This window comes from Candidatus Rickettsia kotlanii (genome assembly GCA_030295365.1).
GTDB classification, from domain to species: Bacteria; Pseudomonadota; Alphaproteobacteria; order Rickettsiales; family Rickettsiaceae; genus Rickettsia; species Rickettsia kotlanii.
This window is the reverse complement of the sequence record AP027062.1, coordinates 711,344-826,686: the sequence shown is the minus strand read 5'-3', so window position 1 is coordinate 826,686 and position 115,343 is coordinate 711,344. Positions and strand designations below refer to the sequence as shown.

Below are 115,343 nucleotides of genomic sequence, written 5' to 3'. Positions count from 1 at the left end.
TTAACCCTCGTAATAAAGGTAATAAAGAAATATTAAGTTTATTTATAGGTAGCACACTATCCGGTTTAATATAACATAGAGAGTTGCCTTTTTCATCGATTAATTCATAACCACCGTAAATGATAGTATCTTTATTATCTAATTTATTTAATATGTCAACTTGATGCGCGATTTTATTAGGATAATATATATCATCATGGCTAAGCCACGAAAAATATTCCCCTTTCATGTTTTTTATACCGTAATTTAAGGCCGAACCGCAACCTCCGTTTTCTTTATGAAAATAGCGTATTTTATCACCATATGATAATGCTATACGTTCTGTCTCTCCATTGTCTTTTGAACCATCATTAACAACAATAATTTCAATATTTTTGTAAGTTTGTGCTAAAGCACTATTTATAGCTTCTTGCATATAATTAGCACCATTATAGACAGGTATAATAATGGAAACTAAAGTATGATAAATATTTAGAGGTTTATCTTTTCTCGTTGTCATAACTTTTAAAAATAATTTATAAAATGTTAGTTTTATTGTTTAAATTTTCTATAGAGCGTTAGAAAAATAGATTTTTCTTCTTCACTAATAATTAGTTTATTTTTAAGAGTTTTTATTTCTTCTAAAGCATTATTTAGCTCTGTTACAGCATTATTTAATTTAGTTCTTCTCTTCGCTATTTTTAAATACATCTCTATCTCTAGTTTGCAGCAATTGTTTTAATATATCTTGGGATTGTAAACCTAGCTTTTCTAAAAATTCTAGAGTCCAAGCTGAGATTAGATAGTTAAATAATTGTTTTATAGGCTTTAAATCTGAGTTACTAGATATACAGATTATAGCATTAGGAGGATTTTTTCAGAATGCGTATCGTTAAGTTACACCATCTACTCCTTCATAACAAAATTCTTTGTCCAGATATGATTCAAGGTCTTTTTCAGTAATTCAATTAACTAAATAATGTATATTCCCTTCCAGTTCATTAAAAGGTACATTTACTATTAATCGTTTTTTATATTTAAGATTAAGTGCTCGATTTAACTCATCTTCAATATGCTCAAGTGCATGTTGTGATACAATATAATCATATTCTTCTGCCTTTTTAATAAAACTAACTAAATCAGATTTAATATATTGTATATTAGATGCTCTATAATTTTGTTTAGCATAAATTATAGATTATTGACTGATATCTATTGCTATAATTTCTACTCCTAATATATCACTAAGCATAAAAGTTCCGTGTTTCGTTCCACAACCTATATCTAAAATTTTCATTTTTTGATTTAGCATTAATGAGCTATTAAGTATATCGGCTTCTATAATTTTTTTAAAAATCTTATAGCTACTTTTATGACACATTACCTCTAAAACATAATCTTTCTACATCATTATAAATTTCTTCTAACATAAATTATTTAAACTATTATAATTTTAATAAATATTCGGCAATAAATGCAGCAGGGTTTTCTACAGGATCAAGCATCTTTTTAAATTGATTTCTGCCACTACTATTTTCATGATAAGGTAAATAATGATTTTGCTTAATAAATTCTATATAGTTAATAATATCTTGCGGCTCATAAGCAAAATACATATATTTTTTTAATTCTTTAGATAGAGCATTGCTATTAAATTCATTATTCCAACCATTACTTAAGTAAATTATAGGCTTATCGGCAACTACTACTTCAGCAAGAGATGAAGTACCGTCACTTATTACAATATCTGACACCATTATATCATCCAGTAACGACCTGAATGCATGTGCAGAAACAGTAACATTTTTTAAAGAGTTAAATCTATTTAATATATTATCCATATCACTTTGGCTGCAGTAATTTTTACCGACCGCATAGGTAAATAGTGTAACATGCGGTCTTATAATAAAATGAATATTAGGATGTTGTAATGCATAATTATAGAAAAAATAGTGATAATTTAAGAAAGTAGAACCCCCTTCATATAACTCTCTATTTTTAAATGATAATTCCCATCTAGGAAGCCATAAAATGGTTTCCGAGTTTGGTTTTTCTTTAATATTATAATTTCTTACTTCATAGTATGGTTGATAACCCGAAACAATAACTCTATCCTTAGGAAATTTATAATTACTAATAAAGATATCCTTTGTACTTTCTGAATCAACAAATACCGTCTCTATGCGACTCGATAACTTATCATCATCAATATTTTTTTGATGAAAGATATGCGGACCATAGACTATATACATAATTTTTGTTTTAGTTCCTCTAAAGCTCTTATACAAATTAGCAGCCGTAAAAGGTTCTGATATATAGCCTTGCAAATTTTCGTAAGGGTTTTGCGTAAAGATAAAATCCGGCTGATAATTTTTTAGTTCAGAAATTTCACATTTTGTATTAACATTTGAATAAGAAGCATACTTACCGCATGGATATATTACATCTTGTGTATCAAATTTACTAATAAACCCGGTATCTATTCCTCCTTGAATATTGGGATGAGGATGAGGTACTATTACAATTTTGACATCATGACCTATTTTTTTCATCTCATTATACATTGCGTATACGCCTTTGCCGCCGAATGTCTCTGTACTAACAAGGAAAACTATTTTTTTATAAGCATTTTCTTTGGAATAGCAAAAAGAAGATATAAGAGTTATTAGTAAAAAAACACTTAAAAATAAAGTGTTAAGTTTTATTAATTTAAAGAATTTCATGCTTTTGATATGATGATAATGAATAGGATTAATTTTTAAACCATACTGTACGGTTAACATAATCCACATAACTTAAAACTATACGTAATATTTTCTTTGATACAAGTCCTGCTGCTACATAATCCGGCACGATATCTTGCAAGTGTTTATTATTCTCGTGTTCTTCTGTAATAGCTTTCACCGATTGTAGTACCCGTTCAACCTTCAAACCCGACATAATAAGCGTTCCGGCATCCATACCTTCAGGACGTTCATGTGCTCCTCGAATATTTAAAGCAGGTAAATTAAGTATAGACGCCTCTTCAGTGATAGTACCGCTATCGGATAAAATACAAAATGCATTCATCTGAAGTTTGACGTAGTCCGTAAACCCAAAGGCCGGCAAAAATCTTATTTTATCGCCAAGTTCTTTAAACCCCTCTAAATCCTCAAGCCTTTTTTTAGTCCTTGGGTGTGTTGAAAAGATTACAGGGAAGTTATACTCTTTAATAAGCGTTTGTAAACTACTTAATAATTCTTTCAGATTATTTTTGACATCAACATTTTCCTCACGATGTGAGCTAATTAAGAAATATTGCTTTGTGGTAAGTGACAATTTATCTAAAATATCAGACTTTAATATTTTAGGCATAAAGCGACCAAGGACCTCAGGCATATGTGAACCTGATTTAAAAATAAGCTCAGGTGGTAAACCTTCGAAAATTAAATAACGTCTTGCATGCTCAGTTAACGCAATGTTAACGTCACTAATATGATCAATGATTTTACGGTTTATTTCTTCAGGTACACGCTGATCAAAACAACGATTTCCCGCTTCCATATGAAAAATCGGAATTTTACGGCGTTTAGCGGCAATTGCTGATAAACATGAATTAGTATCACCATAAAATAAAACGGCATCAGGCTTTTCTTTCTCAAGTACTTCATCAACTTTTTCGATAATAAGCCCAATAGACTTTGCCGTATTATCTGCTGCTACTTCTAAGAAATAATCGGGTTTTCTAATTCCCATATCATCAAAAAAAACCTGATGTAATTCATATGCATAATTTTGACCGGTGTGAACTAGGATGTGATTAGTATATTTATCAAACTCGGAAATCACGCAGCATAGTTTAATAAGTTCAGGACGAGTACCGACAATCGTCATTACCTTAAGCATTTTTTAGCTCCTCTTGTACGTAATCAAGAGTCAGTAATAACTCTTTTACTTCTTCTAAATTTAAACGTTTTGTATTATGGGAGGTGTAATCCTCTAAAAGTGCTACTTTCTTTTCACCTTCAACAAAATATTTTGCATAATTAAGATCGCGCCCGTCCATAGGAATACGGTAATAATCTCTTAAATCATCAGCTTTTGCCATTTCTTCTGATGATACTAATGATTCGTAATGTTTTTCGCCGTGACGTGTACCGATAAAACGTATTTCATTTTTGCTATCGAATATATCTTGTAACGCTTTTGCTAGTACTTCAATTGTGCTTGCCGGAGATTTTTGTACGAAAATATCACCCTGATGACCATGCTCAAACGCATATAAAACTAAATTCACTGAATCTACAAGCGACATTAAAAAACGTGTCATTGACGGTTCTGTAATGGTTAATTTCTTACCTTGTTTTATTTGATTGATAAAAAGAGGAATGACCGAACCTCTAGAAGCCATAACGTTACCGTATCTAGTGACGCAAAGCATAGTCTCACCTGGAGAACGCATACGTGCTTTTGCTATTGCTAACTTTTCCATTAATGCTTTAGATAATCCCATTGCATTAATTGGATATACAGCCTTATCGGTACTCAGTACAATAACTTTTGTAACTTTGTTATTAATAGCAGCACTTAAAACATTTTCAGCACCTAAGACGTTAGTATTTATTGCTTCCATAGGATAAAATTCACAAGTCGGCACCTGCTTTAAAGCAGCAGCATGGAATACATAATCTACACCGTGCATTGCCTCATCAATACTTTTATAATTGCGTACATCCCCAATATAGAATTTAAGTTTCGGATTATTTAAAGCAATACGCATATCCTCTTGCTTTTTTTCATCTCTACTGAAAATACGAATTTCCTTCATATCGTTAATAATATCGGACTTAAGAAAATGAGAAAGCACCGCATTACCAAACGAACCGGTGCCTCCTGTAATCATTAAAGTTTTATCTACAAACATTATATATAAACACCTATTTTGTTATTATTCATTCTGTCATTGTGTCAACCGAGAAACACTCTAAGGTAGTCATCCTGTAGCTTGTCCACAGGGTCCAGTTATAAAAAAAATACAAACATAAAAAGCTCGATTTATCTCACTTTATACTGAATTCCGTGTACAAGCCTATAAATGATAATTTACTTAAACTCACACATACGCTTTATAAGCTCACGCCATTCAGGAGGCGTATATCCTGTCACCTCATTAAAACGAGTGCTATCTAGTGAACGATCTATTACAAGCTCATCTGACGAAATAATATCGATTTCTTTATTATATATTTCTGCTACTAATTTTAACAATTCTAACTTATTAATCGGTTTTGAGGCAACATGATAAAGCCCGCGCAACTCTTTATTAGGTAACACAAAATCCCTTATTATTCTTGCAAGCTCTACTGTCGGGAATCCTGAATAAATAGCTTTCTCAAACCCTTTCACTGAACCTTCTGCACTTAAAAACCAATTGATTAAGCTTCTATTGCCTGCTAGCTCATGACCTATAATGGAAGTACGCAATGTGATAGCATGCGGATAATCTACCTCACCAAGAAATTTTGAACGACCGTAAAGGTCATAACAGTCAGAAAAATCGCTTTCCTTATAATTACCTTTTTTTCCTGAAAACACACAATCAGTGCTAATATGGATTAACCTTGAATTAGCTAGCTTACATAAATTAGCTAGCCTATGAGGCAGCAAACTATTTATCGGTAATGCTTTTAACGGGTCATTAGCATCTGCTAATTGTTTTACAAGCCCTATACAATTTATTACCATATCGGGTTTTGTTTGATTAAATACCTCAACTAACGCATCATGGTTCTCAACATCTACATTTGTAATTAATTTATCGGATAAATCCTTAGAAAAGTAAGAACGAGCTGAATTATTTCGGGCTGTTGCAAAAATGTCAAATTTTTTATCACTATTTTTATCACTACTTAAAAACCTGAATATGCTATTACCCAGCATACCGGTAACACCCAAAATTAATATTTTCATAGTATATTTTATTTATTTTTACCGAATCGGTTCTATCATAAATAATATATCTTTACAATAGTGTTTTGAGTGCGTAACAATATTGAGTTATCAATAATAACTTGCCATAGAAAAGGTTCTTATTCTATCTTCTGTAATTTTCCAACCTGCATCTTCTGCAAGCTCTAAATCATATTGGTCTTGCATATTCATCCACCAATGAGGCTTAATATTATAAATACTTACCCAAACGAAGGTCTGTATCAGTAGCAATTGAACGATGATGCTTAATTATATTATTGATCCTAGTAACGGGTACATCAATATCATGAGCAAGTTTGCTTTGACTAATCCCCATAGGTTCCATAAATTCTGCTAGTAAAATTTGTCCCGGTGAAATAGAAGGTAATTTATTCTTGGCTTTGTTGCATAGACCTTTTTATGTCATTCCTAATTAAATATTTTTTATAGAATCAAGCACGGTTTCAAGAATCATACTAGCAGCTACTACATCATCGTTATTATTACGGTCTTTTCTTTTTACTCCAAATGATTTAAGGAAATTATTTGCAGCTTTGGTAGTTAATCTTTCATCTTGTAAATATATAGGCAAGTTTATAAATCTTGCTAGCTCTTCAGCAAATTTCATCACTATATTTGTTTGCTCCGTTACTGCTCCGCTCATATCAATCGGTAGACCTATTATAACACCGCAAACTTTATATTTCTCGATGATATTAAGCAAGGAAGTAATAACAATTTTTTTATTTATCTCGGTTATAGTATTTAAGGGCATAGCAATACTACGTTCTTGATTAGATAATGCAATTCCTAATTTTTTGCTTCCGTAATCAATAGCGATAAGTGGAGCATTTGGTATTAAAAGCCGATAAAATTCTTGAAGATTTTTTATGATCATGATAGTTATAAAAATTACTTTATTAATTATTATTTATGCTAAAAACTATTCAGAAACATTTAGATACGAAATTAATTAAATTATCGACGATTTTAGCCTTTATTTATTGTTTATTATTTAATACCGCAATATTGATTTATAAATTTGATTATTATAAAGCAACAATCTTTAGAGGGATATTAGAGTTATCAAAAGATTTTTGCTATATCTATATATTTTCTTTTATAGCATTTTTCGGTTTTAGCGTACATAGATTAGTGTTAAAAATCGGCGTAGGGTTTTTATTTATAACATCTGCTATTGCTAGTTATTACATTTATTTCTTCAAAGTCAATCCTACTAAACAAGTAATAGGTAGTTTTTTCTCAACGGATTTAAACGAAGTTTATGAATTAACCAGCATTAAGTTAATAATATGGATAATTTTTTGCCTTTTTACCTGTTTTTATACTCTCAAATCTTTTGCCGCCGAAAATTCTAAATCATTCGTAACAAAACTATTATCTGCCGCTTGCTTACTTATTTTTGTATATAATATTATTACTCCTTCATTTAAGATACTAAAAAATTATTTTCCCATTCAGTATTTACATAATAGCTACCTTAATTTTGCCGGAAATTTCGGTGATAAAAATTATGCATGTATAGATATTAGCAAACAATATAACTTTATAGATAAGTCAGATAAAGATATTATCGGTGTTTTAGTTATAGGCGAATCAGCAAGATTTGATCATTTCGGTATTAACGGTTATGAAAGAGATACGACTCCTTACTTAAAGACTACTCAAAACCTAATTTCTTTCAAAGCTAAATCTTCTTCTAACCTTACCTATCTTTCCGTACCGTCGTTACTTTCACGTTATCCTGCAAGTCAAATTGAAAATAGTAGACAAGAGAACAGCTTTTTATCAATTTTAACAAATCTTGGCTTTAATACTACCTGGATCGGTACTCAAACTTTAATGAGAAGTTTTGCAAATTTTGACCTCAGTAATATATATAATGACGTTAATTTTACTATAGTACCGGGCGGCTCTACCCTATTTTCTTTAAATGATCATGATGAAAAAATATTGCCTTTTATAAAAGAAATAATAACAAACTCAGAGAAACAATTTTTAGTAGTTCACACTTCCGGCAGCCATTGGAACTATAATGCGAGATATCCAAAAGAGTTTGAGTATTTTACCCCTACCTGTCCTATTAAGGTTAAGGGAGATGCAAGTGATTGCGATAAGCTTGCTTTAGTTAACAGTTATGATAACTCTATTTTATATACCGATTTTTTTTTATCTAATTTAATAGATTTGCTTAAAGATAAAAATGCATTTTTATTATATGTATCTGATCACGGCGAGTCCCTCGGAGAAAATGGTTATTACGGTCACGGCGGTCCACTACTTGCAGAACAAATAACCGTACCTCTTATAGTTTGGGTATCAGATGATTTTCAAGCCAAATATCCTAAATCAGTATCTTCAATTAAAAATTATGCTAATACCGAAATTAGCCATGATTATGTATTTCATTCAATCCTTGACTGTTTAAATATAGATTCCGACATAATAGATAAAGACTTAAGTATATGTAAATCTAATTAAAAATTATTGAATTATTAAAAAATTTGTATATAAACTAAGAACTCAATAATTATATGATTTATTATTATGTCTGATATACCTAAACTAGACGACTCTTATTATAGATTTTAGTATTTTACTTAAAACACTAGAATAAAATAAAGTTGCTGAAACGTATTTATTGCAGAAAGATTTTAATAGCGCTTTAAATAAGATAAAAAATGTAAATGAACAACTTGAAGAATATTCAAGCATTTTTTCTTTACTCAAAGAAACCCATTTGAGTGATAGAAAAATATATAATTAAGTACCATTTAACTTAAATCCTTTTTTTATAATTAAAAATAATATAGAGTGGAAATAAAAAAGGTATTGAATTATGGAATATGCATTATTAATTTTCAGTATTATAGCGATTTTAGTTATAATACAAATGGTTAAAGTTGTACCACAACAACAAGCATGGGTAGTAGAAAAACTTGGAAAATTCGATAAGGTACTGCAGCCTGGCTTAAATTTACTCATCCCTGTCATTCAGAGAGTAGCATACAAACATACTTTAAAAGAAGAAGCAATAGACGTTACCGCTCAAACAGCTATTTCAAACGATAACGTAACATTATCTATAGACGGTGTTTTATATGTTAAGATCATTGATCCAATGGCAGCATCTTATGGTGTTAATAATCCTTACTATGCCATAACACAGCTTGCTCAAACTACTATGCGTTCGGAAATCGGTAAACTCCCTTTAGATAGGACTTTTGAAGAGCGCGAAACTTTAAACGTAGCAATTGTAGCAGCTATTAATCAGGCTGCTATAAATTGGGGCATACAATGTATGCGTTATGAAATTAAAGATATTCAACCTCCACAAACTATACTTAAAGCTATGGAATTGCAGGTAGCAGCAGAGCGTCAAAAAAGAGCTCAAATTCTAGAGTCGGAAGGTAATAGACAAGCAAAAATTAACCATGCAGAAGGTGAAAAAGCACAAATCGTACTGAATTCAGAAGCTTCTTATACAGATCAAGTTAACAGGGCAAAAGGTGAAGCTGAAGCAATAGGCTTAGTCGCTACCGCTACAGCAAATAGTATTGAGATTGTCGCAACTGCCATACAAAAAACGGGAGGAAGTGATGCAGTAGCTCTTAAAATAGCTGAGCAATATATTAGTGCATTCGGTAATTTGGCTAAAGATACCAACACCGTAATTTTACCTGCAAATCTTTCAGAACCTAGTAGTTTTATCACCGGAGCGTTAACTATATTTAACCAATTAAAAGCTTCTTCGGGAACAAAAATAGATAAGTAGCAATTTATAAAGATTTATTATTGTAATAATAATTAGTTTTATATATCATATCAGATTATTAATTAATAAAAGGTTATAAATATGTCAGTATTTGTCGGCAAAATTGCTCCGGATTTTACAGCTAAAGCTATTATGCCTAATAATAATGTAGACGCTAAGTTTAAACTTAGCGATTATGCTGCAGGGGATAATATAGTGTTATTTTTTTATCCCCTAGATTTTACTTTTGTTTGTCCATCGGAAATTATAGCATTTCACAATAAGCTTGGTGAATTTACCGAAAGACGTACTAAAGTAATAGCTGTTAGCGTCGATTCTCATTTTAGCCATTTAGCTTGGAAAAATACTCCGCATAATAAAGGCGGACTTGGACAAGTACAATTCCCAATGGTTTCCGATATAAAAAAGGATATTTCTTCAAAATACAATGTACTTAATGAAGATGGTGTTGCTTTGCGTGGAACTTTTTTAATCGATAAGGATTTCATAGTACGTCACATGCTAATTAACGACTTACCTATCGGTCGTGATATTAATTATACATTAAAAGTAATCGATGCTTTAACTCATCATCAAAAGCATGGCGAAGTTTGTCCTGCCGGCTGGCATAAAGGTGAGGAAGCAATTACCCCATCACATGAAGGTATAGCACATTATTTAAGCTCACATGCAGAGAAGCTGTAATATATAAGTGGGGAACTGTCCTACCGTAGTAGCTTGTCTAGTAATGTTGAGGAATTATTTTCTGCTTCTAAAATATTTTATAATATTGAAACAATTAATATTTTATGTCTTATTAGGAGTGAAATACCAGCCCTAAAACTTTCTTTAGTTTAATTAAATTATTTGGTGATGTAGCAACTATCATAGATAACGTTCCAGATTTTTCATTGCGAAACGGAAAATCAAAACCAATTAAAATTGTCAGTAAAAGCGATACTGAAAAAGAGTTAGAGCTTCTCGAAAAAGACAATGCTAAGATCATCACATATAAATCTCCGGAATAAATTATTACTTGAAATTTATGATCCACCGCCAATATTAAGCTATCAAGGTAATATAGAGTTATTAAAAATAAATGCGTTGCAATATTAGGTGCAAAAAACACTGCTGCAAACGGGAGAAGCTTTGCTCATAAAATTGCAAATGATTTAGTAAAGGTTATATAACCGTTCAGGATTAGCACGAGGAATAAATAGCAACGTACATCAACTATCGGAGTTATTGCAGGCGGTATTAATCATATATATCCACCGGAAAATAAAAAACTATTTGAAAATTTAGCAAAAGAAGGTTTAATATTAGCTGAGTTACACCTATCGGCCCTACCCCGCTTGGGGAACATTTTCCACAGCGTAATAGGATAATATCGGGACTAGCCTTAGGAGTAGTGGTAATAGAAGCAAGCTTAAAATCCGGTTCATTAATAACTGCAAAATTTGCACTTGAACAAAATAGGGAAATATTTGCCATTCCTGGCTTTCCTTTAGATCCAAGATGTCAAGGTACAAATAAATTGATTAGAGAGGGAGCATATTTAATGGAATCAGTAGACGATATTGTAGCTAATTTACCACAATATGAAGAATTTATGAAAAAAGATGATGGATTATTTAAGGATTTTGTTGAGCTAGGAACAGTAAATACGAGATATGTTAAAGAACCGTCATAAAAGGAGCGTACTGCTATATTGGAATTATTATCAGCAGTACCCATAGACTTTGAATATTTACAAAAAGAAATAGAATTACCGCTTCCTAATATACGGTAATATTCGAATTAGAACTCGCCGGGATAGTAATGCGTTACACCGGTAACAAAGTATCATTACATTAGTTTATAATAAGTAGATGAAATTAGTAATAGTAGAATCGCCAGCAAAGGCAAAAACGATAAATAAATATTTAGGTGATGAGTTTAAGGTCATTGCATCATTCGGTCATATTAGAGATTTACCTTCTAAAAAAGGCTCGGTGTTACCTGATGAAAATTTTGCAATGAAATATGATATTTCTGATCAAGCCGGTAAATATGTAGATGCCATAGTTAAAGATGCTAAAAAAGCTGATGCAGTATATCTTGCAACCGATCCTGATCGTGAGGGTGAATCTATCTCATGGCATGTTGCAGAGGTAATAAAAGAAAAGAATCAAGTTAAATCCGATGATTTTTTCAAAAGGGTAGCATTTAACGAAATCACTAAAAAAGCAATTATTCATGCCGTTGAAAACCCTAGGAAACTTGACACTAACTTAGTAAATGCCCAACAAGCAAGAAGAGCTTTAGACTATTTAGTCGGCTTTACCCTTTCACCTCTTTTATGGCGTAAGTTACCGGGATGTAAATCAGCAGGACGTGTGCAGTCCGTGGCTCTGCGATTAATATGTGAGCGAGAAGATGAAATAGAGCGTTTTAAGTCAGAAGAATATTGGGATATTAGCCTTAAAATGCAAAATAGTAATAATGAACTATTTACTGCTACATTGACTCACATAAACGATCAGAAGTTAGAAAAATTCTCAATTATTAACGAAAAAAACGCCAAAGATTTAACCAAAAAATTAAAATCTCAAAAATTTCATGTTGATAAGATAGAAAAAAAACAACAAAAACGTCAACCACAACCTCCTTTTATTACTTCATCACTACAACAAGAAGCAGCAAGAAAATTAGGTTTTAGTGCTAAAAAGACTATGCAAATAGCACAAAAACTTTATGAGGGTGTTGATATAGGTAAGGAAACTATAGGACTTATTACTTATATGAGAACCGACGGTGTTACATTATCAAATGATATAATAACAGATATACGTAAGTTAATCGATAAAAGTTACGGCGATAAATATTTACCGACTAGCCCTAGAATTTATAAATCCAAAGTAAAAAATGCTCAAGAAGCTCATGAAGCAATAAGACCCACAAATATTACTTATACTCCTGATAGCTTAAAAGAAAAGCTAGAAAAGGATTATTATAAGCTTTATGAGTTGATTTGGAAAAGAACTATAGCCTGCCAAATGGAAAATGTTATAATGGATTTGGTAGTTGCAAATTTAGCTTCGGAAAATAAAGAATATTTGGCAAAAGCACACGGATCGACTATAGCCTTTGACGGATTTTATAAGGTTTATCGTGAAAGTGTGGACGATAAAGCTGAAGAAGAAAATAAAATGCTACCGCCTTTAAAAGAACAAGAGCTACTTAAAACTACAGAAGTTATTCCAAATCAACATTTTACCGAACCGCCTCCCAGATATTCAGAAGCAAGTTTAGTGAAAAAACTTGAAGAGCTTGGGATTGGTCGTCCTTCGACCTATACTAGTATTTTATCGGTTTTACAAAATCGAAAATATGTTGCTCTTGAGAAAAAACGATTTATACCTGAAGAACTTGGACGTTTGGTAACGGTATTTTTAGTCGGTTTCTTCAAAAAATACGTTGAATATGATTTTACTGCAGAACTTGAAAACGAGTTAGACGAAATAGCAGCTGGCAAACTTGAATGGAAAGCTGCTTTAAATAATTTTTGGAGCGGTTTTAACCATAATATTGAATCAGTAAACGAGCAGAAAATAACCGAGATTATTAGCTATGTACAGAAAGCCCTTGATTATCATCTGTTCGGTGAGAATAAAGAATCTAAAGTTTGTCCTTCATGTAACACGGGCGAGCTTAGCTTAAAGCTTGGTAGGTTCGGAGCGTTTTTAGCATGTAGTAATTACCCTGAATGTACTTTTAGAAAATCTATTGTTAGCGGTAACGATAATAACGAGAATGAAGGCGAGCCTGCCGCTATGCCTAATGAGAATAAAGTTTTAGGTACGGATAAAGACGGAGTAGAAATATATCTGAAAAAAGGACCTTATGGATCTTATATTCAACTTGGCGAACAAGAAGGCAAAGTAAAGCCGAAACGTAGCCCCGTGCCTGCTAGCTTGAACCAAAATGATATTACACTTGATATAGCATTAAAGCTTCTAAGCTTACCGCTAAAAATAGGTGTTCATAAAGATAGCAACGAAGAAATTATGATAGGATACAGTAAATTCGGTCCTTACATAAAATATATGGGTAAATTTATTTCGGTGCAAAAAAAATATGATTTTCTAAATTTAAGCTTAGATGATGCGATGAAGCTAATTGAAGAGAATAAAGCAAAATTAGAAAAGAAACAGGTGTAAATGGTTTAGTGTCACCCCCGTGACTTGATCACGGGGTCTCAGGACACAGGCTTGTGATACAAGATCCCGTGGTCAAGCCACGGGATGACAATTAATAAAATTACTTATTTATGACAAAAGTTATAACACGATTTGCTCCGTCACCGACCGGTATGTTACACGTTGGGAATATCAGGGTAGCATTGCTTAACTGGCTATATGCAAAGAAGCATAACGGACAGTTCATTTTAAGATTTGACGATACGGATTTAGAACGTAGTAAACAGGAATATAAAGATGCTATCGAGGAAGATTTAAAATTTTTAAAAATTAATTGGGATCAGACATTTAATCAATTAAGTCGTTTAAGTAGATATGATACAATCAAAAATCTATTACTAGACAAAAAAAGATTATATGCCTGCTATGAGACTCCTGAAGAGCTAGCATTAAAGCGTAAATTTCAATTATCTAAAGGTTTACCACCGATTTATGATCGAGCTAGCTTAAATCTAACTAAAGAGCAAGCAAAGAAATATATAGAACAAGGAAGAAAACCGCATTATAGATTTTTGGTAAATCATGAACCGATTAGCTGGCATGATATGATCAAAGGCAAAGTTAAATATGACGGCCAGGCTTTAAGCGACCCAATAGTGATAAAAGCAGACGGTAGTATGACCTATATGTTATGCTCAGTTATTGACGATATTGATTATGATATTACTCATATTATTAGGGGTGAAGATCACGTTAGCAATACCGCCATTCAAATTCAAATGTTTGAGGCTTTAAATAATACTCCTCCGACTTTTGGGCATTTAAGTTTAATAATCAATAAAGATGAGAAAATTTCTAAAAGAGTTGGAGGGTTTGAGATCGCAACTCTTAGAAAAGAATTCGGGATCGAAGCTATGGCAATCGCTAGCTTTTTTAGTTTACTTGGTTCATCAGCACAAATCTTGCCTTATAAATCAATGGAGAAACTAGTAAATCAATTTGAGATAAGTAGTTTCTCTAAAAGTCCAACTATCTATCAGCCGAAAGATTTAGAAAGATTAAATCATAAATTACTTATAAGTTTAGATTTTGATACAGTAAAAGAACGCCTTAAAGAAATAGATGCCGAGTATATTGATGAAAATTTTTGGTTATCGGTAAGCCCTAACTTGCAAAAATTACATGATGTAAAAGATTGGTGGGAAATTTGCCATCAAACTCCGAATGTAGAAAATCTAAATTTAGATAAGGAATATTTAAAGCAAGCAGCAGAATTATTACCAAAAGGTGAAATCACTAAAGATAGCTGGAGCATTTGGACTAAAGCAATAACAAATGTGACAGGCAGGAAAGGTAAGGAGTTATTTTTAACTCTTCGCCTTGCTTTAACCGCTAGAGAATCAGGCCCGGAAATCGCAAGCGTTTTACCTTTGATTGATAGAGAAGAGATAATAAAGCGTTTAACTAGTGCGTGACTCGCTATGTCATTCCCGCGAAAGCGGGGATCCAGTAAAAATAATCTTATTGGTACAAATGTATATTTGGTAAAATAAACATATAAAAACAAGTTTTTATATGTTTTACTAGATGTCCCCTTCCGTGGGAATGACATAGAAGCAATGCAACTTCTCGCAATGATGATTGAGTATGACAATATTTTAACTATAATACTCTATCATGTTAGTATTAATAGCACCAGCAAGCTCTGTGGTATCACCGTAAATATTATCGGCAATAAGAGAAACTATACCTACTGTTCCTGCCACCTAAACCTTTTACAGTTTCATAAGCTACATATCCTGCAGTTAGTCCTGCTTTTACTGTATTTTTTACACATTCGATAGAATCGGACATTTTATTTATATAAGAAGCTATTTCTTCATCTTTAAGATCAAATTGACCATGTAACGAAAGATATACAGGATTTTTTGATCGACAATTTTGTAAACACGTAAAATCACCCCCTGCATAAACTGCACTATATAATTCAATCGGCATAGCTTTAAATTTCACGCTTTTACCAAGACCATAATCTGATATTGTCCCCCAAATATCAGGAATATTATTCCATTCAATGTTAAACGCTACTATATCATTTTCATTTAGATCATTGGGAGTAGCAAAAAGCCCATAACCCGGTGAATGAATTAAATTTTATCTAATTATTGTTTCGTGGATATCACAAGGATTACCAGTTTTTTGATATATTTTGTAGCTTAAACGAATAATATTGATTTTTCCCGTATTTAAAATAGCTTCATTCGAGTCTTGATTTCTAAACTGTAATTTTCCAATAGGATATTCTAGCTTAACATTTTTGATTTGCTTGTAATATGTAGGCATTTGCCTACGCATAGGGAAAATCTAAAATAACCTCACCACTCATATTGCCGATTATTTCTGTCTCAACTTTGATAGCTGAAACAGACGTATTAGACAAAGGTGTTATTTTGTAATTTATCTGCCTATAAGTATTTGCGGATACTAGATTTGAAATTAGAATTATGAATATTATCAAAAAATTTTTTAGAAAGTACATTTTTAAAACTCATAGATTTTAGGGATTATTTTAGAGTGTTGTGTGACTCTCGATACCATTCCTGCATGGCATTGTTGCGTGGATATTGAGTCATCATTGCGAGGAAATTATAAAATAATCGACGAAGCAATCTAGTTAAAATTCTGATTTACGGAATTTTTATTATTTTTTATGGATTGCCACGCAGCCTAGGGCTGCTCGCAATGACGATATCTATGTAGGCATGTATTCTATTTAATTATTACTTCCTGACCATTATCCCATAAGCTTCTATGTCTTCAAGCCATTTAGCATTTTCTATTAAATATGATTCTTAACATTCGGCAAGTATAGGATCAGTTCACCTGTTAAATTTTCCGTCAAATAAAATGCCTAAAAAACCTATTTTATTCTTTTTACAATAATCTCCTATATCTTCAATATGCTTCGCACGATCATCAACAAATATAATAAAACTAGCATTTAGCTCTTCAGAAAATTTTGATAAAGTACCACTTTTTGAGTGATTACCGGTTATAAATATACCTATATACCTTTATAAAAAATAGTGTCCTGCATTATAAATTGCTAATTTTTCATTATCTGAAAATTCGATACCCAGCTCTTTTAGTTCTTTATATCACCAATCTTATATAGAAAGAATATTGTTGAATGCTCCCGTATTCATTTGTGTAAGACCATAAACGGGAAACTTTTCCTTGAGCTTGTTTATAACTTCTACCCACTCTTCATCAATTAATATTACTTTTCGCTGCAAAAACCAATTACTGATAATTTCCTCATAATTGTCATAACTACTTTTATTTTCCTTAATTCTATCAATTATTTAATTATAAGGCGACTTCTTAAAAGTTTTTTATTTAGGAGTTATAAGCGTATCATCAACATCAATGAATATAGATGCACGAGTAGGAGCATTTTTTATTATTAAATCATAAACTTTTTCGGCAGCACTATCGGCAGTTTCAAAATCTTTCATATATATTCCGAAGTAAAGTGCAGAGTAGTGATACGAAGTTTAACTTGGAAAAGAGTAATTGGTCTGTAAGCCGAGGAGTGGAACGTATATTAAGCATTCAGCATCCGAGGTCTTATAAAGGCATTGTTGCTAATTTTTCAAATGGGGCGAGTATCAAATTTAATATTAAGTTCTTCAGTTAAAATAGCCATTAATTCAAGCCCTGCTCTATTTGTCCATTCGCCTTGTTCATAAAAAAAATGATAAGGACCACTAACCGGTGACGACAACCAAATTTCTTTGGCGACACTTTGTTTATTTATTACATATACTCCTTTATCAGTATCAAGGTTTAATATATCGCCTTGTAAATCTACATCTATACTTGCTTCTTTATCCTGCTCTTCTATCTTTTCTGCTATATATACAATTGTTGTCTCGGCTATTTTACTAAATTCACTATTATTCATGATAACATCCCTTAAGTAGATAAAAATATACGCAAATCAACTTCAAAAAGAGCAAGGAGTCTATAAGACAAGAAGCGGAGCGTATACTTAATACATGAGCACCACAGCTCTTATAAGACGAAGTAGCCAATTTTTGAAGTTCATCGAGTAGATGGTTTTTCAGGATCAATTGCCGGCTCAGGTACTTTAATCAAACTTTTTCGATAAGTTTCAACAAATCTATTATGATCATTAAGATTGTTAGAAAAATTATGCCCGCCTTTACCATCAACTACAAAAAATAATGCATCCGTTTTAGCAGATTTTACCGCTGCTTCTAAAGATTTTAACGACGGACAAGAAATCGGACCGGGTGGTAAACCTTTTATATAATAAGTATTATAGGGTAGTTCTTGCAATAAATCTTTTTTTGTTAAAGCTCTTGCTAATTTAAATTTTCCTTCAGTCAAAGCATATATAGTAGTCGAATCGGCTTGTAGCTTCATATTTTTCTTTAAACGATTAATGAATACTGCTGCTATAATAGGCTTTTCTGCATTTGAGCCGGCTTCTTTTTCAATTATTGAAGCTAGCGTTAATACCTCAAGTCTAGTTTTTAATGGAGAATCCGGTGCAAGATTTTGCATTACTTTATCTAAATTAGCAGACATTAAATTTCTCATGTGATCAATTATATGCTCTTTTTGATCACCGTAAGAAAAAAAATACGTGGAAGGCATTAAAAAACCTTCAGGTATTATCCCTTTTATTTCTCCAAGTAATCGACTTTCTTCATTAATTTTCTTTATAACCTCACTAACTACCGTACCTTCCGGGACAATTATCTTGTGTATTATAGATTTACCGCTTGCTAATATTCTTAAAGTTTGCAGAGGCGATATATTACGAGTAAACACATATTCACCACTTTTAAGAGGTCTTTTTATAGAATAAATTTTAGCAATTACCTTAAAAATTCTTGGATATTTGATTACTTCATTAGAATAAAGTTTTGTAACTATTTGATCTACGGATAATTTAGGTTCAATAATTATCGTTTTATTTTGAGTAAGATTACCCGGTACCAAAATATAAAATATACTAAAATTTAGCAAAATAATAAATATAGTTAGGGATACTATAACTAAAAAAAGTTTAGTTTTTAATAGGTTGTTTAACATAATAACTATTATTTTTATAAGGTTTAGAAAAATCTTACCACGAAATATGGTTTTTTATTGACATTTGAAATAATACATAGTAAAATTAACTTTTTGCTAAATCAATAGTTTTAATATTTGGTAATTAAAATTATATGACTAATGAGCAACAAATTAATAACGCAAACCAATTTACTATAACAATAGCATACTCCTATAAAATGAATAAGTTAGAATTTTTATTACAAACAAAAAATATAAATCTTAGTTCATATTATTGCTATACCGGCGTTAATAATGATCTTATAATGGGCATTATATATTATGATACAAGATCACAATACTGATCTAAAACACGAAGAACATACTGAAAGGTTAAAAGCTTTACAAAATAAGTTAGGAAACTTATCCGGTTTCTTGACAACAATGCGTTCTGATAACAATGAGGAATACAAAAAAATTTCCAATGATTTAAAAATTTTAATGAAACAAATTAATACTATAAGAAAAAATATGGAAATATATTTTATTATTATATTAATATTAATGTTTATTATAATTCAGAAAATGTTGTGGACCGCCGGTTTCAAGTACTAATCTTTCTCGTTTAAAAACTTTATTTTAGGTTCTAAGAACTCCTGTTTAATAATTTCTGCAGCTATATAAGAAGGTACAGCATTATCTTGATCACTTGATACAAGCGAATTTTCCAAGCTAAGCCTTTGTTCACGTATTTTTGTACGCCTAGCTAGCTTGCCTTTAAATTCATCGTATCTAAAACTTTCTGAATTTAGCTGTAACCGGTTTGATTTAAATCCTAATTGCTGCAAAATTTTTTGGCTTTCTATTACCTGCTCATAAGCTTTCTTAGAATTAAATAATAACTCTTGCAGCTTATTACTAATAAGATTAACTCGGCAATTAAATTGGATAAATTCTGGAATTATTTCTTTATCAGCTATAATATTTATCAACGTAACATATTTTATTTTTATCAATAGCCTGATAATAAAAAAGCTTATAAGATTAACTTTATAAGCCACAATCATAGGAGTACCGGAAGCTGCTATCTCTAAAGTATTAGTACCGGATTTTGCTAAAGCTACATCCGCAACAGCATAAGTTTTAAGTCTCTCACTTGAAAATAAATAATTAAACTTAACATCTTCTAGAAATGGTTTTATTATTGCCTCATGAGCAGGATTTGTAAGAGTAAATATAACTTTAAGATTATTACAACTCTTGAATATTTCTTCAATAGAAGAAACAAAAACCGATAAATGCCTTAGAATCTCACCCTTTCTACTACCAAGAGTAACACACAAAACTCTCTCATTCTCATCTATTTTAAACTCTTCACGTAAAGCTATTTTATCACTATAAAACTCTTGCTCCATAATCGGATGACCTATATATCTACAATCAAGACCGACTTTAGTAAAATATGGAGGTTCAAACGGTAGTAAAGCAAATAAACAATCATAAATTTTAGCGTATTTTACTGCCCTACCCTCTTTATATGCCCAAACTGACGGTGCAACGATATGAATCATTTTCAGCTTTGGTAAAAGTTTCCTTACTCGCTTTGCCACACGATAAGTAAACCCTGGTGAATCTATGGTAATTAATAAATCAGCTTTACTATTTATTATATCCTCCACAGTTTTATCAATTAATTTTTTAAGCTTAAAAATATGAGGCAAAATTTCTACAAAACCCATTAAATTTATGGAAGTAATAGAAAATAAGCTTTTAAAGCTACCGGCTTCCTCCATATATTTGCCGCCAACACCAACAAACTGTACAGCATCATTCATAAAGCTTGGTACAGGTGAATTTAGTTGTACCCCTGTATTGTTTTTTAAATGCTGAATTATACGACTACCTACAAAGTCGCCTGACACCTCACCAGCTATAAAGTAAATTTTTGTCATTAAAGATAGTTATTTTTTAAGGTTCTCAATTTCTGTTTGTAATCGCTCTATTTCTTTTATAGATACTTCAGTAATCTCATGTATTTCTTCTATCGAGTGTTTTTCATTAAAATCTTTTTTGCTATTTTTATACTTTTTGTAACTTCACCTTCTTGTATACCTCCTTGTTTACCTTTTTTCCTCCCCTCCTCTATTCTTTGCCATACCTTGTTCTCTACCTTTTTCTTCAGCAGAAACTATATAATCACGTTCTTTATAGCTTTTATTCATATAGGCACGATAAATTATTTGCTCTTTAGGAGTCATCTTAAGTATATCAAAACGTTTTGCTACTTTCTTCATATATGGCGATTTAAAATCTTTCTTAACTTCAGAATGTTTTACTATATATAGCCATTCATCCAATTCATCTCTTATAACATCATTAAATGGTACTGATATTACAATATATTCTGAAAATACATTATATAAATCAAATATTTTACCTCTCTCATATCTCCAAAAGAAAATTTCATAGGATGTTTTGTATCAACTTCTCTAAAAATAGTCTTACTGTGATATAAAGGTGCTTTCATATCATCAAAAGGAAAATACAATAAATTAATAATATTTTTTTATAGTAGAATAATCCTCGCTCTTAGAAATACTATCAACTATTAATCTACTAGAATTAAAACAAGCTTTATGCATAAAAAGATTTGTATAGGATTTATCTATTTCTACTATAGGTTTATACCCTTCTTCATCTTCCACAATGACATCTGCTACACTAGATTTTAAGCTATCATTTTCTTTATTACTGCCACTTTCCAGTATGGCTTTTATTTTAACAGAACTACAAACCAGCATCTTTAAGAATAGCCGAAATAAATCCCTTGACTATTTCATAATCCCCTTTATCTTTTAATAAATATTTAATAGCGTAATCAAAACTTATTATAGTACTCATATCTTTTATCCTTAAACATATTGCAAAAAATGAAGACAGTATACAGTATACGAGGATCAACTTCAAAAATGCTACGTCGTCCTACAAGAACTTCGATACTCACGTATTAAGACACTGCGTTCCTCACCTTGTGGCCTCTTTGCTCTTTTTGAAGTTAATCCTCATATACATATTATTACATTCCATTTTACGGTAACTCAAAGCTTCCACAATATGCACTTTCAAGACCTTATCAACATTCTCAAGATCGGCAATCGTGCGTGCTACTCTAAGTATTCGGTTATAAGCAGGCATTGATAAACAAAATTTATTTGCCACTTCATTCAGTAAATCTTTCATCCGCAGGCATAAGCATAATCTATTAACAATTGCCCATCTAATCTGTTATTTGTTTTAATATTATAGCCCTCATATCTCTTTTCTTGAATTAAACGTACTTTCTCGACTCTTGCAGCTATATATTCAGATTCTTCCTCAGAGTTATCTACAATCAAGTCATAATTATAAACATTAATACTAGATACTTCTATATGCAAATCAAATCTATCCATAATAGGTCCCGATACTTTCATTTGATAGTCGCTAGCACATTTTAGAGCTTTCATACATTCTTTATAAGAATCGCCTCAATAACCACCTTTACAAGGATTCACAGCTGCTATTAACTGAAAATTTGCCGGATATTTTATATAAGCATTTGATCGTGAGATTAGTATTTCACCGTTTTCAATAGGCTGTCTTCATATACCAATAACATGCTGTTGGAATTCAGGTAGTTCATCTAAAAATAATACTCCGTTATGAGCTAGCGTAATTTCCCTAGGCTTTACTTTTTTTTCTGACACTACCACCGACCATAGCGGCCAGTGAGCATAAATAATGTGGAGTTCTGCTTTGTAGACATTTGAGGTAGTATACTGGGAAGACAGGCAGCAAGTCTTGATTTACCGGTTCCAGGAGGACCAAACATTAAAAGGTTATGCCACCTGATGCTGCAATTTCTAAAGCTCGTTTAGCAATTTTTTGATCTTTTATATCTTTAAAATCGGGATAATTTATTGGCGCATTTTGTAGCTTAGCTTCCAGAGGAGTTAAAACTTGTAAACCTTTAAAATGATTTACTAGTTCAATTAAATTACCTGCAACAAGTACATTATCATTACCCGACCAAGCAACTTCTGAGCTGTTTTTACTTGAGCAAATAAGACCTTTACCTCTAACAGAAGCTCCAATCGCTGCAGGTAAAGCTCTACTTACCAGTAAGATTGAACCGTCTAATGATATCTCTCCTATTATCAAATATTCCACAATTTCAAGTTCAGGTAAAATATTCATTGCGGTAAGTATCGCACAAGCAATCACAAGATCGAAGTGGCTTCCTTCTTTTACTAAATCTGCCAGAGCTAAATTTATTAAAATCTTTTTAGTAGGTAGTGCAAACCCTATAGAAGATAACGCTGCTTTAACACGTTAGACTTGCTATATGCATTAGCATGAAATTTTTCTTAAAATGCTATATGTTGCTAGGTTGTAGATGTTATTGCATGGATACTACTAAATCGTCATTACAAGCCATAGGCTGCGTGGCAATCTCATGAAATAATAATAAACTCCTGAGATTGCTTCATCAAAACTTACAGTTTTTTCTCGCAATGATGAAAAATAACAATTTTCTCAACTCTTGATCGAAAAACATACTATAGAACAAACTTAGCTAAGTCAAGATTAGTTATTATTTTTGATAATTGATTTTCTACGAATTTATCATCGATAGTTATGTTTTTACCTTTCATTTCGCTAGCTTCAAAGCTTATATCCTCAAGCAAATTTTCAAGTATAGTATGCAGCCTTCTAGCCCCTATATCTTCGACTTCTAAATTAACGGTGATCGCATAATCTGCTATCTTCTCAATAGCAGAAGCAGCAAATTCAAGACGCACGTCTTCAGTACCTATTAATGCCGAATATTGTTTTATTAAACTAGTTTCAGGCTCAAGCAATATTTTAATCATATCATCTTTGGTAAGCGAATTTAATTCTACTCTAATCGGTAACCTTCCTTGTAACTCCGGTAATAAATCAGAAGGTTTAGCAATATGGAAAGCACCGGAAGCAATAAATAATATATGATCGGTTTTAACCGGTCCATATTTAGTATTAACCGTCGTACCCTCTATCAAAGGTAGCAAATCTCTTTGTACTCCCTCTCTACTTATTTCAGCATTTTTTGCTCCGGAACTATTAGTTGAAGCTATTTTATCAATTTCATCAATAAAAACTATACCGTCATTTTCAGCTAAATTTATAGCTTGCTGAATAATTTTTTCTTGGTCTATTAATTTTTCTGATTCTTCAGGTATAATAATAGCCATAGCATCTTTAACTAGCATTTTTTTTGTTTTAGTCTTACTGCTGCCAAGTGCTCGTCCAATCATATCGCCAAGATTAAGAACACCCATAGATGCTCCCGGCATACCCGGTATTTCAAAACTTCCACCACCAACAGGTATAGTATCAGCTACGCTAATTTCAATTTCCGTATCATCAAGTTCACCATTTAAAATTTTTTCTTTGAACTTTTCTCTAGTCTCACTACTAGAGGTTTTACCTACTAAACTATCTAATATTCTCTCTATTGCTTTTTCACGGGCATGAATATCTACTTTCATTTTTGCTAAAGTTTTTTCAGTATTAACAGCTATTTCAACTAAATCACGAATTATTGATTCTACATCACGCCCTACATATCCGACTTCGGTAAATTTAGTTGCTTCAATTTTATAGAAAGGGGAATTAGTCAGCTTTGCAAGGCGTCTTGCTATTTCCGTTTTCCCGACACCGGTTGAACCAATCATTAAAATATTTTTCGGTACTATTTCATTACGTAAATTACCTTCTACTCTTTTACGACGACAACGATTTCTAAGCGCAATAGCAACGGCTTTTTTGGCCTTTTCTTGACCTACGATAAATCTATTAAGTTCATTCACTATTTGAGAAGGGGTAAGCCCCATAGGGTCTTTTTTATAAGTAGTTTTAGTAGCTTTCATACAACTTTTTCCATTATAATATTATGATTAGAAAATACACACAAATCTGCAGCTATATTCATAGATTTTAAAGCAATTTCTTCAGCAGTTAAATTATTCTCGTAAGACATTAGAGCGCGGGCGGCAGATAGTGCAAATAAACCGCCTGAACCTATTGCTGCAACATTATTTTCAGGCTCTACGACATCACCGTTACCGGTTAAAATTAATATATGACTACGATCAGCAACAATCATCATTGCTTCCAAACGTCTCAAATATTTATCGCTACGCCAATCTTTTGCAAGCTCAACTACACTTCTAAGTAAATTATGCTTATGTTGCTCTATCTTTACTGCAAGTTTTTCAAATAACGCAAGACCGTCAGCCGTAGAACCCGCAAAACCGGCAATAATTTTATTATTTGCTATAGTCCGAAGTTTTCGTGCCGTAGATTTTAGTACGGTATTACCATGCGAGACTTGTCCATCTGCTGCTATAATTATTTCTTCGTTCTTTTTTAAACAAAGTATTGTTGTGCCGTGTAAGGCTAAATTATCTGACATAATATAAAATTTATTGATATTAAGTTGTTAATTAAGTACTATTAGAATTACTGTTAAGTAGACGAATAAACAAAGTTTAATTTGGAAAAGAGCAAGGAGTCTGTAAGCCGAGGAGCGGAGCATATGTTACGTGAGCATTCGAGGACTTACCAAAACGACGTAGCCAATCTTCCAAATGAAACGAGTATACTTGACTAATCCAATTTAATTAATTATTGTCCCTTGAATTTTCAAGGCTTAAACTTAAATAATGAATATATACGCAGTATACATTAACTCCACACAAAAAAATAATAATTTTATTGTTATTGAAGAAGGCTTTTCATGGATAGCGGCTCTTTTAAGTATATTTTGGGCATTATACCATAAAATGTGGTTAGTTGTTGCTATTGCCGTAATAGCGAATATAATCGTTACGGCAATTAATATCGAAGAGTTAAAGTTTATATTTAAGATAGTCTTAATATTAGGCTTCGGCTGTTTTGCTTCAGATATTAGAGAAAATTATTTAAAAAGAAATAATTACCGACTAGAAGATATAATAACTGCCAACTCTAGAATTGAGGCTGAGTTAAAATTTCTAAAACGTAGTATGCTGGTTTAACAGAAACGTGGTTTCATAAATATTAAATCGTCATTGCGAGCAGCCGTAGACTGCACGGCAATCCAGAAAAAAAATTAAAGAAATGCTAAAATTAGCATTTCTTACTAAATTGCTTCATCAAAACTTACATTTTTTACTTGTAATGACGAAAAATCAAGCCATACAATAAAGCTTTTAACAGGAATAAATGATGTATAATAAAGAAAATGTTTTTGCAAAAATCATAAGTAAAAATCTTCCAGCAGAAATAATTTATGAAGACGCACAAATTTTAGCATTCAAAGATATAGCACCCGTAGCACCTGTACATATTATCGTTATACCTAAAAACGAATATATAGATTACGCCGATTTCATCTCTAAAGCTTCTATAGACGAAATAAAACATTTTTTTGCTAAACTTTCTGATATAGCAAATGAAGCAGGTTTAGATAAAGACGGTTATCGTTTAATAACTAATAAAGGAGAGAAATCGGGACAAACTATTTTTCATTTCCATTTCCATATTATCGGAGGTGAAAAACTCATCGGATTAATAAATAATGACTAAAAAATACAATATTGCAGTAATCGGAGCTACAGGAAATATAGGGCGTGAAACTCTAAGTATTCTAGCTGAACGTAATTTCCCCATTAATAAAGTTTATGCTATAGCTTCAGATAGCTCTCTAGGGCGAGCAGTAAGCTTTGGAGAAAAAATACTACAAATTAATAGTTTAAAAAGTTTACATTTTGACGATATCGATATTGCTTTTTTTTGTGCAGGTTCAGAAGTTTCAAAAGAATTTATACCAAAAGCTACTGCTAGTAATTGTGTAGTTATTGATAAATCCTCACTTTTTAGAGTTGATAATCAAGTGCCATTAATTGTACCTGAGGTTAATTTATCAACACTTAAAGAGTTTAATACTAAAAATATCATAGCTAACCCTAACTGTATTGTCATTCCGCTTGCAGTAGTATTAAAACCGCTAGATAATGAAATAAAGATTAAAAGAGTAGTGATATCTACTTATCAATCAGTATCAGGAGCAGGCAAAGCAGGAATGGACGAACTCTACGACCAAACAAAATCTAAATATGTTTTTGGAGAGAATGATCCTAAGACATTTCCAAAACAGATTGCATTTAATCTTTTTCCTCATATAGGTGATTTAAATAAAGATGGCTATACAAGTGAAGAAGCAAAAATTGCTTCTGAACTAAACAAAATTATAGGTCATCACTTTAAAGCTAGCGTTACTTCTGTTAGAGTCCCGGTATTTATCGGTCATTCTATATCGGTTAACATAGAATTTAACGACAAAATTGATGCTAAAGAAGTCGAAGAAATATTACAAGATGCCGATGGAATTGTTACAATTTCCAATAATAATTACCTTGCGTATATCTCACCGGTTGAAGTGGCAGGTGAAGATGCCGTATATGTCTCCCGCATTAGAGATGACGTAAGTAGAGATAATACGATAAATCTATGGATCACATGTGATAACTTACGTAAAGGAGCAGCTTTAAACGGTGTTCAAATTGCTGAAGAATTAATTAATAATTATTTATAATATAACTAATATGGATAATAAAAATAATAATCTAAATAAAAAAAACCCGCTAGCAATAGCATTAGGCGAATGTAGAACAGTTTTTTGGATAGTCTTTTGGTTTGCTTTTGTAATCAACTTACTAATGTTAATTACTCCTCTTTACTCACTACAAGTTCTTGATAGAGTCCTTGGAAGCGGTAATCTACAAACATTATTATTTTTATCAATAATAATCGCATATATTTATTTTGTTTACGGATTATTACAAATTGCTCGTTCTTTTACACTTATAAAGGTAGGAGAATGGCTTGATAGGACAGTAGCTCCCGTAATTTTTGCTTCTTCAATTTCTGCAGCTGCGACACGAACAAATATGGGTTCTAGCCAATTATTACGTGATTTTCAAACCGTCAAAACATTCTTAACAAGTACTGGAATTAATACTTTATTCGATGCTCCTTGGAGCCTTATCTATATTGTGGTTATTTTTTCAATTCATCCATATATCGGTCTTATTACCGTTTTTGGTGCAATTATAATAGTTTCAACTGCTTTCTTTAACGCTGCAGCTACTAATAGAACGCTCGGTGAAGCTACCGAATTTTCAATAAAAGGTATGACACAAGCCGATATTGCAAACAGAAATGCAGAAACAATTGAAGCAATGGGAATGATGAAGAATGTTACAAAAAATTGGCATAAATTTAACATATTAGCACTTGGTAAGCAATCGGTTGCTAGCTATCGTAACGGTGTTATTTCTAACTTTTCAAGGTTTATCCGTAATATAATGCAAATGGCTGTTACCGGAGTCGGTGCTTACATTGTTGTAAAATCTCACAGTGCAGATATGACTCCCGGTAATATGATTATGAGTTCTATCATAGTCGGTAGAGCTCTTGCTCCTTTCGATAATGCTATTGATTTATGGAAAAGTATGAGCGGTGCTATTAAATCATACAAAAATATTAATAATTTATTTAACACTTATTCTTCTAGAGACGAAACGATGCCAATTCCGAACGTTGATGGTCATCTTACTGTTGAAAATATTTATTATGCTCACCCTATACCGCAACATTTACCGCAACCTCCCGTACCAAAATATATCTTAAAAGGCGTTAGTTTTGCAGTACAACCGGGCGAAGTTTTAGCAATTATCGGTCCTTCGGCTACAGGAAAATCGACTTTAGCTAAAATCATAGTCGGGGTCTGGAAAGAATCATCAGGTTCCGTACGTTTAGATAGCGCTGAAATTTATCGTTGGAATAGAGAAGATTTTGGTAGACATGTCGGCTATCTTCCTCAAGGAATAGAACTTTTTAGCGGTAGTATTAAACAAAATATAGCTAGAATGGAAGAAGATGCCGATCCGCAAAAAGTTATTGAAGCAGCTAAAATAGCCGGAGCTCATGAAATGATATTAAGGTTCCCTGACGGTTATGATTCTGATATTGGTCCTGCAGGCTCTAATCTATCAGGTGGTCAAAGACAGCGTATTGGGCTTGCTAGAGCTTTTTACGGTAATCCAAAACTCATCATTTTAGATGAGCCTAATGCTAATTTAGATGAGGCAGGTGAAGTTGCCCTTGCAACTGCCTTACAACAAGCAAAACTTAAAGGAATAGCAGTTCTTGTAATTTCACATAGACCATCCGTATTATCCGTTGTTGATAAAATTCTAATATTACAGGATGGAGCCGTTGCAGTTTACGGAACGGAAGAAGAAATCCAAAAACACTTTAAAACTTTAACAAGCGGTACAATTCATATTAATAACTAAAGTGTCATATCGTGACTTGATTGGCATTGTTGCGTAGCTTCCAAATTATCATTGCAAGCGAACGTTAGTGAGCGTGGCAATCTCATGAATTCTATCGAGATTGCTTAGTCAATTACTACGTTATGTCCTCGCAATAACGCAAAATATAAACAATACTGACTAAATATAATAATGATTAAATATTATGCAGGATTTAAAACACAATAAACCTCAAATTACTCCAGAACAATTAAAACAATTATTGTCCTTAAGAGAAAATACGTTAAACCTTAAAGGTCACAGTTCTAAACGTAAAGCTTTAATAAATACTACATTAAAGAAAACCTCTCATGCTATAGAATTCTTATTAGTAAAACTTGATAGGTTTGTTAATTTTATTACTAAGAAAACTGATAAAGATCGTAATAACGTAGCCCAAGCTGCAAGGTCACCTATACTTTTCGGTATTTATGTTATGATCTTTTTAGTATTAATAGGCGGATTATGGTCGGCTCTTGCTCCGCTTGATAGTGGTGCTGTAGCTGTCGGTATCGTAATACCAAGCACAAATAAAAAAACGATTCAACATCATGAAGGCGGAATAATCAATGCTATTTATGTGAAGCAAGGTGATAAAGTCAAAGCAGGCGATAAATTAATAGAGCTTGAAGAAACTAGAATAAAAAGCGAATATGAAAATATTCTTGGTCAGTACCGTAATTTTTTAGCAACTGAAAATCGTTTAATTGCCGAACATGATAATTTAGAACAAATTGAATTCTCTGATTTTCTAATGCAGGATATCAATTTACCGGAAGTAGCTAAAATAATTCATACGCAGGAAAATTTATTTAGATCTAGAAAAGAAGTATATAACTCAGAGAAAGATGCATTACATCAAAATATTGCTCAACTTGAGAAAAAAATTGAAGGTTTAGAAGCAAAAAAAGTTGCCGCCTCCAAAACTGCTGAAGTTTATCAAGACCGTTTAAAAGCTTTAAGAACGTTAAAAGAAAAAGGCTTTGTACAAAAAGCAGCCTTATTAGACCAAGAGGCAAAAGTTGCCGCTTCAAAAAGCGATGTTGCAACAACTGAAGCCGAAATAGCAGGAATACGCCATGCTATTACCGAAACTCAAATTAAAATTATAAATCAACAAAATAAATACACTGAACGGACTTTAACAGAGCTTCGTGAAGCTCAAGTACAAACTGCATCTCTTAAAGAAAAATATAATGCCCTGACGGATTCGCTTAATCGTGTGATAATCAGATCACCTGTTGACGGTATAGTTAATAATTTAAAATATCATACAATAGGCGGTGTTATAAGTCACGGACAACCTATTATGGAAATTTCGCCAACTAATGACCCATTAATAATAGAAGCAAAGGTATTTCAAAAAAACATTGACTCAGTACATGAGGGATTAGTTGCAAAAATACGTTTCAGTGCATTTAAATCAAGAACAACTCCAACATTTACCGGTAAAGTAGTAAGCATATCTCCCGATATCGTACAAGATGAAAGACAGCATCCGGGACAACAGCAAGATAATTATTATATTGCAAGAGTTGAAATTGATATGGATGAATTTAACAAAGTTGCTAAAGTTAAAAATCTTGAATTACACCCCGGTATGCAAGCTGAGGTACAAATCGTAACAGGTACTAGGACACTACTTAGATATTTACTTGATCCCGTTATTGATACTGCATTTAAAGCTTTCAGAGAAAAATAGATAATTTGAAAATTTTAAGTTAGATAACTTTATATAACCTAAATATAAATATTTTAACAATATTTATTAAATATTTATTAAAAATTCTTAATCCTTTATTGACTTTGAATCAAAAGCAGTATAGCTTATTTTATAATCTAATTAATATATAAAGGTTATGTTAGGCTACGAAAAAGAACAAAGAAGTTTAAATACAGAACAAAAACAAGCAGTCGGATTACTTTCTATAGGTACATTTCTAGAGTATTTTGACCTTATGCTTTATGTGCATATGGCGGTGCTTTTAAATAATTTATTTTTTCCGGAATATGATCCTTTCACTTTTTCATTGCTTACTGCCTTTTCTTTCTGTTCTACCTATTTGCTAAGGCCTATAGGAGCATTAATATTTGGGTATATAGGCGATCATTTTGGACGTAAGATTGTGGTTGTTTTAACTACCCTATTAATGGCTATTACTTGTGTGATTATAGGCAGCATGCCAACATATGCACAGATAGGTATAACAGCCTCTTGGATTCTTACTATATGTCGTATAATTCAGGGTATGTCAGCAACCGCAGAAGCACGAGGTGCAGAGCTGTACTTAACCGAAAATTCATCTCCTCCTATACAATATCCATTAGTAACAATTATAACCATATTTTCTGCCGTAGGCACTACGGTGGCACTAGGTATTGCATCAATTTTTACTAATCAAAATATTTATCACCATGAATCAAGTTGGCGTATAGCCTTTTTCGTTGGTGCAACTATCGCTTTTGTAGGTACTATTGCAAGGACTAGTTTAAAAGAAGCAGATGCATTTTCAAATAAAAGAAACAAATTAAAACTAAGACTTCAAGAAAATAATATTATGCTTGAAGAAATTGACAAAGATATTCTAGATCAAAAAGTTCCAAACACCACTTCTATTTGGTATTTCTTTATCCAGTGTGCTAGGCCACCGTGTTTTTATTTCGTATATATATATTGTGGTGATATATTAAAAAGAGAATGCGGATTTACTCCAAATCAAATTATAAATCAAAATTTTTGGGTATCTATAATAGATTTACTCGGTATTATCGGTCTGGCATTTATTAGCTATAAAATCCATCCTTTAAAAATTCTAAAGGTAAAATTATATCTATTTTTTACCTCTCTCATTTTTTTTCCCATAATGTTAAATTATAACCCTACTCCTTTATATATTTTTATTTTTCAATGTTTAGCTGCATTATTCGTATTTGACCACGTACCGGCAGCTCCTATATTTTATAAATATTTTCCGGTTTTTAAGAGATTTACATATACTAGTATGCTAAGTGCAATAGCAAAATTATTTACTTATATTATAACGTCATTCGGTTTAGTTTATATTACCAATTATCTAGGATATTGGGGATTATTTTTAATTTTCATTCCGGTAGGTATAACTTTTTTTATGGGAGTAACTTATTTTGAAAAAATGGAAACGAGTCGAAGTTCATAATTTTATTAAAAGTAGAATTTATATTAAATTTTAAATTATTTTTATAACATTCAGCATATATAAGCTCTGAAACTGAAGGTATTTCAAGTATTTCACTTAACGCTAAAAAGCTTTTTAATGTCTCTTTAATTATTTTATGAGCTTTTTCAGGCGATTTTGCTTCCAGAGTTTGTAAATTATGTATTCTATCAAAAAGTTTTATAAGAGCAGTATCGTATCTTTTTTGTTTAATTAATAAAATAAGACTTTCCTCGCTACTTATTTTTCCCCAAGGTTTAATTCTAGTTAGACCTGCTACATGTCTTGCTACTTCTTCATCAAAAATATTGCTAATCATTTCTTCAGTAAGTGCAGTATCTTCAATAGTATCATGAAGTAATGCAGCTTGTAGCATTCTAAAAGTAAAGAGTTTAGGCACTTCTTTTGCTACAAATTCCGCTACCATAATTGTTACTGCGATTGGATGAGAATAATAAGGGTCACCTGATTGACGCATTTGTTCACCATGATATTTACGAGCATAATAAATACCTTTTTTAACTTCTCTAATATTGATAGGTTGTTTTACTTGGGTATTTAAAAATAAAAGCCTTTCGATTAATTTATCTGAATATTTACAGCTTTTAAAAAATTTTTCCCAATATTCTATATCTTTCATAAAATCGTCCCATTATCTCTATATGTAATAACTTTACTATTGTTAATGCTAAAAAGTAACTATATATTAAAAATAGTTTTTTATAAAGGTTTATATGTCATCCTTAACTATCACCTACATTTTTCTCATTACAACAATATTTCTTTTTCGTTTGTATGGCTGAGGCAGTATTCTTTCGAGGGTTTTTATAAAAAGAACATTACAAAATCTTTTACCAAAACAGCAGATTTTATTAGCTGTTATTATAGTATCTTTTTGGGATGGCACATTTTCAAGGCAGACTAATATATATAGCTTTAAGCTACTATATGCGTTTTTTTCTATGGTTATGCATATTATAAAACATGCAAAATATTATGCCCTATGATAGATAGTTCATTTCAGTCTAAATTTATACCATGTATTTATTATTTACTTATCCTGCTCTTAAAACTTTGTGAACTAAATGTAATTTTAATAGACAAAGTTATAGAGTTTTTTTATTTACAAATAGTAAACATAATAACTAAGTTTTATGAACAAAGACATCCCTACGGATTTATTACCTTCAGAATATGAGTAGCATGACACAACAATCTTAGGAGTTTGTTATTATTTCATGAGATTGCCACGCAGGCAATGGCCCAACCTACAATTTACTTGGATCAAAGCTCAAATTAATCTCTTTCCAATAGTTAAAGCGTGTAGAGTCAAGGTTTTCGATAGGACTTGCTTGCCATACCGCTCTAATTGCATTATCCGCCAAAGCTTCACAAACACTAGCCGGAATATTAGGACAGATTTTTTTATTAATCTTTGCCTGCTCAACATTACCTGCTTTATCGAGCGTAATACTAATAATGACTTTTACCTTATTATTACCTCTAACTCCTGCCGGTACATTACTCCAATGTCTTTCAATCTGTCTTTTTATCAAAGATGTTTCACCATCGGAAAGAGGCAACCCATCCGTATAAACCCCTTTAGCTTCTTGTGCATTATCAGCTTTTTGTGACCTTTGATGCTTATTAGATTTTACATTATCCCCTTCCGAAGATTGCTCTAAATTCTTCAGCAAAGAATCAAGCTCATCGGTTTTAGGCTCTTTTTTCTTCACCTCTTTAGGTTTCTCAGCCGGTTTCGTTTTCTCTTTCTTTTCTTCGGGCTTCTTCTTTTCTTCCGCTTGTTTTTTTTCTTCTTCTTTAGGTTTTTCTTCCTTTACTTCTTCTTTCTTCTCAGGTAACACTTCTTTTGCTTCTTCAGACTTTGGTTCTTCTATAGGTTTTTTCTCTTCTATTTTAGGCTTTTCTTCCATTGTTTTAGCCTCAGGCTCTTTTGCTTTTTCTTCTTGAGGCAAATCTTGCGGTTCTTCTTTTGGCTTACTCTGCTCAGATTTTTTAGCGTCTTCGTTTTCTATAGGGGCTTCTTTTTGCTTTGTCTGAGTGATAATATTTGATTTATCGCTAACAGGTAAAATTTCAAAAGTTATAGTTTGCTCTTCCGATAATTTTTCAAAAAGTGACGGCATACCGAATAGAAAAAAATATAAAAGAAGTAAGTGCAGAACAACAGAGAAGCTAAGGAAAACCGTAAAATTATCCTTATTTTGATTACTTTTCATTATTTTTAATATTTGAAATAAGAGCTACACGAGAAAAGCCGGCAGCATGAATTTCAGCAACTATCTCTACTACCTGCCCATAAGAAACATTTCTATCGCCTCTTACAAAAATTCTAGCATCCTTTTTTTCTTTAGCGATATTTGCAAGCTTGTCGGTTAAATGCACTCTTTCTATTGGAATTTCAAGTAAGAAAATTTTGCCTTTATTATTGATAGTAACAACCAAAGGCTCATCCTGACCTGAAATCGGGCTTGAATTTGTCTCAGGCAAATCCACGTTTACTCCTGAAACAAGCATTGGAGAAGTAATCATGAAAATAATTAATAGCACAAGCATCACGTCAACAAGCGGCGTAACGTTAATTTCACTAACTACCACTCTTTTACTTTTTCTATTACTTCCGGCAAGCTTTATAGCCATTACATTTTCTCCTGATCAATTGCCTTAGAAAGTATAGAGTTTAACTCACCAATAAAATCTTCAATCTTATTATTAATAAGAGTAATACGGGAAATCAGATAATTATAAAAAATTACTGCCGGAATAGCTGCAAATAAGCCTATCGCAGTTGCAAGTAATGCCTCGGCAATTCCAGGAGCTACTACGGCAAGAGAAGTATTTTTTGAAGTAGCAATCGATTGGAAGCTATGCATAATCCCCCAAACGGTACCGAATAAACCTACGAAAGGAGCACTTGATCCAACAGTTGCCAAAAAACTTAAATTTTTCTCGAGCTTTTCGACTTCCCTATTTTGAGCTAAGTACATTGCACCCATTATACGCTCTTTATGGTTGTTTTTTAAGCCTTCAGAAAGCCCTTTAGTGCTTAAGCTTTTACACTCATCCATAGCTGAGACAAAAATTAAAGCTAGCGGATTATTAACCGACCTTTTTATGCTTTCATATAATTGCTCTAATACTCCACCGGACCAAAACACATTTTCAAATGCCCGCATGCTTTTCTGCACTTGCGCTAGCTTAAATATTTTATCCAAAATAATAGCCCATGACCAAATAGAGGCAATAAGTAACATCAGCATAACTGACTTACCGATAATGTCGGAGGAGCTTATTAAAGAAAAAATCGATAAATGATCTTGCGTAACGACTTCTAAACCATTGCTAATATTAGTATCTGCACTCATTGAATATATATTATTTAAATTATTCTAAAATTAAATAATATATTCATATTTTATTTTTGTCATTAGGTTATGTGAAAAATTTTAGTAATCAATTTAGTATGGCTTTTGAAAAACACTTCAGTGTCATACCGTGGCTTGACCATGGTATCCAGAGAACAACTAAAAATACTAATAATATTAGTATTTTTAGCTGGATTCTGTGAATAAATCATGAGGTGATACATATTTTGTAAACCATTAATTTAATATCTCTTGATTTATGTCAATTTTTGATATAAAACGCTGCTCTTAAATTTAAAGTTGCACATAAAATTAATTCAATATTTAAAAAACTTGAATCTATAGCTTTTGGTCCATGGCTTAATAAATACAAACAATTATTTACCTCAGACGAATTAGAAACTGAGTTGTTTGATATAATCATTCAAGCTCAAGAAAATAAAAAACATTTTAATAAAGAGTTATTATATTATCTAATAACGTTATTGAGAGAGAAAAGATAAAACAATCAAAAGTTGCTGTTATTTTTTCTTCAGACTATAGAGCAAATTTATATTCTATATTTACTTGGTTAACTAACGTTCAGTTAGAACAATATGCTAGATTTATATTAAATCTTCCAAAGAATTATAAGGACTATGAAGATTATTTTTTACAAGAAAAACAACAAGATGAATATTCAAAAATCACAGCTTTTAATAATGTTCAAGATAAGAAATTCTTAGGAGTAGTCGTAGACTGGTGGCAGTCCAAAACAATAATAAAAAAATTCTGTAAATCAGAATTTTTTACTGGATTGCTGCATCACAACTTACAGTTTTCCCTTGCAATGACGACCTTCAGTATCCACACAACAAGACCTATTATGCAGGCATAACATAAGAGCCATACGGGTTGTGGCAAGACTCATAAATGCTTATTACTTAAAGTTAGTTTGATACCATGGAAGGTTCACGATATAACAATAAAAAATCTTATTTCTTCAATAGCTCAAGAGCTTTTGCAAAATCTACTATATATTCTTCTTCTTTTTTTAAGTCTTTAATTTTTAAGTTATTATTCGCCTGCTCTTCGTCACCTATAAAAATAATAAATTTAGCATTTTCATTAAAAATGCGTTGCATTCTTTTAGCTATTTTACCTAGGGGTTCTATGATAATAGCAATATTTTCTGTTCGCAATTTATCTACAATTTCTAAAGCATAGCAAATATTATTTTTGCCTATAGGTAATACAAATACCGGATTAACTTCAGATATATTATATTCCCGCATTAAAGCAATTCGCTCAATACCAGCAGCAAAACCGATAGCCGGCACATCATCGTTATTACCCATGATTTTAGCAAGCCCGTCATAACGTCCACCGGCTAGAATAGTAGATTGGCTCCCTAGCTTTTTTGTAGTGAATTCAAAAGCAGTATGGCAATAATAATCAAGCCCTCTAACCAAGCGTGGATTTATGCTATATTTCACACCTAAAATATCTAGATACTTTATCAACTCCTCAAAATATGCTTTGGATTCATCAGTGTAATATTCAGATAAAACCGGTGCGTTTGCTATTATTTTCTGATCGGTTTCACTTTTAGAATCAAGTATCCGCATTGGATTTTTGGATAACCTTATTTTGCTTTCTTCTGATAATTGATCTTTAAAATCATTTAGATATTCTACTAATTTTTGCTGATAAACGCTTCTTGATTCATTACATCCAAGAGAGTTAAGCTCTAAGGTAGTATCCTGCTCTATTTCGAGTGCTTTTAATATATCAACGGCTAACTTCAAAGTGTCAGCATCAGTAATTGCTCCTTTAGCACCAATATACTCATAATTTAGTTGGTGAAATTGTCTTTGACGCCCTGCTTGCGGTCTATCATAACGAAAAACAGGACCGGTAGAGCAAAACTTTAATGGTAATTTATGTTGTAATCCGTTTGAGATGAGGCTTCTTATAATACATGCTGTAAATTCAGGTCGTAATGCTACGGAATCATTGCTTTTATCTAAAAAACTATAGATTTCTTTGCTGATTACGTCAGAGCTTTCACCCATCGAACGGTTAAAGACTTTAGTATACTCCAAAATAGGAGTACTCATTTGTTTATAGCCGTACAATACTCCAACAGCTCTTGCTTTGTTAATTATATAGTCGTGAACTTTATAATCATCCGGCAAGAGATCTTTCATTCCTCGGAGTGGTCGCACCTTTTCAGTCATTTGGTTAATTTTGCTTTGTTGCATGGATACTACTAACTCGTCATTGCGAGGAGAGGCAAAGCCTCGATATGGCAATCTCAGGCATTTTGTACTACTTCATGAGATTGCCACGCTCTCTACGTTCGCTTGCAATGACGGATAGCCCCCTCTTAATTCTGCTCTTTTTGCATAAAAAACGATCTTATAATATACAAAACAAATATTGTAATAAACCAATATATTAATGCACGACCTGCGGTTAATAGCTTAAATTCACTGTCATATATTTGAATAAATAGTAAATATACACAAGCAATTAAAATAAACGGTACGATAATAAATATTAAAGGACATCTAAAAGGTCTTTGAGCATCAGGTAGCTTTACCCTAAATAATACCACTATTATTGTAACGGTTATATAATCAATAAGAGCTCCCATTGAAGTTAATTGCGTTAATAATTCCGTAGAACAAAATCCTCCAAGGATAGCGGCTAAAGAAGCAAATATTATAATCGTAATATATGGACTATCATATTTTGAGTGCAGCTTTGCAAAATTTTTCGGTAGTAAACCGTCACGTGCAATAGCATAAAAAATACGAGAAACACCGTAAATATTCATCATCAACACCGTCATCATACCACAAACTGCTCCGGTTGCAACAATAGCAGAGCCGATCTTGCTATTATTGATAGTTAAAGCATAAGCAAGTGGTTGATCGTTATTTAACTGATCAAAAAGTGCAATACCGGTAACAAGCCCTGCCATCGTTACATAAACTATAGTAGTTAGAACAAGTGAGCCAATAATACCGATCATTATATCGCGTTTTGGGTTTTTACACTCCTCAGCTGTAGTTGCAATCGTTCCAAAACCTGTAAAAGCTAAGAATAAAATAGACGCACCTACTAAAACATTACTAAAACCGAAAGGCATAAAATTACTCCAGTTAGTAGCATCAAAATGAGGGACAGCAGCGAGTATAAATACGAATATTGCAGCCATTTTTATGAAAACTAAAATTGCATTTAGTCTCTTACTATCTTTAGTACCTAAATATAAAATAAATCCAATAAATCCCGAGATTAAAAATGCCGGTAAATTTATTATACCGCCGTTTGTCGGTACAGTAGTTAATTCTTTCGGTAAATTGATTCCACCTGTTGCTAGTATTCCTTGTACGTAGCCCGACCAACCTGCAGCTACTATTCCTGCAGCAAAACCAAGTTCTAATATTATAACACTACCGATCATCCAAGCAAACACTTCGCCAAATGCTACATAGGAATAAGTGTAAATACTTCCTGATGTCGGAAGCATTGCAGCAAGTTCAGTATAAACAAGCGCTACAAAGATACAGGTAACACCTGCAATCGCATAAGATAACATTACTGCAGGTCCTGAATATTTAGCAGCAATTATACCGGTAACGACAAATACGCCCGTGCCGATCATCGCACCAAGACCCAGTAATATTAAATCGAATGCTCCAAGCGTCTTGCTAAGACCGCTTGAGCTGCCTATCTCTTTTACTGATTCAAAACTTTTCTTTCTTAACAAACTCATTAGTTTCTCCTGTTTTAGTGAGCTTATTTTGTGTCATTGCGAGCGACTAAAAGGAGCGTGGCAACCTCAGAAGTTCTAACTAGATTGCCACGTCGCTTTGCTCCTCGCAATAATTACCTTATCTCTCTAGTAATCCACCCACCACCTAGTACTCTTTCGCCAGCATAAATAACGCATGCTTGCCCAGGGGCAACGGCCCTTTCTTCGCATAAAAATTTTACTTTCATTTTATCATCATTGAGTTTACTTATTTCGGCTAGACGTGACGGTCTTGTCGAGCGAATTTTAACTGCTACTTCTAACTTTTCGTTATCTTTAATCTCATCTGCAAGCCAATTCACATCTCTAATGATAAATTCCTGCACATTTAATGCGGACTCCGGTCCTACATATACTATATTATCCTTAGGATCAATCTTTACTACATATAAAGGCTCATTATAAGCTATACCAAGACCACGACGTTGCCCTATGGTGTAGTTAATTATACCGCTATGCTCTCCTAACTCAAACCCGTTTACGTGAATAATTTTACCGCTTTCACTGCTATTTGGACGTATTTTATTTATTACACTCTTATAATTTCCGTCAGGTACGAAACAAATATCTTGGCTGTCGGGCTTATCCGCTACCTCAAGCCCAAATTTACTAGCAAGCTTTCGTGTTTCACCCTTAGTAAACCCTCCTAGAGGGAAACGTAAATATTCTAATTGCTCTTTAGTTGTCGTAAATAAAAAATAACTTTGATCTTTTGTTGGATCAAGCCCTGTATGTAATTCTGCTCCGTTATCACCGTTTATTTTTCGTACGTAATGACCGGTAGCAAGCTTATCTGCTCCAAGTTCTCTAGCCGTTTTAATTAGATCTCTGAACTTTACCGATTTATTACATTGCACACATGGAAGCGGTGTTTCACCTTGTAAATAGCTATCAACGAAATTATCTATTACCGACTCTTTAAATTTGCTCTCATAATCAAGCACGTAATGGGGGATACCTAGCTTATTTGCTACCATTTTAGCATCGTAAATATCCTGACCGGCACAACAGGCATTTTTCTTCCCTACTGCCATACCATGATCATATAGCTGCAAGGTAATACCTATAATATTATGTCCTTGTTCATGCAATATTGCAGCAACCGCCGAACTATCAACTCCGCCTGACATTGCAACAACTATAGTAGACTGCTTATCCCCTAAATTAATCATACCAACCTTATACAAATAGTAGGTTATACTAAATTTATAATTAAATTACAACACTATCTTTTAAGATATTAAAATGCTATAATTGGCGTTGGCTAATAATTATCAATTTCGTCATTGCAAGCAGCCGTAGGCTGTGTGGCAATCTCATGAAGTAGTACAGAATGCCTGAGATTGCTATGCAATTTCCGTGCAATGACGATTTACTAATCCACGTGGGAATGACAAAATACTTCAAATAATGCAAAAATTACATGTTATTTAAAATATTATACAAAATAGTTATTACATTAACTCTAATTTATTTCATACTGATTATTTTAGAATATGCACGTCAAGGTTTTATTAATGACTTATCATTACAAAAAGTAGATTTATCTATTCAGAATTCTATAAAAGAACCAATTTATTTAGTTTCTTATGCCGACGGTCCAGAGTATATTTATCGTAATCAAAATGCAACCACTCATTATGCAATTAATAAAGGTATAGACTTCATATTTAACTATAAGAAAAAGCACATAAATCAAGCGTTTATAGAAAAAAACCAAGAAATTTTTAATGAACCTGCAGGAGCGGGATTATGGCTATGGAAGCCTTATATTATACTTGAAACAATGAAAAATGCATCAGAAGGAGCTATTATAGTATATTTAGATTCAGCATTTGTTATTAAAAAGCATATCAGTAATTTAACAAATCTTTTAGGCGATAATGATATATTACTGGTACATGATCGCAATCGTAAAAACGGTAGTTTTGTTAAAGGCGAAACTTTTGCTTTAATGGATTGCCTTACAGACGAATGCAGAAATGACGATCACATTTGGAGTGCCGTTATTATTGTGCGTAATACCGAGCTTTCTCGTTCTTTCATTGAAAAATGGCTAAAAAGTTGTGAAGATATTAGAATTCTTTCAGGCAAAGATTATAATATCCATCCTAATTATGATGAATATAAATGGCATCATTCCGATCAATCGGTACTTAGCCTTATATATCATAAAAATCCACAATCAGTTAAAGTAATAGAATATGAAGAAACAACACCTTCTTTATCTTGGTTCCACCGTAAATATTCAAATAGCTCACCGTTAAAACCTTGGTATAGCATATACGGTATAGATCCTATAATTAATTTTAATACTAACGGCAAAGTTTTACCTTCTACTGCTCTTATAAATACTACGCCGATTGTTAGACTTCGTAAATGGGTTGTCGAGTATACTCAATGAGCCGGTGTTGTTGTACAATTCCAAAGCCGTCATTACAAGCAAACGTAGAGAGCGTGGCAATCTCAGGAAATAATAACAAACTCCTGAGATTGCTTCGTCAATTACTTACGTAATTTCCTCGAAATGACGACATCTCTCGTACTTTAAAAAAACTATAAGATAAAGTAAGTACTTTAATGTCTTGCATTTCAGGGTCAAGCTCAAAATCCTTATCTATATAAAACGTAACCGGCATTAAGACTTTTTCGCCGGCTTTTAATAATTGTTCTTCAAAACAAAAACAATGAATTTTTACGAAATATTTTCCTGCTTTATTTGGAGTAACATTATATACGGAAGTACCTATTATATCGTTATCACTTAGATTCTCCGTTTCATAGAACACTAGAGTATTCTGCCCCGGAACAATTTGCACTCTTTGCTGCCTTGGAATAAACCGCCAAGGTAAATCTTTATCAACATTAGCATCAAACTCGATAATTATAGGTTTAGTGCCTTTTACCTTAGAATATACACTCACCATTTCTTTTGCAGTAGTGCCGCCATATCCTGTAACTTTACAAAATAAATTATAGATAGGTACGGAAGCAAAACTGAGTAACACCATACTAATTATTAATCCCAGCAAGGAAAAAGCTAAATTTTTATTGGATTTTTTAGACATTATTTGATTTTATTTAAAAATACTCTAGAAAAAGTTTATTTTAGATCATATATGTGTTAATATAAAAAAAATAGTTTTTAAGGTTAGTATGACTAATAATATTAATGCATTAGCAATTTCTAGCGAATCAGGATTTTATAGCTACTTACAGAAAATTAATAAAATTCCTTCACTTACACAAGAAGAAGAATTGTTATTAGCAAAATCCTATTTAGAAGGGAATGATTTACAAGCTGCACATAAATTAGTAACAAGCCATCTTAAACTTGTTGCAAAAATTGCAAGTGGCTATAGGACTTACGGTCTTCCTATTACCGAATTGGTTTCAGAAGGTAATATAGGTTTAATGCAGGCAGTAAAAAAATTCAATCCCAAACTTGGTTTTCGCCTATCAACATATGCGATGTGGTGGATTAAAGCAGCCATACAAGAATATATATTAAAATCTTGGTCATTAGTAAAGATGGGAACAACGGCTGCACAAAAAAAATTATTTTTTAGTCTTAATAAAGTTAAGCATAAAATTACTAATTTATACTCAAGGGCTATTACTACCGATGATTTTGCACAAATAGCAGATGAGCTAGGCGTTTCGGTTAATGAAGTTTCTGAAATGAATACTAGAATTTCAGGTCCTGATTTATCGTTAAATAACTCTATAAATAGTGACGATGCAGAATCCAGAGAATTAATAGAACTATTAGCGGAAACACGCCCTACTCCTGAAGCTATGGCTATTGATAAGCAAAATTCTACCAGTAAAAGGCAGTTACTATCAAATGCTATGAAGATTTTAAACGATAGGGAGCTTCGTATTTTAACAGAGCGTAAATTAACGGATACTCCTAAAACTCTAGATATTCTAAGCAATGAGTATAATATTTCTAAGGAACGTATTAGACAAATAGAAAATACGGCTTTTGCAAAAATAAAGAAGTTTATTTTAAACCATAGTAGAGAAGTAGCTTAATGCCTTATTGGACTATCATCCCGTGGCTTGACCACGGGATTCAAAAACAACTAATAGTATTTTTAACTGGATACCGAAATCAAGTCACGGTGTGGTAACGGAAAAACGATCTACCCAACAATGCTTTCGTAGAAATAACATTAGTTTAGTACACCTGACCATTCTGGATCAGAAGCATCTGCCGGCGTCATAATTTCTCTTTCATTATAACCTGTTAGATCAATTGCAAAAATTTTGTTTTTTCCCGGCGCTTTAGCACTCGACGGCCAACCTTTAGCAAACATAATAACTCGTCCGTTAGGCGACCAACAAGGACTTTCGACTAAATATCCGCTTGTTATTATTCTTTCACTATTCTCATCATCTTGGGGGCATGCTCTCATAATTCCAATATTAAAAGTTCTTCCTCCGTCTCCTCTAGTAATCTTAGTAAATGCTATATAGTCTCCTCTAGGCGACCAGCTAGGAGCTGCGTAAGAACCACTGCCAAAACTAATACGCTGAACGTCACTTCCGTCTGAATTCATGATATATAATTGAGGCACACCATTTCTATCGGAATTATATACAATTTTTTTACCGTCCGGTGAATAGCTAGGAGAGGTATTAATACCAAATCCGTCAGTTAATTTATGAAGCCGTTTAGTAGCAAGGTCGATTTCATAAATATGCGTTGAGCCGTTTTTAGCTATCGACATTACAGCTTTTCTACCGTCCGGTGAGAATCTAGGAGCAAAAGATATACCGGGAAAATCACCTACTACACTTTCTTTACCTGTTTTTAAATCTTTTTCATAAACGAGTGCTCTTCTTTTAGTAGCATATGAAACGTAAAAAATCTTATCCGCCGAACGAGCAAATCTTGGGGTTAAGACTAGTGACTTTCCATTGGTAAGGTATTTATTATTAGCCCCGTCATAATCCATCAAAGCAATTCTTTTTATTTTCGGTAAAGAGCTGCTTTCTGATACATACACTATTTTAGTATCAAAATAACCGGCATCACCGGTAATTTTTTCATAAATTTTATCGGCAATTTTATGTGCTGCTCTTCTCCATAGATTTTTCGGTACTTCAAGAATTTCACCAGCGAGCTGTTTTTCAAGCAACGTATCCCATAATATAAAGCTAATTTTAAATTTACCGTTTTCTAGTTTTTTAACTTCACCGTTTACTAAAAGACTAGCATTAATTTGACGCCATGCAGCAAAAAGCGGTTTATATTCTATTCCTGTCTTCTCTTCTATAAAAGAGGCAGCAGAAATAGGACGGAATAACCCCGAAAGCTTTAAATCATTAGAGATAACTTTAACCATATCGTGACCTAATACATCAGCAGCAGAATTATCGGCATCAAATTTATTGACCGCTATAGGTGTCGGGTCAGCTCGCCCATGCTCAATGTTTATTGTTCCAAGTGTATAGCTGGGAAAGCTAAATAATAGTGATAGTATAAAATATATAATATTCCTCACTTAAAATACTCCTTTTATCAAATTCTGTTATGGTTGTTGTATGTCATTCCTGCGAAAGCAGGAATGACATACATTACTCAAAAATCTTCATCAGTTCCTTCCATTCCCTCTTAGTCATACCACTAGTTTCATGGGTAACTTTTTCACCGTTTATCATTCTTTTAATTACAGCCAAACCTTTACGTGAAATATTTGCTCCCTGCAAACGATATTCTTCAAAAGCTTCATAAGCAAAAGGAACCCAAGCTTTGACTATCTCAAGCATCTTTTCAGCATAAACTCTAATTTCATATTGAGCGTGAGGGTCAGCTCGCAATCTTAAAAAATGAAGTAAATTATGTAAATTAATCTTCCAATACAATTCCGTATAATAATTTAAAGTTAAATTCATACGAGCAAGCTCTCTTGCTATCCCTGTGGCGTTCTCATCTATAATATTACCCTCTTCATCAGCATTCATCAGTTCCTTATAATGCCCGTAGCACTGTCTAGCATCTTCCTCTAAAATTGCAAGGACCTTTTCAGCCATTTCTTTCGGTAAGCTATCCCCTTCTTCCCTACATTGTTTATTTATAGCAGATTGGGAAGCAATATTTGCCGGTTCAGGTAGATAAAATTCATTACCTAAAATAGAATACCTTGCCGAATATTCATTAACGCTAGCTGTTCTATGCCTAATCCATTGCCTTGCAATAAATATCGGTAGTTTAACATGGAACTTGATATCACACATCTCAAAAGGAGTGGTATGATAATGACGAAGCAAATAGTTTATCAGCCCTTTATCTTGGTTTAATTGCTTCGTACCCTTACCGTAAGAAACACGAGCTGCTTGTACTATAGCACTATCACCCCCCATATAGTCGATAACTCTAATAAAGCCGTGATCTAACACTTTTATAGGCTCATATAAGATTTCTTCAAGTGCCGGGACTGTTACTCTTTTTGTGGTATTATTCATTCTATTGATCCTTTATGTTTTGCTTTTAATTAATCTTTACGATGTCATTCCTGCGAAAGCAGGAATCCAGCATAAAGCGAGATAAATCAAGCTTTTAAAAAGCTTTAAAGTATTGGATTGGATTCCTGCTTCCGCAGGAATGACATCGATCCTTAAGTTGACACCCATACACTTCTGCAAAAATGACATAAAAGTTATGGCAAATAACTATATAAATTCTTACCATTTCTTTTTAGCCATAATTTTGCCGGTTGGTATTCGGGATATATATCCTCAACTAGCTCCCAAAAATTTTTACTATAGTTCATTTCTTTTAAATGTGCCACTTCATGAGCTACTAAATATTTCACGACTTCAAAGGGAGCCAAAACTACCCGCCAATTAAAAACAAGATTCCCTTTGCTACAACGACTCCCCCAAAGGCTAACATTTTCCATTATTCTAATATTGGAATAAGTCAGATTATGTTTTTTAGATATATTCTATTATTTTTATTTCTGCTAATAATTTCTTTTTAAGGAATACTGCTATACTAAGTTTTTTTAGTACCTGACTACAATACACTTTTAACATAGAATCACTTAATTTTATCTGATTTTTAGACAAATCAATATGTATTATTTCATAAGATTTACTCAAAATAGAAATCTTATCTTCATCTTTTGGTATCGCAGTTACATTACGACGTAATTTTTGCCTAACCCAATATTCACAAAAAATTATGACCTTTTTCGGTTTTTACCTTAAGAGGTAATACAAGCTCTGCACCTTTAGACGGCGGATGGCTATATTTTTAGCTTTGCTACTCCTTCTTACTATAAACACTTTGAGGTTCACTATATTTGGTAAGAGTAATAACATCTTCCATTTAAAATTCTATATACTTATTAGGATCAACTGCTATTTTATTTTTACGCATAGCAAAATATAATTTATGTTCTACATGTCCGATAACACTATTTCTAGCAATTTTATCACCTTTTTTCAGTAATAAATCATCTAAACTCGCATATGCTACTTCTAGATCATCTTTATCTAATTTAACTATTACTAAATTACCAAATTGCTTATTATAACCTGAATATATTACCATTCCTGCAGCTATCGATTTAACCTCACTATATTCTTTAACTGCAATATCTATCCCTTTACTTTTACCGGCTTTAAACTCGGTAATAATTACCCCATTTAACGGTTTTACAAAGTTTAATTGTTCTATCACTTCTTCATCTTCGTCTTCGTCTTCATTCCGAAACATAGGAATCTCAATATCATCATTATCATCTTCTATAATTTTCGCCTTTGGCTCTTCGAGTCTACCACTAACTTTTTCTGACGCTGGATTGTTTTCCATAGTTCTTTGAGCTATCATACCCTCATCGTGATCTAGTTCGGTAGAATTATTATTCGCAGTAACATCTCCTACTTTATACTCAATTGGAGCCGGTGGCTGATCAACACAAGCAACTAAACAAAAACATATAACGATACTAAGTACAACAGGAGGTTTCATATATTTAACAAAACTATTATTTACATTAGAAAATAAATCTTACATAGTATATAATTTTTATCATTATTTTCCATCAAAAAATTAACTATGAAAACTTATAATATTGTCATAGCTAGTGATCATTCAGGTTATGAGCTGAAGTCTGAAATTATCAATTATTTAGAGCAGAAATCTCTAAAGATTTATGACTGCGGAACAAATAATACACAAACCGTTGATTATCCTGATTATGCTAAGAAAGTAGTAGATATTATTATTGAAAAATCAGCACCTATCGGTATTTTAATTAGTGATACGGGTATTGGTATGTCTATAGCTGCGAATCGTAGCTCGGAAATAAGAGCTGCTTTGTGCAACAATATATTAACTGCTGAAAATGCTAAAGCTCATAATGACGCTAATATCTTGATACTCGGAGCAAAAACCATAGACCAAAAAATAGTATTTGATATTATAGATAAGTTTTTAACTACCCAATTTGAAGGCGGCAGACATAGCACCCGCCTATCAAAGATAAAATAGTTGTATAAACTGTTAAACATTGTTATCATCCATCATTGTGAGGAGAAGCAAAGCCTCGACGCGTCAATCTCAGGCATTTTGCACTATTTCATAAGGTTGCCACGCTCCTTGCAATCGCTTGCAATGACGATTTGGTATCCATGCAATAAAGCCAAACTATAATATAAATTATGCTGCTTAATATGAATCTTCAAGAGTTGAAACAAAAATATAATTACGACGTTGCAACGAAAATGATGCAGCAATATCTAGACATTAAATTTGCTCATTTAGATTGTTTACTACTATTTAGAATGGGTGATTTTTATGAAATGTTCTATGAAGATGCAATCCTAGCAAGCAATGTACTGGGCATTGCTTTAACAAAGCGCGGCAAAAACGGCGAAGAAGAAATTGCGATGTGCGGAGTACCTTATCATGCACTTGAGAATTATTTAACTAAGTTAATTGAAGAAAATTATAAGGTTGCTATTTGTGATCAACTAGAAACACCTGAAGAAGCAAAGAATAGAGGTGGTTATAAAGCGGTAGTTACTAGGGATGTTACACGTATTATAACTCCGGGGACTATAATTGAAGAAAATTTAATTGCTTCAGCCGAACCTAATTACTTAGCAAGTCTCGTAATACCAAAAAATAAAGAAACAGCTAGCCTTTGTTATGTTGATCTTTCTACTTCCGAAATTGTTGTAGTTAATGTACCGGAAACAGAAATTCTTAATGAGCTGGCTCGTTTAAAACCTCGTGAAATTCTGCTTAGCGAAAATCTGAGATCTTCTAATCTTGCGGATAGTATTTTCAAACAATTAAATTTTCGTATTACCTATCAAGTTGATAGTTTTTTTGCGATTAATAAATGCAAAAAAATCATTTTAGATTTTTATAAAATGAAAGATATTAAAGGAATCGGCGAAATATCTAGTAGTCAAATTTGTGCCATAGGTAGCATTTTAGAATATTTATCGTTAACGCAAAAACAAAATATTCCTCATTTGCCAATCCCTAGAATTATCAATTTTCATAGCTATATGACTATTGATTTCTCTACTAGACGCAACCTTGAAATTGTAACAAACTCACAAGGCGGCCCACAAGGAAGTTTATTAAGCACCCTTAATCATACGGTTACTAAACAAGGCGGACGTTTACTATATAATTTTCTTTCAAGTCCTTTAACCAATATTGCTAAAATAAATCATCGTTTAAATATTACTGAGTTCTTTTATTCCAACTTAGAAATAGTAAAAAAAATTAGAGAACTTCTAAAAAAAACTAGTGATATAGAACGCTGCTTAACACGTATTACGATGAACAGAAGTTCAGGTCGTGATTTACTTAGCATTAAATATACTTTAGAAACGGCAACGATTATTAAAGGGGTATTCTTTGACGCTTACGGTTTTAATTTACCTGATTTTATCGAAAAAATTATTAAACCTCTATCGGGCGATGCAGAATTATATAATTTAATAGACGAAACAATACGAGAAGATGCACCGAATAATTTAAATGACGGAGGTATAATAAAACATAAATATCATCCGAAAGTAGCCCAATTACATGATTTAATTAATAACGGAAAATTATATATTGAAAAGTTAAAAGATCAATATCGCAAAGAAACGGGAATAGACAGTTTAAAAATATCTCATAATAATGTTATAGGGTTTTTTATCGATATCACCGCTAAAAATGTTAATAAAATCCTTGATCCCAAATTTATTCACCGTCAAACAACGGTTAATCATGTTCGTTACACTACTGCTGAACTACAAAAGCTTGAAAGTGAGTTAGTCAATGCTAAAACCTTAGTAATAAGCTTAGAAAAAGAATTATATGCGGATATTTGTAGCCAAGTAATCGAAAAAGCTTCCTATTTACGAATGCTTGCAAGCTCCTTAAGCGGGCTTGACGTATTTTGTAATTTTGCTTACATCGCTGATGAATATGATTATGTTAAGCCTGAGTTTACCGATGATTTAAGCTTTGATATCGTTAAAGGACGGCATCCTGTAGTAGAGAAAGCACTACAGCAAGAAAGCAAAAGCTTTGTATACAATGATTGTCATTTATCAGAGCTTGAGCGTATTTGGTTAATTACCGGTCCTAATATGGCAGGTAAAAGTACTTTTTTACGTCAAAACGCTATTATTGCAATCATTGCTCAAATAGGTTCGTTTGTGCCGGCCAAAAGTGCTAAAATAGGGATAGTCGACAAAATATTTAGCCGAATAGGTGCTGCCGATGACTTAATTAAGGGACAATCAACCTTTATGGCAGAGATGCTTGAAACCTCGGCAATTCTTGCTCAATCTACAAAAAACTCACTAATCATACTTGATGAGGTAGGTAGAGGCACATCCACTTATGACGGGGTATCTATAGCATGGTCGGTGCTTGAATATATTCATGATAAGCTGAAATGTCGCTGTTTATTTGCAACGCACTATCATGAGCTAACCGTTATGAGTAATTTCCTACCGGGTTTGCAAAATTATACTATTGCTATTGAGGAATCAGGTAAAGATATTCTATTCTTACATAATATTATATTAGGTGCTGCCGATAGGTCCTACGGTCTTCATGTTGCGGCTCTTGCCGGTCTTCCTGCGAGTGTTATAAACAGAGCTGAGCAGATTCTGCTTAAATTTGAAAAAACTTCTAAAGGTAAAGGAAAAAATGTTTTATCAACGGAATCAAATAATTTGAGTTTGTTTTACCTTGAACCTAATAAAACTGCTATAAGCAACAAATTAGATAAAAAATTCAGCACTATCGACCCTGATAAATTATCCCCTAAAGAAGCACTTGAGTTAATTTATGAGTTAAAGAAGTTGGTTTGATGCGAGTTTGGCAGTGCCTGCGTGGCTCAGTTTTTTTCATAATTGCGAAGGCAAACTACAAGTTTTGACGAAGCAATCTTAGGAGTTTGTTATCATTTCATGAGATTGCCACGCAGCCTATGGCTGCTCGCAATGCTATCTAGAATGACTATCTAGTATCTATGCAACCTTACCTCCCTTTCCAACCAATATTTACTACAGGCGAAAAAATTAGGATTAGCAAAACTTTCTTTACCGTAAGTAATTTCTTGTCCATGCGTATCTAAAATATTACCACCGCCGGCTTTAATTAAAGCATGACCTGCCGCTATGTCCCATTCCATAGTTTGACCGAATTTTGGATATATATCAGCTGCTCCTTCAGCAATTAAGCATAGTTTAATTGAACTGCCTATTGCATTTATTTGACCGAATGAATACTTACTTAAAAATTCTTTAGTAGCTTCATTTGAATTATAAAAACCTATTACCGCATTAAGCTCTTCATGTTTAGGTTCATGATTAACAAATATTTCTTTAGAATTCTGTTCGATTTTTAACCGACCGTTTACATCGGTATAATATAGCTTTGCTGTTTCAGGGTGATATATCAAGCCGATGGTTGGAAAACCGTTTTCAATAAGCCCTATATTGACTGTATATGTACTTTTACCGTTTACATAGTTCCATGTCCCATCAATAGGATCGATTAACCAAAAAGTATCACTGCTGAACATAGGTAGCGGTCGCTCTTCACATACTATAGCTATTTGTGAGGTTAAGGTTTGTAGAGTTTGATAAATTATTTTACTAATTTCCTTATCGGCATTAGTGACTACTGACCCATCTGATTTAATATCAGTCAATATTCCTGCCTTTTTTATATTTAGTGCAACCTTGCCGGTATTAATAATTAAATCTTTTAAAGCATTAATTAAATTGTCATTCATAATTATTTATTTAACATCTTTGCAGCTATATCATCTTCTAACCACTGACCGGTATTTAAAAACGTAGATTGCTGCAACTCAGCGATTTGATGATCAGGTGACCCCGGTAACATTTGCCACCCCAAATATTCAATTCCATAATATAGAATATCAACCATACTTAAATAAGAGTCCATATTTTCTAAATCTTTTTTATTATTTGCAAAAATTACTATTTTTTTAGGTTGTTTCGGTATAATTTTTAAGAACTCTATCAGAGCTTTTACTCTATTTATACTACCGGTAAATATTATACCTAAATAAAAAATAGGGGCTTCAGCATCGCTTGGATTAAATCTAAATACATCTTTATCATTAACTTTATTAGTAAAATTAATATTGAGTCCGTAAAGTAAGGTATATAACCATCCTTCATAATTTTCAATTAAATTACATGGGGCTGTTATTTCCTGAAGACCTAAAACCATTGCACCTTGCTGTTTCATCTTATTAATTAAATCTACCCATTTAGATTCAACAAGCATCATTTGACGCTGCACTATCAATTTTGCAATAGTTTTATTAACTGATGCGTTATCCGCTGCAAGACTATATAAATATTTAGTAAAATTTATATAAGAATTATCCTGATATCGAAATAATTTGGATTTCGGTGTTATGACAGTATTATCTATATTTATAAGTACCAGCGTATCTGCATCTATCTTCGGTAATAAGTTTTTCATTGTCACTGAATCTACGGAGTAAGTAGGAATAATTTGACCGTAGCCCGCATACGAAATAACTAAGCAAAGTAAACTCAATAAAACTTTATTTATTCGTGTCATAAGGATTTTTACCTTTTGCATTATTATTCTTTAAAGGTGGATTATTTCTTTTTAGCTTATTGATTTGAGATATTAAATCATTAATCAGTTTAGTATAATATGTAACATCTTTATTTTGCGGAGTATTTTTATTATTATAATGATAACCAATAAATAATATATTAGAACTATAACTACTAAGTTGCAATTCCATTAAGCTTAGCAATTCTATACTACTACTAATCATTATAAAGCATTTCGGTATAAAATTCATTTGAATAAGGAAATTGAGTATCATTTCCGATTCCGATATATTATTACTCGTCAATATACCCTTATAAAATACCGGATAAGTATTAGCAAAACTGTCTAAATTATTAAAAATAATATAATTATTGTTTGGAAAACTATTTGAAAAATCAATATCGAAATTTTTCTTTAAATAATCGGCAAACCATATCTCAAATTTAGGAATATTATTAAAATTACCGGTAAACCCATTATTTACTGCTATTATGGGAATTTTACTATTACTCATTTCATTTACAAAATTTGGAAAATCAGATTCTTGTAATTCTTTCTTATAACTATCATTAGTTAAAATCAATTGAGTTATATAAATAGCTTTTGAATTTTTATTAATATTATATAAAAGAGGAGTTAGTGTAAGATAAATGTCTTTATCAAGATGTTCAATGATAGGCACTAAAGACTTAAACAAAAATTTATCTAGAACTGTTACTACTAATAAATCCTGAGGTACATAATTTTTATTATAATTTTCTTTAAAATCTTGTTTTATTTTATTTAAACTATCCACTTCTATAATTTCTGCACGAACTATAGAAACAATAAATAATATTAGAATAAATATATATTTTTTAAACATTTATGATTTCCATTTTTTTAAAGGCAGCATATCACCCTGTGATTTTCTATGTTATACCTGCGAAAGCGGGAATCCAGAAAAAATAACCTTAATAATTGGTACATGTTTGACAAAATAAACATATAAAATCTTGTTTTTTATATATTTTCCCAGATTCCCGCTTTCGCAGGCATGACATGTATCAAGTGTTACCACATTATACTACTAATATCAATCCATATTAAATATATAATATGGTAAATATGTTTGGAAGTTTTTTTAGTGCGCTTTGCGGTACTATTGAAAATGCATTTGGCGGCGGCATATTTTCAAGCGTGGGAAGATTTGTTAGCAAAATGCTTGGTGAGTATTTAGATCAACTAAATCACGAACCGATAGAATATGACAATATTAAAAATTTCAAAGAAAGCTTTAAATATGTAACAGCTAATTACAGCGAACCTATACCACTAATTTTTGGTACTGCAAGAGTTAACGGAAAAATAATTTGGGCAAATCAAAATAAGCAACTAAATTATTGTGTTCTATAACCAGTTCCGTAGCAAGAGCCGGTAATAAATAAATCTCTTTAGGGTACGAGTCTAGAGCTGATAAAATATAACTATTACCGAATAATAATTTGCCTGCAATTAGCTCACTAATAAAATCCGCTCCAGCTTTTTTGGGATTCAGTTTTTTTAGTCAATAATGCACTGGATACTCTAATATTACTTCGCTGGTTTTACTTTTAAGCACTTTCCACAGGACATGTCCTGCCGATTGTGCAATTAATTGTGCAATTAAATTAATATATCTATATACTATAACATTTTCTCGATAAGCTTCTATGCCGACTCTAAATCTTTTTAAATTACCATATGTCGTTTAGTTCAATAAAATTTTGCTACTCTTCCAAAACTTTTTCCAGTAATTTTTTATCATATATCCTAATATATTTGTTGTTTTCAGGATTATATAATGATTTGGTAGGTAGACTAAGAGAACTTAATAAGATGTTAATGTTCGTGAATGTCATTAAAATTATTTCTTTGCAAATAGAAAGATATACTATTTATTATAAAACATGTCTTTACCATCTAAATATTATTTCACAATGCCCCACAATAGCTTTGAATAAGCTAATAAAATTTTATAAAAACTAAAAAATATGACGGAATAAAATCAATTTTAGCATCTAAGAACAGCTATAATTTGTTATGGCTACATCATGCCATTACGTCATTTGATCTAGCAGCATATAAACTTATTATTTCTTATGCTAACCCTAGCCACTTTACTTCTGCTGAATACGATAGTAGAGATATATACATAACATCAATGATACATCTATGCTTGATGTAGCAACATTTATAAATTTTGATACTATCAATATAGAGATACAAAAAGCAGCATGTTGCAAGAGTTGATTAAGTTTAAGAAGAAAGCAATTGAAGAGCAAAGTAACAATGCAATTAGTGAACTTAAAATAGAAGGATTGAATTAAAAAATTAGCTAGTTATTTAAGTTTTCAAGAGTTTAAAAGCTTTATTGAAGATAATAAAATTAAGATAAATATTGAAGAACTTAAAAATAGAAAAATTATCACCGATTACAGAAGTAATTTATAGCGAAAACTCTGATATTACTATTTTAATGACAAGGACTTACAATATAATTCTTCGTAACTATACAAAGCTTTTGCAATGGAGACCTACAAATTAAGTTATTAGCCTATCTATATAGCGGCTAATATTAAAGTGCAAGATAGCCTAAAAATAATATTTGATAATAAATCATTTTCTCATTACGATTAAGACAATAACCTAATATGTATAGGCACAGAAAAATTAAATTTAGAATCAATAATAGCACATGAATTTGGACATTATGCAATAGAGAAAAATTTTTATAATGTAAGTATCCCACTAAATAATAGTTTTCAAATTTTGAAAACAGATTTCGTAAAAAATGCACCATATCAAAATGATGATAAAATATTTTTACCTAAAAATTTTGAAAGCTTAAAGCGCTTAATTAATAGTTCATATGAATATAGTAGAGCAGCAAAACCAATACTTGATTTAACAGCAAATTTAATATTAATACCAGAGGGAAAAAATGAAATTAGTAGTAAATATAACGATAGTAAAGAATTGATTAAATATTCAAAAAACGTATATTACCTATATTTTACTTTAATAATTATAGACTGGAAAAGCAGATATAAGAGAATGAGAGGAAGTTATAAAAACTAATTCTCATGCCCATATTATGACCAATTTAATTATTAATTTACTAAAATTACCTTGTGTAAAAGAACAGGATTATTATGAATAATTTGCAACTGATCAAAAAGTTCAATTGCAATGTATATTCACCAAGATTCTACCACAAATAATAAAAGATAAAGATCTTACTAGCGAGCAAGTTTACTACTTAGAAAGAATTGGAGATCTTATACACGGAGGATCAGATGATAGAGCTGCAGAGTTCATAGTTAGGTATCTAGAAATTAGTATAGATAATTTATTGCATCCCATCGAAGATTCACGTATTATTAATACAATTCAACCGTTGGTAGATTTTTGGGAGGAACACACAGTTCCTAAAATGGAACCTACTATTATAGGATGTACAACAGAATATAATTGTGATCCATTTGATGGAGCGCAATTAATTTAGCTATCGTTGTGTAACACTTTTGATGTCATACCTGCGAAAGCAGGAATCCAGACTTTAAAGCTTTTTAAAGATTTTACTTTTTAAAGTGAAATCTTTAAAATAAAAGTGCAACAATATAATAAAAAAAATCTTTGCAATCAAGATTTTTTTAGCCTGGATCCCTGCTTTCGCAGGCATGACATCACTGGCTTTTCGAAAACTATCCGACACTATAACAAAAAAACCTAATCACTAAAATTATACCTAATATTTTTTCTAGCAGAACTTATATCTTTTAAACGTTCACAAACCTTTTCAAAGACTTGTTTAGGCAAGATATTTGAAGCATTAATTTGTAAAAATTTATCGTCTTTTAATTTAATCGAAAAAGAAGGCTCTTGAAATTCCGGCCCATCAATTTCTCTAGCAATTTTTATATAATAACCGATTATATGACTGTTGTAATAATCACTTTTACTAATCATTTTCTTAGCTATTTTATTAATCTGCATGTCAGTTTTAGCAGTATAAGTAACTGTAAGGGCAATACCTAACATAAGACGCTGTCTATGACTAAAAGGAATGTCTGAAGATAATATAAATTCCGAAACAAAATTTGCTCTAAGCGTTTTATCAATATTTTTATTATATTGTGCTAGCATTATAGCGAGTTCAATAATAATAAGAGTCGTGGCATCAGAATTAATTAAAAGATATTGTACTGCTTCAATATATTTTTCAATTTTACATATATTTCTATCAAATTTTACTAATCTCTTCACCCTCTCATAAATAATATCTTTTTCTGTTTCATGAGACGGCAACGAGTCAAATCTTACTCCTTCTTTTAAACCGTAATTTGAGATAATAATTTTTTCCGGTGAAAATACCTTAATCATTGCTTTTATTACTAAAACTGCATTATAATTTATGGCTTTCTGCTCGTAATAACTCAGCTTTAATTTATCGATTTGCGATAATTTCTCTAAATATAACTCAAACTCTACACGATTTATTTCAAAATTATGTAAATTTTTAAGGGGATAATTTATAGACTCCATGTATATACGGCTCATTAGACGTAATGCACCACCAATTAAATATAAATTAGGATAATGTGCAGCTCCAAATTCTTCCTCTAGCATTTTAGTAATCAGCCCGACATCACCAAAATTGCTACTAACAATAATTTTTGTACCAAGCGGCAATGATTTTAATTTACCGACTTTTTTATTTCCAATCTGTGCAAGCTCAAGACTTCCACCTCCAAGATCAGCTACAATACCAAAAGCATCACTAATACCGGAAATTAATCCGGCAGCAGTTAAATAAGCTTCACGTTCACCTGAGATAATTTCAATATCAATATTGAATCTCTTTTTAATTATAGCTTTAAATTCATCTGCTTTAGGATGCCCCCTAAGTATAGCTGTTGCAACACATCTAATATTAGTAACGGACAGTTTGGTAAAAATATGAATAAGATATTGTAGAGATAAATATGTTTGATGTTTTACGTCTAAATTATCTAAATTAAGTAAATTTGTAAGATAATTTCTAAATTTATAATTAAAAATTTCCGGTGCTCCAAGCTCATCACTTTCATAAACTACAGCTCTTAAAGCATTTGAACCGATATCAATAATAGCTGAACGCATTTTTGGATCTTACTCATTATTCTCCGGAACAGTTATTGTTTCGGTCTCTTCAAAAGCCTCATTATTATTTGCCCTAGGGTCAAAAGGTACTTGAGTAGGGACAAAAGTCGGCGGTAATAATCTACTAGTAAAAAACTTATCTTCATAATACTTAATTTTACGAGATTTTATAGGCGGAAAGGATTCTATTAAAACAATTTGCTCATCTCTCGGTAACTGTATTACTTCTTGAGGTAAAAGTAAAGCTCTTTGAACCTGAGAAACGTTTTGGGTTCTAGTAGAAATATTAAGATCAAAAAATAAAGGTTTACTAAATGATCTTTGTTCTACCGTCTTATTACCAACAAGCTGCGATATTAAATTTGCCGTTTCATAGTTATTAGCGGCAAAAGTAATACGATATGTTGCATTAGATAAGAAAGAATTCATCCCTGCATCCTCATATGTTCCTTTTAACTGCTGTGTATCTTGAATAATTAAAAATAAACGAACTCTATAACCTCTAAAATAAGCTATACCGGCTTTAAAAGTATCCATCTTCCCGAGCGTTGGGAACTCGTCAAGTAAGAACATTACTCCATACGGCTCTTCCTTTAAATCTGGCATCTTGCGGCTTAAAAATTCTGTCGCCTGCTGATAAAACACCTGCATTAATTTTTGTAAACGCTGTATATTATCGGGTGTTAACCCTACATATACAGTTGTTTTTACTTTTTTAAATTCTTGTATATTGAAATCAGAAGATGCTGTAGCTGAATCAATTAGTGGATTTGCCCATAATTCAAGCGATGAGTTCATTGTAGATATTACGCCGGAACGCTCTTTATCGGCTTTTTGCAAAAATGCAGCAATATTCATATATGCAACAGGATGTATTACACCACCAAGCGTATCAAGTATGACCGCTAGATTATAAACTACGTCGTCACTCCTCATAGTACGCACTATTTCACCGAAAGATTTAGTTTTAGTAGGATCAGCTATTAAATATAGAGTTACGCCTAAAAATAAGCTTCGTGCCTCATTATTCCAAAAATCCTTTTCTGGCATTATAAGATTTGAAATTTTTTGAACGTCATCAACCATTTGCCCAGGCTTAGTACTAACCCAATCAATCGGATTATAACAATGAGTAACACCATCAGGATTAGAAGGCTCCCATACAAAAACTTTCTGCCCTTGCTTCTCACGCCAACCACTTGTCAACCCATGATTTTCGAGCTTTATGTCATGCACTACTACCGAATCACTCCAAAATAACAAGTTAGGTATCACAAATCCTACACCTTTACCTGAACCGGTAGGAGCAAATAATAAAGCATGCTGGAACCCGTCTGCAACAAAATATCCACCGGTATCAACACCGATCAGCATACCTTTCTTAGATCTAAGACCTGCGGCCTCTATATCTGACGGATTAGCCCAGCTTGCATCTCCATATACTTTTTCATCTTGTTTGAAAAATTGTAATGATTTTATTCTTTCAAAATTTTTAATGTAAAATATTATAACAATAATAGCCGGACTGAGAAGAGAGGCAAGTAACTTCAATTTTAAATAACTATAGTCAGCAATTTTTAACTGCCCCCAAACGTTAATAAGCCAGTAAGCCCACTTATAAGCAATATTTATAGCATTTATATTTATACCTAAAGCTCCAACCTCACTAGTAAAAATTGCAACAAATGCACCGCTTATCCACATGGTACAAAAAATAACAACCGGATGAATTATAGCATGACCGAATATATTTCTAGTCACTTTAAGTATCTTATGCCATTCCATGAATTGATATTCCTAGTTTATGCTTATATATTAGTTTTTGCGTGGAGTAATTTTTATGTCATTGCAAGCGACCGTAAGGAGCTTGGCAATCTCATGAAATAATAACAAACTCCTTAGATTGCTTCATCAATTACTCCGTAACTTCCTCGCAATGACGTTTTTAAACTATTCCCTCAGTGTTCTTGTTCTTCTTATAATACACTTCCGAAACATATCTTTTCCCGCCGCTACCGCGTTTTAACTGCACAACGACATCTACAACGGTTAAAATATACTTCTTTACTTCTTCAGGCGGCATACCAAGATCTGCTTGCATAACCATAAGTTTTAACTGCTCAATAGCCATAGCGGGACTATCAGCATGCAGTGTTGATATTGAACCGGGATGACCTGTATTAATAGCACGCAAAAAACTAAAAGCTTCCTTACCTCGAAGCTCACCTACTATAATCCTATCTGGTCTTAAACGCAAACAGGCCTCTATTAAATCTTGAGTAGTAACATTTGCACGCCCCTGTCCTCCTTTGGAAGCCAGTAAATGCACTCTGTTAGGATGGCTTGATAGCACAACCTCACGAGCATCTTCTACAGTAATTAATCTTTCTATTGTAGGTATTTCAGTGAGTGCCGCATTAGTAAAAGTAGTTTTACCAGTTGAAGTACCGCCGCTAATTATAATATTTTTCTTTGAAACAACTGCATATCTAATAAACTCTTTAATCTTTTTTTCAGCTAAGAAATTATTTAAAATTACTGCATCTTCATCTATTAAACTTTCTGTTGCAGTATCATCAAATGCCCCCATTTTAGCATATTCATCTAAAGTTAGATTCATACCGCTAGGCTTTCTTATAGCATAAATGATTTGTCCTATCTCACAAGCAGGAGGAAATACTATTTGAATACGGTAGCCATTCGGCAAAGTTGCCGAAAGAAGTGGTTTTTCTTCTGAAATCATCTGGTCGGTAGATTGAGCGACTAAACGCCCTAATGCAAGTAGATGTTCGCTATCCAGTTCCGGTATTTGCTTAGAATATATATCGCTTTTTTTTTCAACCCATACTTCTCCGGGCTTATTAACCATAATTTCGTTAATACCGTCTTCAGCAAATAAATTTTTAAAAGGAAGTAAAAACGTCTCTAAGGCTGCAAATTCTTCATTCATTTCATTACCTTTGATTTTAATAAAACGGCTTTTGGGAATTTATAATCCTTATTAACGTATATTCTAACCGGCGTACCTTGATTAACCGTTGTCGTCGGCTTAAACTGCTGCTGAGTTATCATATTTTGTACAACATTCGTCACATCCGTAAAAGCCTGAGTAGAAGCTTGTTGTGCTTGCGTCGGCGTTGATGCTATAGAGGTAGTAGTAAGCAAACTTGAAGCTGCCGTATTAACTGCCTGTACTAAGGTTTGAAGTCTCTGCTCAGCAGTATTCGCTGAAGAAGCAGTTTGTGCGGTTGTACATGCTTGAGTCATAGTAGTATAAGCAGTCGAAGTTTTATCGGTAATAGCAGCAAGTATATTAGTACAAATTGTAACTATCTTAGTATTTGCATCCATAGCGGTATTAGATGCAATAGTTTGAGCAGTATTTAACAATTGTGTTGCCGTGGCACTATTGGTAGCTGCTGCCTGAGAATCTATAGGAGGCGGCACTAACTTATCAAGGACTTTAGCAAGCCCTATATTAAAGCCGGATTGTAATACGGCATTTGCAAATTGTTCTTTATATTTATTATCAACTCTTCCTTGTAATCCTGGTCTGCCTAAATTATCAACTGCAGGTGAATCGAATTCTATAGTATAACCGCTAGTTAAATCGATTCTATCCCATATTATAGAAACTCTACCGTAACTATCTGACGAAGTTGAGGTTGCATATTTACCGAATATTTTTGACCCTTTCGGTATCAATATAACTTTATCTTTCTCAGAAAACACGTCTCTACTAATAATGGCTCTTATTTCACCGCCAAGATCACTATTTATTGCCGTCTCAAGGACTGCATCAATTAATTTACCGCGTCCGAGAACCAAAGACATATCACCGCGATCTTTAAAAGACGCTTCTGCCATAATCTGTTCTGGTGTTTTTTTAGGCTCTACACCACCAATTAACACTATAGCTGATTTTCTTTTTGCTTCACGACGTTGCTTCTCTGTATCGCTCTCAACTAACGTTCCTGAAGTCGAAGGGAACGAAACCGGCGATAATGGAAGTGTTTTGTCTTTATTCTCTTCCACAGGAGTAGTAGGAGGTAAGACCGGTGGCACTTTTACTACCGGAGGGGGAGGCGGTGGAGGAGCGGGGGGCGTCTCAAGCTTAGGTGGATCAGGTAACTTTGGGATCTCCGGAATATTATCATCAATCTCCGTAACAGGTTTTACAATATTACTCGGTATCTGAATCTCCGGTATTTCTTCTTTTTCAGTACCGAAAAAAAGAGTATAAAAAATATATATAAAAATACCACAAATTACGATTACTATCGCAATACTCTTATTAAAGCTAACCGAAACTTTTGATAATTCTCTTTGTACTTCAGGAGAATCTGCTCCTGATAAAGAACCAGTATTATGATTGTTATTTTGCTCTTCAGCCATATCTAAATTATATTAGTTAAAGTGTTTTTATTGTCATTGTTGTGTGGATCGGTTTTTCCGTCATTGCGAGGGAATCGCAGAGCAATTGTACGTCCGCAATCTCAGGAGTTTGTATTATTTCATGAGATTGCCACGCAGCCTACGGCTGCTCGCAATGACGTATCTACACAGAAATGACATCGATTAAAATCTTGCCATGTAATTACTATTTTTCTTAGGGTAGTAAAATTTAATTACATATACTAAATCCCTTTCGTTACCCATCATAAGTTCCGTAGAAGCGATATCAAACTCATATATTCTTTTATTAGTTATAATAGTCATATTTGTACGAATATCTTTTTCAAGAGGCTTAATAAATAATCTATTTGCCAAAGGAGTTATTTTCCAAGCATAAGCATCCCCAAGAATTATATTTTGGATTTCTTCGTTTTTAGCAAATTCTATATGCGATTGAAAGCCAAAATGCAAAACTAATAAATAAACTTCATTTGGATTATATATATAAGTTTTTATCCTATTATCTTTAGTTATAGATAAATCATCTACATAATTATTACTACTATTACATGGATTATCTACAAGTGGACATTCTCGTTGTACTGTAAAACCGCTTAATAATATAAAAACTAAAAAATAAAATCTAACTATTGTCATCGTCTACCCTATATCCGTTAACTTGAAACCCTACCGGATTTATATCAAGTTCTGAATCTGTTAATTTCATAGGCACATAAGCATAACTTACTACCGCTATTTTATTATAAACTAATTGGCTGCCTGATGTTTCATTTACGGAAAATCTAACTATATATTTATCTTCTGCGATTTTTGACCATGATTTTATTACTAAAAATGTAGTATTCTCTTCTTTATATTTTAAAGTAGGATCAAAATCTTTATTTCTTATGTAGCCAAGATAATTGTAATAAACACTGCTTGTTGAAAATAATCTTATTGTCGTACGAGCTGTCGTCGCAAAATCAACCGGATTATATGTTTCCCGTGCCGTTATGTATTTCTTTATAAGATACCTTGCAAGAGCCTCATCCGCCGTTAACACTGGTGATGAAATAGGTTCTACCACTGAGGCACGTCCGGTATTACTATTAAGCTGAATAACAAAAGGATCAAACTGTTTAGATTTTACTACAAATGCTATTACTAAAGTTGATATAACCATAAAAATGGTTAGTAGTATTATTAATATGATAAGTAAGTTACGTTGAACAAGTAACTTATCAAATCGCTCTTCATACCAATTCTGAGTAATTTTTAAAGGATTCGCCAATTTAATACTTTCTTGCGTTTGTGCATCTCCTGAACCGCTTTGCGAGTTATTACTCGATTTAAAGAAGCCAAATATATTATTCATATCAAAGGTATTTTTATATTACATTGTTATTGTGTAAAATATTACTTTTATACTAAATTTACTGAATTAACAGGTCTTCTTATACAAGGATTTACGCTTACACTTGAACCATCATCTATATCAGCAGAAACGCACGGGCTTTTAATTTCATAAGGAGTTGAAGGGGTACACGACAACAATTGAGCAAGCATAATTAACACTAACAGAAGCTTTAATGATTTTAACATTTGATTATACATTATTAAATTATCTTGTTACTATTTTAAAATTACCTTACTATACAATAGTTCACAAGCATTTTTTAAAAAAATCTACTTATAAATATAAAAAAATATTAAAAAGATTGTAAACTATTATTATACTCTGAAGTAAATGAAGAGTAGTTATACGAAATTCAGATTAGGAGCAGAGCGTATACTTAATACGTGACTACCTGCGGACTTATAAAGATATTGTCGCCAATTTTTCAAGTGGAACATAATAACTACCATCAATAATTGTGATTGTATAATTTTAATTTATAATTTATTTTAATTTTAAAGTTAAACAATATTTGGTATTGTTAGCAACTTAGCAACAAATATAAACTTATTTTATAGCTTAAATAACATTCATAATCATATTATAATGATAATGATAGAGTTAAAACAGAATAAAATTAGATATTAATCTAGTAATTATGGACCCATTAACCAACGCAATACAAGAATATATAAAATCCGGCGAATATTTTATTGATGCAAGAAAATGGTATAATTTTAAGTATATCTTACTGTTAAGTCATAGAAGTCTTCTGCTTTTAATATGCACGATTTTTACCTTATTATTAACCTTAATTTGTATAAATATCTATATATTACTACCTATAAACAAAAAAGTAAGTTACTTAATAAAAGATGATGCCGAAAAACAAGCTACTATTACTAATACTAAACATTCAACATTAGCAAGTCCTTATATCTCTATTGCAAATATTATGCTTCAGAATTATGTAAACCAACGAGAAGAATACAATTACAATACATTAAAAGAACAATTTACCTTTATCAAAAATACTTCTACGAGTATTGTTTATATGCAATTTGCTCATTTTATGAATATTGATAACCCATTATCACCGGTCATGAGATATCAAAAACTATATAGACGCTCAATTAATATATTATCAATTAACAATATCAACGATAACGAGGCAGTTGTTACTTTTGAATCATTGGCAAAAAATAGTACGGGTACAATTTTAGAAAATATGGTATGGGAAGCAAGAATCGGATTTATCATGGATTCTATCGGTACAAATACATCATCTGATATGCCATTCAATTTTACCGTTACTAGTTACAAGCTAAAGTTATTAAGGAATAAAAATCAGAAATAATATGAAGCAACTAATAATATTTTGTACTGTTATAATACTTACATTAGATGTATTTGCTCTTACTATATCACGACCTCTAGGTCGAGACCCACGTCTAAGAGTTATGACTTATAATCCTGATGATGTTTTCAAATTCACAGGATATTACGGCTACCAAGCAAGTATAGAACTAGCAAGAGACGAGGAAATAGTAAGTATTTCTATGGGAGATACTACTTCATGGCAAATAGTACCTGCCGGTCATAGGATTTTTATTAAACCGATGGAACCGGATGCTACTACTAATATGACTTTAATTACTAATAAACGGACTTACTTCTTTGAACTATATGCTGCTGAAACTCTTGATATGCGTGATCCTGAAATGGTCTTTAACGTAAAGTTTCTTTATCCGGATGACGAAAATGACAATATGAGCGGTCATATAAAAACTTTTTCTGCTGCCCTAGCAAGTCCCGACCTGACTCATCCTGAAAAATATAACTTTAATTACTATATTAGCGGCAGCGAAGAAATAGCTCCTATTAAAATTTTTGATGACGGTGAGTTTACTTATATGCAATTTAGAGATAAAAATGCTGAAATTCCTGGTATTTTTGCTGTAGATGATTCACTTCGAGAATCTTTAGTAAATTATCGCCTTGCTCAAGATAATCCTAATATGGTGATCCTTGAACAGGTTTTTCCTAAGCTTGCTATACGTAAGGGCAAAAAAGTCACATGCGTATTTAATCAGTCTTTCAAAGCGTATTAATGTCTACCAACGTCATTGTGGCAATGACGTTGAAACTGATTCACGTAACAATGTTTTTCTTACAATAACGGTATAATTATGCATCATTTAATATATTTCTTTGCCTTGATCTTACTAACTAGCGGCTTATTTATAATGCTTACAAGTCGTAATTATATTCATAAAATTATCGGGCTTGGAATCTTTCAAAGTTCGGTGTTAGTATTTTATTTAAGTATCGGAAAAATTAAAACAGGCGGTGTACCTATTTTACAAGAGGGCATCACTACTTACACTAACCCTTTGCCTCATGTATTAATGCTAACTGCTATAGTAGTTGGGTTTGCTACTCTTAGCGTAGCTTTAAGTTTAATATATCAAATTTATAAACATTTTGGTACAATATCAGAAAATGAAATTAATTTTGATAAATGATTCTAGCTAACCACGTCCCTATCATACAAATATTATTCCCTTTATTTGGGGCTTTACTCTCAATAATATCTTTTCGCTTTATTACCTTTGCACGAATAATTACTACGATTTGCATTTTACCTAGCCTTTTGGTCAGTGTTTATGGATATAGTATTATACAAAATACGGAGCTATCTTACACCATGGGAGGATGGGCTTCAACAATAGGAATAGAATATCGGCTAAATGCACTAAACCAAGCTATTATTATTTATCTTAACTTGGTTTTATTATTCTTTGTAGTTTTTTGTCATAAGATTACTAATCAAACTATCTTAAAATATATAAACAATAATAGAAAATCTTTATTTTACGGTATATTATTATTCGCTCATACGGGCTATTTAGGGATGATTGCTACTCACGATTTTTTTAATCTATATATATTTATAGAGATTTCAGCACTTAGTAGCTATGTCCTGATAGCCTCAGGTAATAATCCAAAATCTTTAATCGGAGCTTTTGATTATTTGATCATAGGTAATATCGGTGCAACTCTTATTCTGATATCTATAGGATTTTTGCTAAACATTACGGGTAGTTTGAATATGGCAGAAATTGCAGCGTCTTTACAAGAACATACTAATTCCCGTATAACCACTGTAGCTATCGGTTTTTTCTTAATAGGTGCTATTTTAAAAACAGCTTTTTTCCCTATGCATTTTTGGATGATGAGAGCTTATAATAACACGGCTTCAGTTATTTTAGTATATTTAGCAGGGACTTCCACTATAATAGGAATATATATAATATATAAATTTACTTATATTATTATAGGCTATGAGACAATTAAAACGGTTATTACAAATTTTATAAAACCTATCGTTTTAGCTACTCTTATTATAGCCCCGTATTTTGCTTACCAAGCAAAAGATTTCAAGAATATTATAATTTATTCATGTTTTACTCAAATAGGTTACGTATTTTTATTATACGTAACCGAAAACGGTATAATAGTTTTACCAAGTTTATTACTTGCGGATAGTATAAATAAAATAGTTCTTTTCTTGATAGATGCTTATAATGAAAGCTATAAAAGAGAGCCTAACAAAGTTTTAATAATAATTGCTATTATTTGCAGCTGTGGCTTACCTATCAGTCCATTATTTTTTATCAAAGTAAATATTCTTGAATTATTATTAACACAAAATCTACTATTAGATTTTATTATAATTTTACTTAGCTCTGTAGGATCGTTATTTTACCATTATAAAATGGTACTATTGTTATTCCCGCGAAAGCGGGAATCCAGTAATTAAAAAATATAAACACAGTAAGTTTTTAAAACTAAAAGCACGATTTATCTCGCTTTTTCTGGATTCTCACTTTTAGCTAGGCATGACATAGAAAGCCATACAGTAATGCTCTAACCATACTATCAAAAAAAGTATAACAGCTTATCATGATTACACAATTTACTACTCCGAGTCTTTTGATTCTATCAACTTTGTTAGTTAGTGCATTAAACTTAACTAGCCCGTATGCTACTCAAAAAGATAGCTTTATACGTAATTTTTTACTTATTACTATCGCTATTTTTTTCTTCGGTAATATTTTAATTATAGACTGGTTGTTTTTAAAAGGTATTAGAGCAGGATTTGAATTTAATATATTCGGTAATTACTCTATAGGATTCCATCTTGAACCTTTAGGGCTTATTTTCTTAAGCTTAATAGGCTTTTTATGGATTTGTGCTTTACTTTACACTCCTAAATATCTTGCTATTAATAATATAGACTATTCTTCTAGATTCTTATTTTTCTTTAACTTAACTATTCTAATCGGTGTTTTAATTGCTTTATCTAGCAACTTATTCACGATGTTTATTTGCTATGAGCTTTTAACTATTTCTACAGCTTTTTTAATAGGACATACTAAAAATAATATAGTACTTAGCGGGTTATATAAATATCTAAAAATTCTGATGATTTCTGCCACAATATTATTTTTACCAGCAGTGATAATTATTTATACTAAAGCCGGTAACGGAGATTTTGCAAGTGGGAGTTTAGTAGAAAATTATTTTTCCAAAAACCAGTCAATTATTTTATTGTTAATGTTTATTTGCGGTATTGCTAAAACTGCAATTTTTCCGGTGCATTCATGGCTTCCTGCTGCAATGGTTGCACATTACCCCGTTAGTAGTTTGCTGCATGCCGTAATAGTGGTTAAAACCGGATTATTTTGTATTTACAAAATCCTATTATATATATTCGGTTTATCGTATTTACAAATGATATTTGCCGAGTTTAACTGGTTAATTTTTATACCGATAGTAAGCATATTTTATAGCTCAATCAAAGCCCTAGACACAGATAATATCAAAAAAATACTCGCCTACTCCACTATGAACCAATTAAGCCTTGCATTGCTTAGTGCTTTCATGTTAACACCTAAGGCACTTGGAGCCGCAATACTCCATTTAGTTTCACATTCTTTTACAAAAATTTGCTTATTTTATAGTATGGGAAGTATTTACAGTTTAAAGAAAGCTGATCAAGTACAGAATTTACATGGTATATCCAAAGAATTTCCTTTAATTTCTTTTATTATATCTATCTCTTCACTATCATTAATTGGTATACCTATCTTTAGCGGATTTATTAGCAAATTCTCAATATTACTTGCTGCAAGCGAACAGAATCAAATCATTGTTATGATTGTCATAATAGCTAGTAGTATATTCTCAAGCCTTTACCTGCTCAAAATATTAAGCTCTATTTATAAACCTTCTTTAGTAGAATCTAGCGTAACACAACCACTCCCCTACTCTATGCAAATTAGTATAATAATGTGCTGCTGTGCCGTAACTCTTTTCTATTTTATTCAAATCTTAATCAGAGAATTTTTAGCTTACATTACATAAACATATTTACATAATCTACACATAATCATATAACATGTATACCGCAGATACTTCAAAAGTTGGAAGTCAAATAAGCAGTGCGCCTGCACAGCATAATAGTACGTGAGCACAGGCAAATCCTAAAATTTGACGTACCAAATCTTGAAGTATCAAATGTATAAATATGGCACAAATTATTAGAGCAACAGAATTTGTACGATCTTTTTCAAATATTATGAATAGAGTTTACTATAAAGGCGAAAGCTTTGACGTTCAAAAAGGTAATCATATCGTAGCAAGGATTACGCCTGCAGAAATCAAGCCTTCTGTAGCAGTAAGAGACTTAGAGGAAGCTTTTAAAAATGGTCCACATCTTGATCCTGAAGATGCTGATCAATTCATGAAAAATCTGAAGAAATAAGACACAATACTAAAAAAGATATTTAAAAATTGGTTAGAAAGATGGGATTAATTATTGATACTGCTATAATCATAGCTTTAGAAAGATGGAAGGTAAGTACTAAGCAATGGTCACATTACGGTCAGGCTTATATTAGCCCTATTGTGTTAACTGAACTATTAATAGGAGTAGATAGAATCAAGAATGAGAATAAACGTATAAAATGTTTAGCTTTTATAGAATACGTAAAAAGTCTGTTTATTATATTACCTTTCGGTATTGAAGAAGTATATACATATGCACGTATTACTTATGCTTTATACACACAACGTATAACTATAGGAACTCATGATATGCTTATTGCAGCAATGGCTATTACAAAAGGTTTCCCGATATTAACTCTAAATGTAAAAGACTTTAAAAGAATCCTGGGACTAGAGGTTTTAACAGTTTCTTTTAACGATTAAAATGTTTATTCAAAATACCAAGTATACATTTCCGCTTACTAATTTTGAGCTTATGTTTGATTTTCACCCACAAAATCAGCTAATAGCTCTAGCATTTCTAATTGTTACTGCTATCTTAAATCTTTATACAATTTCCCAAAATAGAAAATTAGAATGCTTAATAGGTAGTTTATACTGTTTATCCTCTATTATATGCGTATTTGCAGCTGATTTTATTGCCATGATAATCTCGCTTGAATTCATGACGATTTTTGCCTGCATAATTATTTTTTGTGACCAATTAAAGATAAAACCGGCACGTCAATATTTCCTCACTCATTTATTCAGCAGCGGGCTAATCTTAATTGGTATAACTCTTCTAATCCAAACAACAAGTAATACGACTTTTACTTCTTTAACGGAATCAGTAAATAATTTTGAGTTACCAGCAATATTCATACTTGCAGGTTGTTTAATTAATGCCTCGGCTATTTTTGTAAACGGCTGGGTGGTTCATTGCTATCCTATAGCTTCAAGTAGCGGTATTGTATATTTAATTAGTTTTACTACTAAAGTTATTTTAATTATCATGTTAAAATTATTTAGCGGTCTTGAGATATTAAAGTTTTTTGGGATATCAATGATCATTTACGGATTAGTATTTTCTCTAATTGAAAAAAAACTTAAACGATTAATATGTTATCTTACCGTATCACAGCTTGGTTTTATATTAACGGCTATTAGCGTAAACTCTCCAAATATAGCTTATCTTATTACAAGCTTTATATTCATACATATATTATATAACGGGTTATTTGCTTTATATTTCGCTTATATAGAAGATGAGTATGATATTAAAAATTATCAAGATCTTCAAAATACTCAAATTAATTTTATTTTATTAAGTGGATTTGTTATTAGTATATTGATCTATACATCTATATTGCCTATTAGTTCTTCTTATATTAAAGATGAAATAGCTAATATTTTAAACGAGAATAGTGTAATGCTATTTTCCAAGATAGCGACTTGTACCGTATTATTTGGGTTGTTGATGGAGAGTTTTACGTCATTCCTACGAAAGCGGGAATCCAGTAAAAATAAAAGCCTTATAATATTTCTGGATTCCTGCTTTCGTAGGAATGACATAAGAACTATAACCTACCTCTCTTTCTGCATCATAACTTTATGCATATGTTTATTCTACCCTATTCAAATATCACATACTGCTAACTTTAAGCTAGTTATCCTTGCAATCTCACTGTTATTGGCTGTAATATTTAGAAGAATACCACGCATTTCAACAGAAAACATAAACCTTGACCTATACCAATATATTGAAAAATTTATATATTTTAGTATCGATAAATATAAAGAAACGGCAGACAATAAAGAAGATGCAGCAGAATATCTTAATTTTAAGGTTATTTGGGATAATATTTTAAGTAAAATATCTGCTTGGCATAATCAGCAAACTGCTATATTGATTGTATTATTCCTATTAATTATTTTGATTTTAACACTACAATAATTCGATGTCATTGTTGTATAGATACCAAAATCGTCATTGTGAGAAGAAACTGTAAGTTTCGACGCAGCAATCCAGTAAACAATTCTGATTACAGAATTTTTTTATTATTTTACTAGATTGCCGCGTCGCCTACGGCTCCTCGCAATGACGACTTTAGGCATAACAACACAAAAAAATAAAAAACATGAAACCACCAATAACAGACAAACAAAATTACAGCTTTGAAGTTCATGAAGCAACAATAAACGATGATTATCACTGGCTGCGTGATCCTAAGTGGCCGAATGTAGAAGACTCTAAAATTTTAGATTATTTAAAAGCTGAAAATCAATACACCGAAAATTTCTTTGCCGATCTGCAAAATGATAAGGAAAAAATTTTTAAAGAATTAAAAGGACGGGTTAAATTAGACGATGAATCGGTTTATGTTAAGAACAAAAATTATTACTATTACCATAGAGTAGAGGAGAATAAAAATTATCCGATATATTGCAGAAAGCATAATAATATGGATTCAGCGGAAGAAGTAATATTAGATGTCAACCTTCTCGCACCAAATAGCGGTTTTACTGATGTTGCTACAGTTGCAATGTCACCTGATCACAATTTAATGGCTTACAGTGTTAATTTGACAGGTAATGAACAATACAATATCAAAATATACAACCTTAAAGAACAAAAATACTTACCTGATGAATTAGGCAATGTACAGCTAAATCTCGATCGCTTCAGACAAGATGCATTTCAGGAAGAGCCTGTGGAATGTACAAATGTGCTTGAGCATAGGCGAATACCGCAAAATTCGCTTGTATCAAGCGATCGAGATTTAGCTGTAGCTCCTACTATAATTTGGCATGAACACTTAAACGGCTTTTTCTATATTACTATTAATGAGAATCAACGCTGGGATAAGGTAATGTTTCACCTTCTAGGTGAAGAGGTCACTCAGGATAAATTAATATTCGAGGTAAAAAACCCTCTTCATTTTATCAGCTGCGAGAAATCAGCAAATCATGAATATATTTTTATAAATTCAGGCGATCATAATGAAAATGAAATTTACGTAATTTCTATGCAGGATGATAGTTTTACACCTAAATTAGTACGAGCTGCAGAAAACAAAATATTCTATGAAATAGAATATAATGGTGATTATTTTTATATTAAAACTAATTATAAAGCTAAAAATTTCCATATTATAAAACTGCCGGTAAATAATTTTGAAAATACTAATTGGGATGACATTTATATTAAGGAAGAACAAGACAAATATTTAAAAAGCTTTAATGTTACAAATAATTATTTAATCTTAAACTATCGTGACCAAGGTTTACCGCTAATTAAAATAAAGCGATTTAAAGATTTACAAGAAAACACAATTCATTTTCCTGACGAAAGTTTCCAAGCAAGTAGTTTTTCTACAAACTTTGAGGAAGACGATATCAGAATAGATTACTCTTCTCTAGCAAGACCCAATACCACTTATAGCTATGATTTTAATAGCGATAAATTAACGATATTAAAGAGCCACGAAATACCTTCAGGCTTTAATCCGGAGGAGTATAAAGTAGAGAGAATATTTGCAGATAGTGAAGATGTAAAAGTACCTATAACCTTGTTTTATAAAAAATCTTTATTTAAAAAAGACGGTTCAAATCCTTTATATCTAATGGGTTACGGTGCTTATGGCATCGCTATGCCCGTCAATTTTAGAAATGCAGCAGTGACACTTGCCGATCGCGGTTTTATTTACGCAGTTGCCCATATTAGAGGTGGCGATGATCTAGGTCATGATTGGTATGAAGCTGCTAAGTTTTTAACAAAAAAAAGAACATTTGAAGACTTCATAGCCTGTAGTAGAGCTTTAATTAACGAGCAATATACAAGTAACAACAATATAGTAATAATGGGCGGTAGTGCCGGCGGTATGTTAATCGGTTACGTACTCAACGAAAAACCGGAAATCTATAAAGCAGCAATCGCGCATGTACCGTTTGTTGATGTGTTGAGTACCATGCTTGACGAAAGCTTACCGTTAACTCTCTTGGAATATAATGAGTGGGGTAATCCGAAAGAGAAAGAATATTTTGAATATATTAAATCATATTCTCCTTATGATAACGTAAAAGCACAAAACTACCCTGCTCTATTCGTGACTTGCGGTATATCCGACCCACGTGTAGGTTACTGGGAACCTGCTAAATGGGTAGCAAAATTACGAGAACTAAAAATGGACAATAATCCCTTATTATTAAAAACAAATATGGATACGGGACATAAAGGTTCTGCCGGTCGTTTTGATTATCTGAAAGAGATAGCTAACGAATTAGTATTTATTTTTAAGGTGTTTGATGTTGGGGTTTAGTTAGCAGATTTGTTGCTGGAATCCTGTTATGTCATTCCTGCTTTCGCAGGAATGACATACAACACCTCTACTATTGAATACAAAAACAATGCATAAAAATTATCTAGAACAATTACAAAAATTACCGATTACTTTAATTTTACTAATTAGCTTAATTTGCTGTATTGGTTTCATTGTACTTTATTCTGCAGCAAATAGCAATTTGCAACCATGGGCTTACAAACAAATTATAAATTTTTGTATATTCTTGCCTTTAGCTATTATTATTGCATTAACTGATTTACGCATAATATTTAGGTTATCGTATATCTTTTATTTGTGCGTACTCGCTTTACTAGTAGCCGTGGAGCTTTTCGGCTCAACTGCCATGGGCGGTAAAAGATGGATTGATATCGGTATAGTTAAGCTTCAACCTTCCGAACCGATAAAAATTGCCGTTGTACTAATGCTTGCTAGATATTTCCATTCACTAACAATTGATGATCTTACAAAATTTCATAAAGTTATTATACCGATTATAGGAGTTTTAATACCGGCTTTGCTAATAATTAGAGAACCAGATTTAGGTACGGGAATGATTGTTTTAATTGTTTCGGCAATTATATTTTTTGCGGCAGGTTTTAGAATAAAATATTTTATAATACTAGGTCTTGCTGTGCTTATTAGCCTACCTATTGCTTGGAATATGATGTATGATTATCAAAAAAAACGGGTAATGGTTTTTTTAGATCCCGAACATGATCCGCTCGGTGCTAGTTATAATATTATTCAGTCTAAAATCGCTATAGGTTCAGGTAGCCTATTTGGACGCGGTTTAAATCAAGGTAGCCAAAGCCATTTGGATTTTCTGCCCGAACATCAAACTGACTTTATCTTTGCTACCTTCGCTGAAGAGTTCGGCTTTATAGGAGGAATATTTTTACTAATATTATATTTTATACTTATAACTATTTCTTTATTAATTGCCGCAAATTGCCGAGAGATTTTTAGTAAATTAATGGTAATAGGTATTACTTCAATCTTATTTAGTCACGTATTTATTAATATAGCTATGGTTATGGGCTTGCTTCCCGTAGTAGGCGTACCGCTACCGTTTATTTCTTACGGCGGAACAATGATCACATCCATGCTAATCGGCTTTGGACTTGTGATGAATGCTCAGGTACATGGACATACCGCTTTAAACTAGTGCAATTATATTTACAAAATGGATAACATAAATTAATAATAAGTTGCATTATATTTCTGTATTTATCGTATAAAGCGAAATTTCTTGTTGACTTTTATATAAAACGGTATAGATTTCTCTACAATTTAATTTTTTATAAAGAATTTATGCTCGACTATGAGAAAGCCCAAACAAGTTTAAATAGAGAACAAAAACAAGCATGAGGTATTTTGTCTATTGGAACTTTTCTTGAATATTTTAATTTATATGTACATATGGTAGTGCTTCTCAACGAGCTTTGCCTCAAGCTGATCCTCAGACTGCTCTAATCTATGAAGCAGCTGCATTATGTTCAACATATGTATTTAGACTGATAGGAGCATTAATCTTTGGTTGGCTTAGTGATAAATATAGGAAGAAAATCAACTATAATGATAACTACTTTACTTTGCTTATGGCTATAGTGGGAAACCTTCAACTTATGATACAATAGGAATTGTAGCTACATGGGTTATGATAGCATGCCATATAGCACAAAGCATATCCTCGATGGGAAGAGTAATAGGAGCAGATGTATATTTAACTGAATTTATTAAACCACCTGTACAATATCCAACTGTAGCAACTTTAGATAGTTTTTGTATATTAGGTGGTTTTGGAGCATTATGCTTAGCTTCTTTAGTTACTTCATTTGGTTTTAGTTGGCTTATAGCTTGTTTAATCGGTGCTGGAATCACTATAGCAGGAATCATCGGAAGAACTTCACTTAGAGAGACACCGGAGTTTATGGATGCTAAACGATATTTAAGAAAAACTTTATAACAAGCTAATATTGATCCTAAGAAGATAAAAGTAATATTAAAACTATTATAGCGTTTTTTTATTAGATTGTACAGGTCCTGTAGCATTTTATGTATCATATATTTATTGTGCTAATATATTAAAAAATACTTTTAATTATAGCCCTGCAGAAATTATTTATCAGAATTTATTTGTAGCACAGTTTAATTAATTGTTGTTTTATTTCATGTGCCTCTACATACATAGCAATTTTTACAAAACTAATTAAACTTTCCTCATTTTTTCAGGTGATTTAACACCTAAAGTTTGTAAATTATGCATTCTGTCAAAGAACTTTATTAATACTGTATAATGTCTTTTTTTGTCTAACTAGCAAATTCAGACTTTCCTCACTACTGATTTTTCCGTAAGGTTTTATTCTAGTTAAACCTTCTACGTGCTTTGCTACTTCCGGTCCAAAAATTGTAGTTATTACTTCTTCAGTCGTTCTGTATCTTCAATAGTATCATGCAGTAAAGCAACTTGCAGCATAATAGCATTATAAAGCTTGGGAGCTTCTTGGGCGACAAACTCTGCGAGCATAATCGCTACTTCAACCGGGTGAGAATAATAAGGATCGCCTGATTGACGTATTTGTAAGCCGCGATACTTGCGAGCGTAAGATTTTTTCAGTCTAAAATAAGCGAACCAATGATACCATTCATCTACTGTTATTTGCTCTACTTCTGCAACTGTCTTATAAAAACTTCAGTAAGAGTAAACTGGGTCCTGCTATTCTGATTATGATTTCATGTATCATCATACATATACCCATTAACCATAGCTGTTAATGATCATTAGGAGAATATTTATGCCCCAATTACTTGACCTTATAACCCCTGGTAATATCTTATATGAAGAATTTATAAAGCCTTTGAAATAAAGTCAAAACCAGCTAGCTTGTGATATTGATGTACCACCTAGCCGTATTCACGCTATAGTGGCATGACAAACGAACTCTTACGACTGATATGGCACTGAGATTAGATAAATATTTTCACACTTCAGCCTAGTATCGTATTCGCACTATGGAAGTAGCAAGAAAAGCTAGTTGATTATTTCCTAGCAACGGCAAAAGATTTAGGATGTCTTATGGCAATATCGATATCCTGCATCTTATACTGTCGCTTGTACCAAATGCATAAGGGTTAACTAACACGCCTCATTGCCTGACATAAAATATTAAATAATACTTTTTATCATGGAGTAATACATTATAAAAAAGGCAACAAATACTACCCTCATATTTACAAGCCTATTGTTACTAAAGAATTATAGAACAAATAGAAAAAGTTTTTGCATCAATGTATATTGAACCTGATTTATTGAGCAAAATAATTAAAAGTGTTAAAGAATCGGCAAAATATGAAAAAGATTATTATAACACAAGAATAACAGAATTAAATAAAGAACTTATCAGTATAAAAAACAGCCTTGATAAGCTTAGAAGTAAACTTTTAGAAGGTATATTTACAAATGCAGAATACGAAGAAGATAAATATAAACTAACAACACGTCGTGATAAAGTAATGTTAGAGATAGCAGAGCATAATAATAAAGCTGATGATTGTTTTACGGAAAAATGACAAATGTACTAAATGCAATTGCTAACGCCATTAATATTTTGTTTTGTCGAATGCTGAGGGAAAAAGACGCCTAATAAAAACTGTGTTTTCGACAATTAAATTAACAGGCAAAAAGCTTGATTTTATGCTGCATTCGCTGTTTGATTCATGCGTAAATTTGTCAAAAATCAAGGCATGGCTCCTCGGGCCGGATTCGAACCAGCGACCGAACGGTTAACAGCCGTTTGCTCTACCACTAAGCTACCGAGGAACATTAGAAGCATCTAGAAGATTCAGATACTTCCTTATAACAAATCTTTATTATAACGTCTAGCGTTTTCTTTATATAAAATAAAAAAGTTTTATTCATTACCTATTTTTAAAGCTGCAATAAACGCAGATTGCGGAATTTCGATATTACCGTACTGTCTCATTCTCTTTTTACCTGCTTTTTGTTTCTCAAGTAATTTACGTTTACGACTTATATCACCACCGTAACATTTAGATAAAACATCTTTACGTAGGGCTTTAATAGTCTCACGAGCGATAATACGACTACCTATACTTGCTTGAATTGCTATATCAATCTGCTGTCTCGGTATTAAATCCTTTAACCTTACGCATAATGCCCTTCCCCTTTGCTCGGCACGTGAGCGGTGTACGATTGTGGATAGTGCATCAACCGCCTCTGCGTTAACCAAAATCCCCAGCTTAACAAGTTCGGCAGGTTCATAAACATCCATTTGCCATTCAAAACTTGCATAACCTTTAGAACAGCTTTTTAAACGATCGTAGAAATCGTAAACTATCTCATTTAGCGGTAATTTATAAATTATTTTAGCCCTATTTGCTATATAGCTATGATCAAGCTGCACCCCTCTCTTTTCTGTACAAAGCGATAGTACCGCACCTAAAAACTCATCAGGTACCATTATAGTTGCCTTAATCCAAGGCTCTTCCATTGATTCGATTTTTTGTAAATCAGGCAAATCTGCCGGGTTATGTATCTCTAAGTTCTCACCGTCCCGCATATGAATTTTATACACCACGCTTGGAGCGGTAGTGATTAAATCTAAATCGAATTCCCTACTTAAACGTTCTTGGATTATCTCTAAATGTAACAACCCTAAAAAGCCGCATCTAAAACCTACTCCGAGTGCCGAAGAGCTTTCCACTTCATACTCAAAACTAGCATCATTAAGGCGTAATTTAGCTAGTGAATCCTTTAGATGCTCAAATTCCGAGCTATCCGTTGGATAAAGACCACAAAACACTACGGGTAAGTTTGGTTTAAAACCCGGTAGAGCTTGCTCACAAGGCTTTTTTTCATCAATGATAGTATCCCCAACTTTACAATCCGCTACTTGCTTTATAGCCGCAGTAAAGAAGCCGATTTCGCCTGCATTCAGAACATCTGAAACATGTTTTTTCGGAGTAAAATAGCCAACATTCTCAACGGTATAAACCGAGTTAGTAGCTATCATTTTAATACGCATATTCTTACGTAAGTAGCCATCAATAACACGTACTAAAATAACCACGCCAAGATATGGGTCATACCAACTATCAACAAGCAAAGCTTTCAAAATATCAGAACTACTTTCTTTTGGCGGAGGTAATTTATTGACTATAGCCTCTAAAACTAAATCAATTCCTATACCGCTTTTAGCAGAGATTAGCACAGCCTCACTTGCATCGATTCCGATTATATCTTCTATTTGCTGCTTAACCTGTTCAGGTTCTGATGCCGGTAGGTCAAGTTTGTTAAGCACCAGTACAATCTCATGATCATTCTCGATTGCTTGGTAAACATTGGCAAGCGTTTGTGCTTCTACTCCTTGTGTACTATCAACTACCAATAACGAGCCTTCACAAGCAGCAAGTGACCTACTAACTTCATAAGCAAAATCGACATGCCCAGGAGTGTCCATTAGATTCAAATAGTAGGTGTTACCGTCTTTAGCTTTATATACAAGCCGCACGGTTTGTGCCTTAATAGTTATACCTCTCTCTTGTTCAATATCCATCGAATCTAACACTTGCTGGCTCATTTCCCTAGCCTGCAAGCCGCCGCAATGTTCAATTAACCTATCGGCTAATGTAGATTTACCGTGATCAATATGGGCGATTATTGAGAAGTTCCTTATATATTTTTGATGATTCATAATTATTGTGATATAATTTGCATTTGTTTATTGTCTGAGATCCTGCGATCAAGTCGCGGGATAACACTAAACCATGGTAATATATAACAAAATCGAAATTTATAACAGGGAAAAATAATGCGAGCTGAAATAGAAAATTATGTAAAAAAAATTGAGCAGTCTTTAGCACTACTTTGGAGGTCACTTTGACGTTGAAGCATCAACTGAAAGACTGAACGCGTTAGAAGAGTTAACAGCCGATCCTAGTTTATGGAATGATCAGGCTAATGCTCAAAAATTACTGCGAGAAAAAAGTAATCTAGAAGAAAAACTAAATGTTTTTAATAAACTCAAATCCAATTTAAAAGATGCTTTAGAACTTGAAGAAATGGCTGAAGCCGAAAACGATTTAGAAACACTTTCACAAATTGAACAGGACTTAAAAAATTTAAGCATTATTGCTGCCAAATTTGAAACGGAATGTTTGTTTTCAGGTGAAGCAGACGGTAATAATTGCTTTTTAGAGATTAATGCTGGAGCCGGGGGAACTGAAAGCTATGACTGGGCGTCTATTATGATGCGTATGTATTTGCGTTTTGCCGAAAGACTCGGCTTTAAAACCGAAATAATCAATATGATTAACGGCGAAGAGGCAGGCATTAAATCATGCACGATTAGGATAATAGGAAAGCGTGCTTACGGCTGGTTTAAGACCGAAGCTGGCGTTCACAGATTAGTGCGTATTTCTCCGTTTAATGCAGCAGGTAAAAGAATGACTAGCTTTGCAAGTAGCTGGGTATATCCCGAAATTGATGATAATATAGCAATTACTATTGAGGATAAAAATTTAAGAATCGATACTTTTAGAGCATCGGGAGCCGGCGGGCAGCACGTTAATACTACCGATTCAGCTGTACGTATTACTCATATACCGACTGGTACGGTAACACAATGCCAAAGCGATAGATCGCAGCATAAAAATAAAGCTCAAGCTATGAAAATGCTTCAAGCCAAACTCTATGAGCTTGAAATGCAAAAACGTACCGATAGCGTTAACGAGCAGAATGCCACTAAAACCGATAATAGCTGGGGACATCAAATTAGATCATATGTTTTGCAACCTTATCAAATGGTAAAAGATTTACGTACCGATTATGAAACTTCCGATACTAAAGGAGTGCTTGACGGTGACCTTGAAGAATTTGTTTCCGCAAACCTTGTTATGAATACTCGTGGTAAGAAGTAGTGAAAATCAATAAGCAATACTTTAAGTAATGAATCATATACTGATTTAATTAAAAATTTAAAACAAGAAATTAGCAAAGCTCGTACTAGAGCCCATTTAGCAGTAAATAAAGAATTAATAGTTCTGTATTGGATACAGGAAAATTAATTTTAGAATGTCAGAATAAAGAAAAATAGGAATCAAAAATTATTCAAAATATTTCTGATGATTTGCGTAAAGAATTTCTTGAAATGAAAGGATTATCATATCAAAACCTTTCTTATATGCATCAGTTTTTTGCAGAACATAATGATGACCAAATTCTCCAACAGGCAGTTGGAGAAATTCCATGGGGTCATAATATTATTATTTTTTTAAAACTAAAAAATATAAACCAAAGAATTTGGCATGCACAACAAACCATCAAAAATGGTTGGTCCAGAAATGTATTATCTTTGCAAATTAAAAGTAATTTACATGAAGGGTCAGCGAAAGGTATAAATAACTTTTGCAAGGTCGATTATAAAAGACCTGTATAACTTAGAATTTTTAGATATTCAAGGTAAAATAATAGAACGAGATTTAGAAAATAAATTGATAGATAATATTAAAAACTTTTTATTAGAGTTAGGACAAGGTTTTGCATTTGTTGGCAATCAGTATCATATAGAACTTGAGGGAGAAGATTATTATTTGGATTTAGTTTTTTATCACATAAAACTCAAATGCTATGTTGTTATTGCATTAAAAATCGGCAAGTTTAAGCCGGGATATGCCGTAAACTAAATTTTTATCTTAATTTAATGGATCGCACAATTAAAGATAATTCGGATAATCCTACAATTGGGTTAATTTTGTGCAAAGAAAAACAAGGTATTACTAGAATACGCTATAGAAGGCATCCAAAATCAATAGGAGTATCACAATTTAAGCTTATAACAACATTACCTAAAAAGCTTGAACAATGCCTGCCCACCTCTCAAGATCTAGCAAAGCTAAAAAGCGGATAAATGATTAAAAGTTATTTTTCTTGATATCATAGTCAAGCTTTGGTATGGCCTTTTCATATTTCAACCTTATTATTTTTATCGCAACATAAAAAACTAGAAAAGATTTCAGAGTTATCAAAAATTTACTCAAGATAAACATTTTGAGCAGGTAATAACCGATCTAAATAATCTAGAGTTTGATCCTGCTAATGAAAAAATCCGCAAGACATTCTTATACCAAAGTACCTATCAATTCCGATACTCAAAATATAGGGGCTGCAAATAAAGAGGACGGATATAATATGATGAGGCTTGGCATAGAGATTGCAACAGAAGTAGCAGCTAAAAAACTTGATAAGCAAATATCTAGCCTAACATATGAAGAATTGAAAAAATACGGACTGATGATTTTGTTTAACGGCAAGCGTATGATAATAAATTACTACAAGAAGCGCTTGATAAAAATATTATTACCGATTATCCAAAAGAAAATTACGCTGCCGGAATACCAAACCAATACCGACGAACAATTTAAAACTCTATATAAAGAGCATGAAAACGGTAACATTGACTTAAGTAACGCTGAAATTGCTATTATTACTCATGCTTATCATTTCCCTCGTGTTAATCGATATTTTGATAACAAACCGAATTTTGACTTCTTCTTTATTCATAACACTAAACCTATAATTTTCTTAGTCGATTGAAAATTTGAAACCATAGGAGTAGATAATAAACTAAAGCAGGAGCTAATAAAATTACCTAACTATATAGAGAAAGGTTTTATTTCAGAAAAATTAAATGCTAATATTTAGCAATGCTTGATTAATCAATTACTATCTCTCTTGCTTCTTGTTCTTTAATCTCAATACGAGGTAGAATAATAGTAAGTATCCCATTCTTAAGGCTTGAAGAGATATTTGCCTGATCTACATCTTCATATAATGATATTACATAATTAAAATTTTTATTCATATAATTATCTGAATCATCAGCTTTATTTTTTTCTTCTATATTCCCTGTAATAAATAACTTATTACTGTTCACTTTAACCTTAATTTGACTTTTATCAAAGCCAGGTACTTCCATAACAATAATATACTTCTTATCTTTAGTAATAAAATTGCTTTTTATGCTATTAGATTCATAAAGCAGCAATCTATTTTTAAATAAATTATCAATATTTGTAATTTGATTATCTATTAAATCTGCTACCTGACGCAGTGGCGTTGCATTACCGGAATCATAATTCTTATTAGCTATTGCAATATTACTAGATAAAATTATAGCTGCTATAGACGGAATATATAACCTTACGCTCTTTAACATAAAAACCACCATTAATTTTGTTAGTTACATATTAAATATATAAAATTATCTATTTAAAATTCAAGTCTTATATTTCCATAATTTGCTGAAAATACACTGCCCCAAATAAAAACTAATAATCTCCGCAAAAATAGTTTAATCTTTTATGCTCCATAATATATCTAGATATTCAACTAGCAGAGCAGAACTTTTTAACGATTTATATTGAACATATTTAACTTCTCCATACATTGCAAAAAAGCTATAGGCAAGCACAGGTCTTGCCGAGCCATTTTAAAGCATCAACCCAACTAATATCTGATTTATAAGTGGAGTAAAGAGAATATTGCTCTGCCATTTCTTGTGATATGGTAAGCTCTGTAAAAGTTTTAGACTAATTAAGTTTGTTATTAGCAATTTGACGGTCTAAAATATTTATCTCGTGTTTTTTATCGTTAATATCTTTATATATTTTCAAAATTTCAGGAATTATTGAACTAATAAATCCTGTTATCGCCGCAAGTAAAGTAATTATAAATAGCTACTTATATAAATTTTAGGATAAGTATAGCAAAGATAAGTCATTATACCAAGAAAGAGGCCAAAAAGGGTAGCATAGACTGATTATTTATGTCATTTCTACGAAAGGCAGGAATCCAGTTTTTAATCTAATTATATACTAAATTTTTATATAGTTTGCTATGTTTTTATCATTTTTTACCGGATTCTTGCTTTTGTAGAAATGACATCGAACATGTTTAATGATCCATGCAACAACGCCAATAATAGGAAACTGATCCACTCAACAATTACTTTAAATTAGACCAAATGCGGTTTTTTGCAATATAGAAAAAGATAGTAAATACTGCTAAAAACATCATAACTTTAAGACCCATAGATTTACGATGTTCCATTTCCGGCTCAGCTGCCCATTGTAGAAATACCACAACATCTTGCGACATATGCTCTACACTTGCGTTAGTACCGTCCATATAGGTTACCTGCCCGTCTGTAAGCGGCGGCGGCATTGCTATTTGCTTGCCAGGGAAATAGGGATTATAATAAGTCCCCTGCATCAGCTTAAAATCTGCCGGCGATTCGGTATAGCCGGTAAGTAGCGAATATATATAATTAGCTCCGTCATGACGTGCTTTTATTATCAACGATAAATCAGGAGGATGAGCACCGTTATTAGCTGCTCTTGCTGCTTGCTCATTAGGGTAAGGAGGTACAAAACGATCAGAGGGAAGAGCGGGGCGGTCAAATATCTCACCTTCATCATTAGGGCCGTCTTTTATCGTATAGCCTTTGGCAATCTCTTTTATCTCATCATCCGAAAAGCCGATATCTTTAAGATTACGGTAATATAAATTGTTTAAACCATGGCAGACACTACAAACTTCTTTATAGACCTGAAAACCTCTTTGTGCTGCTTCACGATTAACTGTACCAAATACGCCGTCAAACGACCATTTCATCTTTTTTGGATGTAATACTTCTTCATTGGCTAAACTGAAGCACGAAGTTAGTAGTATGATGATAGGGATAAGTAGTTTAGTTTTCATAATTTTTTTGAGTCGTCATTGCAAGGGGAAATTGAAAATGTTGACGAAGCAATCTCAGGAGTTTATATATTATTTTATAAGATTGTCGTGTTGAGATTTTGTCTTTCCTTGCAATAATGATGTTTTTATTACAGAATAATTTCATTATACAAATCATCCCAATTTATATTTGTTTTTCTCTATTTATTGCTGAATTCATAGTTGATGAATCTCATAAAATACTAAAATTTTGCAATTATACTTTTTACTAAACTTCTTAACTGTATCATTTTTATGTTGATATATTCTTTTTATTAAATATAAAAGTAACACCAGTATAGAGTATATACCATTTTTCTTGTTAGTTACTATATATACTATTGGTTACTGCATAAATTTGTATAATACAAAAAACTTTATTGCGAGTAGCCATAGGCTGCACAGCAATCTCATGAAATAATAACAAACTCCTGAGATTGCTTCGTCAATTGCTATGCAATTTCCTTGCAATGACATCTCTTCACAATGACTCAACTCTTACAACTCCTCCGGCAATGGCAGCGGTTTTTCATATTTACCTATCAGCGGCAGAGCTACTAAGACATGAAAAAAGTAATAACAAGCAGCAAAACGGCTAATGATAATATACGGCTCTTCTGCCGGCTGCCCGCCTAAATAACCAAGCAATAAACAATCTACCATAAATATCCAAAAAGCAATTCGGTATATCGGTCTATAATTGCTACTTCTAACTTTTGAAGTATCAAGCCAAGGTAGTAAGAATAACACAAATATACTTCCAAACATTAATAGCACCCCACCAAGCTTAGACGGCACGGCTCTAAGTATTGCATAAAACGGCAGAAAATACCATTCAGGGACAATGTGGGCAGGCGTAACTAGCGGATTTGCCGGAATGTAATTATCGGGATGTCCTAAATAATTAGGTTCGTAAAAAATAAAATAGGCAAATATTATGAAATAAACCCCGAAACCGACAAAATCCTTTACGGTATAATAAGGGTGGAACGGAATAGTATCTTTGGGGCTTTTAACATCTATACCTTTTGGGTTATTTGAACCATGCTGATGCAATGCCACTAAATGCAGCATCACTAAAGCAACAATAATAAACGGCAATAAATAATGCAGTGAGAAGAACCTATTTAATGTCGGGTTATCAACAGAAAAACCACCCCATAACCACGTAACTATGAATTCCCCTATTAACGGAATAGCGGAAAATAAATTAGTAATAACCGTTGCTCCCCAGTAGCTCATCTGCCCCCAAGGAAGCACGTAACCCATGAAAGCAGTAGCCATCATGGTTAGAAAAATGATGATACCGATATGCCAAAGCAGTTCTCTAGGTGTTTTATAAGAGCCGTAATACAAACCTCTCGCTATGTGTAAGTATACGGCGGCAAAAAACATCGATGCACCTACCGCATGAGTGTAACGCAGTAACCAACCGTAATTCACGTTACGCATGATTCGCTCAACACTATCGAAAGCATGATCGACATGCGGAGTATAGTGCATAGCAAGTATGACGCCGGTGATTATCTGAATCACTAACGCAATACCGGCAATAGAGCCTAAATTCCACAAATAGCTAAGATTTTTCGGAGTTTGATAATGACTAAAATGCTTTAGGAACGCAAAAATAGGAAGACGATAATCTATCCATTCTATAATAGCATTAGGCTTTTTAGGGGTAATATCTTTATTCATAAATAAAATTACCCGATTCTAATTTTTTTGTCGCTAATAAAAGTATAAGGCGGCACAACTAAATTTAAAGGAGCAGGACCTCTTCTAACTCTACCTGAAGAATCATATTGTGAACCATGGCACGGACAGAACCATCCATCATATTCACCTTGATTAGCAAGCGGTACACAACCTAAATGCGTGCAGATCCCGATCATCACCAGCCAATTATCATGCCCTGCTTTCACACGTGTTTCATCTGCTTCAGGATCAATCAGCTCTGACATTTTAACGGCTCTTGCTGCAGCTATTTTGTCAGGCGTACGGTTAGTGATAAAAACTGGTCTACCTTGCCATTTAACCGTCACTGTTTGATCTACCGCAATATCTGATAAATCAACCTCAATTGATGATAAAGCTAGCACGTCCGCAGAAGGGTTTAAAGAATCAACTAGAGGCCAAAGAGTACATGCTGCCCCAATTGCTGCAACACTACTAGCCGTTAGAACCATAAAATCACGACGTGTTGTTTGTTTGTTTTTATTATCTTCAGTATCCAACATATAATATTAAAGTGACATAAATTAACGATTATTATTACTACTGCTTGGGGTATTATTAAGATTATTTGGATTTTCTAGTTCTTCATAAGGATTTATTATAGGACGTTCAGCGTCTACAGCACTATCTGCTTGTTTTGGCATCAGCTTATTTATTTCATCTTCTAACACTTTTGCTCCTGTCCCTTTTTCATGCTTATATTCGCCAGGATCACTTAAGCAATTCCAAAAACTAACTAAATGATTCCAATTAGGACCGAGTTTTGTAGTACAATTTTGAGCAACTGCTTTAGTTGTATCTAATATCTCGACTGTAGTTTCAGTAAAATAATCTATAAACCCAATTTTTTTTAAGCCCAATACTGTATAATATAAAGTAATTAAGGAAGCAACTGCTACAATCAAATACCATTTAGTGATAATAGACCACAGAAAAAATCCCATAGGATTTGCTGCAATTAACCTTCGTAAAGCATACCACATATATTTTTCTCAAAAAAACTTATTAATAATATTCATCTTATTTTATATCACTACATTAGTAAAAATAAAGCAAAATCACGTAATATTATAAATATTTTTAATTAAACAGGAACTCAAGAAGAATGAAATCGGTAAAAATACTAAATTAATTCCTATCATAATAAAAATTAATTGTAAGTTATTATCTTGTAATATTAAACCTGTCATTATAATATTTGGAATTAATAACGGCATGATAAATGTACCAACAAAATTAGCATTTTTCTTAAAATAACATTGCACGCTACCGGATAACACTACTAAACTACTTGATAACACTAGTATCATCCATACACTAATAAAGAAAAATATTATCTCAAACAAAGTTTGATCAAAAAAAACATAAATAATAGGTAAAACAAAAACCAGCCCTATCGTACTGCTGATCAATATAGCAAAAAATTTAGCCAATATAATTTTTTCATGACTAATAATTGATAATAATAACTCTAAACTTCCATCTTCCAAATCAGATTTAAATATAACCGAAGAAAAACCGATTAATGAAATTAATAAACAAATTACCGAAAAAATTAAACCGAATTTGTTAATATCCCTTTCACTGTTAATTAAAACAGTACTAATTATGCAAAATAAAAAAAATATAACTAGATATTTAATTATATTATTAATGCGATTTTGCACTATCAATTCACGCTTAATTAGTACAAATAGACTATTCATAATTATTAAATACGTTGTAAATTAAGTACATAATAGCTGCAACAGTTAAACCTATACCAATTTCAACAATAACTATCGCAATATGCTGAGCAAGTAGCTTATCATTGATAAAATTTGTTAGTGAATAATAATTTAAATAATTATCGTTAAAAAAGAGTGATATTATTCCTACAATTGCATATATTGCTACACCTAAAACCGCAATACAAACTAGCATGTTAGGAGGAAAATATCGGTTTAATTTTCGATTACCGTAAACTAAATCATAAGCAATAAGGCTAGATGCAAATATAACACCTGCTTGAAACCCACCACCCGGTGAAGACTCACCGTTAAGCTGAATATATATACTATATAAAATTATATAAGGTATTATAAAACTAGTAATATATTTTATGATTGGATTTGTCATCCCATGGCTTGACCACGGGATCTTGTATCGCCTGCTGTATCCTGAGATACCGCGATCAAGTCGCGGTATGATATCATCAGACTTTCTTGAAAAAATCAATAGCACGGCAATTCCTGCAATTAAAATTACGCTAGTTTCACCTAAAGTATCATATCCACGATAACTTGCAAGAATAGCCGCAACAAAAGAAGGTACACCTATATCTCTAGAGGTATTTTCGATATAATATTTACTTGAATGCATATGAATAGGAGCATTATCATCACCGTAATTCGGTAATTCGAGCCCTATATAAGCAAGAGTTACTACAAACAATAAACATATTAAACTTGCTGGAATAATATTAGTTCTCTCAATATTCTTTAAATCCGAAGGTAATTTACGCAACAAATTCAAATATACGCATGTTGATAAGCAAGCTCCAAGTGCTGCCTCGGTCATTGCGACATCAGGAGCATCCATAATAAGATAGGATACACCAATTAATAAGCTAAATATAGAAGTAGCAATCACTGCATTTAGTAAATCTTTAGCAAAAATTATTTTTATCGAGATTAAGATCAATAAAAAAGCAATTAAGTTAAGTAGGTAATTGCTGAGATCAAAATTTAAAGCTGTCTTTGTCATATGGTTATTAAAAATTAACGTCATTGCGAGGAGAAACGTAATTTCGACGTAGCAATCTTATTAAGCATCCTGAGATTTCTTCGTCAATTACTTCGTAATTTTCCTCGCAATGACGGTACTATCAGCTCTAATTTTCATAAATAAAGATGCTTTACCAAGTGCATGAGTTGCTACCGGATTTAGTATAAAAATCAATAAAGCCGCTAAAATTAATTTAACAGAGTTCACAATATCTGCTTCAATGCACACAAAACCTATTAAGCAAATAGGCACACCGAAACTCTCAATAACACTCGCTGCATGTAATTTAGTATAAAAATCAGGAAATCTAAAAAAACCGATTATGCCTGAAAATATAGCAAATAATCCAATAATTACTAATAAAATTCCTACATAGTATAGTGTCATTGTGTTTATCCTTTTTTCGTCATTACGAGGAGATTATGAAATACTTGACGAAGCAATCTCATGCAAAAGTCCTGAGATTGCCGCATGAACTAAAGTTCACTCGCAATGACGTTTTTACTCACCTTGAGCCAAGCTATAACCTGCAACCCCGTCAAATTCAAATAGATTCTCTACTTTGATAAAATCGATATTCGCTGTGCTTAAAGCTTCAAGCAATCTTGTTATATCTAAATGCTTTATTTCTGTGCCGTCTTTATTCATAAAACGACAACACCAATGATCGGAAACAGTTTCAAACCTTGTATCACGAGGCCACAGCTTTAATCCTTTTGACGAGATTGTTTTTAACTCAAAATTACCAAGATCAAGTTTATTAATTTTATTTGCTATATCGTGAGCGGAAGATACATTCATATTCACAAATATATCCGTACCGACCAATTTCTTAACTTCTTTAGTATCAATTTTATAATCTATATTGCTTTCTTGCTTCTCAGCAATTAAGGGATAATCTGCTTTAGGTAGCTTTGTCGGTAACTGTCCTAATCTTTTCGCTACTTCTTTGACAAATTCTTTTGTACCAACTTTTTTACTAGAACTCTGCTCGTTATATATATCGGCTGTATGAACGCCATCCTCTATAGTTTTTTTCCAAGCATTTTCGATTAATGTAGCGATATCACCCTGCCCTATATGTACTAGCATCATTATTGCAGCATTTAAAAGCCCTGACGGATTTGCGATATCTTTACCGGCAATATCGGGAGCACTTCCATGTACCGCTTCAAACATCGCATAATGCTGCCCAATATTTGCAGAACCTGCAAGGCCTACCGAGCCTGACATTTCAGCAGCTACGTCAGATATGATATCACCGTATAAATTAGAAGTTACGATAACGTCAAATATTTCCGGTTTGGTAGCAAGCCTTGCCGTCCCGATATCGATAATATAATGTGCGTTATTAATTTGCGGGTATTCTTTTGCAATCTCATTAAATACTTTATGTAAAACTCCATCAGAAAATTTCATAATATTATCTTTGCTTAAACACGTGACTTTTTTACGGTTATTTTTTACTGCATATTCAAAAGCATATCTAATAATCTTCTCACATCCTGTATGACTTATCAACTTCATTGACTCATACATATTATGCGTTTGGCGGTATTCTATACCTGCGTATAAATCTTCCTCATTCTCACGTATAATAGTTAGGTTCAAATTTGGATGTAATGTTCTAGCAAAAGGATGAAACGAAACGGAAGGACGAATATTAGCAAAAAGCTGTAATGTTTTACGAATCGTGACATTTAAACTTTTATATCCTCCACCTTGCGGAGTAGTAATCGGGGCTTTAAGTATAATACCAGTGCGTTGTATTGATTCCCAGCTTTCCTCACTTATGCCTGAAGTATAATGCTTCTTGTAAAGCTTTTCACCTACTTCAATGGTTTCTAAACGAATACGAGCATCAGCTTTACGTAATATATAAAGCACTGCCTCCATTATTTCAGGACCTATACCGTCCCCGTATGCAATTGTAATCGGTGTAAATTCTGCCATATTAAATACTCTATTGTTTATATCATTCCCGCGTAGGCGGGAATCCAGTAAAACCTATAAAAACTAGTTTTTATAGATTTATTTTATCAGATATGTAACTTCTATATCAATATTGAAGTTATTTTTCTTGACTACCGCCTACGCGGGAATGACACACAAAAATCCATACAACACTATCAATAGTTTATTGTTACATCTTTTAATCTCTCATTCAACAGAAAAGTCACTTCAGAGGTTATATTCAAATTATTTTTGGCATATAAGACTTGAGCACTTGGAATTACCAAATTAAGGTTATATTTCTCGGCAAGTTCACTAATTATTGTAATAGTTGTTTCATGGACTCTACTCATAGCCTCAGCATGGGCTTGTTCAAGCTTTGTTTTCTTAATCTGAATTTCTTTTCTAACGTGGCTAACTTTTGCATTAAATTCGTTTACTTTATGCTCAAATTCGGTTTCACTTAAATGAGAACGCTCATTTAGCAACTGCTCTTCTAGCGGTTTAAATTCTGCTTCTTTTGCAGCAATATCCTCTTGAATTTTATAATTAAGCTTTTCGATTTTATTACGCAAATCTCTTATAGCGATCGAACCTTCCAATATAGATTGTACATCAACAACAGCTACTCTAACTTTAAAATTATCTTCTTTAATTGGCACATTTTGTGCCTCCGTAATCGTTGAGAAATTTATTATGAATATGCATAAACATAATATTCGGTATATCATCTTTGATCCCTTTTAGGTTAAACGGTGTCGGCTAGGATTGTCATCCGTGACTTGAACACGGGATCTTGTGCCACAGGCAGTACCCTGAGAGCCCGCGATCAAGTTGCGGGAATAACACTGGAACAACGCCCTTATTAATCTAAGAATAAATAACATCAAACAATTTGTCTATAATTAAAAACTTAACCTTTACCTAACATTGGCACATTCCCGCCTCCCCTTCCCATGCATGGGGTATATTCGCCATCCAAATAATAATCACTAGAAATAGGTTCAAACGAAATAGCGTTTATTGCTTCAGGACTTAAATAGGTACTCTTTTCATCACTAAGCAAAGGCTCAGTAGTCGGTTCTTCTAGCTCAACATAAATTTCATGCTGTTCATTAAATTCATATAAAAAATTAAAAGCTTCATGAATATGCTCTGTTCCTTTGTTCTTAACCAAAACTACTGTAATACCATAGTCTTTTGCAGCATTGACATGTTTAATATCATCATCCATGAAAAATATGTTTTTTTATTAGTTATTTCGGTATTATTAATTATTGCTCTTATATATTCTTTATTTAGTACAATTTCTTCAAAATTATTAGAAGGTAAAGCTGATTTTATATAAATTTTTGCTGCATCTTCCTTTCCTAGTAACCTTTCTAATGCATATTTTACAGCATGAGGATAATCATTAAATAATGCTATAGCTGTTTTATGACCGGATAATATAATATTCTTAAAAAGGCGTGCTATTTGCTCTTCATTTTTCCAATCTAAATTTTCATTATCTAGGAATTTCTCCATCAGCGCTATAGAAAATTTTTGCTCAAGCCTAACTTTTTCTTGCTCTCGTTCTTCATAGGAGCTAAAAAAGCAATTTTGTATATTCACGTACTATTAAACCTCCTAACCTCTCTCCGATATAATTATGTGAATGTCCCACTCAAGTATTGTCACAGTCAAATATAAATAAAGCTGTATTATCGTTCATTAATTTCTCTTATTTTAAAGTTAATTCTTAGTAATTTTTATTCTGCAGTTAAATCAATTTCTTTTTCAAGAACTTATATTCCAATTTTTGGTATTTTAGTGTATAGTACGAAAAGCTATTGTAAACTTGTGAGAATTTTTAAAGATGACATCTATTCGTAATATAGCAATTATTGCCCACGTTGATCATGGAAAAACTACACTTGTTGATAACATGCTTAAACAAAGCGGAACATTTAGAGCTAACCAAGCAGTTGCTGAGCGTGCTATGGACTCTAACGATCTTGAGCGTGAGCGTGGAATCACGATACTTGCCAAATGCACTGCTCTTATGTGGAACGATATCCGTATCAATATAGTTGATACGCCAGGACACGCCGATTTTGGTGGTGAAGTAGAACGCATCCTTAGCATGGTTGACGGTGTAGTGCTACTTGTCGATGCATCGGAAGGACCAATGCCACAAACAAAATTCGTACTTTCTAAAGCGTTAAATCTTGGCTTAAAACCTATTGTCGTTATTAATAAAATCGATAGAGATGACCAAAGAATTAAAGAAGTTATCGATGAAGTATTTGAGCTATTTGTGGCACTTGAAGCAAACAACAGTCAGCTTGACTTCCCTATAGTTTATGCATCAGGTAAAGCAGGTAGAGCATCTTTAACCTTTGATGATAAAATTAATCCTCTAGACAATTTAGCAGATGATTTAGCACCGCTTTTCGATCTTATAGTACAGCATGTACCAAAACCCTTAGCCGATGACAAAGCACCGTTTTCTATGCTTGTTACTACTAGAGAATATAATTCTTTCTTCGGTAGGGTTTTAACAGGTCGTGTACAAAGCGGCACTGTTAAAATTAACCAAAACGTAAAAGTATTAAATCGTGAGAATAAAGTACTTGAAACCGGACGTATTACTAAAATATTCGCCTTTAGAGGCTTAGAGCGAATCGCTATAAATGATGCTACAGCCGGCGATATTATTGCCGTAGCAGGCGTTGAAAACGCCAATGTTGCTGATACTCTCTGCTCCCCTGAGATAACCGAGGCCATACCATCTCTACCTATCGACCCGCCGACTTTATCAATAACTTTTAGCGTTAATGACTCACCGCTGGCAGGAAGCGAAGGGACAAAAGTTACGTCGAGCTTAATTGGAGCTAGGTTAATGCGTGAGCTTGAAAGTAACATTGCCTTAAAAGTTACTGAAACTGCTGAGAAAAATGCTTTCCAAGTTGCAGGGCGTGGTGAATTACAACTTGGTATCTTAATTGAAACTATGCGTCGTGAAGGGTTTGAGCTATCTATTAGCAGACCCGAAGTATTATTCCAAACTGATGAGAAAGGTAATAAGCAAGAACCGATGGAAGAAATCCAAGTTGACGTTGATGATGATTATGTTGGAGTAGTCGTAAAATCTTTAGCACTGAGAAAAGCTGAAATGACTGATATGAGGCCGTCAGGCGGCGGTAAAAGCCGTGTTACGTTTATCGGACCTTCTAGAGGGTTAATCGGCTATCACAGCCAGTTTTTAACCGAAACACGAGGCACAGGGATTATGAACCGTATTTTCCACGGATATGCTGATTATAAAGGGAATATCGAGGGAAGACGTAACGGCGTGCTTATCTCTAACGGTGACGGGGCAGCGGTCGCATATGCTCTATGGCATCTAGAAGAAAGGGGGAAGATGTTTATAAACCCTAGTGACAAAGTATATAGAGGCATGATTATCGGCGAACATAATCGTGATAATGATCTAGAGGTAAACCCACTAAAAGCGAAACAACTGAGCAACGTTAGAGCAGCAGGTAAAGACGAAGCCATAAGGCTAACTCCACCCATGCTTTTAACGTTAGAGCAGGCAATCAGCTATATACAAGATGACGAGCGAGTTGAAATAACACCAAAATCTATTCGTTTACGTAAAGCTCTACTTGACCCTAACGACCGTAAAAGAGCTGCAAAGTAGGTGTACCTAAAAAAGTTGACATCGTCATTGCAAGGGGAAACTATCAGTTTTGACGCAGCAACCTCTGGAATCTTGCTTTATGAGATTGCCACGCTCCTTTCAGTTGCTCGCAATGACGAAAAAACTAAGCTAATACATTAAATACTATAATAACAAACCTTTTTAACGGCTTCTATTACATCGCTCTCACTCGGCAGAGCTAGTGTTTCTAAATTAACAGCATAAGGAAGGGGGAGATCTTTACCACTTACAATCTCTATCGGAGCATCTAAATAATCAAATGCTTCTTTCATAACAATAGAAGCTATACTTGCACCAACACCTGCAAAAAACCACCCTTCTTCCACTGCAACTAAACGATTAGTTTTTTTCACTGATTCTATTATTGTCTCAGTATCAAGCGGTTTAATAGTGCGAAGATCAATAACTTCGCAATCAATATTATCATTCTGCAAAACATCTGCAGCATCTAAGGCAAGTTTTACTTGAATCGAGAAAGTTACTATAGTGGCACTACTACCCTCTCTTAAAATTTTTGCCTGACCAAAGGATATAGGCTCGATTATTTCCGGCACGTCAAAACTATGACCATATAAAATTTCATTTTCTAAAAAAACAACGGGATTATCATCCCTAATAGCTGTAAGCATAAGTCCTTTATGATCTTCTGCACTATAAGGAGCTACTACTTTTAATCCCGGAATGTGGGAATAGCAAGCTGTATAATTTTGGCTATGTTGTGCAGCTACTCTACTTGCTGCTCCATTTGGTCCTCTAAATACTATCGGACATTTGACCTGCCCGCCTGACATGTAATGTGTTTTTGCAGCTGAATTAACTATGTGATCGAATGCTTGCATAGCAAAATTAAAGGTCATAAACTCCACAATCGGGCGAAGTCCTGCAAAAGCTGCTCCGACTGCAAGTCCTGCAAAACCATATTCCGTTATCGGTGTATCAATTACCCTCTTAGGACCAAATCGCTCGAGTAATCCTTGAGTTACCTTGTAAGCTCCTTGATATTCTGCAACTTCCTCGCCTATGACGAAAACCTTGTCGTCTCTTATCATCTCTTCTTGCATTGCATCACGCAACGCTTCACGTACCGTTATTTGCATTTTTCTTTTTTATTTGATTAAATTAAACGTTATTGCAAGGAGGCCTGCCTGCATGAACATCATTGCGAGTAACCGTATGCTGCGTGGCAACCTCATGAAATAATAACAAATTCCTGAGATTGCTTCGTCAAAACTTACAGTTTTTCCTCGCAATGACACCTTAACAGTACACCTGTGTATACAACTCCCCTTCATCAGGTAGCGGTGAACTTTCTGAGAATTCTACTGCTTCTTTCACAATTTCTTTTACCGACTGTTCTATTTCTTTTAAATCCGCTTCGGTTACATATTTATTGTCGAGTATCGTTTTTCTTATTATTACCAACGGATCACGCTCTTTATATTGTTCAACTTCTTCTTTACTGCGATATTTTGCTGGGTCGGACATCGAATGCCCACGATAACGATAAGTTTTTACCTCTAATATCAGCGGAAAGCTATTTTCTCTAACATACTCGGCTGCTTGCTTAAAACCGTCATACATTTCTTCAAAATCCATACCGTCTAGCTGAAACCCTTTAATCCCAAACGATGCCCCTTTCTTATATAAACCATGCATAAAGGTAGAACGTGCTACAGACGTCCCCATCGAATATTCGTTATTTTCAATAATATAAACTACCGGCAAACCCCATAAAGCAGCCATATTAAAAGCTTCATATACCTGACCTTGATTAACGGCACCGTCACCTAAAAAAGTAAAACAGATATTATGCGTATCATTATATTTTTCAGCAAACGCAAGTCCTGTGCCTATCGGTACTTGAGCCCCTACTATACCGTGTCCACCGTAAAATTTGTTTGGTACATTAAATAAATGCATCGAGCCACCCTTACCTTTCGAGCAACCTGTAGCACGCCCCATAAGCTCGGCAAGAACATACTTAGGCTCAGTTCCTGCTAAAATAATATGAGCATGGTCACGATAGCTAGTAATAGTGCTATCACCTTTTTGTTTAACCATATCTACTGCAGAAATTACTGCTTCTTGCCCTATATATAAATGACAAAAACCACCGATTTCTCCCATTCCGTATAACTGGCCGCATTTTTCTTCAAAACGACGCAGTAAGAGCATATCTTTAAAGCTTTTTATATATTCTTCCTTTGTCGGCTTATATTTTCCTAACTTAATATCCACTAATTACTCCTTAAGACTATTGTCATCCCGTAGCTTGACCACGGGATCCAGTCTTTTTTTATTTTGAACTGGCCCCCGTGGTCAAGCCACGGTGTAACATCTGTAAATTAAAAGTCACAAAATATGGTACATGATCCGAAGGTGAAGACCAATCACGTGCTTCTAATAGTAAATGCATAGAAAATAATGCACCTTTTAAATTATCACTAACCCAAATATGATCAAGCTTTCTACCTCTGTTAGATTTTTTCCAATCTATATTTTTATAACTCCACCAAGTATAAAATTTTTCGTCAAGCGATACGAAATGTCTGCTAGTATCAATAAAACCTAACACATTTTGTAGCTCTACCAATAACGAGCGTTCAATGTCGGTATGGCTGATAACATTTCGCAACTGTTTACTAGACCATACATCATGTTCATGCGGAGCAATGTTCAAGTCTCCGGCAATAATCATTTTATCGTTTTTAGTACGGTTAGTCGTTAACCATTCCTGCATTAATCTTACATATTCGAGCTTATGCTTAAATTTTGTACTTACCTCGATATCAGGTATATCACCGCCGGCAGGAACATAAAAATTATGTATTTCTATATCATTAACTATAGCTGCTATATGCCTTTTATCACTATTATATAACTCCAATGAAAAAACATTATTCAAAGGAAATTTTGAAATAATAGCAACACCGTTATATGATTTCTGCCCTGAATATATTACATGTTCATAGCCTATATTTTTAATAACTTCAAGAGGAAATAATGAATCAGCTACCTTTGTTTCTTGAAGTAAAATAATATCCGGCTGATGTTCATATGCTAATTTTCTCAATAAATCGATCCGTAGACGCAATGAATTAATATTCCAAGTAACTATCTTCATGAGACTTGTTATATAACCTCCTTCTAAAGGTAATTTGTATGTCAATCTGGTACTCGCATCCTCACGTACAAGTGTACGCTGTGGTACTGCATTTCGTATTTCTTTCAAATTCCTCTTTATAAGATAGGTTATACAACAAGTCTATTTAATTTTTTATAGCTGCCCCTATTATTGCATCTCTAAAATAAATTATTCCAAGTTGATTTAAAGGATTTTTCATGTCAATTTTATTTTTTTCTTCTTCAGGAATTTTTATCATAGTATTACTGAGTATAGCAAAATAAAGATTATCAGGCAAAACATATCCTGCTTCACTTTGTATTCCAAGGGCTTTTCCCGTATAATGAATCATTAAACGCTTAGAATCAAGATCAGTAAGAAAAATACCGTAACCCATATAAGACTTACGCCCTTCTATATCTTTTGCTAAAAAATATTTAGTAGTCATAAGTTTATACGACTTCTTAGAAAGAATTTTCTCCTCATTTAATGCCCTATACCATCTAATAAGATCAACCGGTGTTGATATTATACCACCGTCAGCACAAGGCACTGCTAAAAAATCAGCAGTTACAGGAGTAAATATAGGTTTATTACTATTATTAGGCGTTAAAAAATATCTTACTGGATAATTAGAACTAATAACGTTTTTTTGGATTCTAGCGGCTTCACTATATGAAGCAAAACTAGTAGATTTCATATTAAGCGGTTTAAAAAATTCATCATAAAAAAAGTTAGCTAAATCTTTTTTAGCTACCTTTTCTATAATCATACCGAGTATAACAAAATTAGTATTACTGTATTTAAATTTTTTCCCTATAGATATTTCTAAAGGCTTAGAAGAAACAAATTGTAATATTTTCTTGTGGATCTCTTTCTTAGGCATATTTAAATCAAGTTTAACAAAACTAAAATATTCAGTAATACCGCTACTATGCGTTAATAAATTATGGATAGATATTTTATATGCCCAATCCGGCACTTTCCCACCCCACATTTCCGGCTCAAGATATTTATAAATTTTATCGTTAATATTTAATAATGCCTGTTCTTGTAATTTTAAGATTCCAGCTGCTGTAAAAGGCTTTGTAGCAGAAACAATAGGCATCATTTCATTTGCTTTTAATTGCTCACCATTTAAAGCAAAAATCCCTTTAGCACCGGTTAATAAAGGTTTATAATCATCGGCAAACATAAAAACGGCATTTAAAAATCTATTACTTATATATTCTTTTTCTGCTTCATTGATTTTTTGCTGTATATCTGCAAAACAATCAATACAATTAGTAATAAAAAAAAGCAGTAACAAAAAATATCTATGAATCATAACTGCAACACTCCACAAACTTATCAATAGACGTCTTACATAACGCAGCTAATAAAGAAAAATTTGAAGGAGACACGGGACGCAGAACCACAGCATACACTTGACATGAGGACTCGAGTACCGGATCGACGTACAAATTACCTTTAGAAGCAAGTTATGTAAGACGTCTATTAAAATAAAACGGTAATTTTGCTTCTAACTTAATCTCTTGACCAAAAATTTGTTCAGATAAACATATATTATTAGCATGCAAGAACATATATTTACTATACGGCATTATTTCTTTATTACCATATTTATCATCTCCAAGTATCGGACAACCTAATAACTTAGCATGCAACCTTAATTGATGCATTCTACCTGTAACCGGCGTAAATTCAATTAAAAATAAATTATTATCAAGTGATTTAAGTACTTTATAATAAGTAATGGCAAGTTTACCATTTTTACTATCAATCTCAGTAATTTTAGGTGTACTTCCTTTACTCTTTTCTATATTACTTCTTACTTCGCCTACATTTTTAATTGGCTTCCCATAGGTTACAGCAAAATATGTTTTTACAACCAATTTTTCTTTAAAAGCATCATGAAGTTTTACACTACTTAAATAATTTTTGACTATTAAGAGCAAACCGCTTGTTTCTTTATCTAATCTATGTACTAGCTTAAAATCAGCACCTTTATAATTCAAATATTTTAATGCAGAGTCAATAGATAAATTGATTTTACTGCCGCCTTGAGTAGCAAGACCTGCAGGTTTATTTATAGCTATTAAATTATCATCTGCATATATCAAATAATCAGTAGTAATTTTCTTCGCTAGCTTAATTTCAGCGTTGGTAAAAACTAATTTTTCAGGTTGCTTAACAGGTACATTAAACTTATCGTTAATAAAAATTTTATCGCCGCCCTTTACTCTTAAACTCGCTTCTGCTTTCTGAGCATTAACGGTAATTTGTTTTTGACGTAATGCTTTCTCTATCACTCCTTGAGTCAATAAGGGATATAGACGTTTTAAATATTTATCTAATCTAGAAGAAATAGGAGTATTGACATCGATGATCATATTTTTAATAAATTAGGAACTTTTTATTAAAAAATAACACCAAATTATTATAGATAAAAGGATTATAGCAAAAAGCTGATGTATAGAGGCAATTATTATAGGTACAGAGTATAAAAGAGTAATTATTCCGGTAGATACCTGCATCAATAATGCAATCATTAGAAAATACACTATCTTCTTTAATTTTGGACGTTCTATTTTTAACAAGCAAATTATCAAAACTACAACAACCGAAAATACGCTATAACCGCCTAAACGATGTATGAATTGTATAAAAACCGGATCATACCAATTTTTAAGATCAAAGAAATTATCTTTTATCTCCATCGGGATAAAGCTATCATCCATTAGCGGAAAACTATTATATATCAGCCCTGCATCAAGCCCTGCAACTAAAGCACCTAAAAAAATTTGCACATATACTACAGTAATAGCAATACCGGAAAATATTAATGGTAATTTAAAATCTATTTGTGACGGGATTAACAAAATATCATAACAATTTTTTATTAGTTGATAAAAAAGTATGTGATAAATAATTACGGCGATAATTAAATGAACAGCAAGTCGAAAATGACTAACATACGGGCTATTCAACAAGCCGCTTTTAACCATATACCACCCCATAAAGCCTTGTATGCAAAATAACAACAAAGCAATTATATAAGGTATCATGTCACGATTTCTTATAACATCTTTAAAATAAAAATATATTAAAGGTACAATATATATTAAAGCTGTAATTCTACCGAGTAGTCGATGTATAAACTCTAACAGATAAATAAACTTAAACTGTGATAAAGTAATTCCGTAATTAACGGAGTTATATTCAGGAAAAGCTTTATATTTAGCAAATTCCGCTTGCCAACTTTCAAAACTAAAAGGCGGCAAAATACCGGTTACCGGACGCCACTCAACTATAGATAAACCAGAACCGGTAAGCCTTGTTATCCCCCCTATAACAATCGTCGTTATGACCATTATACAACTTATACACAACCATTTTGTAATTAAACTTTTCTGCACTTTTATTTTAAGTTTATATTTTTTACGTCATTACGGTATTACTATGTCATCCCCGCGTAGGCCTTGTTGCGTGGATAGGTTTATCATTTATCATCCCGCGACTTGATCGCGGGATCTAGCTAAAAATACTAATAATATTAGTATTTTTTATTATTTTTATGGACCCCATGGTCAAACCACGGGATGACATTAAGGATTACTGGATTCCTGCTTTCGCAGGGATGACATATTATAGCCCTCAAATCAAGACTCTGCATTCTTTTCCGTATCTTCGACGGTATTAGAAGGACGTTTCTTATTTGATGTTTTATTGCGATATCTACGTTTTGTCTTTTTTGGAGCAGCTTGTGCTTCTTCTAAGCCGGCATTACTTTCTACAACTATCATCTCTTCCACAACGCTTACGGTTTGCTCTACCGATTCTTTTGCCTCTAAACTCTTATCTTTTACTTCATTAGCAGTATTATTACTATTATTAGCTGTTTTCCATTTATATTTATTTTTGCGTAACTGTTCTTTTTTCAGCTCTTCTTCAGTATAATCAGCACTATGATTCTGAATTACTGGCTTAACAGAATTAATATTATTGTTATTTTTCTTCAACAGCTTCACTTTTTCAATCGAATAACTATCTGATGTAGCATTAGGATCGGAATAAAAATTAAGCTTTATATTATATTTTTCTTCAATAAATTTTATCTCAGCACGTTTATTATTAAGTAGATAAATAACTGAAACAATATTGGTAAAAACATTTATTACATCAATTCTTTCTTCAAAAATTTCATTCTCTATAGTACGTAAAATTAACATAGCATTAGCGTCACTCGCTCTAATGACTCCTTTACCGTTACAATGAGAACAAATTGCCGAATTAGTTTCTAAGAAAGAAGAACGTAATCGCTGCCTTGAGAATTCAAGTAGTCCAAACTGACTAATATTACCGGTTTGTATACGAGCACGATCACGACTTAAAAACTCTTTAAAGGATCGTTCAATAATTTTACGATTTTTAGTTTCGCTCATGTCTATAAAATCAACAACTATCAAACCTGATAGATCTCTAAGCTTTACTTGTTTTGCTACTTCTTTTGCTGCTTCTAAATTAGTTTTTAGTGCCGTTTCCTCAATATTTTGTTCAGAAGTTGATTTACCGGAATTTACATCAATTGAAATAAGAGCTTCCGTAGGATTAATAACAATATATCCTCCTGAAGGTAACGTCACTACAGGCTGATATAATTTAACTAATTGCTCTTCTACTTGAAACTTAGTAAATATAGGAGTTTTACTTTTATGTTCTTTCAGCTTTGCAAGTTCTGAAGGTAATAAATCCTGCATAAATTTTGAAGCGTCTTCATAACCCTCTTGTCCTTGAATTACCACCTCTTTAACATTGTGATCACACATATCACGTATGGTTTTACGTATTATACTATCTTCCTCATGAATAAAACACGGAGCCGAGAAATTAATAGTACTTTTACGAATTTTATTCCATAACCTTACTAAATAATTATAGTCTTTCTTTAAATCTAAGGTGCTACTTCCTCTACCTGCGGTTCTAACAATGACACTATAAACATTTTTGTCACCGTTTACTATTTTATTTAAAATATCTTTCAGTCTTTTTCTTTCTTCCCCGTTTGATATTTTACGCGATATACCGTTTTGCGAACCTTTATTAGGCATTAAAACACAATATTTACCAGCCAAGGATATATAAGTAGTAAAAGCGGCGCACTTATTTCCTCGTTCTTCCTTAGTAACCTGCACTAATAATATTTGGTTTTTGCTTATCACTTCTTGAACTTTATATTGTTTATATTGCGGAATATTTGACTCAGGGGTACCGCTTTGAATCATTTCAATATCATCAGCCGCTTCTAAATTAAGTTCTGACTGGAATTTACTCTCTACTAAATCTTCTATGGTTTTTAGGTCAATTTCTTCAATATCAATCAAAGAATCATATATAGCGGCCGGTTTCTCTTTATCATCCTCAACCGTAATATTTGAAAGAGCTATTTCAGGAAAAGCATTAACCGGAAAATTTCTCTCCGAGGGAGGCAAATTGTAATAGTTAGGATGGATTTCACTAAACGGTAAAAAACCGCTTTTATCCATTCCGTACTCTATAAAAACAGCTTGTAGCGACGGTTCTATTCTTGTAACTTTTGCTAAATAAATGTTACCTTTATTTTGTTGTCTTACGGTTGTTTGAAATTCAATATCCTCTATATTGTTGCTTTGTCCTAATAAAACTACTCTTGTTTCGCTTGGAAAATTAGCATCAATTATAATCTTTTTATTCATTTATCTTGCTCACTAACTTGAAGAACAAATAATTAATATAATGCTTGTATCTTAAGAAAAATCATTGTTTATCTTGTATTAATTTATTAAAATAGATAATTTATCTATGAGTAAAGAGCAAAAATGAAATTCTAGATAAACTTCAAATAACACCTCTTTAAAATACTAAAAAATATATTATTATTATTTTTCTTACATTAAAATATTTTCATATTATTTAATCCATTAATTTTTTTAAAATTCAACAATAATTATATATAAATTATAAATAAGACTACCATACTTGATTAAAAGCTGATAACCTACAATAACTATCCATATATACTTAAATAATGGAATTACGAATCTCTTTATAATTATGAGTTATATACCATGTATTTATGTTTAGCAAACACTTAATTTATGACTTTAAAAAACGATTACAAAACTATTTTTTTCTCACTTTTGGGAATATTTATTTTTTCCTGTATCAATGCTATAAATTTTTATAATTTTAAAATCTTTTTACTGCTAAATAAAAATCTAGGCGGGGAACAAATAAATCATATAAATCAAACTAAATTTATAGGTTCGATAATCGCAGGCTTTGCCTTAACACAGTTAATTAATAAGTTAAGTAATCAAAAAATTATTTTAATTAGCTTATCTTTATTAATTATTTGTACAATAAACCTAATTTTATTAAATAATTATACTCTAATTAAAATTAATTTTATTGTAATTAATTTTGGAACATTTTCATATTTCACTTCTATAACATTAGGCATTATTGAGAGTAGCAAAGAAAAGAAATATTTTTTTTTAGCTTGCATAATATTGTTATGGGCGGGCGGCAACTTAGTAGTAGATTTATTAAATCCATTTATAAAACCGACAAATAATACTATAGTAATTTGCGCATTGTTATATTGTATCAATATACTAACCGAATTTCTGCATTATAATCCTACATCTCATAAATTAAATTTAAATTCCAAATTTTCATCCTTAATAAAAAATATTGAATTACAATTATTGACAGGCTTTGTAGTTGCTTATGTCACCTTAGATATATTATGGTATTATGAAGCTTTTGCATTAAAGAAAGAATTAGCATTAATTAATTTAAAACTTATACTAAAATATATGTTTCTAGCAATATGTTTTTCTATAATTCCTATATGCTATATATTAAGCAAAGTAAATAAATATTTGGCTAATTTATTACTAACTATAATTCTGCTCGTCTGCTTTATTTTACTACCGCTTCATGGGACTAATAAAAACCTTAATATATTATATATAATACTAATCGGTAGTTGTTTAGGATCCATTTATATTTGCAATATTTTAATACTAATTGATAAATTTAGGGATTACGAACTTAGAACAGCTTTATTTTCGTATTTTTCAATGTGCAGTATCGGTATATATGCCGGAGCTTTATCATCTCATGTACCTTACGGCACTATTAACGGCAGTGATTTCTTATTTTCCGTTTTTGCCGTAGTCGGTAGTTTTGTAGCTTATCATTTTTGGTATTTTATTAAGTATACATTATATAAATTTTAATAAGACTTCTTGCATCACTTGCTAATAAGGGTAATTTGTACGTCGATCCGGTACTCGAGTCCTCACGTTACTTGTGTGTACACTGCGGTTCTGCGTTCCGTGTCTCCTTTAAATTTCTCCTTATTAGCAAGTGATGCAAGAAGTCTTATACTAACATAGACGAAGATCAACTTCAAAAAGAGCAAGGAAGCCACAATGTGAGGAGCGGCGCTTAAATACGTAAGTATCGCAACTCTTGTAAGATGATGCAGCCAATTTTTGAAGTGCATCGAGTATATGTGTAATATTCTGTAATATAATATAACTTGTATAATTTGGCATTTAATATTAATATTTAAATATATTTTCACAATGCCTAGAATGCAGCAAAGTACATTATTAAAACTGGTTAGTTGTTACGGAATCGGGGTCCACTCAGGGAAACGTACCCAGTTAACTATAGAACCCGCTAAAGAAAATACTGGAATTATATTCATTAGAACCGATATATCTTCTGAAAATAATTATATTGAAGCTAGCTATTTCAATGTTTCTGATACCTTGTTATCTACCACTATCAGTAATGATCATAAAGTTCAAATTTCAACAATCGAACATTTAATGGCAGCACTTTGGGGATGCAGCATTGATAATGCAATTATTAAAATTGACGGTCCTGAAGTACCAATTATGGACGGCAGTAGTAAACCTTTCGTGTTTATGATTGAGTGTGCAGGAAAAAAATTACAAAATGCTCCTAAAAAATATCTAAAAATTTTAAAAGATATAAAAGTAGTTCATAAAGATTGTGAATTATATTGTACTCCTTCCGATCATATGACAGTAGATTTAACTATTGATTTTAGTAGTAAAGCTATAGGCAGACAAAATCTAAGTTTTATGGGTCAAGAATCTTTTACTAAAAATATTGCGGATGCTAGAACTTTTGGCTTTATAAGAGATGTTGATTATTTGAAAAGCAAAGGGCTTGCCCAAGGTGCCTCATTTGAGAATGTTATAGGAATAGATGAGCAGGACAAAATCTTAAACCCAAACGGCTTACGTTATGAAGATGAATTTGTTCGCCATAAGCTATTAGATTTATTCGGTGATTTATATACCAGTGGCACTAACATTGTAAGTGCAATTAAAGGCTACAAAACCAGCCATACTCTTAATAATGAACTATTGCATAGAATATTTAGTGATACTACCTCTTACAAATTTGTAACTAGCAGTGAGTTATAATAATCATTTCATCTTGTTAAATTTCGCTTTCTTTTTAAATTTTCACTTTTTGTCCTTTTTATTTCAGCATTATTAACTTTATCTTTATCCATAGCTTTAGTTAAAGGACTACATCCTTCGACTGTACTAGGATTTGCATAAAATGGATTCATTACATTTTTAATATCTTTAACATAGCTCTCTTTTCTATTATCCATTGTTATTTTATTTTCTCTAAAAAATTCTTCTAAACCGTTTCTTTTTATTTCAAAATTAAAACTGCCTCTTATTTCTCGAAATTTTTGTATTTTTTGGTCTTTATTCATACTCCAATAATTCTTATCCGTTATTAATTTTTTTAAAGCTAATGTCTGCAATACTTGATTCTTGGTATAATTCTCTAATTGTTCTAAATTTTCATATGTAGGAGTATTTTGTTTTTTATATTCTTCATTTATATTTAATTTAAATATTGCTTTTATTTCTATTTTTTCCTTTTCAGTAAGACCGTCGATAATTAATGATGCGGTCGTAACTACACCGTAACCTGTAGCTTTTAATATATCAAGCACATTACCGCTAGCACCTTTAATAATAGAGGCGGTCAAATTTGCGGCTCCACCTAAATTATTTCCAAATACTCGTCCTGTACTTTTCAATTTATTTACATTTAACTCATACTTATCCTGAGTAGTATCCTTACCTATCGTTTGCGGCGTATATAATTCATTTTTCAAAATATCTTTTAAGCTCGGTTCTAATGATAATATATAATCTTGCTGACTTTTAGCATTTCTGTTATGTACTAATAAATTATTCTCTTTATAAAGTTTACGCAAATCATGCACTTTCAAAGTCTCATTTACAGCTTGAATTCCTACGCTAACTCCTGAAACAACAGCTACAGCTATAATTATCGGTGATATAGGAGTAAAAAATCCAGAAACTGTAATTGCTATAGAAGCTATGGAAACTGCATAACTTAAACTATTGCTAAATAATATTTTACCAATTTTACTTTGTCTAAAACTAGTCCAATAAGATTTTAACTTATTAAATATCTTTCTAACTCTTGATTTTTTTGAATCAGACATTTATCTTTCTCTCCAAAGAACAAATATTTTTATAAATTTTTCTTTTATTTAATTAACTTCTTTTACAACTTAAATTATATTACAAATTCTAATAAAAAAACAAAATAAATGTCTGGAAAAGAATTAAATAAAATTGTTGCAGCCATCTTGTTTGCTAGTTTAATTGCTATGATGGTTGGATTTATTGCAAATATATTATACAAGCCCACTCTAGAGTTACAACATCGCGGCTACAGCGTTGCGGCTCAAGAATCATCAGAAAATCAAAATACTACCGCACTAGAGCAAGCACCGGTAAATATACCAGAATTAATGAAGACTGCTAACGCCGATAACGGTCGTGAAATAGCTAAGAAATGTTTAATGTGTCATTCTCTTGATAAAGATGGTCCAAATAAACTAGGACCGCATCTTTGGGATGTAGCAGGCAGATCAAAAGCAAGCATAGTAGACTATAAATATTCCCCTGCTCTATCAAAACTTGGCGGCGTATGGGATGATGATAGTTTATTTGCTTTCTTACATAAACCAAGTAGCTATGCACCAGGAACTAAAATGTCCTTTGCCGGTATCTCAAAACCACAAGACATAGCTAACGTAATATTATTTTTAAAAACTTATGTTCATGATAAATAATTATCTCACCGAAATATGGTTAATAACCGGCATAATTTGCATAGTTGTTGAATTCTTTGCAGTTTCAAGTATTGGGTTCTTATTCTTTGGGCTTGGAGCGTTATCAAACACTCTTGTGGTATATAACTACCCTCTAGTTAGTTTAACAAATCAAATAACATTTTTTGGTATATTATCGCTTATTTGGTTTTGCATATTATATTATCATCTTAAAAAATATGTTTATAATAAAACTGATAAAACAAAAAATTACTCGGATATGATAGGTAAAACGGTAGAGGTTTATAGTTCTACAGTTTCTTCTGATACTATAGGACAAGTAAGATGGTCCGGTGCTATTATGAATGCTTACCTTGTTCCAAATGAAATCGATGCAAAAACAGACGACCGACTTTTTATCACCGAAGTTAAAGGGAATGTACTAATTTGTTCTAGAGAAAAACCTAATAATAATTCTTAGCAAAATATTTCTAAATGATATTCCCGCGTAAACACAAGTCCTCATTACAATTAGGTATTATTGCGTGGATCATTTTATGTCCTTCCCACGGGAGCGGGAATGACACTAAATGCATTTTCCAGTCTAACAACGCGGGCAGCCTCTCTAAACATTCTCTTTAAACCAATCAAAAGCTTTTTTAAAGAAGCTACTATTTGTATCAAGTCTAATATGAGCAAATTCTTTTTGCTGTTTTAGAGCATGAATTTTTAGCATTCCTATAGTTGCTGAATACATGGCCGGATTATAGTCTTCTATAAAACCGGCAATAATCTCTGGTTTACCAATTCTACTCTGTTTTTCAAAAATTTTATTTGAAAGCTCTTTAAGTCCTCTAAGCTGAGACCCACCACCAGTAATTACAACTCTAAAAACTTCAACCTGCCCTTTTGTAGCTTTATCATATTCGGCTTTTACCATCGATAATATTTCTTCGGCCCTTGCTCTTATTACCTCAGCCAATTTATAAATTGTTACAGAAGTATTTAAAGTATGATGAGTATCAACCTGAAAATCCTCCATATTTATAATACTATCTTTCTCAAATAAAGGTATCATTGCATTACCATATAAAATTTTTAATTTCTCTGCCGTAACAAGATCAATACCAAAGACTTTAGCAATATCCGAGCTAATATGAAAACTACCTATATTTACATGCCCCGTATATATTAATTTACCGGCAAAAAAAATGCCGAAAGAGGTAGTTTTATCCCCCATGTCGATGATAAGCGAACCCAGATTTTTTTCATCATTCGTAAGACAGCTAATAGCAGAAGCATAAATTGCTAGAGTAATATTTGTGACTTCAACATGACATTTAGCAAAGCACTGTACAATATTTGATAACATATTTGAACTAGCAGCAACAATATGTAATTCACAACTAAGTTCTCTACCGTACATACCTATAGGATTCTCGACTGAATTATTATCAAGGGTAAATTCAAGAGGGAAATAATGAATAATTTCTTGGTTTTTAACTTTAAATTCTAGTAATGCTTTTTGTAGTAACTTTTTAATATCCTGCTGCGTTACGGTTTGCCCGTTAACTTTAATGGTATAATTAATATAATAAGATTTAGTGTCGGCACCTGATAACGATAATATAACTTTTTTTATATTTTTACCGCAATCTTTTTCAAGTGCGTAAATTGCTGAAACAATGCTAGTTTCAGCATTTTTTAAATCTGATATAACTCCTGATTTAATACCTTTAGAATGATGCAAATTTTGGCTAGCTACTTTAATTTCACCTTTTTTACTAATATAGGCAGCAATTACAGCAATCTTACTACTACCGAAATCAAGTGTAACAAAATTTGATATTTTCTCTTTCATTTTTTTATGCTTGTTATTCCAAAAACGTCATTGCGCGAAGAATTACAAAGTAATGCGACAAAGCAATCTCAGGATACTTGACCAGAGTGCCACGTCGAAACTACATTTCTCTTCACAATGACGACTCTCAGTACTTCTCTATATAATACTTATTCTTATCCCTTAAATCCAAAACCTTATAGTTTTGGTTAAATAGCTTGTTAGCTTTATTTAGTGCATCGACATATTTTAATGCTTCTTCAAACTCTTTTTCAGGTAACTTAATACTTATATTACCTTTAAGATTTAAATCCCACCTTCTATCTCCGAGTCTTACAGCAGCTGAAGTTTTATTCATTAATGCCGGATATTTCCGCAGCTCTAATACTAATGTACTTGCATAGATATTCGCCCCTTCCCCTACAACATGTAATAAATGAGGGAAAGGTTGAATATTTTTACTAATTTTGTAACCTTCTTCATCGACTAAGAAAAGCTGATTATTAATTTGCCAAATAGCAATAGGTTCTCTTTCAAATAATTTTATATATACCGTATTTGGTAATCTTCTACTGACATATACTTCCTTGATCCATTTATTTTTCTTTAAATTATTTCTAATTTCGTCTAATTTAAGAGCAAAAATAGGACTGCCCTTATTCGCATTTAAAACCTTTAATATTGTAGACTCATCGACATTTTGCTGTCCTTCAATGATAACATTCTCAAGTTTAAACCCAAGTTTTGTTGTTGTTTGGTATATATTTGTTGTTAAGTAGGTTTTTATGCCGGCAAAATATTTTGTAAAAACAAATAGACATACAAAGATAATTAAAACAATCTTAAGCCCTAATATTGCTTTTTTGTAAATTAGTCCTAATTTTCGGCGTAATGAGATATTATTAGTTTTTTTTGTTTGTTTTTTTTTATTGGAGCTTGTTTTTTTTCTCATGATTCAAAGCTTGCCGTCTTTATAATTTCTTCAATTAAGTTAGTAAAATTTATCCCTACATAAGCTGCAATTTCCGGCACTATTGATAAAGGCGTCATACCTGGGTGAGTATTTATCTCCAAAGCATATAACTTGTTTGTCTGTTCTTCTAAAATAAACTCTGCTCTAGCAGGACCTTTACAATTCATTGTTTTATAAATTTTTTCTGATTCTATAAGTAATTTCTCATATAAATTAGCAGGTAGCGGAGCAGGACAAAGATGATCAGCAAATCCTTCGCTATATTTAGTTTCATAATCATAGAAACGATTCTTTAGTAATTTAATCTCTAAAGCTCCAAGAGCTTTGCCGTTTAATAGCACTACTTGCAATTCAAGCCCTTTTATATATTGTTCTATTATTACCTGATCACCGTAAGGAAAATCATAATCGGCAAAGTTAAAATCATCTTCTGCAAATATCACCTCAACACCAATACTTGAGCCCTGCGTAAGAGGCTTAATAACGTATGGTCGTTTCATAGGATCATTTTTTATATTATCGCTTTTATTTACAACAATGCTTTCTGCCATATTAATACTATTCGTTAAAAACCAGCTCCTAGAATGTATTTTATCGAATGCTAAAGCTGAAGATAACACACCGCTATGAGTATAAGGAATCCGCATTATATTAAGTAATCCTGGTAAACAACCGTCTTCACCATATGTACCGTGCAGACAATTAAAAACGATATCAGGTTTTATTTCTTGTAATCTAACTGCAATATCCGCTCCCATATCAATAAAGGTAACTCTATATCCTAATTCAATTAAAGCTTTACTAACTCCCTCGCTTGACACTAACGATACTTCACGCTCAGCAGACATACCGCCCGCCATTAATGCTATATGCTTTTTACCGGTACTACTTAATATTTTGACTATAGAGTGTTCCACCCAATGTGTTTGATATTTATGCATGTTTTTTCCTTTCTTATTCAATCCATTGTAATTCCTAACTAAAAGTGGCCTTGTTGCATAGCTCGAAAAATCTACTCGATGTCATCCCCGCGTAGGCGGGGATCTAGAAAAATAACTTCAATATTGATATAGAAGTTACATATTATAAAATAAACATATAAAAAACTTGTTTTTTATATGTTTTACTGGATTCCTGCCTTTACGGGCATGACACAAAACTAGCTGCAACAACATCATTTTTAATTAGGTATGACGTCCGATTCTCTTAATCTCCCACTCTAACTTAACCCCGCTCTCTTCAAATACTTTCTGCCGGACAAAATCACCTAAATCTTCTAAATCCTTAGCAGTAGCATCACCGTTATTTATCATAAAATTACAATGAAGTTCTGACATCGAAGCACCGCCTATTCTATAGCCTCTAAGCCCCGCTTTGTCAATAAGTTCCCAGGATTTATACCCTTCAGGATTTGCAAAAGTACTACCGCCCGTACACTCTTTAATAGGCTGTGTAGATGATCTTGCATTATTTATTTCATTCATCCGTAATAATATATTTTCACTATCGCCTTTATTTATTTTAAAAACAGCTTTGAGAATAATTAAATTCTTTGGTAAATTATTACTACGATATTTAAAACCGATTTCTTTATTTGTGAATGTTAAAAAGTTTCCTGCAAAGTCAATTGCTTCAATCTGCACTACAATATCTTTAAATTCAGAACCGTAAGCACCAGCATTCATAGCGACACCGCCGCCGATAGTCCCTGGAATACCTACTAAAAACTCAAAACCGGAAATAGCATTTGCTTGACAAAATTTTGCTAAATTATAATTAAGGCAGCTGCTACCTACTATTAAATGATTATCTATAAACTCAATATTGCTAAAATTCTGACCAAGTTTTATAACGACTCCTTCTATGCCGCCGTCTCTTATAATAATATTTGAGCCTGCTCCAAAAGTCTTTATAGGTAATTTTTGCTTATTTTGTATTAAGAAACTTTTTAAATCTTCGCTATCTAAAGGTTTAAAGAAAATTTCAGCATTACCGCCTACTTTAAACCATGTTAAATGTTTTAAATTATAATCTTTTTTATATTCACCTTTTACTATCGGTAAAATTAACATATTTAGTCCTGCTCGCTTTACTGTTATCTTCACTCTTTTGTCCCCTAGTTCGCTTGACCCTATGTTATACGAACAGATGTCATTCCCGGTTTTATGGGAATGACATAAGAGCTATGTAACAAAACCGGTCAAAGCACAGTATGACAACCAAAGCCACAGGATGACAATCTCCCATCTAATTCATTAGCAAAACTTGAAATATTACCTGCTCCCATCATAATTATCATATCACCAGAAGTTGCATTATCTATAATAACTTCAACCGCATTATCTAACTCTGCTAGAAAATTTACTTTATCGTGATGTTTATTCTTAGTAATCTTATCAACTAAACTTTGTCCTGTAATTCCTTCTATAGGGTTTTCACCTGCAGCATATATATCAGTAATATAGAGTATATCGGCATCAGCAAAGCAAAGCATAAAATCATCAAATAAATACTGCATTCTTGAATATCTGTGAGGCTGAAAAATAGCAATAACTTTACCGTTTTGTTTATTTGCTATATTTTTAGCCGTCGCAAGCGTTGCTTTGATTTCCTCAGGGTGATGAGCGTAATCATCGATAATTGAAGCCTTATTATATTCAGCTACTTTAGTAAATCTCCTCTTCACTCCTTTAAAATTATTAAAACCATTTTTAATAGCTTTAATACCGAAATCTAATTCTATCCCAACGGCAATTGCAGCAAGACTATTTAAAATATTATGTCTTCCAGGCGTTGGAATAGTAATTTTTTCAATAATCGTTGTACCTAGTACATTTGGTAGACTAATTTTTACGTCAAAAGTAGAGGAGGCAATATCAGTGTTAATATTAAACGCTATAATATGAGCATCTTCCGAATCGATGCCATAAGTAACAATCTTCCTTTCAGTAATATCGTCTACTAACTTACGAACTATTTTATGATCGATACAACAAACGGCAAAACCATAAAATGGCAAATTAGTAATAAAGCTTCTAAAAGCACCAATTAATGTTTCAAAATCTTTATAATAATCTAAATGTTCAGGATCAATGTTAGTTATTATCGCAATAGTTGATGGAATATGAATAAACGTTGCATCCGATTCATCGGCCTCCGCAATTAAATAATTACTTGAACCAAGATATGCATTAGTCGATTTATTATTTATGATCCCACCGTTAATAACCGTAGGATATAAACCGGCTGCCTCAAATAAACAAGCAACTAAAGAAGTAGTAGTGGTTTTACCGTGCGATCCCGAAACTGCTACTGAACATTTTAATCTCATAAGTTCAGCAAGCATATCCGCACGTCTAATAATTGGAATTTTACGCTCCAAAGCTTCTTTTATTTCAGGATTCTTTGGATTAATTGCCGATGAAATAACAACATACGATACATTGGTAATGTTCTGCTCGGCGTGTCCTAAAAATATTTTAATGCCGTATGACTCAAGCCTTTTAGTATTATAATTTTCTACTAAATCGGAACCTTGTACTTTATAACCTAGATTATGTAATATCTCGGCAATACCGCTCATACCAACACCACCGATACCTATAAAATGTATAGTTTCTAAGGTTTGATTAGTTTTTTTTAATTCAAGTAACAGCATTTAAGTTTTATCATTTAAAATTGAGTTCTGCATATAGGTTTTAAGTAACATTGTCAAGCACTAACTGCGTCATACCGTGACTTGATCGCGGTATCCAGTTTAAAATATTAAAATCATTGATATTAAAAGTTATTTTTATGGATACCGTGGTCAAGTCACGGCATAACATCAGAGTCTTTTTCAAGAGCCATGCGACAAAACCGATTCAGTATGACAATCATTAAACCTCATCTACCCTATCAAATTGTGCTTCGGAATAGAAGTTTCCTTGTAGCCCACCGACTTTTAGATCAATTAAAAATTTAGCTATTTCTCCGTTTTCTACGAATTCAGCTACCGTTTCAATACCTAAATCTTCTGAAATTTTAATTAATCTTTCTACGAAATACCTACTTTGTATATCACTTGTAATACTACGCACATATTTACCGTCAATTTTGATAATATCAATTGGTAAACTTTGAAGTTGTTTAAAAGAAGTAAAACCCGCACCAAAATCGTCTAATGCAAATTTACATCCATACTTACGTAGTTTATTAATAAATAAA

General features: G+C 32.4%; 112 protein-coding genes, 1 tRNA gene and 12 pseudogenes (2 of these 125 running past the window's edge). 48 read left to right on the top strand and 77 right to left on the bottom strand.

Going from position 1 to position 115,343, the window contains the following annotated elements; genetic code table 11:
• The 10 genes and pseudogenes from QUD19_RS04535 to ruvX all read right to left on the bottom strand — a co-directional run.
• A protein-coding gene (locus QUD19_RS04535) for a glycosyltransferase family 2 protein (RefSeq protein WP_498807587.1) crosses the window boundary here: on the bottom strand, positions 1–499 show its 5' portion. The gene continues 1,316 nt to the left of window position 1, outside the view; 499 of the gene's 1,815 nt are visible here — the first part of the coding sequence; its start codon is at positions 497–499; the stop codon falls past the left edge of the window.
• Between the two features lie 32 nt (positions 500–531).
• Complete coding sequence (locus QUD19_RS04530; RefSeq protein WP_498807586.1) at positions 532–690, bottom strand: hypothetical protein; 159 nt, start codon at positions 688–690, stop codon at positions 532–534.
• Between the two features lie 253 nt (positions 691–943).
• Positions 944–1,409: pseudogene (locus QUD19_RS04525) on the bottom strand (class I SAM-dependent methyltransferase).
• Between the two features lie 15 nt (positions 1,410–1,424).
• A complete protein-coding gene (locus tag QUD19_RS04520) occupies positions 1,425–2,771 on the bottom strand; it encodes a hypothetical protein (protein ID WP_498807584.1) in 1,347 nt (448 codons plus the stop codon).
• On the bottom strand, positions 2,731–3,864 hold the full coding sequence (wecB, locus tag QUD19_RS04515) for a non-hydrolyzing UDP-N-acetylglucosamine 2-epimerase (protein WP_498807583.1): 1,134 nt from the start codon (positions 3,862–3,864) through the stop codon (positions 2,731–2,733). The genes QUD19_RS04520 and wecB overlap by 41 nt, the downstream gene beginning before the upstream one ends.
• Positions 3,857–4,882 (bottom strand): polysaccharide biosynthesis protein, encoded by a 1,026-nt coding sequence (locus QUD19_RS04510; RefSeq protein WP_498807581.1) that lies wholly within the window; start codon positions 4,880–4,882, stop codon positions 3,857–3,859. The genes wecB and QUD19_RS04510 overlap by 8 nt, the downstream gene beginning before the upstream one ends.
• Positions 4,883–5,061: 179 nt before the next feature.
• On the bottom strand, positions 5,062–5,928 hold the full coding sequence (locus tag QUD19_RS04505) for a dTDP-4-dehydrorhamnose reductase family protein (protein WP_498807579.1): 867 nt from the start codon (positions 5,926–5,928) through the stop codon (positions 5,062–5,064).
• Between the two features lie 90 nt (positions 5,929–6,018).
• Positions 6,019–6,114, bottom strand: a complete 96-nt coding sequence (locus tag QUD19_RS04500; RefSeq protein ID WP_498807577.1) for a plasmid maintenance system antidote protein — start codon at positions 6,112–6,114, stop codon at positions 6,019–6,021.
• Positions 6,115–6,139: 25 nt separating this feature from the next.
• On the bottom strand, positions 6,140–6,265 hold the full coding sequence (locus tag QUD19_RS04495; protein WP_498808683.1) for a helix-turn-helix transcriptional regulator: 126 nt from the start codon (positions 6,263–6,265) through the stop codon (positions 6,140–6,142).
• A 96-nt stretch (positions 6,266–6,361) separates the two neighbouring features.
• Positions 6,362–6,826 (bottom strand): Holliday junction resolvase RuvX, encoded by a 465-nt coding sequence (gene ruvX, locus QUD19_RS04490; protein WP_498807575.1) that lies wholly within the window; start codon positions 6,824–6,826, stop codon positions 6,362–6,364.
• Between the two features lie 35 nt (positions 6,827–6,861).
• Between ruvX and QUD19_RS04485 the strand changes: the two genes are divergently transcribed.
• The 4 genes and pseudogenes from QUD19_RS04485 to QUD19_RS04470 all read left to right on the top strand — a co-directional run bounded on the left by QUD19_RS04485 (position 6,862) and on the right by QUD19_RS04470 (position 10,408).
• Positions 6,862–8,430 (top strand): phosphoethanolamine transferase, encoded by a 1,569-nt coding sequence (locus QUD19_RS04485; RefSeq protein ID WP_498807574.1) that lies wholly within the window; start codon positions 6,862–6,864, stop codon positions 8,428–8,430.
• Positions 8,431–8,496: 66 nt separating this feature from the next.
• Positions 8,497–8,716, top strand: a pseudogene (locus QUD19_RS04480) (hypothetical protein).
• Positions 8,717–8,788: 72 nt separating this feature from the next.
• Positions 8,789–9,724, top strand: a complete 936-nt coding sequence (locus tag QUD19_RS04475; RefSeq protein WP_498807573.1) for an SPFH domain-containing protein — start codon at positions 8,789–8,791, stop codon at positions 9,722–9,724.
• 81 nt (positions 9,725–9,805) lie between these two features.
• Positions 9,806–10,408 (top strand): peroxiredoxin, encoded by a 603-nt coding sequence (locus tag QUD19_RS04470; protein WP_498807572.1) that lies wholly within the window; start codon positions 9,806–9,808, stop codon positions 10,406–10,408.
• Between the two features lie 112 nt (positions 10,409–10,520).
• Here the strand turns inward: QUD19_RS04470 and QUD19_RS04465 are convergent, their stop codons facing one another.
• Positions 10,521–10,832 (bottom strand): hypothetical protein, encoded by a 312-nt coding sequence (locus QUD19_RS04465; RefSeq protein WP_498807571.1) that lies wholly within the window; start codon positions 10,830–10,832, stop codon positions 10,521–10,523.
• Between the two features lie 106 nt (positions 10,833–10,938).
• Between QUD19_RS04465 and QUD19_RS04460 the strand changes: the two genes are divergently transcribed.
• The 4 genes from QUD19_RS04460 to gltX all read left to right on the top strand — a co-directional run bounded on the left by QUD19_RS04460 (position 10,939) and on the right by gltX (position 15,359).
• Positions 10,939–11,091 (top strand): DNA-processing protein DprA, encoded by a 153-nt coding sequence (locus tag QUD19_RS04460; protein WP_498808682.1) that lies wholly within the window; start codon positions 10,939–10,941, stop codon positions 11,089–11,091.
• Between the two features lie 23 nt (positions 11,092–11,114).
• Positions 11,115–11,396: a DNA-processing protein DprA gene (locus QUD19_RS04455; RefSeq protein WP_498807570.1), complete on the top strand. Its 282-nt coding sequence runs from the start codon at positions 11,115–11,117 to the stop codon at positions 11,394–11,396.
• Between the two features lie 178 nt (positions 11,397–11,574).
• Positions 11,575–13,905: a type I DNA topoisomerase gene (topA, locus tag QUD19_RS04450; protein WP_498807569.1), complete on the top strand. Its 2,331-nt coding sequence runs from the start codon at positions 11,575–11,577 to the stop codon at positions 13,903–13,905.
• A gap of 110 nt (positions 13,906–14,015) precedes the next feature.
• Positions 14,016–15,359, top strand: a complete 1,344-nt coding sequence (gene gltX / locus QUD19_RS04445) for a glutamate--tRNA ligase (protein ID WP_498807567.1) — start codon at positions 14,016–14,018, stop codon at positions 15,357–15,359.
• 679 nt (positions 15,360–16,038) lie between these two features.
• Here gltX and QUD19_RS04440 read toward each other — a convergent pair.
• From QUD19_RS04440 to mltG, 5 genes are all read right to left on the bottom strand, one after another.
• Positions 16,039–16,227: a hypothetical protein gene (locus QUD19_RS04440; protein ID WP_498807566.1), complete on the bottom strand. Its 189-nt coding sequence runs from the start codon at positions 16,225–16,227 to the stop codon at positions 16,039–16,041.
• Positions 16,228–16,763: 536 nt separating this feature from the next.
• A complete protein-coding gene (locus QUD19_RS04435) occupies positions 16,764–16,940 on the bottom strand; it encodes a DUF2608 domain-containing protein (RefSeq protein WP_498808681.1) in 177 nt (58 codons plus the stop codon).
• A gap of 339 nt (positions 16,941–17,279) precedes the next feature.
• On the bottom strand, positions 17,280–17,402 hold the full coding sequence (locus tag QUD19_RS04430; protein WP_498807565.1) for a hypothetical protein: 123 nt from the start codon (positions 17,400–17,402) through the stop codon (positions 17,280–17,282).
• A 137-nt stretch (positions 17,403–17,539) separates the two neighbouring features.
• Positions 17,540–17,851, bottom strand: a complete 312-nt coding sequence (gene cyaY / locus QUD19_RS04425; RefSeq protein ID WP_498807564.1) for an iron donor protein CyaY — start codon at positions 17,849–17,851, stop codon at positions 17,540–17,542.
• 140 nt (positions 17,852–17,991) lie between these two features.
• The gene (gene mltG / locus QUD19_RS04420) at positions 17,992–19,011 is read right to left on the bottom strand and encodes an endolytic transglycosylase MltG (RefSeq protein ID WP_498807562.1); all 1,020 of its coding nucleotides are present in this window, start codon (positions 19,009–19,011) and stop codon (positions 17,992–17,994) included.
• 303 nt (positions 19,012–19,314) lie between these two features.
• Here mltG and QUD19_RS04415 point away from each other — a divergent pair, with 303 nt between their 5' ends.
• Positions 19,315–19,587, top strand: a complete 273-nt coding sequence (locus tag QUD19_RS04415; RefSeq protein WP_498807561.1) for a hypothetical protein — start codon at positions 19,315–19,317, stop codon at positions 19,585–19,587.
• On the opposite strand, the gene lpxB is transcribed toward QUD19_RS04415, so the two are convergent.
• The 9 genes and pseudogenes from lpxB to hslV form a co-directional block, all read right to left on the bottom strand.
• Positions 19,584–20,924, bottom strand: coding sequence for a lipid-A-disaccharide synthase (gene lpxB / locus QUD19_RS04410; RefSeq protein WP_498807560.1), 1,341 nt, complete (start codon positions 20,922–20,924; stop codon positions 19,584–19,586). The genes QUD19_RS04415 and lpxB overlap by 4 nt on opposite strands.
• Before the next feature lie 9 nt (positions 20,925–20,933).
• Positions 20,934–21,520 (bottom strand): annotated as a pseudogene (locus QUD19_RS04405) (RpnC/YadD family protein).
• A pseudogene (locus QUD19_RS04400) lies at positions 21,496–21,677 on the bottom strand (hypothetical protein). Before QUD19_RS04400 ends, QUD19_RS04405 begins: the two co-directional pseudogenes overlap by 25 nt.
• A 319-nt stretch (positions 21,678–21,996) precedes the next feature.
• Entirely contained in the window at positions 21,997–22,212 is a 216-nt protein-coding gene (locus QUD19_RS04395) for a magnesium chelatase subunit ChlI family protein (RefSeq protein WP_498807559.1), read from the bottom strand.
• A pseudogene (locus QUD19_RS04390) lies at positions 22,209–22,718 on the bottom strand (ATP-binding protein). The gene QUD19_RS04395 and the pseudogene QUD19_RS04390 overlap by 4 nt, the downstream one beginning before the upstream one ends.
• Complete coding sequence (locus tag QUD19_RS04385; RefSeq protein WP_498807558.1) at positions 22,718–22,843, bottom strand: ATP-binding protein; 126 nt, start codon at positions 22,841–22,843, stop codon at positions 22,718–22,720. The pseudogene QUD19_RS04390 and the gene QUD19_RS04385 overlap by 1 nt, the downstream one beginning before the upstream one ends.
• The gene (locus QUD19_RS04380; RefSeq protein WP_498808680.1) at positions 22,843–23,286 is read right to left on the bottom strand and encodes a magnesium chelatase domain-containing protein; all 444 of its coding nucleotides are present in this window, start codon (positions 23,284–23,286) and stop codon (positions 22,843–22,845) included. The genes QUD19_RS04385 and QUD19_RS04380 overlap by 1 nt, the downstream gene beginning before the upstream one ends.
• Before the next feature lie 284 nt (positions 23,287–23,570).
• Entirely contained in the window at positions 23,571–24,923 is a 1,353-nt protein-coding gene (hslU, locus tag QUD19_RS04375) for an ATP-dependent protease ATPase subunit HslU (protein ID WP_498807557.1), read from the bottom strand.
• The gene (gene hslV, locus QUD19_RS04370) at positions 24,920–25,468 is read right to left on the bottom strand and encodes an ATP-dependent protease subunit HslV (protein ID WP_498807555.1); all 549 of its coding nucleotides are present in this window, start codon (positions 25,466–25,468) and stop codon (positions 24,920–24,922) included. The genes hslU and hslV overlap by 4 nt, the downstream gene beginning before the upstream one ends.
• A gap of 81 nt (positions 25,469–25,549) precedes the next feature.
• On the opposite strand from hslV, the gene QUD19_RS04365 reads away from it, so the two are divergent.
• The 7 genes from QUD19_RS04365 (at position 25,550) to QUD19_RS04335 (ending at position 32,590) form a co-directional block, all read left to right on the top strand.
• The gene (locus QUD19_RS04365; RefSeq protein WP_498807553.1) at positions 25,550–25,666 is read left to right on the top strand and encodes a palindromic element RPE5 domain-containing protein; all 117 of its coding nucleotides are present in this window, start codon (positions 25,550–25,552) and stop codon (positions 25,664–25,666) included.
• Between the two features lie 52 nt (positions 25,667–25,718).
• The gene (locus tag QUD19_RS04360) at positions 25,719–26,072 is read left to right on the top strand and encodes a DUF2628 domain-containing protein (RefSeq protein ID WP_498807552.1); all 354 of its coding nucleotides are present in this window, start codon (positions 25,719–25,721) and stop codon (positions 26,070–26,072) included.
• 190 nt (positions 26,073–26,262) lie between these two features.
• Positions 26,263–26,622: an HIT domain-containing protein gene (locus QUD19_RS04355; RefSeq protein ID WP_498808679.1), complete on the top strand. Its 360-nt coding sequence runs from the start codon at positions 26,263–26,265 to the stop codon at positions 26,620–26,622.
• Positions 26,615–27,631: an aspartate-semialdehyde dehydrogenase gene (gene asd / locus QUD19_RS04350; RefSeq protein ID WP_498807551.1), complete on the top strand. Its 1,017-nt coding sequence runs from the start codon at positions 26,615–26,617 to the stop codon at positions 27,629–27,631. The genes QUD19_RS04355 and asd overlap by 8 nt, the downstream gene beginning before the upstream one ends.
• 10 nt (positions 27,632–27,641) lie before the next feature.
• The gene (locus tag QUD19_RS04345) at positions 27,642–29,396 is read left to right on the top strand and encodes a type I secretion system permease/ATPase (RefSeq protein ID WP_498807549.1); all 1,755 of its coding nucleotides are present in this window, start codon (positions 27,642–27,644) and stop codon (positions 29,394–29,396) included.
• Between the two features lie 184 nt (positions 29,397–29,580).
• Positions 29,581–31,116, top strand: coding sequence for an HlyD family type I secretion periplasmic adaptor subunit (locus QUD19_RS04340; RefSeq protein ID WP_498807547.1), 1,536 nt, complete (start codon positions 29,581–29,583; stop codon positions 31,114–31,116).
• Between the two features lie 157 nt (positions 31,117–31,273).
• A complete protein-coding gene (locus QUD19_RS04335; RefSeq protein ID WP_498807546.1) occupies positions 31,274–32,590 on the top strand; it encodes an MFS transporter in 1,317 nt (438 codons plus the stop codon).
• Here the strand turns inward: QUD19_RS04335 and QUD19_RS04330 are convergent.
• From QUD19_RS04330 to mnmA, 7 genes are all read right to left on the bottom strand, one after another.
• Positions 32,541–33,248 carry an HD domain-containing protein gene (locus QUD19_RS04330; protein ID WP_498807545.1) on the bottom strand — a complete coding sequence of 236 codons (708 nt, stop codon included), beginning with the start codon at positions 33,246–33,248 and terminating at the stop codon, positions 32,541–32,543. The two genes, QUD19_RS04335 and QUD19_RS04330, sit on opposite strands and share 50 nt — an antisense overlap.
• A gap of 628 nt (positions 33,249–33,876) precedes the next feature.
• A complete protein-coding gene (gene tolA / locus QUD19_RS04325; protein ID WP_498807543.1) occupies positions 33,877–34,848 on the bottom strand; it encodes a cell envelope integrity protein TolA in 972 nt (323 codons plus the stop codon).
• Positions 34,838–35,269, bottom strand: coding sequence for a protein TolR (tolR, locus tag QUD19_RS04320; protein ID WP_498807541.1), 432 nt, complete (start codon positions 35,267–35,269; stop codon positions 34,838–34,840). The genes tolA and tolR overlap by 11 nt, the downstream gene beginning before the upstream one ends.
• Positions 35,269–35,994, bottom strand: a complete 726-nt coding sequence (gene tolQ, locus QUD19_RS04315) for a protein TolQ (protein WP_498807539.1) — start codon at positions 35,992–35,994, stop codon at positions 35,269–35,271. The genes tolR and tolQ overlap by 1 nt, the downstream gene beginning before the upstream one ends.
• 974 nt (positions 35,995–36,968) lie before the next feature.
• Entirely contained in the window at positions 36,969–38,213 is a 1,245-nt protein-coding gene (hisS, locus tag QUD19_RS04310) for a histidine--tRNA ligase (protein ID WP_498808677.1), read from the bottom strand.
• A 149-nt stretch (positions 38,214–38,362) separates the two neighbouring features.
• Positions 38,363–39,760: an amino acid permease gene (locus QUD19_RS04305; RefSeq protein ID WP_498807537.1), complete on the bottom strand. Its 1,398-nt coding sequence runs from the start codon at positions 39,758–39,760 to the stop codon at positions 38,363–38,365.
• 113 nt (positions 39,761–39,873) lie between these two features.
• On the bottom strand, positions 39,874–40,971 hold the full coding sequence (gene mnmA, locus QUD19_RS04300) for a tRNA 2-thiouridine(34) synthase MnmA (RefSeq protein ID WP_498807535.1): 1,098 nt from the start codon (positions 40,969–40,971) through the stop codon (positions 39,874–39,876).
• Between the two features lie 251 nt (positions 40,972–41,222).
• Between mnmA and QUD19_RS04295 the strand changes: the two genes are divergently transcribed.
• Entirely contained in the window at positions 41,223–42,203 is a 981-nt protein-coding gene (locus QUD19_RS04295) for a hypothetical protein (RefSeq protein WP_498807533.1), read from the top strand.
• A gap of 97 nt (positions 42,204–42,300) precedes the next feature.
• Here QUD19_RS04295 and QUD19_RS04290 read toward each other — a convergent pair whose 3' ends face one another.
• Complete coding sequence (locus tag QUD19_RS04290) at positions 42,301–42,867, bottom strand: cytochrome c oxidase assembly protein (RefSeq protein WP_498807532.1); 567 nt, start codon at positions 42,865–42,867, stop codon at positions 42,301–42,303.
• Positions 42,868–42,955: 88 nt separating this feature from the next.
• Between QUD19_RS04290 and rpoH the strand changes: the two genes are divergently transcribed.
• Positions 42,956–43,837 (top strand): RNA polymerase sigma factor RpoH, encoded by an 882-nt coding sequence (gene rpoH / locus QUD19_RS04285; RefSeq protein ID WP_498807530.1) that lies wholly within the window; start codon positions 42,956–42,958, stop codon positions 43,835–43,837.
• Positions 43,838–43,977: 140 nt separating this feature from the next.
• Here rpoH and tolB read toward each other — a convergent pair whose 3' ends face one another.
• The 4 genes and pseudogenes from tolB to QUD19_RS04265 form a co-directional block, all read right to left on the bottom strand.
• Complete coding sequence (gene tolB / locus QUD19_RS04280; protein ID WP_498807528.1) at positions 43,978–45,312, bottom strand: Tol-Pal system beta propeller repeat protein TolB; 1,335 nt, start codon at positions 45,310–45,312, stop codon at positions 43,978–43,980.
• Positions 45,313–45,385: 73 nt separating this feature from the next.
• Positions 45,386–46,273, bottom strand: coding sequence for an FAD-dependent thymidylate synthase (thyX, locus tag QUD19_RS04275; RefSeq protein ID WP_498807526.1), 888 nt, complete (start codon positions 46,271–46,273; stop codon positions 45,386–45,388).
• Positions 46,274–46,467: 194 nt separating this feature from the next.
• Positions 46,468–47,141: pseudogene (locus QUD19_RS04270) on the bottom strand (M48 family metallopeptidase).
• Entirely contained in the window at positions 47,142–47,786 is a 645-nt protein-coding gene (locus QUD19_RS04265; RefSeq protein ID WP_498807524.1) for a murein hydrolase activator EnvC family protein, read from the bottom strand. It lies immediately after the preceding pseudogene.
• Between the two features lie 87 nt (positions 47,787–47,873).
• Here QUD19_RS04265 and rpiB point away from each other — a divergent pair, with 87 nt between their 5' ends.
• Together rpiB and mutS are read left to right on the top strand one after the other, a co-directional pair.
• Positions 47,874–48,308 carry a ribose 5-phosphate isomerase B gene (gene rpiB, locus QUD19_RS04260; protein WP_010977056.1) on the top strand — a complete coding sequence of 145 codons (435 nt, stop codon included), beginning with the start codon at positions 47,874–47,876 and terminating at the stop codon, positions 48,306–48,308.
• A gap of 170 nt (positions 48,309–48,478) precedes the next feature.
• A complete protein-coding gene (mutS, locus tag QUD19_RS04255) occupies positions 48,479–51,151 on the top strand; it encodes a DNA mismatch repair protein MutS (protein WP_498807521.1) in 2,673 nt (890 codons plus the stop codon).
• A 152-nt stretch (positions 51,152–51,303) separates the two neighbouring features.
• On the opposite strand, the gene QUD19_RS04250 is transcribed toward mutS, so the two are convergent.
• The 3 genes from QUD19_RS04250 to QUD19_RS04240 are packed head-to-tail and all read right to left on the bottom strand — an operon-like array spanning position 51,304 to position 53,775.
• The gene (locus QUD19_RS04250) at positions 51,304–52,080 is read right to left on the bottom strand and encodes a 3'(2'),5'-bisphosphate nucleotidase CysQ family protein (protein ID WP_498807519.1); all 777 of its coding nucleotides are present in this window, start codon (positions 52,078–52,080) and stop codon (positions 51,304–51,306) included.
• Between the two features lie 2 nt (positions 52,081–52,082).
• Positions 52,083–52,928: a DUF2608 domain-containing protein gene (locus QUD19_RS04245; RefSeq protein WP_498807517.1), complete on the bottom strand. Its 846-nt coding sequence runs from the start codon at positions 52,926–52,928 to the stop codon at positions 52,083–52,085.
• Complete coding sequence (locus QUD19_RS04240) at positions 52,891–53,775, bottom strand: DUF2608 domain-containing protein (RefSeq protein ID WP_498807515.1); 885 nt, start codon at positions 53,773–53,775, stop codon at positions 52,891–52,893. The genes QUD19_RS04245 and QUD19_RS04240 overlap by 38 nt, the downstream gene beginning before the upstream one ends.
• A gap of 242 nt (positions 53,776–54,017) precedes the next feature.
• On the opposite strand from QUD19_RS04240, the gene QUD19_RS04235 reads away from it, so the two are divergent.
• Complete coding sequence (locus QUD19_RS04235; protein WP_498808676.1) at positions 54,018–54,305, top strand: host specificity protein; 288 nt, start codon at positions 54,018–54,020, stop codon at positions 54,303–54,305.
• Here the strand turns inward: QUD19_RS04235 and QUD19_RS04230 are convergent.
• A pseudogene (locus tag QUD19_RS04230) lies at positions 54,277–54,696 on the bottom strand (phage portal protein); the annotation flags it as partial. The gene QUD19_RS04235 and the pseudogene QUD19_RS04230 overlap by 29 nt on opposite strands.
• A 1,004-nt stretch (positions 54,697–55,700) precedes the next feature.
• Between QUD19_RS04230 and QUD19_RS04225 the strand changes: the two are divergent.
• The 3 genes and pseudogenes from QUD19_RS04225 (at position 55,701) to QUD19_RS04215 (ending at position 56,671) form a co-directional block, all read left to right on the top strand.
• Entirely contained in the window at positions 55,701–56,009 is a 309-nt protein-coding gene (locus QUD19_RS04225; RefSeq protein WP_498807513.1) for a hypothetical protein, read from the top strand.
• A 106-nt stretch (positions 56,010–56,115) separates the two neighbouring features.
• Positions 56,116–56,436, top strand: a complete 321-nt coding sequence (locus QUD19_RS04220; RefSeq protein ID WP_498807512.1) for a hypothetical protein — start codon at positions 56,116–56,118, stop codon at positions 56,434–56,436.
• A gap of 22 nt (positions 56,437–56,458) precedes the next feature.
• Positions 56,459–56,671, top strand: a pseudogene (locus tag QUD19_RS04215) (hypothetical protein).
• On the opposite strand, the gene QUD19_RS04210 reads toward QUD19_RS04215, so the two are convergent.
• The 7 genes from QUD19_RS04210 to QUD19_RS04180 form a co-directional block, all read right to left on the bottom strand.
• Positions 56,661–58,073, bottom strand: coding sequence for a Ppx/GppA phosphatase family protein (locus QUD19_RS04210; RefSeq protein WP_498807510.1), 1,413 nt, complete (start codon positions 58,071–58,073; stop codon positions 56,661–56,663). The pseudogene QUD19_RS04215 and the gene QUD19_RS04210 sit on opposite strands and share 11 nt — an antisense overlap.
• Before the next feature lie 9 nt (positions 58,074–58,082).
• Positions 58,083–59,858, bottom strand: a complete 1,776-nt coding sequence (locus tag QUD19_RS04205; protein WP_498807508.1) for a type IV secretory system conjugative DNA transfer family protein — start codon at positions 59,856–59,858, stop codon at positions 58,083–58,085.
• A gap of 160 nt (positions 59,859–60,018) precedes the next feature.
• Entirely contained in the window at positions 60,019–61,023 is a 1,005-nt protein-coding gene (virB11, locus tag QUD19_RS04200) for a P-type DNA transfer ATPase VirB11 (protein ID WP_498807506.1), read from the bottom strand.
• The gene (locus QUD19_RS04195; protein WP_498807504.1) at positions 61,020–62,468 is read right to left on the bottom strand and encodes a TraB/TrbI/VirB10 family type IV secretion system protein; all 1,449 of its coding nucleotides are present in this window, start codon (positions 62,466–62,468) and stop codon (positions 61,020–61,022) included. Before QUD19_RS04195 ends, virB11 begins: the two co-directional genes overlap by 4 nt.
• Positions 62,469–62,651: 183 nt before the next feature.
• Positions 62,652–63,125: a TrbG/VirB9 family P-type conjugative transfer protein gene (locus QUD19_RS04190; RefSeq protein WP_498807502.1), complete on the bottom strand. Its 474-nt coding sequence runs from the start codon at positions 63,123–63,125 to the stop codon at positions 62,652–62,654.
• A complete protein-coding gene (locus QUD19_RS04185; protein ID WP_498807500.1) occupies positions 63,112–63,843 on the bottom strand; it encodes a VirB8 family type IV secretion system protein in 732 nt (243 codons plus the stop codon). Before QUD19_RS04185 ends, QUD19_RS04190 begins: the two co-directional genes overlap by 14 nt.
• 47 nt (positions 63,844–63,890) lie before the next feature.
• On the bottom strand, positions 63,891–64,070 hold the full coding sequence (locus QUD19_RS04180) for a DUF2706 domain-containing protein (RefSeq protein WP_498808675.1): 180 nt from the start codon (positions 64,068–64,070) through the stop codon (positions 63,891–63,893).
• 452 nt (positions 64,071–64,522) lie between these two features.
• On the opposite strand from QUD19_RS04180, the gene QUD19_RS04175 reads away from it, so the two are divergent.
• The 12 genes and pseudogenes from QUD19_RS04175 to QUD19_RS04120 all read left to right on the top strand — a co-directional run bounded on the left by QUD19_RS04175 (position 64,523) and on the right by QUD19_RS04120 (position 76,005).
• Positions 64,523–65,221: a VirB8 family type IV secretion system protein gene (locus tag QUD19_RS04175; RefSeq protein ID WP_498807498.1), complete on the top strand. Its 699-nt coding sequence runs from the start codon at positions 64,523–64,525 to the stop codon at positions 65,219–65,221.
• Position 65,222: 1 nt separating this feature from the next.
• The gene (virB9, locus tag QUD19_RS04170) at positions 65,223–65,975 is read left to right on the top strand and encodes a P-type conjugative transfer protein VirB9 (protein WP_498807496.1); all 753 of its coding nucleotides are present in this window, start codon (positions 65,223–65,225) and stop codon (positions 65,973–65,975) included.
• Between the two features lie 78 nt (positions 65,976–66,053).
• Positions 66,054–66,389: a Na+/H+ antiporter subunit C gene (locus QUD19_RS04165; protein WP_498807494.1), complete on the top strand. Its 336-nt coding sequence runs from the start codon at positions 66,054–66,056 to the stop codon at positions 66,387–66,389.
• Complete coding sequence (locus tag QUD19_RS04160) at positions 66,386–67,687, top strand: proton-conducting transporter transmembrane domain-containing protein (protein ID WP_498807493.1); 1,302 nt, start codon at positions 66,386–66,388, stop codon at positions 67,685–67,687. Before QUD19_RS04165 ends, QUD19_RS04160 begins: the two co-directional genes overlap by 4 nt.
• Before the next feature lie 143 nt (positions 67,688–67,830).
• Positions 67,831–69,294: a proton-conducting transporter transmembrane domain-containing protein gene (locus QUD19_RS04155; protein ID WP_498807491.1), complete on the top strand. Its 1,464-nt coding sequence runs from the start codon at positions 67,831–67,833 to the stop codon at positions 69,292–69,294.
• 31 nt (positions 69,295–69,325) lie between these two features.
• Positions 69,326–69,452: pseudogene (locus QUD19_RS04150) on the top strand (palindromic element RPE5 domain-containing protein); the annotation flags it as partial.
• Positions 69,453–69,457: 5 nt separating this feature from the next.
• Positions 69,458–69,745 (top strand): annotated as a pseudogene (gene vapB / locus QUD19_RS04145) (type II toxin-antitoxin system antitoxin VapB).
• Complete coding sequence (vapC, locus tag QUD19_RS04140) at positions 69,736–70,140, top strand: ribonuclease VapC (RefSeq protein WP_498807489.1); 405 nt, start codon at positions 69,736–69,738, stop codon at positions 70,138–70,140. Before vapB ends, vapC begins: the two are co-directional and overlap by 10 nt.
• A 1-nt stretch (position 70,141) precedes the next feature.
• On the top strand, positions 70,142–71,650 hold the full coding sequence (locus QUD19_RS04135; protein WP_498807487.1) for a proton-conducting transporter transmembrane domain-containing protein: 1,509 nt from the start codon (positions 70,142–70,144) through the stop codon (positions 71,648–71,650).
• 184 nt (positions 71,651–71,834) lie between these two features.
• A complete protein-coding gene (locus QUD19_RS04130; RefSeq protein WP_498807485.1) occupies positions 71,835–74,015 on the top strand; it encodes a prolyl oligopeptidase family serine peptidase in 2,181 nt (726 codons plus the stop codon).
• Positions 74,016–74,103: 88 nt separating this feature from the next.
• The gene (gene rodA, locus QUD19_RS04125) at positions 74,104–75,204 is read left to right on the top strand and encodes a rod shape-determining protein RodA (RefSeq protein WP_498807483.1); all 1,101 of its coding nucleotides are present in this window, start codon (positions 74,104–74,106) and stop codon (positions 75,202–75,204) included.
• Between the two features lie 528 nt (positions 75,205–75,732).
• Positions 75,733–76,005 (top strand): MFS transporter, encoded by a 273-nt coding sequence (locus QUD19_RS04120; protein WP_498807481.1) that lies wholly within the window; start codon positions 75,733–75,735, stop codon positions 76,003–76,005.
• 243 nt (positions 76,006–76,248) lie between these two features.
• Here the strand turns inward: QUD19_RS04120 and QUD19_RS04115 are convergent.
• A pseudogene (locus QUD19_RS04115) lies at positions 76,249–76,644 on the bottom strand (HD domain-containing protein); the annotation flags it as partial.
• A 683-nt stretch (positions 76,645–77,327) separates the two neighbouring features.
• On the opposite strand from QUD19_RS04115, the gene QUD19_RS04110 reads away from it, so the two are divergent.
• Positions 77,328–77,609, top strand: coding sequence for a hypothetical protein (locus tag QUD19_RS04110; RefSeq protein ID WP_498807479.1), 282 nt, complete (start codon positions 77,328–77,330; stop codon positions 77,607–77,609).
• Positions 77,610–77,784: 175 nt separating this feature from the next.
• Here the strand turns inward: QUD19_RS04110 and QUD19_RS04105 are convergent.
• A tRNA-Asn gene (locus QUD19_RS04105) sits at positions 77,785–77,859 on the bottom strand.
• Positions 77,860–77,950: 91 nt separating this feature from the next.
• A complete protein-coding gene (gene lepA / locus QUD19_RS04100) occupies positions 77,951–79,753 on the bottom strand; it encodes a translation elongation factor 4 (protein WP_498807478.1) in 1,803 nt (600 codons plus the stop codon).
• Between the two features lie 117 nt (positions 79,754–79,870).
• On the opposite strand from lepA, the gene prfB reads away from it, so the two are divergent.
• The 5 genes from prfB to QUD19_RS04075 all read left to right on the top strand — a co-directional run bounded on the left by prfB (position 79,871) and on the right by QUD19_RS04075 (position 82,653).
• Positions 79,871–80,978 (top strand): peptide chain release factor 2 gene (prfB, locus tag QUD19_RS04095; protein WP_498807476.1). Its coding sequence is split into 2 segments (ribosomal slippage): positions 79,871–79,939 and positions 79,941–80,978, totalling 1,107 coding nucleotides; the frame shifts between segments, so codons are not numbered across the junction.
• Positions 80,979–81,208: 230 nt separating this feature from the next.
• A complete protein-coding gene (locus QUD19_RS04090; protein WP_498807475.1) occupies positions 81,209–81,496 on the top strand; it encodes a DUF1016 N-terminal domain-containing protein in 288 nt (95 codons plus the stop codon).
• The gene (locus QUD19_RS04085; RefSeq protein ID WP_498808674.1) at positions 81,459–81,743 is read left to right on the top strand and encodes a PDDEXK nuclease domain-containing protein; all 285 of its coding nucleotides are present in this window, start codon (positions 81,459–81,461) and stop codon (positions 81,741–81,743) included. Before QUD19_RS04090 ends, QUD19_RS04085 begins: the two co-directional genes overlap by 38 nt.
• Before the next feature lie 17 nt (positions 81,744–81,760).
• A complete protein-coding gene (locus QUD19_RS04080) occupies positions 81,761–81,967 on the top strand; it encodes a PDDEXK nuclease domain-containing protein (RefSeq protein WP_498807473.1) in 207 nt (68 codons plus the stop codon).
• A 188-nt stretch (positions 81,968–82,155) separates the two neighbouring features.
• On the top strand, positions 82,156–82,653 hold the full coding sequence (locus QUD19_RS04075; protein ID WP_498808712.1) for a hypothetical protein: 498 nt from the start codon (positions 82,156–82,158) through the stop codon (positions 82,651–82,653).
• A gap of 118 nt (positions 82,654–82,771) precedes the next feature.
• Here QUD19_RS04075 and QUD19_RS04070 read toward each other — a convergent pair whose 3' ends face one another.
• From QUD19_RS04070 to QUD19_RS04015, 12 genes are all read right to left on the bottom strand, one after another.
• A complete protein-coding gene (locus QUD19_RS04070; RefSeq protein WP_498807471.1) occupies positions 82,772–83,275 on the bottom strand; it encodes an Hsp20/alpha crystallin family protein in 504 nt (167 codons plus the stop codon).
• Positions 83,276–84,063: 788 nt separating this feature from the next.
• Positions 84,064–84,819: a cytochrome c1 gene (locus tag QUD19_RS04065; RefSeq protein WP_498807470.1), complete on the bottom strand. Its 756-nt coding sequence runs from the start codon at positions 84,817–84,819 to the stop codon at positions 84,064–84,066.
• Between the two features lie 516 nt (positions 84,820–85,335).
• Positions 85,336–86,532 (bottom strand): cytochrome b, encoded by a 1,197-nt coding sequence (locus QUD19_RS04060; RefSeq protein WP_498807467.1) that lies wholly within the window; start codon positions 86,530–86,532, stop codon positions 85,336–85,338.
• A gap of 8 nt (positions 86,533–86,540) precedes the next feature.
• Positions 86,541–87,074 (bottom strand): ubiquinol-cytochrome c reductase iron-sulfur subunit, encoded by a 534-nt coding sequence (gene petA / locus QUD19_RS04055; protein WP_498807465.1) that lies wholly within the window; start codon positions 87,072–87,074, stop codon positions 86,541–86,543.
• Positions 87,075–87,095: 21 nt separating this feature from the next.
• Positions 87,096–87,554 (bottom strand): DUF2670 domain-containing protein, encoded by a 459-nt coding sequence (locus QUD19_RS04050; protein ID WP_498807463.1) that lies wholly within the window; start codon positions 87,552–87,554, stop codon positions 87,096–87,098.
• Positions 87,555–87,629: 75 nt separating this feature from the next.
• Positions 87,630–88,277, bottom strand: coding sequence for a heme exporter protein CcmB (locus QUD19_RS04045; protein WP_498807461.1), 648 nt, complete (start codon positions 88,275–88,277; stop codon positions 87,630–87,632).
• Complete coding sequence (locus tag QUD19_RS04040) at positions 88,270–89,340, bottom strand: DUF4040 domain-containing protein (protein ID WP_498807459.1); 1,071 nt, start codon at positions 89,338–89,340, stop codon at positions 88,270–88,272. Before QUD19_RS04040 ends, QUD19_RS04045 begins: the two co-directional genes overlap by 8 nt.
• 63 nt (positions 89,341–89,403) lie before the next feature.
• Positions 89,404–89,724, bottom strand: a complete 321-nt coding sequence (locus QUD19_RS04035; protein ID WP_498807457.1) for a Na+/H+ antiporter subunit G — start codon at positions 89,722–89,724, stop codon at positions 89,404–89,406.
• 114 nt (positions 89,725–89,838) lie between these two features.
• On the bottom strand, positions 89,839–91,290 hold the full coding sequence (locus QUD19_RS04030; RefSeq protein ID WP_498807455.1) for an NADP-dependent isocitrate dehydrogenase: 1,452 nt from the start codon (positions 91,288–91,290) through the stop codon (positions 89,839–89,841).
• A 176-nt stretch (positions 91,291–91,466) separates the two neighbouring features.
• On the bottom strand, positions 91,467–92,021 hold the full coding sequence (locus QUD19_RS04025; RefSeq protein ID WP_498807453.1) for an OmpH family outer membrane protein: 555 nt from the start codon (positions 92,019–92,021) through the stop codon (positions 91,467–91,469).
• A gap of 182 nt (positions 92,022–92,203) precedes the next feature.
• Positions 92,204–92,467, bottom strand: coding sequence for a hypothetical protein (locus tag QUD19_RS04020; protein WP_498808710.1), 264 nt, complete (start codon positions 92,465–92,467; stop codon positions 92,204–92,206).
• A 2-nt stretch (positions 92,468–92,469) separates the two neighbouring features.
• On the bottom strand, positions 92,470–92,904 hold the full coding sequence (locus tag QUD19_RS04015) for a hypothetical protein (protein ID WP_498808709.1): 435 nt from the start codon (positions 92,902–92,904) through the stop codon (positions 92,470–92,472).
• A gap of 244 nt (positions 92,905–93,148) precedes the next feature.
• On the opposite strand from QUD19_RS04015, the gene typA reads away from it, so the two are divergent.
• The gene (gene typA / locus QUD19_RS04010; RefSeq protein WP_498807451.1) at positions 93,149–94,978 is read left to right on the top strand and encodes a translational GTPase TypA; all 1,830 of its coding nucleotides are present in this window, start codon (positions 93,149–93,151) and stop codon (positions 94,976–94,978) included.
• Between the two features lie 137 nt (positions 94,979–95,115).
• Here the strand turns inward: typA and QUD19_RS04005 are convergent, their stop codons facing one another.
• The 4 genes from QUD19_RS04005 to QUD19_RS03990 form a co-directional block, all read right to left on the bottom strand.
• Positions 95,116–96,096: a pyruvate dehydrogenase complex E1 component subunit beta gene (locus QUD19_RS04005; protein WP_498807449.1), complete on the bottom strand. Its 981-nt coding sequence runs from the start codon at positions 96,094–96,096 to the stop codon at positions 95,116–95,118.
• A gap of 160 nt (positions 96,097–96,256) precedes the next feature.
• The gene (gene pdhA / locus QUD19_RS04000) at positions 96,257–97,237 is read right to left on the bottom strand and encodes a pyruvate dehydrogenase (acetyl-transferring) E1 component subunit alpha (RefSeq protein ID WP_498807447.1); all 981 of its coding nucleotides are present in this window, start codon (positions 97,235–97,237) and stop codon (positions 96,257–96,259) included.
• A 58-nt stretch (positions 97,238–97,295) separates the two neighbouring features.
• Positions 97,296–98,123, bottom strand: a complete 828-nt coding sequence (xth, locus tag QUD19_RS03995; protein ID WP_498808672.1) for an exodeoxyribonuclease III — start codon at positions 98,121–98,123, stop codon at positions 97,296–97,298.
• Between the two features lie 145 nt (positions 98,124–98,268).
• Complete coding sequence (locus QUD19_RS03990) at positions 98,269–99,450, bottom strand: serine hydrolase domain-containing protein (RefSeq protein ID WP_498807445.1); 1,182 nt, start codon at positions 99,448–99,450, stop codon at positions 98,269–98,271.
• A gap of 2 nt (positions 99,451–99,452) precedes the next feature.
• Here QUD19_RS03990 and QUD19_RS03985 point away from each other — a divergent pair.
• Positions 99,453–99,623 (top strand): annotated as a pseudogene (locus QUD19_RS03985) (palindromic element RPE1 domain-containing protein); the annotation flags it as partial.
• On the opposite strand, the gene QUD19_RS03980 reads toward QUD19_RS03985, so the two are convergent.
• The 3 genes from QUD19_RS03980 to QUD19_RS03970 all read right to left on the bottom strand — a co-directional run bounded on the left by QUD19_RS03980 (position 99,605) and on the right by QUD19_RS03970 (position 103,858).
• Entirely contained in the window at positions 99,605–100,516 is a 912-nt protein-coding gene (locus QUD19_RS03980) for an RluA family pseudouridine synthase (RefSeq protein ID WP_498807443.1), read from the bottom strand. The pseudogene QUD19_RS03985 and the gene QUD19_RS03980 sit on opposite strands and share 19 nt — an antisense overlap.
• A 12-nt stretch (positions 100,517–100,528) precedes the next feature.
• Positions 100,529–101,542, bottom strand: coding sequence for a COX15/CtaA family protein (locus tag QUD19_RS03975; protein ID WP_498807441.1), 1,014 nt, complete (start codon positions 101,540–101,542; stop codon positions 100,529–100,531).
• Positions 101,543–101,785: 243 nt separating this feature from the next.
• The gene (locus QUD19_RS03970) at positions 101,786–103,858 is read right to left on the bottom strand and encodes an Rne/Rng family ribonuclease (RefSeq protein WP_498807439.1); all 2,073 of its coding nucleotides are present in this window, start codon (positions 103,856–103,858) and stop codon (positions 101,786–101,788) included.
• Between the two features lie 402 nt (positions 103,859–104,260).
• Here QUD19_RS03970 and QUD19_RS03965 point away from each other — a divergent pair, with 402 nt between their 5' ends.
• Both QUD19_RS03965 and lpxC read left to right on the top strand, forming a co-directional pair.
• Positions 104,261–105,409 carry a hypothetical protein gene (locus QUD19_RS03965; protein ID WP_498807437.1) on the top strand — a complete coding sequence of 383 codons (1,149 nt, stop codon included), beginning with the start codon at positions 104,261–104,263 and terminating at the stop codon, positions 105,407–105,409.
• A gap of 360 nt (positions 105,410–105,769) precedes the next feature.
• Positions 105,770–106,636, top strand: a complete 867-nt coding sequence (lpxC, locus tag QUD19_RS03960) for a UDP-3-O-acyl-N-acetylglucosamine deacetylase (RefSeq protein ID WP_498807435.1) — start codon at positions 105,770–105,772, stop codon at positions 106,634–106,636.
• Positions 106,637–106,644: 8 nt separating this feature from the next.
• Here the strand turns inward: lpxC and QUD19_RS03955 are convergent, their stop codons facing one another.
• Positions 106,645–107,709, bottom strand: coding sequence for a hypothetical protein (locus QUD19_RS03955; RefSeq protein WP_498807433.1), 1,065 nt, complete (start codon positions 107,707–107,709; stop codon positions 106,645–106,647).
• Positions 107,710–107,817: 108 nt separating this feature from the next.
• Between QUD19_RS03955 and QUD19_RS03950 the strand changes: the two genes are divergently transcribed.
• Both QUD19_RS03950 and QUD19_RS03945 read left to right on the top strand, forming a co-directional pair.
• A complete protein-coding gene (locus QUD19_RS03950; RefSeq protein ID WP_498807431.1) occupies positions 107,818–108,345 on the top strand; it encodes a c-type cytochrome in 528 nt (175 codons plus the stop codon).
• On the top strand, positions 108,329–108,805 hold the full coding sequence (locus QUD19_RS03945) for an NfeD family protein (protein WP_498807429.1): 477 nt from the start codon (positions 108,329–108,331) through the stop codon (positions 108,803–108,805). The genes QUD19_RS03950 and QUD19_RS03945 overlap by 17 nt, the downstream gene beginning before the upstream one ends.
• Positions 108,806–108,949: 144 nt before the next feature.
• On the opposite strand, the gene ftsA is transcribed toward QUD19_RS03945, so the two are convergent.
• The 6 genes from ftsA to QUD19_RS03915 form a co-directional block, all read right to left on the bottom strand.
• Positions 108,950–110,185, bottom strand: coding sequence for a cell division protein FtsA (ftsA, locus tag QUD19_RS03940; RefSeq protein ID WP_498807427.1), 1,236 nt, complete (start codon positions 110,183–110,185; stop codon positions 108,950–108,952).
• Between the two features lie 127 nt (positions 110,186–110,312).
• Positions 110,313–111,116 (bottom strand): cell division protein FtsQ/DivIB, encoded by an 804-nt coding sequence (locus QUD19_RS03935; protein WP_498807425.1) that lies wholly within the window; start codon positions 111,114–111,116, stop codon positions 110,313–110,315.
• Positions 111,113–112,078, bottom strand: a complete 966-nt coding sequence (locus tag QUD19_RS03930) for a D-alanine--D-alanine ligase (protein WP_498807423.1) — start codon at positions 112,076–112,078, stop codon at positions 111,113–111,115. Before QUD19_RS03930 ends, QUD19_RS03935 begins: the two co-directional genes overlap by 4 nt.
• Positions 112,079–112,321: 243 nt before the next feature.
• Positions 112,322–113,209 (bottom strand): UDP-N-acetylmuramate dehydrogenase, encoded by an 888-nt coding sequence (murB, locus tag QUD19_RS03925; protein WP_498808671.1) that lies wholly within the window; start codon positions 113,207–113,209, stop codon positions 112,322–112,324.
• A gap of 128 nt (positions 113,210–113,337) precedes the next feature.
• Complete coding sequence (gene murC / locus QUD19_RS03920) at positions 113,338–114,795, bottom strand: UDP-N-acetylmuramate--L-alanine ligase (RefSeq protein ID WP_498807421.1); 1,458 nt, start codon at positions 114,793–114,795, stop codon at positions 113,338–113,340.
• A gap of 220 nt (positions 114,796–115,015) precedes the next feature.
• A protein-coding gene (locus QUD19_RS03915) for an EAL domain-containing protein (RefSeq protein ID WP_498807419.1) crosses the window boundary here: on the bottom strand, positions 115,016–115,343 show its 3' end. It continues 896 nt past the right edge of the window; the window shows 328 of its 1,224 coding nt (coding positions 897–1,224); its start codon lies beyond the right edge, outside the window; it ends in the stop codon at positions 115,016–115,018.

What these genes read in the sequence shown, in the direction of transcription:
- topA (WP_498807569.1), top strand. Translation starts at nt 11,575, where the DNA reads ATGAAATTAGTAATAGTAGAATCGCCAGCAAAGGCAAAAACGATAAAT.
- QUD19_RS03980 (WP_498807443.1), bottom strand. Translation starts at nt 100,516, where the DNA reads ATGATCATCGATGTCAATACTCCTATTTCTTCTAGATTAGATAAATAT.
- rodA (WP_498807483.1), top strand. Translation starts at nt 74,104, where the DNA reads ATGCATAAAAATTATCTAGAACAATTACAAAAATTACCGATTACTTTA.
- virB11 (WP_498807506.1), bottom strand. Translation starts at nt 61,023, where the DNA reads ATGAATGAAGAATTTGCAGCCTTAGAGACGTTTTTACTTCCTTTTAAA.
- QUD19_RS04510 (WP_498807581.1), bottom strand. Translation starts at nt 4,882, where the DNA reads ATGTTTGTAGATAAAACTTTAATGATTACAGGAGGCACCGGTTCGTTT.
- QUD19_RS04415 (WP_498807561.1), top strand. Translation starts at nt 19,315, where the DNA reads ATGATACAAGATCACAATACTGATCTAAAACACGAAGAACATACTGAA.
- QUD19_RS04065 (WP_498807470.1), bottom strand. Translation starts at nt 84,819, where the DNA reads ATGAAAACTAAACTACTTATCCCTATCATCATACTACTAACTTCGTGC.
- thyX (WP_498807526.1), bottom strand. Translation starts at nt 46,273, where the DNA reads ATGAATAATACCACAAAAAGAGTAACAGTCCCGGCACTTGAAGAAATC.
- wecB (WP_498807583.1), bottom strand. Translation starts at nt 3,864, where the DNA reads ATGCTTAAGGTAATGACGATTGTCGGTACTCGTCCTGAACTTATTAAA.
- QUD19_RS04500 (WP_498807577.1), bottom strand. Translation starts at nt 6,114, where the DNA reads ATGCAAGACCAATATGATTTAGAGCTTGCAGAAGATGCAGGTTGGAAA.
- QUD19_RS04330 (WP_498807545.1), bottom strand. Translation starts at nt 33,248, where the DNA reads ATGAAAGATATAGAATATTGGGAAAAATTTTTTAAAAGCTGTAAATAT.
- QUD19_RS04355 (WP_498808679.1), top strand. Translation starts at nt 26,263, where the DNA reads ATGTATAATAAAGAAAATGTTTTTGCAAAAATCATAAGTAAAAATCTT.
- ruvX (WP_498807575.1), bottom strand. Translation starts at nt 6,826, where the DNA reads ATGATCATAAAAAATCTTCAAGAATTTTATCGGCTTTTAATACCAAAT.
- asd (WP_498807551.1), top strand. Translation starts at nt 26,615, where the DNA reads ATGACTAAAAAATACAATATTGCAGTAATCGGAGCTACAGGAAATATA.
- hslU (WP_498807557.1), bottom strand. Translation starts at nt 24,923, where the DNA reads ATGAAAGCTACTAAAACTACTTATAAAAAAGACCCTATGGGGCTTACC.
- QUD19_RS04180 (WP_498808675.1), bottom strand. Translation starts at nt 64,070, where the DNA reads ATGTTAAAATCATTAAAGCTTCTGTTAGTGTTAATTATGCTTGCTCAA.
- QUD19_RS04040 (WP_498807459.1), bottom strand. Translation starts at nt 89,340, where the DNA reads ATGACGTTAATTTTTAATAACCATATGACAAAGACAGCTTTAAATTTT.
- QUD19_RS04245 (WP_498807517.1), bottom strand. Translation starts at nt 52,928, where the DNA reads ATGCAAAAGGTAAAAATCCTTATGACACGAATAAATAAAGTTTTATTG.
- QUD19_RS04030 (WP_498807455.1), bottom strand. Translation starts at nt 91,290, where the DNA reads ATGGCAGAATTTACACCGATTACAATTGCATACGGGGACGGTATAGGT.
- QUD19_RS04075 (WP_498808712.1), top strand. Translation starts at nt 82,156, where the DNA reads ATGAAAAAATCCGCAAGACATTCTTATACCAAAGTACCTATCAATTCC.
- QUD19_RS04250 (WP_498807519.1), bottom strand. Translation starts at nt 52,080, where the DNA reads ATGAATGACAATTTAATTAATGCTTTAAAAGATTTAATTATTAATACC.
- QUD19_RS04090 (WP_498807475.1), top strand. Translation starts at nt 81,209, where the DNA reads ATGAAAGGATTATCATATCAAAACCTTTCTTATATGCATCAGTTTTTT.
- QUD19_RS04290 (WP_498807532.1), bottom strand. Translation starts at nt 42,867, where the DNA reads ATGTCTAAAAAATCCAATAAAAATTTAGCTTTTTCCTTGCTGGGATTA.
- QUD19_RS04035 (WP_498807457.1), bottom strand. Translation starts at nt 89,724, where the DNA reads ATGACACTATACTATGTAGGAATTTTATTAGTAATTATTGGATTATTT.
- QUD19_RS04045 (WP_498807461.1), bottom strand. Translation starts at nt 88,277, where the DNA reads ATGAATAGTCTATTTGTACTAATTAAGCGTGAATTGATAGTGCAAAAT.
- QUD19_RS03950 (WP_498807431.1), top strand. Translation starts at nt 107,818, where the DNA reads ATGTCTGGAAAAGAATTAAATAAAATTGTTGCAGCCATCTTGTTTGCT.
- lepA (WP_498807478.1), bottom strand. Translation starts at nt 79,753, where the DNA reads ATGAATCATCAAAAATATATAAGGAACTTCTCAATAATCGCCCATATT.
- QUD19_RS04205 (WP_498807508.1), bottom strand. Translation starts at nt 59,858, where the DNA reads ATGGAATGGCATAAGATACTTAAAGTGACTAGAAATATATTCGGTCAT.
- QUD19_RS04520 (WP_498807584.1), bottom strand. Translation starts at nt 2,771, where the DNA reads ATGTGGATTATGTTAACCGTACAGTATGGTTTAAAAATTAATCCTATT.
- QUD19_RS03990 (WP_498807445.1), bottom strand. Translation starts at nt 99,450, where the DNA reads ATGATTCATAGATATTTTTTGTTACTGCTTTTTTTTATTACTAATTGT.
- mltG (WP_498807562.1), bottom strand. Translation starts at nt 19,011, where the DNA reads ATGTTAAACAACCTATTAAAAACTAAACTTTTTTTAGTTATAGTATCC.
- QUD19_RS04080 (WP_498807473.1), top strand. Translation starts at nt 81,761, where the DNA reads ATGGATCGCACAATTAAAGATAATTCGGATAATCCTACAATTGGGTTA.
- QUD19_RS04160 (WP_498807493.1), top strand. Translation starts at nt 66,386, where the DNA reads ATGATTCTAGCTAACCACGTCCCTATCATACAAATATTATTCCCTTTA.
- mnmA (WP_498807535.1), bottom strand. Translation starts at nt 40,971, where the DNA reads ATGATTAATTTAGGGGATAAGCAGTCTACTATAGTTGTTGCAATGTCA.
- QUD19_RS03930 (WP_498807423.1), bottom strand. Translation starts at nt 112,078, where the DNA reads ATGCATAAATATCAAACACATTGGGTGGAACACTCTATAGTCAAAATA.
- QUD19_RS04395 (WP_498807559.1), bottom strand. Translation starts at nt 22,212, where the DNA reads ATGAAAGATTTACTGAATGAAGTGGCAAATAAATTTTGTTTATCAATG.
- mutS (WP_498807521.1), top strand. Translation starts at nt 48,479, where the DNA reads ATGCTGCTTAATATGAATCTTCAAGAGTTGAAACAAAAATATAATTAC.
- QUD19_RS04265 (WP_498807524.1), bottom strand. Translation starts at nt 47,786, where the DNA reads ATGAAACCTCCTGTTGTACTTAGTATCGTTATATGTTTTTGTTTAGTT.
- QUD19_RS04120 (WP_498807481.1), top strand. Translation starts at nt 75,733, where the DNA reads ATGGGAAGAGTAATAGGAGCAGATGTATATTTAACTGAATTTATTAAA.
- QUD19_RS04340 (WP_498807547.1), top strand. Translation starts at nt 29,581, where the DNA reads ATGCAGGATTTAAAACACAATAAACCTCAAATTACTCCAGAACAATTA.
- QUD19_RS04190 (WP_498807502.1), bottom strand. Translation starts at nt 63,125, where the DNA reads ATGACAATAGTTAGATTTTATTTTTTAGTTTTTATATTATTAAGCGGT.
- cyaY (WP_498807564.1), bottom strand. Translation starts at nt 17,851, where the DNA reads ATGAATAATAGTGAATTTAGTAAAATAGCCGAGACAACAATTGTATAT.
- QUD19_RS04130 (WP_498807485.1), top strand. Translation starts at nt 71,835, where the DNA reads ATGAAACCACCAATAACAGACAAACAAAATTACAGCTTTGAAGTTCAT.
- QUD19_RS03955 (WP_498807433.1), bottom strand. Translation starts at nt 107,709, where the DNA reads ATGTCTGATTCAAAAAAATCAAGAGTTAGAAAGATATTTAATAAGTTA.
- QUD19_RS04305 (WP_498807537.1), bottom strand. Translation starts at nt 39,760, where the DNA reads ATGAGTTTGTTAAGAAAGAAAAGTTTTGAATCAGTAAAAGAGATAGGC.
- QUD19_RS04070 (WP_498807471.1), bottom strand. Translation starts at nt 83,275, where the DNA reads ATGTTAAAGAGCGTAAGGTTATATATTCCGTCTATAGCAGCTATAATT.
- QUD19_RS04025 (WP_498807453.1), bottom strand. Translation starts at nt 92,021, where the DNA reads ATGATATACCGAATATTATGTTTATGCATATTCATAATAAATTTCTCA.
- murB (WP_498808671.1), bottom strand. Translation starts at nt 113,209, where the DNA reads ATGTTAATTTTACCGATAGTAAAAGGTGAATATAAAAAAGATTATAAT.
- lpxC (WP_498807435.1), top strand. Translation starts at nt 105,770, where the DNA reads ATGCAGCAAAGTACATTATTAAAACTGGTTAGTTGTTACGGAATCGGG.
- lpxB (WP_498807560.1), bottom strand. Translation starts at nt 20,924, where the DNA reads ATGACAAAAATTTACTTTATAGCTGGTGAGGTGTCAGGCGACTTTGTA.
- QUD19_RS03965 (WP_498807437.1), top strand. Translation starts at nt 104,261, where the DNA reads ATGACTTTAAAAAACGATTACAAAACTATTTTTTTCTCACTTTTGGGA.
- QUD19_RS04005 (WP_498807449.1), bottom strand. Translation starts at nt 96,096, where the DNA reads ATGCAAATAACGGTACGTGAAGCGTTGCGTGATGCAATGCAAGAAGAG.
- gltX (WP_498807567.1), top strand. Translation starts at nt 14,016, where the DNA reads ATGACAAAAGTTATAACACGATTTGCTCCGTCACCGACCGGTATGTTA.
- QUD19_RS03945 (WP_498807429.1), top strand. Translation starts at nt 108,329, where the DNA reads ATGTTCATGATAAATAATTATCTCACCGAAATATGGTTAATAACCGGC.
- QUD19_RS04240 (WP_498807515.1), bottom strand. Translation starts at nt 53,775, where the DNA reads ATGTTTAAAAAATATATATTTATTCTAATATTATTTATTGTTTCTATA.
- QUD19_RS04165 (WP_498807494.1), top strand. Translation starts at nt 66,054, where the DNA reads ATGCATCATTTAATATATTTCTTTGCCTTGATCTTACTAACTAGCGGC.
- QUD19_RS03935 (WP_498807425.1), bottom strand. Translation starts at nt 111,116, where the DNA reads ATGAGAAAAAAAACAAGCTCCAATAAAAAAAAACAAACAAAAAAAACT.
- QUD19_RS04530 (WP_498807586.1), bottom strand. Translation starts at nt 690, where the DNA reads ATGTATTTAAAAATAGCGAAGAGAAGAACTAAATTAAATAATGCTGTA.
- QUD19_RS04235 (WP_498808676.1), top strand. Translation starts at nt 54,018, where the DNA reads ATGTTTGGAAGTTTTTTTAGTGCGCTTTGCGGTACTATTGAAAATGCA.
- typA (WP_498807451.1), top strand. Translation starts at nt 93,149, where the DNA reads ATGACATCTATTCGTAATATAGCAATTATTGCCCACGTTGATCATGGA.
- vapC (WP_498807489.1), top strand. Translation starts at nt 69,736, where the DNA reads ATGGGATTAATTATTGATACTGCTATAATCATAGCTTTAGAAAGATGG.
- QUD19_RS04345 (WP_498807549.1), top strand. Translation starts at nt 27,642, where the DNA reads ATGGATAATAAAAATAATAATCTAAATAAAAAAAACCCGCTAGCAATA.
- QUD19_RS04195 (WP_498807504.1), bottom strand. Translation starts at nt 62,468, where the DNA reads ATGGCTGAAGAGCAAAATAACAATCATAATACTGGTTCTTTATCAGGA.
- QUD19_RS04440 (WP_498807566.1), bottom strand. Translation starts at nt 16,227, where the DNA reads ATGCCTACATATTACAAGCAAATCAAAAATGTTAAGCTAGAATATCCT.
- rpiB (WP_010977056.1), top strand. Translation starts at nt 47,874, where the DNA reads ATGAAAACTTATAATATTGTCATAGCTAGTGATCATTCAGGTTATGAG.
- murC (WP_498807421.1), bottom strand. Translation starts at nt 114,795, where the DNA reads ATGCTGTTACTTGAATTAAAAAAAACTAATCAAACCTTAGAAACTATA.
- QUD19_RS04495 (WP_498808683.1), bottom strand. Translation starts at nt 6,265, where the DNA reads ATGGGGATTAGTCAAAGCAAACTTGCTCATGATATTGATGTACCCGTT.
- QUD19_RS04360 (WP_498807552.1), top strand. Translation starts at nt 25,719, where the DNA reads ATGAATATATACGCAGTATACATTAACTCCACACAAAAAAATAATAAT.
- tolR (WP_498807541.1), bottom strand. Translation starts at nt 35,269, where the DNA reads ATGGCTATAAAGCTTGCCGGAAGTAATAGAAAAAGTAAAAGAGTGGTA.
- QUD19_RS04060 (WP_498807467.1), bottom strand. Translation starts at nt 86,532, where the DNA reads ATGAATAAAGATATTACCCCTAAAAAGCCTAATGCTATTATAGAATGG.
- QUD19_RS04335 (WP_498807546.1), top strand. Translation starts at nt 31,274, where the DNA reads ATGTTAGGCTACGAAAAAGAACAAAGAAGTTTAAATACAGAACAAAAA.
- QUD19_RS04050 (WP_498807463.1), bottom strand. Translation starts at nt 87,554, where the DNA reads ATGTGGTATGCTTTACGAAGGTTAATTGCAGCAAATCCTATGGGATTT.
- QUD19_RS03970 (WP_498807439.1), bottom strand. Translation starts at nt 103,858, where the DNA reads ATGAATAAAAAGATTATAATTGATGCTAATTTTCCAAGCGAAACAAGA.
- hisS (WP_498808677.1), bottom strand. Translation starts at nt 38,213, where the DNA reads ATGACTGAAAAGGTGCGACCACTCCGAGGAATGAAAGATCTCTTGCCG.
- QUD19_RS04430 (WP_498807565.1), bottom strand. Translation starts at nt 17,402, where the DNA reads ATGAAAGATTTTGAAACTGCCGATAGTGCTGCCGAAAAAGTTTATGAT.
- QUD19_RS04110 (WP_498807479.1), top strand. Translation starts at nt 77,328, where the DNA reads ATGTATATTGAACCTGATTTATTGAGCAAAATAATTAAAAGTGTTAAA.
- QUD19_RS04470 (WP_498807572.1), top strand. Translation starts at nt 9,806, where the DNA reads ATGTCAGTATTTGTCGGCAAAATTGCTCCGGATTTTACAGCTAAAGCT.
- QUD19_RS04295 (WP_498807533.1), top strand. Translation starts at nt 41,223, where the DNA reads ATGTTATTTAAAATATTATACAAAATAGTTATTACATTAACTCTAATT.
- QUD19_RS04485 (WP_498807574.1), top strand. Translation starts at nt 6,862, where the DNA reads ATGCTAAAAACTATTCAGAAACATTTAGATACGAAATTAATTAAATTA.
- QUD19_RS04385 (WP_498807558.1), bottom strand. Translation starts at nt 22,843, where the DNA reads ATGTTTGGTCCTCCTGGAACCGGTAAATCAAGACTTGCTGCCTGTCTT.
- QUD19_RS04505 (WP_498807579.1), bottom strand. Translation starts at nt 5,928, where the DNA reads ATGAAAATATTAATTTTGGGTGTTACCGGTATGCTGGGTAATAGCATA.
- rpoH (WP_498807530.1), top strand. Translation starts at nt 42,956, where the DNA reads ATGACTAATAATATTAATGCATTAGCAATTTCTAGCGAATCAGGATTT.
- ftsA (WP_498807427.1), bottom strand. Translation starts at nt 110,185, where the DNA reads ATGAAAGAGAAAATATCAAATTTTGTTACACTTGATTTCGGTAGTAGT.
- petA (WP_498807465.1), bottom strand. Translation starts at nt 87,074, where the DNA reads ATGTTGGATACTGAAGATAATAAAAACAAACAAACAACACGTCGTGAT.
- tolQ (WP_498807539.1), bottom strand. Translation starts at nt 35,994, where the DNA reads ATGAGTGCAGATACTAATATTAGCAATGGTTTAGAAGTCGTTACGCAA.
- tolA (WP_498807543.1), bottom strand. Translation starts at nt 34,848, where the DNA reads ATGAAAAGTAATCAAAATAAGGATAATTTTACGGTTTTCCTTAGCTTC.
- QUD19_RS04475 (WP_498807573.1), top strand. Translation starts at nt 8,789, where the DNA reads ATGGAATATGCATTATTAATTTTCAGTATTATAGCGATTTTAGTTATA.
- QUD19_RS04135 (WP_498807487.1), top strand. Translation starts at nt 70,142, where the DNA reads ATGTTTATTCAAAATACCAAGTATACATTTCCGCTTACTAATTTTGAG.
- virB9 (WP_498807496.1), top strand. Translation starts at nt 65,223, where the DNA reads ATGAAGCAACTAATAATATTTTGTACTGTTATAATACTTACATTAGAT.
- QUD19_RS04185 (WP_498807500.1), bottom strand. Translation starts at nt 63,843, where the DNA reads ATGAATAATATATTTGGCTTCTTTAAATCGAGTAATAACTCGCAAAGC.
- QUD19_RS04155 (WP_498807491.1), top strand. Translation starts at nt 67,831, where the DNA reads ATGATTACACAATTTACTACTCCGAGTCTTTTGATTCTATCAACTTTG.
- xth (WP_498808672.1), bottom strand. Translation starts at nt 98,123, where the DNA reads ATGAAGATAGTTACTTGGAATATTAATTCATTGCGTCTACGGATCGAT.
- QUD19_RS04210 (WP_498807510.1), bottom strand. Translation starts at nt 58,073, where the DNA reads ATGCGTTCAGCTATTATTGATATCGGTTCAAATGCTTTAAGAGCTGTA.
- hslV (WP_498807555.1), bottom strand. Translation starts at nt 25,468, where the DNA reads ATGTCAGATAATTTAGCCTTACACGGCACAACAATACTTTGTTTAAAA.
- QUD19_RS04175 (WP_498807498.1), top strand. Translation starts at nt 64,523, where the DNA reads ATGGACCCATTAACCAACGCAATACAAGAATATATAAAATCCGGCGAA.